Genomic DNA, 115,343 nt, shown 5'->3' on the forward strand with positions numbered 1-115,343 from the left:
GCGGTAGCCGTTTTTTTGTTGCTATAATTCATCATAAGGTCACTTTAACGCTTCACTGCCCTATAATAAATAAAAAAGGACATATTATGGAACTGTTCGATGAGCAAGCGCCAAAAACAGCAGCGCAAAAACAAGCAATCTTAGACAAGGTTCGCTTACCAGAAGATTGGAAAATGGCACTATCAGAAGAATTAACCTCTGATAATATGGATAGTCTACGAGCTTTTTTGAAGGAAGCTTATCAATCAGACGATAGTATCTATCCACCAGCCCCTTTGATATTTAATGCGTTGAACTTGACGCCTTTATCACAAGTTAAAGTCGTAATACTAGGTCAAGACCCTTATCATGGACCGGGGCAAGCGATGGGCTTATCATTTTCAGTGCCCAAAGCCATTCCAAAGCCGCCATCACTCAACAACTTATTGAAAGAGATGGCAAGTGACATAGGTATCGCGCCGTCAAAACATGGCGACCTGACTTATTGGGCGCAGCAAGGGGTGTTACTCTTAAATAGTTCATTAACGGTGAGAGAGGGCGAGCCAAACAGCCATCAAAATAAAGGCTGGGAGCAGTTTACCGATGCGGTCATTGATGTGGTCAATGAACAAACAGAGCGTACGGTATTTATATTGTGGGGTAGTAAAGCACAGAAAAAGGGCAAATATATTAATACTGATAAGCATTTGATTTTGACAGCGGTTCATCCGTCACCACTGGCTGCCAATCGTGGTGGGTTTTTTGGTTCAAAACCGTTCTCTAAGACCAATGACTATCTGGCACAGTATGGTCAAACGCCAATTGACTGGCAACTGCCACAGTAGATGTCAATAATGATAAGCCGACCTCTACAACCATACTATTTTGGTGCTTATACTTTAAGTGCTCATGACTTTTGGACCCTTGAAGATGTCAGCTGGATGAACCAAGCACTTAGACTTGCTAAACAAGGTGCTGAGCGTGGAGAAGTGCCTGTAGGCGCTATATTGGTACATAATCAGCAGATTGTCGGGCAGGGGTTTAATGAGCCAATAGGTCGTCATGATGCGACAGCGCATGCTGAGATAGTCGCGTTAAGAGATGCCTGCTCGCGTTTAAACAACTATCGCCTGCCATTACAGACCACTTTATACGTAACTCTAGAGCCATGTACGATGTGTATTGGTGCGTTGATTCATGCACGGGTTGATAGGCTGGTCTATGCAGCAAGCGAACCGCGGGCTGGTATGGTTGGTAGTCAAATGAATTTGCCGATGCAGCCTTTTTATAATCATACTATTGAAGTACATAAGGGCTTGTGTAGCGAGCATAGTGGTCAAATGCTCAAGTTGTTTTTCCGTGAGCGTCGAAAAGCTGCGAAGAAGAACAAGCTCAGCGACTACATCATCAGTAACAAATAAAATAGACATTCGACAAGTTATCGGTCTTGGTGCTAGTGATAGTGCTCTTTTCTTGCTATAATATCGCCCTATTTGATGCCGAAATGCGTAAGTAGCTGCCAAGCATTTGATTAATAAGTAAATATCGTTCTGTTACTGGTCTACAAGTAGCGTCTACTATTGAGTGAGTATTATGACTGTTTCTACACCTGATAACGCGTCACTTGCTAGTGAAGGTAATGGTCAAGCTCAGAATCAAGTGAAGCGCTATCCTGTCATTTGTATCGATGGACCAAGTGGCGCAGGTAAAGGGACGGTTACATGGCGTTTAGCACAAGCATTGGATTATCAACTGCTTGATTCAGGGGCTTTATATCGTATCGTAGGGCTTAAAGCATTTGAAGCTGGATTGATTGCTGCAGATGGCAGTCAAGATATTGACGAAATGGCTGTGTTGGAACTAACCCAACGCTTAAATATCGAATTTGTACCAAACAATGAATCTGGTCGAGTCGATATTATCGTCAATGGTGATGCAGTCGGTGAGCAAGTGCGAAACGAAACCGTTGGTGGTTATGCCTCGCAGATAGCGGTATTTCCAAAAGTTCGCCAAGCATTACTCAAATTGCAACAAGATATGGCAACTCGCTCAGGACTGGTCGCTGATGGACGTGATATGGGCACGGTAGTTTTCCCAGATGCCGATGTTAAGGTCTATCTGACAGCAAGTGCTGAAGCACGTGCAGAGCGACGTGTGGCACAGTTATTAAATGCAGGGCAAACGGCAGATTTCGATGCTATTTTAGCAACGATTAAAGCTCGTGACGATCGTGATGAGAATCGTACGACTGCGCCATCGAAACCTGCAGAAGATGCACTGTTGCTCGATAGCTCATCTTTAGACGCTAATACGGTCTATGAGCAAGTTAAGAGATATTGCCAAGATAAAGGTATCTTCTTTAATAGTTAATAAAAACAACATATTAAGAACCAAAAACTTCACTACAATGATTGAATATAGTATAAAATTATAGTAATCAAAGTAAGCGGTAGTTAAAAAGATATCATTTTTTTATGTAAGACAGTTGTTGCTAATAAGTTTTATTAATAATGAGTTTGATTAATAGCGAGCTTATTACCAACAAACGTTTTTTTATATGATTGTATAAGATATAAAACCAGTATTCTCGTTTTATGTAATCATAAATTTGATCCGTACTGTGCTGGACAGGATACGGCTATACAAAGGTAGACATAATGGAATCATTTGCTGAACTATTTGAAGCGAGCATCGAAGAAACAGGCCTAGATATCGAGCGTGGCTCGGTTATTAACGGTACTGTTGTTGCCATTGATAACGACTGGATTACAGTAGATACTGGTCTGAAATCTGAAGGTATCGTCGCTCGTGAAGAGTTTTTAAGCGAAGAAGGCGAACTTGAAGTTGAAGTTGGCGATAGCGTTGATGTCGTGGTTGAAGCGGTTGATAACGGTATGGGTCAAACCTTACTGTCACGTGAAAAAGCCAAACGTGTTGAAACTTGGAACTTCCTTGAAAAAATCGCTGATAATGATGAAATCGTAAAAGGTATTATCTCAAGCAAAGTTAAAGGTGGCTTTACCGTTGATATCGGTTCAGTACGCGCGTTCCTACCAGGTTCATTGGTAGACGTACGTCCTATCCGTGATACTACGCATCTTGAAGGCAAAGAGCTAGAATTCAAAGTTATCAAACTTGACCAAAAACGTAACAACGTTGTGGTTAGCCGTCGTGCAGTTATGGAAGCTGAAAACTCAGCTGAGCGCGAAGAGCTATTGAACAAGCTTGAAGAAGGTATCGAAATCGAAGGTATCGTTAAGAACCTAACTGATTATGGTGCATTCGTTGACCTTGGTGGTATTGATGGTCTATTGCACATCACTGACATGGCATGGCGTCGTATCAAGCACCCATCAGAAGTTGTTGAAGTGGGTCAAGACCTAAAAGTTAAAGTATTGAAGTTTGACCGTGAGCGCAATCGCGTAAGCCTAGGTCTAAAACAACTTGGTACTGATCCTTGGGATAACGTTGGCGGCACTTACCCAGTAGGTAGTGTGGTTAAAGCACGCGTGACTAACCTAACTGATTATGGTTGTTTTGCTGAGATTTCTGAAGGTATTGAAGGTCTAGTACACGTATCAGAAATGGATCATACCAACAAAAACATCCACCCATCTAAAGTTGTTCAAGTGGGTGATGAAGTTGAAGTAATGATTCTTGATATCGATGAAGAACGTCGTCGTATCAGCCTAGGTATCAAACAAACTCTAGCCAATCCATGGGATGAGTTTGATAAGAAACACGAGCGCGGTGATAAAATCACTGGTACTATCAAATCAATCACTGACTTCGGTATCTTTATCGGTTTAGACGGTGGTATTGATGGTCTGGTTCACTTATCAGATATCTCTTGGAACGAAACTGGCGAAGATGCTATCCGTAACTACAACAAAGGTGACACCGTTGAAGCAATGGTATTGTCAGTAGATGCAGAAGCTAACCGTATCAGTCTAGGCGTTAAGCAGTTAAGTTCTGATCCATTCAACGAATACCTAGTCAATAATGACCGTGGTGCTATCGTTAATGGTAAAGTAAAAGAAGTAGACGCTAAAGGTGCTACTATCGAACTTGCTGACGAAGTTGAAGCATACTTACGTGCCTCTGAAATCCAACGTGACCGCGTTGAAGATGCAACTAAGCATCTAACTGTTGGTGATGACGTTGAAGCGAAAATCATCAGTGTTGATCGTAAGACTCGCAACATCAACTTGTCTATCAAAGCGAAAGACGAAGCTGAAGAGCGTCAAGCGATTAAAGATCTTGGTAGCACTAGCACGACTGCTGCTCCAGGTTCTGATGCACAGCCAAAAACAATTGGTGATTTGATCAAAGAACAAATGCAGTAAGCTGCTAAGTTATTGATATAAAAGTAATGTAAAAAAAGCGACTCCGGTCGCTTTTTTTTATGATTAAATTTTGGATTTGCTATTAATAAGCATGGTTTTTGCTGAAACTGGCAAACTCTTATTTCCATTTACGGTAATATCCGCTATCATTTGCAACATTGAGTAACGAGATGTGAATCAACGCTTAACTTAATCAAGGTGGTGATATGATCTTAGTGAAAAACTCTAATCAGTATCTTCTGCCATCAATATGCTTAATTAGCGATTCGACTCATTGTCATCTTATCCATCAATCAACAAGGCAAGCGTAATAATGCAGCAAGCGATTAACAAATCTGAATTTATTAGTAATTTGAGTGCGAACTGTGACAATATGACTGATACAGTGGTCGATGATGCAGTACGTGAAATATTGAATTTAATGACCAATACACTCGCCAATGACGGGCGAGTAGAAGTACGAGGGTTTGGCAGCTTTTGTCTACATCATCGCCGGGCTCGTATGGGTCGAAACCCTAAAACGGGCGAAAGCGTACCGGTACCTGCCAAGGCCATTCCACATTTCAAGCCTGGCAAAGCTCTGCGTGAAGCGGTTAATGATAAGGTAGCCCATGGTTAATCGCTGCCTCATCGCCACTTTTGATTCATAAGATTGAAAAAGTGTGAATGAGGACAGACTCTAAAACACGGTTCTTAAAATGTTAGTGACATTCTAAACTGAGGTATACGTCCCATGCGCTTTGTATTGTTTGTTTTGCTATTCTTAAGCTTTGCTTATTCACTTGGGTTAGTATTGGCCAATAACACCGAAGTCGGCGTAAACCTATTATTTTCCCAAGCACCGACGATGAACTTAGGGTTGTTACTGATACTTTGTCTCATACTGGGTATCGTTATTGGTATCTTATTGGCTTTACTTATCTTTCGTGTACTGCAAAATAAGTGGGAAATATCACGTTTGCAAAAGGTAAATGCCAACCTCCAAGAGCAACTAACACAGGCTAATGTGGTCATTGATCGTCAGGCAAATGCACCAACAGTAGAAGAAGCAGTCTATGGCTCAACAGCAACCAATGTGCATGATACTGCAGCGGTTGATGTTAATGAGAGCGCTACGCTTACTAAGCACAAACGAGATTAGGTGTTGCGAGTAGGCTAAGCTTTATCTATAAAAGACTGGGTAATGCTCAGTCTATCCGCGTCATGCTTTAATAATTCTGATATAAATATGGCAAAACCATGAATAATATAATCAAATCGCCAGTTGTTGTCGCTTTGGACAATATGACCATGCAAGCATCATTAGCATTGGCTGACCAGTTAAATCCAGCGTCATGTCGATTGAAGGTCGGCAAGGAGCTATTCACTCGCTGCGGGCCTGATATTATAAAGGCGTTACATCAGCGTCAATTTGAAATTTTTCTAGACCTAAAATTTCATGATATTCCTAATACCACTGCACAGGCGGTACTTGCAGCTGCTGAGCTTGGGGTATGGATGGTCAATGTACATGCAAGCGCGGGCTTAGAAGCAATGTCATTGGCCAAACAGCGTCTGTTGGATAACGGCTTTGATACCTTGCTGATCGCTGTCACTGTATTGACCTCTATGGACAATCAGGCACTGACGCAAACGGGCATCATCGACGGGTTGGATGCACAAGTCAGCCGCTTAGCGCAGTTAACCAAGCAAGCTGGTCTTGATGGTGTGGTTTGTTCAGCGCAAGAAGCTAAGACACTCAAAGCATTGTGTGGTCAAGACTTCAAGCTAGTGACCCCTGGCATTCGTTTAGCAGAAGACAATGCGGATGATCAAAAGCGCATCTGCACGCCGAAACAAGCGCTAAGTGATGGTTCTGATTACTTGGTAATTGGCCGTTCTATCACACAGGCAAAAGATCCTGCTGCTAAATTACAGTTGATACTTGATGGTATCTAATTATTCAAGTATTTAGTGATTGAGAAGCATAGAATAATAAGAAAGACAGCCTAAACCGCTGTCTTTTTACTTTTTGCGGGTCAATAAAAAGGTGCTACACTACTTGGGTTTATACTTATGTCAGTCGCAAAGGTGGGGGCTGGCAATGCCTAACTTGTTTGGAGTTCGAAGCATACATGCTACCTGTATGACTGCTGTTCCTAATCATTTCTCATTAATTTTTTCAGATGGTGTCATTAGACAATATTGGATAATATGAAATTACAGATTTTAAGTGACTTACATATTGACAGTTATGCACGTCAATCACATCCTATGGGTCATATCCCCAAAACAGACGCTGACTTGGTGCTGGTGGCGGGAGACACTGCCAATAGTGATAGTGGTATGCCGTGGCTACAAGAGCAAGCTGTGCGCTTACAAGTGCCTTTGCTTACTGTTGCAGGCAATCATGAGTACTTCAATGAGGATGTGCTGCACTTTGATAAAAAGCTAGCCACTTGGGATAACTATGATGCCCAATCGAAGCAAGGGCTTCGAGTGCTACAGTGCCAACATTTTGATATCGGAGACGTGCGCATATTAGGCTGTACCTTATGGACAGACTATCAGTATGAGGCAAATGAAGATACGATGGCTGCTGCCAGACGTTTTATGCGTGACTATAAACAAATCTATGCAGGTAACGAGTTGTTTTCACCTGAAGTATCGATGCAAATCCATGCTGAACAGCGCCAATGGTTACAGCAAGCATTGATGACTGCCAAAGAGCTTGGTAAAAAAACCATCGTAATGAGTCATCACAGTATCAGTCCGCTATCGGTATCTGAGAAGTATGCCAATCTGCCAAGTAATGCGGCTTTTGTTAGTGATTTATCAGGATGGATGCATGAGGAGTGGGCACCAATACTATGGGTGCATGGGCATACGCATGAAGCCTTTGATTACCGCATTGGTCATACCCGCGTAATTGTCAATCCACGTGCTTATCCAAATGAAGTGAGCAGCACTGAGATAGCGTTTGCTTGGGATAGAGTTATCGATATCGATTTGGGTTAAAAGATATAACACTTTATACGATTTTACATTAGCGTATATCAGCTCTAACGCTAACCGTCTCTTTCTGAATAGCGCTATTTATAATAGCCACTTATATTGCAACTGAATTTATATTTTGTTCATTCCTACTAAGAAATCTGCTAGGCTTGTTACCATGAGCAAATACTCCAATAACAGCCTATCGCCGCTATCCGCTGAAAAACTTGCCAGCCACACACCAAGTGCGCCAGCGCCGTCACACTTGCCTGATAGTATGATTCCCTCCGTTAGCTTGTTGCCTGAAGATAAGCGACTGATTTTATTTACCAGACACTCTTTACGTGAACGCTCTGACGGTAACGGTTTTGCCAGCTATCAGTTACCACTGACACCAAAGGGGCGCGTACTGGCGAAATCATGGGGACGCTGGCTAGCAGGTCATCTACCGTATTCTCTCGATGTAGACAGCATCTCAAGTCCAATTGGTCGCTGTATTGATACCGCGCAGCTGATGCAAGCAGGCGCAGGGCTACAACGTGATATCTCGCATCAATCATTATTGGTTGAGCCCGGTAGCCTAGTCACTGAACCTGAAATTGCCAATCCCGTGTTTAAAGAAATTGGTGTTCTGAATTTTATCAATCGGTTTTTACAAGGCAATCTTGAAGGAACCAAAAATGCCTATCAAGGTGGTCTGGATATTTTATCGCTGTTTTATCAGAATCAGCCACAGCAGGGTCATTTAATGCTCGCCGTTAGCCATGATACGTTGCTATCAGCGTTTTTGGCAGTGATGTTTGATATGACTGAAATTGATTGGAATGATTGGCCAAAAATGATGGAAGGCGTGTTTTTGTGGTTTGATGACAAGCCATTTCAACAAGCCAGTGCACACTTTGTATGGCGCGGTGAGATCTATATCCGTCCAATTGCTACTTTACTAGAGGGCTACCGTGCGGCAGGCTTTCATCCTAATAAATTGCTATTGCCACCAGAAATAAAATGGACGTAAGCCCCATTTTTCATAAGCATTAGCCATTATAAGAGCTGTCCGTCATAGATTCTATTCAATATGTTTCTAAAAATATATGAGCAGACATAAAAAAACCTTGCCCCAGTATTAGAACTGGTAACAAGGTCTCAGTCATCACGCTATAAAAGCGAGATGCGGTCTAAACGTTTGCAATCTTAAGCTTGTAGGCCTTTGATTGTTTTGTTTAGGCGGCTCTTACGACGAGCAGCTTTATTCTTATGAATAATACCTTTGTCAGCCATACGATCAAGAACCGGTACCGCTTTTTTGTAAGCTTCGGTAGCCGCGTCATAATCTTTAGCTGCGATAGCCGCATCAACACGTTTTAAGTAAGTACGAACCATAGAGCGTTGTGACGCAGAGTTCTGACGACGTTTGGTGTTTTGACGGGCGCGTTTACGAGCTTGTGCAGTATTAGCCACGCGTATCTCCTTGATAAAGACAGATAAAAATATGAATGTTGATTGCAATAATAATGGGTTTAACAATCATCGGTGACGAGCAGCCGTCTCGTCAAACATGATGTCGATGTCTGATATTAGAGTACCCATCTGTTATTAAAGGCACCTAAATTAGTAATAGATCATCGCAAGCGTCAGAACTGTTTGGAATAATTAAACAGCGTTGACGTGTAAAGCCGGTTATCTTAGCAAATTATTGCGCTTAGGACAATATATTTGATGATTAATGCTCAAAGAAGTTATGATATTTCATCAATTTCTGGTGTATTAATGTATTTTATCCAAAGTTGGTCCCTAATTTAAGAATGACTGATAAAATCTCTTACAATAAATTAGGTATAATCACCTCAGTGATTCGCTGTTTTAGGTATGATACACAAGTGATTGCCTTTAAATCAAGAATCTAGCTTCATTGAGATAGCAGAAGAAAGACAGGTTTGATAAGAACAGTTTTAGCAGAGTGGCTAAAGGTCGGCAAAAAATTCGGTAGAGACAGAGAGGATACTCTCTTAATATAAATTTCTAACATTATATAAATGGGTAGGATATGCAGCGAAAAGCAATTGTGATTGGCGCGACAGGACTGGTCGGGCAACATCTTGTAAAGCAGCTTAGTGAGCTTTATGACACGTTGATTGTGGTTGCAAGGCGTCCACCACGTTATATCAATGCCAGCATGCGTTTTTATCAGATCAATGATTTTGATAATCTGACGGAGGTTTTTGCCAGCGTCGGTGCTGACAGTAAGACAGATGCTTTTAGCTGTCTTGGTACGACTAAGAAACAAGCGGGTAGTGATGAAGCATTTCACAAGGTTGATCATGACTACAATGTCAATTTTGCCACCTTATGCCGTGACAAAGGCGTTGAAAACTTCTTTTTGCTGTCATCGATGAATGCAGATATTGACAGCCGGTTTTTATACAATCGCGTAAAAGCTGAAACTGAGCAGTCTATTATGGCGCTAGATTTTCCACAGTTGGTTATTTTCCGGCCCTCATTGTTACTTGGTAAGCATAAGGGCCGTCCGCTTGAAAGCTTTGGCCAAAAGGCCTTTAAACTTATCTCGCCTTTAGTCTCGGAGTCATTATCGCTACACCCCATATCTGCCAAGCGTGTTGCCAGTGCAATGGCCATGAGCGCACATGATATCTATGAGCGCAGTAAATACCGCAATGAGCCTGCAATTAAAACCACTGATATTATCGAAAACAAACAGATGCTAGCGATGACCAAAGTTAAGAAATAGCCTAGGTGTAAAGTTGTAGCTCGCCCACTATAAACAAATTAAACCATATCGAAACATAAATAATCCAACCATACTTAACAAGGAGCGTAATCATGTCAGAGATACCAAACACAATGAATAAAGAAAACTTTGTGACTTGCGATTTATTGGATGCCAACCCAGAGTCACAGGTGTGCTTGCCTAATATCGAAGGTAAGTCCTTTTATAGCTTTGGTGGTAAAGACAGGTTTTGCGGTGAAATCGTAACGGTCAAATGTTTTGAGGATAATAGCCGCGTAAAATCGTTATTAAATAGTGATGGCAAAGATAAAGACGGTAATGGCAAGGTATTAGTCGTCGATGGTGGTGGTTCTATGCGTTGCGCGCTGCTAGGCGATATGATTGCGCAGTCGGCGATTGATAATGGCTGGGCAGGGGTTGTGGTGTACGGCTGTGTGCGCGATGTTGATGATATGGCAGCAATGGATATCGGGGTCATGGCGCTCGGTTGTATCCCGCGTAAATCAACCCGCCGTGATGAAGGCCAAACTGACATCGAGATTAGCTTTGGCGATTTAACGCTAAATTCTGGTATGTTTGTCTACGCAGACAATAACGGCATTATCGCTAGCGACAAGTCATTAATCTAAAAACCGTTGAATACTTAAACATGTCTTAATGAATACAACTCGAAAACCTCAGCTTAACCGTTGAGGTTTTTGTGTTTGATAGTGCTGTCTTTATATTTGACACTTGATTCTCTCGAGTATTTTGACTTTTAGTTTTTATAACATAAATGCTAAGTGACAAACCGTTACGGCATAAATTTTGGTAATTGCTGAAATATTCGTATAATAGCCTTCTGACTCTTAACGTTGACCCTATCCTTTATGCCTATCACTGCTTTGACTGACGCCTTTGACCCGATTAATGAACGCTTGTTTCCTATAAAGGCAACTGAACGTCGCTGGTTAGCGCCAGTTCATGGCGCTGTCAGTAGTTTGTGGCTGGCCAGCCTGGTGCAAACATCGCTATGGAATGTTGCCGACCGTCTAAAGGTTGTGGTAACACGTGACCAAAATCAGCTCAATCAGATAGAGACAGAGTTGGCATTTTGCGGCGTCGATGCTTATGTATTCCCCGATTGGGAGACTTTGACCTATGATGAGCTGTCACCGCATCAAGATATCGTCAGCGAGCGTATCAATCTATTAACCGATATGCCAACGTCAGGTATATTGCTGATTTCGGTACAGGCACTCATGCACCGAGTCGCACCGCCAAGCTGGTTGATAGGTCAGCATTTTGATTTGAGTGTCGGTGATAGATTCGACATCAACACCCAACGTGGCTTATTGGCCAAGGCCGGTTATCGTGCGGTTGAGAACGTCTTTGAGCCGGGCGAATTTGCCGTACGCGGTAGTATTATTGATATCTTTGCCATGGGTCAGCCGTTTCCGCTACGTCTAGATTTATTCGACGATGAAATTGAAACCATTCGCTTCTTTAATCCGCAGACCCAGCGCACATTGACCGTTAATGACCTAAAAACCATGATGAGCGGCAACGATAGCAGCATGGGCAAAGAGTCGCTGTCGCTACTGCATAAACTGCCAGATATCTCAAAGCCTATTGAGCAATTTCAAATCTTACCCGCCAAAGAGTTTCCGCTTGATGAGGGGCGCGAGACCTTTCGCACTAACTTTGCTGCGATGTTTCCTAATACCAGTAGCCGTAAGTTTGAGTTGCATAAAGACGTCATGGCGGGTATCGCCAGTAGCGGACTTGAATACTATCAGCCACTATTTTTTGACTTAAAGGATTGGGAGGCTGAGAGTAGTTTATTTGCTTACCTACCAAGTGATGCACTGTTTATCACAGATGAGCTGATTAACGAAAAACAAGCAGATTATTGGTCACAAATTCAGCGCCGATATGAAGAGCGCCGTCATGATATCGATAAACCTATCGTCGCGCCTGAGTTGTTGTATTTATTATCAAATACTTTAAACGAGCACCTCAATCATTATCCACGCGTGATTCTCAGTGCCCGTAATGAACTGGCTACTATGACCGATGTCGCCGCGATTGATAGCAGTGATTCATTATTAAAAGATGCGTCATTGTTAGCAGACAAATCATTGCTGCAAGTTGAAGGGCAGTCAGATTCACAGTCACAACTGTCGCTTGTTCCGAGTAAGCAACAAGGTTTGGTGACGTTAAGCGCACAAGAGCCACCTCAATTGGCCGTGAACCATCAAAAAGCTGAGCCTCTTACCGAGCTGTTAGAGTTTTTAGCGCTGCAAGAACAAACGGCAACCCCAGTATTAGTAGTAGCAGAAACGGCTGGTCGTCGTGAGATTCTCATTGAGCTATTTAAAGGTAAAATTGATATCAAAGCTTATGATAGCTTTGAAGCATTTTTAGCAGCAGACAAATCAAAGAGCAATGGTAATAAGCTGCCGCAGGTTGGACTCACGGTTGCACCCATTGAGCGCGGGGTTTATGTTCCTGAACGTTTAGTGCTGATTAGTGAGACACAGTTATTTGGTCGGCAAGTACTACAAACGCGCCGTCGTCGTCAAAGCGGTGTGTCAGAAGAGTTTTTGGTTAAAAGTGTTACCGAGATAACCGAAGGTAGCCCAGTGGTGCATATCGAGCATGGTATCGGGCGTTACAATGGACTGATTACGCTAGATGTCGGCGATGGCGAACAAGAGTTTATTCATTTGAAATATGCCGATGATGCCAGTATCTATGTACCGGTTGCCAATTTACAAATGATTAACCGTTATAGTGGCGGTGATCCTGCACTTGCGCCATTGCATAAAATTGGCAGCGGCAAATGGGATAAAGCCAAGCAAAAAGCGCTCGAGCAAATCCATGACGTGGCGGCTGAACTGCTTAATATGCAAGCACGGCGCGAAGCCAAAGTCGGTATTCATTTTAAAATAGATCCATCACAGTACGAGCTGTTTGCCAGTCAATTTGCTTTTGAAGAAACGCCCGATCAAGCCAATGCTATCCATGCGGTGATGGAAGACATGAGGCAAAACCAACCAATGGATCGCCTTATCTGCGGTGACGTAGGTTTTGGTAAGACTGAGGTGGCCATGCGCGCGGCGTTTATCGCGGTCAGCGCCGGTTATCAAGTGGCAGTATTGGTGCCGACAACCTTGCTAGCCGGCCAGCATGAAGACAATTTCCGCGACCGTTTTGCTGATTGGCCAGTGCGTATCGAAACACTATCGCGCTTCGGTGGCAAAAAACATCAAGAGACGGTATTGGCTGATTTAGCAGCTGGCAAGGTTGATATCGTTATCGGTACACATAAGCTATTACAGCCTGATGTGAGATTTTCTAATTTAGGTTTGATGATTGTCGATGAAGAGCATCGCTTTGGCGTGCGTCATAAAGAGCGTATCAAGGCGATTCAGACCGATGTGGATAGTATGTCAATGACTGCGACACCCATCCCTAGAACGCTCAATATGGCGCTCTCAGGTATGCGTGATATGTCTATTATTGCGACGCCACCTGCGCGCCGTTTGGCGATTAAGACCTTTGTCATGCAAAAAACTGATGCCTTAATGAAAGAGGCCATCTTGCGTGAGCTACTGCGCGGCGGACAAGTTTATCTATTGCATAATGATGTGGCGAGCATTGAACGCATGGCAGAAACCGTCCGTGAACTGGTGCCTGAAGCACGAGTAGGGGTCGCTCATGGACAAATGCAAGAGCGCCAACTTGAACAAGTGATGCAGCAGTTTTATCATAAAAAGTTCAACGTGCTAGTCTGTTCGACCATTATCGAAACCGGTATCGATGTACCCAATGCCAATACCATTATCATTGAGCGCGCCGATAAGTTTGGCTTGGCGCAATTGCATCAGCTGCGCGGTCGTGTTGGCCGTAGTCATCACCAGGCTTATTGTTATCTGCTAGTGCCTTCTATCAAAGGGCTTAAAGGCGATGCTAAGCGCCGATTACATGCGATTGAACGCGCTAACACACTGGGCGCAGGCTTTATGCTGGCAAGTGAGGATTTAGAGATTCGTGGTGCCGGTGAGATACTTGGTAAGCAGCAAAGTGGTAATATGCAGGCGATTGGCTTTAGCCTATATATGGATATGCTGGAGAGAGCAACTAAGGCGATTAAAGCAGGTAAAGAGCCTGATTTAAGCACACCATTGTCGCTGACCAGCGAGATTAATCTGCATAGCTCGGCGTTGATACCAGAAGAGTATCTACACGATGTACATCAGCGTTTGTTATTTTATAAGCGCATCAGTAATGCTGATGACAAAGAAGCTCTGACCGATATTCGTACCGAAATGATTGACCGTTTTGGCATATTACCTGAGCAAACCAAGCAGTTATTTGCCATCCACGGACTGCGTATACAAGCTGAGCCGCTAAAGATTAATAAGATTGATGCCAACAGCAATAGCATGACGTTAGAATTTGCACCTGATACGCCAGTCGACGCCTTAGCAATTATTAAGTTGATTCAGAGCAATGGGCAGCGCTATCGTATGAATGGTGCCTCTGGCATTCGTTATCAGGATGCCGATAAACTGGCAACACCGCAGCAGCGCGTCAGCGCAATTCAAGAGCTATTACGCTATTTTAGTGAGCATATGGTGGCAGAGTCAGCTTAGCTTCATTGATTTATATTTTTAAACTAATCACATTTGCTAAATGGTTTAAGTAAGGTGGAAGTTGCATCCTAAGACAATCAGTGATGGCGCTATTTTATCGGTTAGATAACTGATAAAATAGCGACACCCTATATTTAGCCTACTATTTTTTATAGCACAATGTTTTTCAAGCGTATTGTTTTTTAGTTAATTAAATTCTACTTTTTTACATTCCTTTTCCTTTTATTTAAGCGTCATAACAAGAGAACCGTCATTATGTTCCAACTTCATCATAAACTTGCTGCTGATAGTTTTTTAGTGGGTGATTTCCCATTATCGACCTGTCGTTTAATCAATGATTGTCAGTTTCCTTGGTTGATATTGGTGCCGCGTGTATCAGGTATCAAAGAGTTGTATGAGCTATCTGAGGCAGACCAAGCGCAGTTTTTGCGTGAGTCGAGCTGGTTATCAAGCCAACTGGCCAAGACCTTCCAAGCCGATAAAATGAATGTGGCAGCACTCGGCAATCAAGTACCGCAGTTACATTTTCATCATATCGTCCGTTATCAAAACGACATGCAGTGGCCAAATCCAGTATGGGGCGTGCCAGCTGTGCCTTATACCAAAGAAGTATTAGCACAGATGCAGCAGACATTAATGATGGCACTACGTGGTCATCATCAAATGCCATTCGATTGGCAAATGCAGTAAAACCTAAGTTAGCCATTTTTAGACATACCGCGATTGAATTGAGGACATGTCATAAATACCTTTATTTAAACAAAGTGTAAAGCCAGATTAATGATGGTTTAAGTGGTTTTAACATTTTCAGCGCAGAAATCCCCTACTTCTACAGTAGTGGGATGAATGCGTTATTGATAACTACCCTTACTCCCTATGGTGTTATAATTAATAATTATAACGCCAATTAACAACAAGCTCCTTATGACCAAGCAAATCCTAAAAGCCCATAAAGTCAGGCTGTACCCCAATGAAGAACAGCAAGTATTCTTTGCCAAATCATTCGGCTGCACACGCTTTATCTGGAATAGGATGCTTAGTGACAAGATTGAGCATTACAACGAGCATAAGACCGAGCTTAAAAACACTCCTGCTCACTATAAAAAAGAATTTGAATGGCTTAAAGAAGTCGATAGTCTGGCACTGGCTAACGTACAGCAAAACCTAAGAGCCGCTTATAGTAAATTCTTCAAAGGTTTAGGCTTCCCTAAGTTCAAAAAAAAGGTCAGCGTGACAGCTACACTACCAATAATCAAAAGGGCACAGTAGCGATAACAGCTAACAGCGTTAAACTGCCTAAGATTGGTCATATCAAAGCCAAGTTTCCAGCCAAGATAAATGGTTTGATTAAGAGCGCCACGGTCAGTAAAGAGCCTACAGGTAAGTATTTTGTCAGTTTACTGGTTGAGACTATTGTAGAGCCATTACCAAAAACCTACTCAAACATCGGCATTGATTTAGGATTGACAGACTTTATCGCCCTATCGGACGGTACAAAAGTTGCCAATCCTACCTTTTTATCGCAGCTGCAAGACAAGCTTGCGCGAGAACAGAAAATACTGGCCAAGCGTAGAGCCGTTGCTAAAGCGGATCAGCGCAAATTGTCAGAGAGCCGCAACTACCAAAAGCAAAAACTCAAAGTCGCCAAAGTCTACGAGCGTATCACGAATTGCCGAAAAGACTTTCTACACAAACTCTCATTCACTCTCATCAAAAACCACGATGTGATTGCGATTGAGGACTTAAACGTCAAAGGCATGGTTAAGAATAGGAAGTTATCTAAAGCCATATCAGACAGCTCATGGTCAACCTTCACCACCATGCTGAACTACAAGGCTGAATGGTACGGCAAAACGCTTGTCAAAGTAGACCGATGGTATCCATCTTCTAAGACTTGCTCAGGCTGTGGTCACTTACTGACTAAGGCTGAGCTACCATTACAGGTGAGATCATGGAATTGTCCCAGTTGCTTGCAGTCCAACGATAGAGACATCAACGCCAGTATCAACATCCTAAACGAAGGATTGAAGTTGGCAACACTCAAAACCGTCGGTGCGACGGGGTTAGCTTAGTCCATTTGCCTAACCGCTGATACAAAACATCGTATCAAGTATGGGTATTACCTAAGAAACCCCTACCTCTATAGGTGGTGGGTAGTTCATAGGGCTATCAAGTAGATGGTAAATTTACTAATGGCGCAGGTAATAAGGTCTTATGTATGCCAGCTCGTGGTTACTCGTTTGCTGCTGGCGGCGAGAATGGTCCATCGGACATACCAGGTATGTATGAGGGCATGACACGTGAAAACTTCCGTATTAATGATGATATTAATAAAGTAGACCAATCCTTTTTAGGCAGCTTGACGCGTGGGGCTTTTGGTATTGTCTCTACCGTCAGTCAAGATGACTGTCAGGATGAAAAACAGGTGTTATTACCGACTGGCAGTTGGGGCTGGATTAACACTGAGCAACCTGTTCAGCTGATGCGTATCGGTAATATCGCCATCGTTGCTATTCCTGGTGAGCCAACGACTATGGTTGGACGACGGATGCGCGCTGTCGTGCTGGCGCAGCTAAAAGATTCAGGCGTAGATACCGTTATTATTAATGGTTTGGCGAATAACTATAGCGGCTATCTAAGCACGCGTGAAGAGTTCGCCACCCAGCATTATGAAGGAGCGTCTACTGAATACGGTCCTTATCAAACGGCTGCTTATATACAGGAGTATACGCAATTGGCTGAGGCGCTACGGGATGGCACACCGCCTGATCGCTCAGCTAAGTCGTTTAATGAGCGTCCAGGAGTCATATTCGATGACAAGCCTATCAGGCAGCAATGGGGGCAAACGCTTACTCAACTAAAATCAAACTACCAAAAAGGTGACGTCGCAACAGCTATATTCCGCAGTGCTCATCCTAAAAACAATCTACGCACCGAAGACAGTTTTTTAAAGGTGCAGCGTTTTGAGAATGGCCAGTGGGTGGATTATCTGAGTGATAGTGACTTTGATACCACCTATACTTGGCAGCGTGAAGGGGCAGCTTATAGTAAAGCTATTATCGAGTGGCGAATCAGCAACGACACGCCAGCGGGTACGTATCGATTGACTCATCAAGGCGATTGGAAAAGTGGCTGGACACGTAAAATAAAGCCGTATTCGGGCGCTTCTAATAGCTTTACGGTCCAGTAGCGGTATATACTCTAAAAAAGTCTACATTTAACGAAATTCATAAATGAGCCAGATATCTAAATATCTGGTTTTTTACATTTTATGCTTTCAACTTGATAAGGCGCTTACCTAAGCAAGCAATTACATGACGAATGGTAGCGTTTTAGTTACCGGCGACCTAGGTTTTAGGTTGATTAAAAAGTATAATATATTGTTACATACTTTAATACTAAACTCATAATAACGATGAGTGGTGTATTTGTGCTCTTTGATTTTTGATAGTTTGTTTTATTTAAGCGACCGCCTCCTATGCCACTTCTAGATACGCTGAGACCGAAGAGTCCATTAAAGTATGATGGTGTCTATCGATTTGACTATCCAGAAGTTTTTGTCTTAATATTTACGGTCGTATTGCTTGTTTTACATTATGACTTTAGCCCAACCTCGATGGCGCTTCTTGTCATTGTTTGCTTACCCAGTTTAATGATTCTGATTTATAACTATCGACGTCAAACCAGTTTTTGGACGTCTAATATTGTTATCATTTTACTATCAGCAGTAATTGGGTCGATACAATTCTGTGCGGTCATCTCTATCAGCCTAGCATCGTTAATAGGTCTGCGTATTATTATCAGTAGCACCGAAAACCAGCTCAGACTGACAGTGGTATCGATGGTGAGTGTTGTCATTTTCTATTATGTCAGTGTGACGTTGAATGGCGCTGATATGGACTGCCATGAAGGCTGGCTACCAACGTTGGTACTATTAGCCAGTATGGCAGTGATCTTATGCCAGTTTCGCTATGTATACCAAAGATATATCGGTCATGAAGAACGCTCTCATCAAGCAGTCAGTCGATTGAGTACCATGGTATCGGTCATTAATAAACTGACGCGCTTTGTACCGCCACAAGTTTGGGAGCCAATCGTTAAAACTGATGGCCCAGTGAGTGTTTCTAACAAACGTGCCAAGCTTACGATTATGTTTTCAGATATCGTTGGTTTTACTGAGTTGTCTGACAGCCTGAGCGCCGATAACCTAGCAGATATCTTGAATACCTATATGCACTGTATGACTTTAATTGCTAATAAACATGGAGCAGTGCTCGATAAGTTCGTCGGCGATGGGATGGTATGCTTTTTTGGGGAGCCAACCAGTCGCGGCGCTCGTCAGGATGCATTAGATTGTGTGGCCATGGCAATAGATATGCGACGTGAGATGCGTACCCTAAGGCATAAATGGCGGCTAATGGGCTTTGAAGGGCTTTATATACGTGTTGGTATTACCACAGGCTACTGCCATGTTGGTAATTTTGGCAGTAATAATCGTCTTAGCTATACACTAATTGGCAAAGAGGCAAATCTGGCAGCCAGATTAGAGTGTCAAGCTGGCAAGGATGAGATACTGGTTAGCGAAAGCACTTATGATTATGTGTGTCATAATTACGATTGTCAGCATGTAGGCGCATTTCAATTAAAAGGCTTTGATGCTAAGGTCAATGCTTGGCAGGTGTTCGATCCGGACGCCAATAAAGGTCATTTATCAAAGTGGGTGGATCACACACTGCCAGGTTTTAATCTGCACTTAAACTTTAAAGACATGAACGACAATGATTATCAAGATATCAGAGAGCGCTTAAATTTTGCGCTTGAGCGTATTGAGCAGGAACAAGAAAAAGTTATCACTGATATCAAAGCAGAAAGCGAGCGTGATGATCGTTAAGGCTGGTTAAGAAAAGTATTGAATAGACCCGACTGTAAAATTAACACCTATAAAGTTGAGAGAAAAAAGCCAGCTATCATAATGATAGCTGGCTTTTTAATATAACAAGGTAGAATTGCTACTAGCGTTTAGTGATTTTCTTTTGCATGGTTGAGCGTATATTTAGGAATTTCGATGGTCAAGTCTTCATCTTCAAGCATGACCTGACAAGACAAACGTGAATCAGGCTCTAATCCCCAAGCACGATCTAATAAGTCAGCTTCGATATCATCCATCTCATCTAGACTATCAAAGCCTCTACGGACAACTACATGGCAAGTCGTACATGCTTTTGACATCTCACAAGCATGTTCAATCTTAATGCCTTTTTCTAATAATGCTTTACATAAATTTTTACCAGCTTCTAGCTCGACTTCAGTGCCTTCAGGGCAAATTTCATGATGGGGTAATACGGTAATTTTTGGCATAAATTGTCTGTCCGATGCTAATCAATTAAAAAAAATAAAAACTGAGAAATATAAAGGTCATTTTAGTAAAGTCGCTAAGCTTTATTCTCAAATATAAATATTCCTAAATGTATCTGCTACCAATCTTGGGCACTGGTACCTGCCATGCTGGTTTTCACGCTTTGATTCATAATACGGGCAGCAAAGGCATCACTATGAGGTTTAAGCTTTGCTTGCTCTGCTTCGATAACGGATAAATCATCAGTGCTAAGCGCTGTTTGTAGTGCGTCTATCTGTTCAGCTAATGATTGTTGCTCATCAGAAGATAGTAGAGCTGCAAATTCTTTCAGTGCAGATTGTAACGCAAGTACTTCACGCTCTGCTTCTACTTTGGTCTCGATTAAAGAGCGTGCATTTTTATCTTCTTCAGCGTGTTGGAACCCCGCCATAAGCAATTGCTCTTTTTGCTCATCTGACAATCCATAAGAAGGCACAATCTCAATTTTGCTTTCTGTCTTGGTGGTGGTTTCTTGTGCACTAACGGTCAATTGACCATTGGCATCAATGCTAAAGGTCACTTCAATACGGGCAAACCCAGCTTTCATTGGTGGAATGCCGTATAGCTCAAAGCGCCCAAGCGAGCGGTTGTTTTCGACTGTTTCGCGCTCACCCTGTACCACGTGAATCACCATACCAGTCTGACCATCTTGATACGTGGTAAATACTTGGCGCTTTTTGACAGGGATAGGGGTATTACGTGGGATAAGTACTTCAACTAGGCCGCCCATGGTCTCAAGACCGAGTGATAGCGGCGTTACGTCAAGCAATAATAAGTTATTGTCACTATCACCATTGACCAATTGATGCGCCGTTTGTGCAGCACCTAAGGCGACCACTTCATCTGGATTCAGACGGCAAAGCGGCTGCTTGGCAAAAAAATCAGTCACGACTTGTTGTACAGCAGGCATACGGGTAGAGCCGCCGACCAAGATGACTTCATCCAAATCTTTAATCTCAAGCTTGGCATCACGCAGTACTTGTTCGCATACGCTGAGCGTGCGGCGGTTAACTGGTTCTGCAATAGCGAGTAAATCTTCACGACGTAGTACACCTTGATAAGACTGCTCATTGACAGTAATATCGATGTCAACTTGTTCGGCGTCGGTCAATGCTTGCTTATAGGCTTTGGCTTGTTGTGCGAGTATCGATTTGTCATGACGACTCACATCTTTTGGATCGATGTTTAATTGCTTGATAAGCCAGTTAGTCATCAGGCGGTCAATATCGTCACCACCTAAGGCACTATTTCCACCAGTTGCCAATACTTCAAAGACGCCATCAGTCAATTTTAAAATAGACACATCAAAGGTGCCGCCACCCAGATCATAAATCAAGTAATAGCTTTCTTTATCGTCACCTTGTGTAGGCTGGTCGAGACCATAGGCAACGGCTGCCGCGGTAGGCTCATTTAATAGACGTAGGACATTAATGCCTGCCGCTTGTGCCGCGTCTTTAGTCGCTTGACGCTGTGCTTCATCAAAGTAAGCAGGTACGGTAATGACAGCCCCTTCGATGCTGTCTGCAGGCAATGCGCTCGCTGCTCGTTGCTCTAGCGCTGCTAATATACGTGCGGATACTTCGACAGGAGAGACTTCGCCCTGAGCCGTCACGAATGCTGGCATAGCGTCTTTGCTGCCACTTAGCTCATAGGGGTGAGAGAATTTGATATCAGCTTGGCTACGACCCATAAAACGTTTAGCCGAGACAATCGTATTTTTTGGATCATCCGCTAAATGGGCTAGGGCATCATAGCCGACTAATGGATTACCTGTACTTGGATAATAGACGACAGAAGGTAATAAAGTGTCATTGTCCGCACCTGCTTCTAAGACTTGCGCCTTGCCTGAACGTACCACTGCAACCAATGAACGTGTAGTACCAAGATCGATTCCCAAACCAAAACGATGTTGGTGAGGTTGAGCGCTTTGATTGGGTTCGGCAATTTGCAATAAAGACATAAGATAACTCAAAGATAAAATGAAATGAAAGAGATAAAATTAATAAGTGAAATGGAACAAATACGATAAGCACACTTTTATAGTTTGACTACTTTTTTGCACTTACGTAAAAGCTGTAATCACGTAAAATGCAGAGACTTAACGATTAAAAGTGCTTAAAATAAGAGATTATACGGTATCGCTGCTATTAATTTAACCTTAACCTGTGAATAGCAATTAAATTGCTAGGCGTATAGCTGAAATAAGCCATACGAATTTAAACGTACAGATCGTCATCATCCGAATGTTCAGCAGTCGCTAGATTATCAAGACCAATAGTAACGTCAGCATTTAATTTTACTAAGAATTTCAACTTTTGGGTCGCATCAATCGCTGTTTGCCAGTCTTGGCTTTGGTAAGCATTGCTAAAACGCTCAGACTGTTTGGCTAGGCGTTCTGTAATCTGAGGATGTAGCTGTTGTAATGTCGCACGGTCTTTGTCTTCAATCGCTTCATCTAAATCAATACGCATCTGCATGGCATCTTCTAAGAAGTCTAGGTCTGCAATTGAGTGCTCTAGGTTTTGTGCTTGATTTGCCATATCTAACAGATAGCTAGCACGACTGTCAGGCGTACTTAACGTTTGATACGCTTGGTTAATGAGTGCTGAAGCTTGCTCAGATTGTTTTTGCGCTTGTGCCGTATCTGATACGTTTTTGACGACATTATCAGGGTGATAACGCTTTTGTAGCAGACGTAGATGCTGATCGAGACTGTCTTGATTGACTTCAAACTGTACAGGTTGCTCAAATAGGGCAAAGAAGTTATCAAATTGTGCTTCTGCTGTAATGTCTGTCATATCATACGCCTTACTTTTTTATTTGTTATCTCAAAACTTTGTCTGGCTGAGGACTTGTTTACGAATTGATAGCTATTCTAAATTAACGACAGCATTATTATTCGTTACTGTCTGCTATTAAAATCATAAATGCTAAACCATTAAACCGTAAAAGATTCGCCACAACCACATTCACCTTTCTTATTCGGATTGGTAAACTTAAAGCCTTCGTTCAAACCTTCTTTTTCATAATCCATTAACAAGCCATCTAAATACACTAAGCTTTTGGGGTCAATAAATATACTGACGTCACGGCTTTCATATCGCGTGTCATTTTCATCAGGTGTATCTACAAACTCTAAAACGTAAGCCAAGCCTGAGCAACCCGCTGTACGGATACCAACTCGAATACCTTCGCCTTTACCGCGATTGTCCAAAAAATCTCGAACATGCTGAGCGGCGCGTTCTGTCATTTCAATCATGCCAACTCCCATTGACTATCAATAGTTAAAAATATTAATTTAATAAGAAGTTACTAATAATAAATATAAATAAGATTCTGTGTAAACTGGCAATCAAAATAACAATCTTGCCAAAATAGAATGCTAAGAACGATTAGAAAATAAAAGGTGACAATTACATAAGCGTTATTGTCACCTCTTTAGCGTTAGCAGCTGTGCAATACACTGCTACTAAAGTATTACTATTAAGATAGTGTACTTAAAAGTACAACACCTACGCTAACAGGTTTAGTTAGTCGCTTCTTCTGATACTTCAGCAGCGCCATGCTTACCTTTATAGTCGCTAATAGCAGCTTTAATAGCATCTTCTGCAAGTACAGAGCAATGCACTTTTACTGGTGGTAATGCAAGCTCTTCAGCGATATCGTTGTTTTTGATTTCGCCAGCTTGATCCAAGCTTTTGCCTTTTAGCCACTCAGTCACAAGCGAGCTTGAAGCAATTGCTGAACCACAGCCATAAGTTTTAAAGCGTGCATCTTCGATGATACCGTTATCATCGACTTGGATTTGTAGACGCATCACATCGCCACAAGCTGGGGCACCAACCATACCGGTTCCAACGTTTTTGGCATTTTTATCAAGATTGCCAACGTTGCGTGGATTTTCGTAATGATCAATAACTTGGTCACTATAGGCCATGGGGTTTTCTCCTAGTTAGATGATGAGTAGTCAATTACTGACTTCAAATGTCTCACTACTCATCGATAATTGGGGTCAAACATATAGTTAATAAAGACTGTACTTATACAAGCTGTATTTATAATTGTCTGATCAATCGTTTAATGGCTATATTCTATAACCATGTCGTTAGTCGTTTTACTAAATTTTAGTGCTCAGCCCATTCGACTGAATCTAAATCTACGCCGTCTTGATACATATCCCAAAGTGGTGATAGGGCACGTAGTTTATCAACTGCTTCATGCATTTGCTTAATCACTCTGTCGATGTCTTCTTCAGTCGTATAACGGCCAAAGCTGAAACGAATAGAGCTGTGTGCTAACTCGTCTGGACGACCAATAGCGCGTAATACATATGATGGCTCAAGCGTCGCTGACGTACAGGCTGAACCTGATGATACTGCTAAGTCTTTTAGTGACATCATCAGTGATTCACCTTCAACGAAGTTAAAGCTGATGTTCACAATATTAGGTACACTGTTCTCAAGATCACCGTTTAGATAAGTCTCTTCGATATCTTGTAGACCATCCCAAAGCTTTTGGCGTAGTTTGGCTGCATGTGCATGGTCTTCTTCGTAACGCTCATTGGCTAGGGCAAATGCTGCACCAATACCAACGATTTGATGTGTCGGTAATGTACCTGAACGCATACCGCGCTCATGTCCACCACCATGCTGTTCTGCTTTTAGGCGCACACGCGGCTTACGACTGACGAATAGGGCACCGATACCTTTAGGGCCGTACGCTTTGTGACCTGAGAAACTCATCAAGTCGATTTTCATCTCTTGCAGGTCTACACGTACTTTACCAATAGTCTGTGCACCATCGACATGAAAGATAACACGTGCTTCGCGAGTGATTTCGCCAATAGCGGCAACATCAGTAATGGTACCAAGCTCGTTGTTCACCATCATGAGTGATACTAAAATCGTATCATCACGTAAAGCTTCTTTGACTTGCTCTGGCAAAATAATACCAGTGCTAGCCTGTGGCTCAAGATAGGTAATCTCAAAACCTTCTTGCTCAAGCTCACGGCACGTATCTAGTACCGCTTTGTGTTCAATTTTACTGGTAATGATATGTTTACCACGAGACTGATAAAAATGTGCAGCACCTTTAATCGCTAAGTTGTCAGACTCTGTTGCACCAGAGGTAAAGACAATCTCGCGTGGATCAGCATTAATTGCTTCAGCAACTTGCTGACGCGCTGTTTCTACCGCTTCTTCTGCTTGCCAGCCATAGCCGTGCGAGCGCGAGGCCGGGTTACCAAAGATGCCATCTACAGTCAGATACTCGCTCATCTTAGCTGCAACTGATTTAGCAACTGGCGTAGTGGCGGCATAATCTAAGTATATAAGGTTGTTATGTTGGCTCATGCTGGGTTTGCCTCGCTGTTCGATAGGGTAATAGTATTGATGTCTTTTATGGAGATCTCTTTAGTAGAGGTGTGCTGACGTTCTGATACTGACTGCACGTTTTCCATGTCTAATAATTGCGCTAATGTTATGTTTTTCAAGTACTGTTCGATATGATTTGACAATGCACACCATAAATCGTGGGTTAGACACATTGTACCACCTTGGCAGTCACCGCGTCCTTCACACTGCATCGCGTTAACCGATTCATCGACGGCTGAAATAATGCTCATAACGTCGATTTCGTGTAAAGGTTTGGCTAAATGATAGCCGCCCGCTGCACCGCGAATACTAGTGACCAGACCACGCTTGCGCAGTTTGGAAAATAACTGTTCAAGGTAAGAGATAGAAATTGATTGCCGTTTGGCTATATCAGACAAGGATACCGCACTGTCTTGTTGGCTGGTTTGTAGCGCCAAATCTAATAACGCGGTAACGGCGTATCTGCCTCGAGTAGTCAAACGCATATGTCATCTCCAAACTTAAATATCATTTTATTTAACAACGATCTTAACGAGAGCGTATCTCTAGGAGCGAGTAGATTCATTGTCAATAATTGACGAAGTCTATAAGCAAGCTATTGAGACAGTGAGCTGTTAAGTTGTGTCTTATCGTTATTAAACAGCAGATAGTTAACCCGATGTGTGCAACGATTGAGTCAATTATACTTAATCCCGAGTAATTTAGTCAAGATTAAAGTGTGGTTGAATGGTTAATCAAGCTTAATACAATGATTGATAAAAACAATGGTATTAAAAGAGAGGGTTTCCTTGAGTGAAATCTCCATCTGACCTAGCTTGTATTCCCCATCTCTCACTGTCTACAAAGCATGTCGGAAAAATAAAAGAGATAAAAAAGCGCTTAATACCTTCGCGAAGGTGTTAAGCGCTTTTTTGTACAGTAATGCATCAGCATGCTGTTATAAATCATATAACTGAAGTAAATATGACCACAATGAACTAACCAGTACATTAGAAGTAATAGAGTTCTGCATAGAGTGGTTAAAAACTAGTTCATCAATAACGCTATGAGTGAGGCAACCATAATCACAAGCGCAGCAATCGTTACAATCACCAACAGTTTCTGCTTACTTTCTAATTCTTTTACGGTGGTTTCAAGTTCACGGTTTTTAATAGTCAATGTAGTAATTTGCGTTTGTTGTTCCTTGATACGCAGTTTATAACTGTTCTTTTTGTCTGCCATTTCTTCTTCGGTCGGCTTAGACTTACCTTTGCCGCCTTTGAATTTTTTGATTAACCCTTGAATCAAGCTACCCAGACCGAGCTGCATGATGAACTGTTTGACCAATTGTACTTGTACAGATTCGCCACGCATTTGCAGCTTTTCAGTGGTCTCACTATCATGAGTGGTAATGGCATTGATGACTTGAATGCTGTAGGCGTTGATAACGACATCAGGCTCACTACGTCCTATGGGCAGCTGCGCATCTAATAAAACGCCCTTGGTGCTAAAAGTAGCAAAAACTTCTACATGAGGCAAATACAAACGCAACGCCACAACAGTGCCTTGCTTGGCTAGCGGATAAGCGGCTTTACGCAGTTCGGGGTCTAAGCGTAACAATAGGGTCAGCGCCGACTCGATGAACACCAGAATGATATTAAGCAGAGAGTTAGACAACGTAGAACGCTTCATGTAGATAATCCGTTTTTTATTTGGCAAATTAGAGGCAAAAGACAAACAAGAGTCAAGTTTGACCCAAAATGTGCAGTCATATTTCGCTTATAGTAACGCCTTTATAATAAAAAGTAACGCTAGTTTCTATTAATTGGCTATCAGTTGGCAAGGTATTACCTTACAATTTGCCAGTCAATAAAGACACTGGTATTTATGACTGACAATGTATTAGTATGGCTAGGCAGCGGTTTTTATGGACGAAATTATATGCTATAAAAGCACTTAAGCTAAAATAGCGATTTAGTAGGAAAATTGCAGAGGTTTTGCGTAACATTGAGTGTCAAATACGTAGTAAGGCAGACAAAAATATGTAAAATCGCTTGCGCTCCTTATGCTGCCTTGATATAAAGACGATAACAAAGCGAAACCTGTTGATACGTGAGTCAGGTACTTCTTATTGCTTAAGTGCTATGAGAGCGTTACAATACCTGGCGTGAGCGTGTATTATCCCCCTTAAACTTGAAGGAAATTTTATGAATAAGTCAGAATTGATTGATAGCATCGCCGACAAAAGTGGTCTAAATAAGACTCAAGCTGGTGATGCTCTAAATGCTGTTATGGAAAGTGTTGGCGAAGCGTTAGAAGCTGGCGACAGCATCTCATTGGTTGGCTTTGGTACTTTTAGCGTAAAAGACCGTAAAGCACGTACTGGTCGTAACCCTAAGACTGGCGAAGAGCTTAGCATTCCAGCAAGTAAAGTACCAAGCTTCAAAGCTGGTAAAAACTTGAAAGAGCGCTTAAACTAAGCCGCTATAACGCTAAAAAAGGCCACTATTACTCACGACTATATTATAGAGACAAGTGCTGCATAATAACGTGATACACGAATAAATCAGCGCTTGTTGAAATTGTAATAGGCAATTGAATCATAGATGGTCGCTCATGAATTAAGACATACATTAATCCATGAGCCAGGCACAAGAAAAGCACCTAATATTTAGGTGCTTTTTTTATTGCTATAGTTTGTATCGTACCACATGAATATTTTGAGTCTGCACCAAAAATCACGTATCATAGGGCGCGCGATAGATGCGTTGTTTGAACAAGGCTGCTCCAACAAGTCTTATTTTTTATATTAAATGTATACGTTCTTACTCTTACCATTGCCGGCTTAGATAGCATTGATATTAATAGTAATATTACAATGGTTTTTCATCAATATAGGTTAATAAAGCAGAGATAACTATGGATAAATTGCGCGATTTCTTAAAAAGCTGGCCAGGTCGCATTTTATTGATTTTATGCCTATCGCCGCTCGCTCTATTGGGTGTCGAAAGCTATTTTGGAGGCGGGGTAGATCCCAACCAAGTCGCTCAGGTGGGTGAGGCAAGCGTAGGGCTGTCCGAGTATCAGACTGCCGTTAATAACCGTCGTACCGAATTGCTAGAGCAAGTTGACGACGCCAGCCTATTGAATGAAGATGTGCTACACGAGCAAGTCCTAAAAGGTCTTATTGACCGTACGTTGCTAGAGCAGCAAGCAGGCAAGCTTGGCATGACAGTCTCCGATGACACGATTAATCGTTTGTTGCGTCAAGAAGAGATATTTAAAGATGCAGAGGGTAACTTTTCTAATGATCAGTTTTCAAACTTTTTGCGTCAGCGCGGTATGACCAAAAACCAGTTGTTCGCAGAATTTCGTAATCAGTTGAGTCTCGATCAGCTTAACGCCAGTATTGTTGGTACTGCTGTATATCCAATGCAAGCGGTCAGTCAATTGATTGACCTACAGCTTGAATCACGCAATATTTGGCTGCATCGTTTTAATTGGCAAGATTACCAAGACCAAGTAAAAATCAGCAAAAGTGATGTTCAATCTTATTATGATGCCAATAAAGACAAGCTAAAAAGCGCGGCAATGGTGGACTTGGCTTATATTCAATTAAGCCCGCAAACCATTCAAGTCGATGATGTCACTAAAGAAGATTTGCAGCAGCAGTACGAAGCCTATAAGCAAGGCCTGGCTATAGTAGACGAGCGTAAAGTCAGCCAGATTCTGCTAACAGGCGATGGTGCCAAAGCTCGTGCAGACAAACTTAAAGCCCGCTTAGATAAAGGCGATTCATTTGCAGCGCTTGCTAAAGCTGAATCAGATGATCCATCAGGAGAGACAGGCGGCGATATTGGTCGTTTTAATGCTTCTGTATTTGGTAATGATGCTGCTGCCGTAGAAAAAGCTTTAGAAGGTCTCAGTGTGGGTGATGTCACAGCACCAATTAAGACCAGTTTTGGCTACCAGATATTTACGGTGACCGAAGACAATGGTAGCAAAATCCCAAGTCTAGAAAGCATGCGTGATGAGCTGACTGCTAAAGCCAAAGAGTATAAACGTCAGGAAATCTATGCTGACAAAGTAACATCGATTAATGATTTAGCAGCAGATGGCTTTAGTATCGAAGATATTGCTCAACAAGAAAACGTGACGCTAAAACGTCTGAAAGACTACAGTAAAGAAAATAACAAATCGGTATTGTCGCAACCAGCAGTAATCAAGCAAGCTTTCGATGAATTTACCATTCAAGATCAAGCAGTGACGGCAGGTATCGAGGTTGGCAGTGGTACGGTATGGGTACAGCCAAGCAACTATCGTCCTACTAAAACGTTGGCTTTATCTGCAGCTACCCCAAGAATTACTCAAACATTACGTCAGCAAAAAGCCACTGCACTGGCATTAAAAGATGCGAAAGCGTTGGCTGCTAAAATTAAAACCCCAGCTGATATCAGTAAGCAGCCCGTTAAATTCCAAGTATTGGGCGAGGTAAATCGTCAAACCACGTTATTGACAGAAAAAGAGCGTGGCTTGGCATTTAGTCAGCAAGCAGCTGATAATGGTGTGGTTGCTATTACCAGTGAGTCTGAGATGGGTGCAAGCTTATTGGTCGGTGATCGCATCAAAACTGAGCAGCAGTCACCGCTTTCTGATATGCAACGAGCACAAACAGCGGCCATTATTCGTGATAACTTAGGTCAAGATCAGCTCCAAGATTACTTGGATTATCTACGCATGGTTTATAAAGTTGAGATTAACGAAGCTAATATGGCAAACGCGCAAGGTCGCTAACGCTTATTTGCTAAGTTTAACTCATTATATGACAACGCATAAAAAAGCCACTGTTCGTGATGAACAGTGGCTTTTTCTTGGATGATCGATAGACACGTTAGAAACCGAGCCAACACGCTCAGTAGTAGCGAGTTGGCTCGGTTTCTAGAAGTGATTAGTGACGGAAGTGACGCATACCAGTGAAGACCATGGCGATACCATGTTCATTGGCTGCCGCGATAGTCTCGTCATCACGCATAGAGCCACCTGGTTGAATAATGGCAGAGATGCCCACTTCAGCAGCGTTATCTATGCCGTCACGGAATGGGAAGAAAGCATCTGATGCCATGACAGCACCTTCAGTCGCTAATCCTGCGTGTTCAGCTTTGATAGCTGCGATACGAGCTGAGTTGACACGGCTCATTTGACCTGCACCAACACCAATCGTGCGCTGACCTTTGGCATAAACAATGGCATTGGATTTGACGTATTTTGCGACGTTCCAGCTAAATAATAAATCCGCAATCTGCGCTTCGGTTGGCTGTACGTCAGTGACGATTTTTAGGTCATTGGCAGTGATTAAGCCAAGGTCTTGTTCCTGAACAAGTAGACCACCGTTTACACGCTTATAATCAAGCTGCGTATCACGCTGATCTAGTGTTGGTAATTCACCGCATACCAATACACGTACGTTTTTCTTGGTAGCAGTCGCCTCGAGCACACCATCTTCAATACTTGGGGCAATAATGACTTCAACAAACTGATTGTCAATAATCGCTTTAGCAGCAGCGAGGGTTAGTGGACGGTTAAAGGCAATGATACCACCAAATGAAGATTCAGGATCCGTGCTAAATGCAGTGTTATAAGCCACGACTTGATCGCTATTAACTGCGACACCGCAAGGGTTAGCGTGTTTGACAATAACGCAAGCAGGTGCACTAAAGGCTTTAACACATTCGAGAGCCGCATCAGTATCGGCGATATTGTTATAAGAAAGCGCTTTACCTTGTAACTGCTTAGCAGTAGCGATAGAGGCTTGCTGGCTCTTGAGTGGCTGATTTTCAGTATAGAATGCCGCATTTTGATGTGGGTTTTCGCCATAACGTAGGTCTTGTGCTTTTTCGAGTTGCACATTAAAGGTACGCGAAAAGTTCTCTGGCTCTTGTGTGTCGTTCACACGGCTGCCTAAGAAGTTGGCAATCATACCGTCATACTGTGCTGTATGCTCGAATGCTTTGACCGCTAGGTCATAGCGTAAAGCAGTCGTTAGTTCAGTGCCATTACCTAAGGCAGTAAGTACACGGTCATAATCAGATGGATCGGTCACGATACCCACATGAGCGTGGTTTTTAGCAGCTGAACGTACCATCGTAGGACCACCGATATCGATATTTTCGATAGCATCATGCATGGTCACATCAGAACGAGCGATGGTTTCTGCAAAAGGGTAAAGGTTCACCACGACCAAGTCAATACGCTCAATTTGATGATCACTCATTACCGCATCATCAGTACCACGGCGACCCAATATACCACCATGAATTTTAGGATGTAGCGTTTTAACACGGCCATCCATCATTTCAGGGAAACCGGTATAGTCTGATACTTCAGTCACAGCGACATTGTTTTCTGTCAGTAGGCGATAAGTGCCGCCAGTAGATAATAAGCCGAAACCTGCTTTGATGAGTCCTTGAGCGAATTCAACGATATTGGATTTATCAGAGACGGATAATAGAGCGAGTGGGGTTGTACTCATAAAAAAATTTCCATAAAAAAAGCCTGACGTAAACGTCTGGCAAGGTGATAACGACAATGATTGCAGACAATATCACGATGGATAAGGTCATGAAGGTTACATTGCCATGCATAATGATTGTCAGTGAAGGTAGGAAAGCTCATGCTCATATAGCCAGTGCTACATTAGGTCATACGTTTTGAGTTTTTTGCGTAACGTACCGCGATTGAGCCCTAGGATTTGCGCGCACTTGGTTTGATTGCCACGGGTTTGTTCAAGAACAACAGACAAGAGCGGCTCTTCGACTTGTTTTAAAATAAGCTCATATAGGTCAGTTGGCGTCTCATCACCCAGCATCGCAAAATACTGTCGTACCACACGCTCGACATGCACACGTAGTGGCTCATGCGCCGCCCTCGTATAGCTGTTTAAAGACAACTCAAAATCGTGAGTTGGGCCATAGTTGTCTTTATTATAGTCGGCAGGATGCTCAGAGCTTTTAGCAAAATGATTGGCATTATGCTGTGCGTGAGGTGCCATAAGATAATGTCCTTGGGATTAGAGGGAATCAAACCATAAGATATCAGAGTATTATATCAAATTAATATCGTCTCGCGCTGACAGATTAATCGTTATCTGGCAGCACGCTACTTATTTTGGTTCAATACAGCGGGTTTATAGTCACTTCACGAATTTGAGCGTTGCCCACTGGTATGGTAAATAGCAATTGTTGACGGCTATTAGCGGTCAATTGGCTTTGTTTACTGAGTAGATAATCAGCGGGTGTGGCAATAAATTCTCCAATCAAATCATTCTTACCATACACGCTGACTTTTACGTTAGGGTAGAGTTGTGCTTTCTCGCTTTGATTGTTAAGAGTAGCGCTCACATCGCTATGTGTGCCTGTGGTTTTGATTTGGCTAGACTTATTATTGATATTAGTAATGGTCAGTGCCGTCAAATCGGCACTGGGTAAACTACAAGCAGCGACTGAACAGATTGCTTGTAAACGCTCAGCATGAGCAGGATTTTTGACCAAGGTTTCTAGGTTAAAAATGACATACTGAGCAAGTAATAACAGCGCTAATACCGCACACCCTAATGTCCAAAGTAACGAAGCGACTGAATGTCTTGCCGGCGATGGTGCAAATTTCGCTTGCGCTTGAACTTTTTTTACGCGCTCTTCATGGGTCTTATCTTCGTCTTTGAAGGGCACACCCATATTCGCTAATATTTGCGATAAGTCTGTATCATCTCTTTGGGTGTTTTCCTGCCAGCTGTCGTCATCCTTGTTTTCTTCTTTAAGAAGTGCCTCTAACCATGCGTTGTCCGCAGTAGTATCAACATTGGCATGGATGTCATTGGTCGCTGCGGAACTGATAGCAACCTGTGCCGGTGAAGCATGCATCGAGGTTGTCGTAGAAGAGGGTTTGGCTAAAGAAGGATGAGTCGGCGTTTTGGCTTGATTTAATGATGCATTAGATGAGTGGTTCGTTGCTGTCGGGACTGCAGTATCATGAGTGCTGTCACCTGCTTGGGTCAGCCAAGCATCCATACTATCTAGCGAGTCGTATTCGGCATGATCTTCTTCTGGCTCATCGATATCCATATCGTCATGAATCAACGTATCAGATGACAGCTCTGTTACATGTTGCTTATGAGGCGATGGTTTTGTAGATAGATTACCATGAGACGTTGCATCTGTTTGGGAAATAGGGGCCTTAGTTGCCTTCAGTGCGTCGGAGTTACTGTTATCAGAAGTGGCTATACTATCAGAGCTGTCAGGCGTGACGATAAGATGCTTATTGACCAAAAAGCTCTTTTGACATTGATCACAGCTAACGGTTGCATTCACTTTATTTAACTGAGTTTGTTGTACTTTGAAGCAAGCTTGGCAATGGGGGCACTGAGTTTTTATCGGCGTGGTCATAGGGTCGAATCCAAAAGATTATGGTTATCAATACCGCTTATCCACTCACCAATAGCTGCCCATAATACGAACAATACCTCCTGCTAGATATCTAACAAAACGATAGACCATGGGCAAAGACAGAGTGGCGCCAAATACATAACATTTGACTGCCCTCTATCGTAACAGATGTAATTTAATGTTGCTAGCCTGTAAATGTACCTGACAATCGCTGCCAATGCTGATCCTCTTGAGCCGTGAATGCGTGCTTTGGATCAAGGGCAAAATACGGCTGATACGCATCTGTCACTTGCTGGGTTTGAGACTCAATGAGACCTGCTAAGACGATACGACCATTAGGAGCGATTAAGGTCGCAAAGTAAGGCGCTAAGCCAATCAGTGGCTTGGCTAAGATGTTTGCCACAATGACTTCTACTGGAATAATGTCATTTTTCGAGCAATAATCGGTGAATTCTTCTGGTAAAAATGCTAGCAGTTGATCATTGACGCCATTACGTTCAGCATTTTGATTGGTCGCCAAGACAGCTTGTGGGTCAATGTCAACGGCATATACTTGGCGTGCACCTAATAACAAAGCAGCGATGCCTAGGATACCTGAACCACAGCCATAATCGATGACAACCTTGTCTGTTAAATCTTGCTCTGTGAGCCAATCAAGGCATAAGCGAGTAGTCGCATGATAGCCAGTACCAAATGCTAGGCCAGGATCCATGATGATATTGGTCGCTTCAGGGTTAGGCGGTGTTATCCAGTTAGGCACAATCCATAAATTGTTGGCACATTCTATCGGATGATAGTTGCTCATCCATTCACGCTCCCAGTCTTTATCATCCACAGCAGTCAGCCAAATACGGCTGGCGTGAACTTGTGCCGCGATTTCATGACTCAACTGCTCAACGGCCTGACGACTACCAGCATCAGTGGTTGCATCAAACAATCCTGTTAAGATGACTTCGTCCCACAACGGCGACTCACCAGGTAGTGGCTCAAATAACGGCTGATCACCTGCGTCATCTAGTGCAATTGATAATGCACCTGCTTCTAGTAGCAGCGCTTCTGCCAAATCGACGTTTGCTTTTTCACATTGTAAATGCAGTTGTTGCCATGCCATAACGATAACCTCGAGTTTAAGTGTCGTAAAAATGAAATGTTATATTGATTGAATGAGTCAACCATAAGAAGTGGCTAAAAAGTAGCCATGTATTTCTACAATGGCTACTTGAGTGATAAATAATTCAGTTGGTTAATAATGTACTAGCGCAAGGCTTGCTTTGCCTCACTGACCACGCGTGCGTTACCTTGGGCTTGCCCTGACTGCAGAATAACTTGCCAGAGCGCACGTCTACGATTGGCGTCTTGAGAGACGCTAAGACCACGGCGAGCCATCGCTTCTGCTTTGCGTGGCTGATTTTTTTTCAACGCTACTTGTGCCAAATAAAAATACACTGCAGAGGATTTAGGCGCTAAGCGCTGTGCACGGGTAAAGCTGTTTTCAGCATTGGTCAGTTTGCCAGCTTTGAGTTGGCTGATACCTGTTTGCATCAAATTACGAAATGCCGGCAAGTCACTATTGTTAGTCGCTGTTTGCTGAGTACGTTGCTGTGAGTTTTTTCTTGCACGCTCTAACAGCTCATTGTGTGATGGCACTGAGGGTTCATTTATCATGTAATCGTTACGAGAAGGTGTAACGATGACCGTATCATGCTGGGTCGGTAATGAGCTTGGCGCTTTCAATACAGGGGTATCTTGTGTCAGCGGGTTTGACGAATCGGATGTTGCAGGTGGAACGTATGGCTCGATTGGGTAATCGTTTTCTGCCTCTTCTGTTACCTCATACTCTCTAATGATAGGTGCTTGAGTCACAGTTGTCACGGTAGTGTCTGAGGGCTGCCTGGACATCGTTTGGGTTTGCGACGTTGGTATGCCTTGATTGGACGATGTTGGCATGCCAGCGGGTGTGCTCGGCACAGTTTGACAAGCGCTTAAGCCTAGCATGCCAACAAGTGCACCGATAGCCAATAAGGGGTTGGTCGGCTTGGTTGTTTGAAATACTGTTGTGATGTTCTGCTGAGTAGATGACACCATACTGAGACCCTTTTTAGCTATCAATGTTAACGATTAAAATAATTTTAGAACCACTCAACGGCGCGGTCGTACCAAGTATCAGCCCGACTTTCTGCATCATTATTGTCTTGTCCATTACTATCATCTGCATTGTCAGTGTCGACCGCCTGACCATTTGGAATATCTAGACCTTCGCGGCGGCGCTGTTGGTTGAGCGCTCCTTGCTGATTCTGCCATTGTGTCTGTTCGCGAGCACGATCTTGCTGATATAGGCCAATGGCGCAACTGCTGGCTTCTTCTGGTAGATGAGCCGACAGCACAGGCAGATAGCGCGCATCTGCACAGCGCTCATTAGATAGTTTACCTGAATTGTTCTCTAACCATAGCCATTCTATACCTTCAGGTTCAGGTAATGCCACAGGGGTTAGTTTTAAACGGCTCATGTAATCAATCCAAACAGGCAAAGCGCCACTACCACCACTCAATCCAATGGGTTTGTTGTCATCACGTCCAACCCAAACCACGCTGACATAGTTGCCACTATAACCTGCAAACCAGGCATCGCGGTAATCATTGGTCGTGCCGGTCTTGCCAGCAAGGTTTAAATTGCTACCCAGTGATAGGGCACGTTTTGCCGTACCGTTTGATACCACTTGTTGCAACGCATAGTTGGTCAAAAAGTTGGTCTCAGGTGGAATACTGCGCTGAGTGTTCAGCCCCGTACGTTGCAGAATACGACCACGATCATCTATGACGGTGCGAATACTATGAATAGGCGTACGAAAGCCACCAGTGGCAAAGACTTGATAGACGCCAAGCATATCCATGGGGCTAAGATTAATAGAGCCTAATAGAGCTGAAGGATAAGGGTCTATTTTTTCTTTGATACCCATACGCTGTAACTGCTTGGCAAAAGTATTGACGCCAAACTCCATACCCAAACGTACGGCACTATGGTTATAAGACTGTGATAAAGCCGTGGTAAATGGTACATAACCATGATCACGGTTGTCGTAGTTTCTAGGGTTCCATTTGGTACCGTCGCTTAGATTGACTGTAATCGGTGAATCATCTACCGAGCTTGCCAAGTTATAGCGACCACTTTCAAGTGCTGTCATATAAATGATGGGTTTTAACAAGGAGCCGACTTGACGCTTGGCATCGACCGCACGGTTAAAACCTGTAAATTCACTGCCGCTACCTACCACGGACACCAGTTCACCCGTTTCAGGATTGGCACTGACCAAGGCACCTTGTAGATCTTTGGTTTTGCTACCTCGGCGGCGCAGCTCACCAAGTTTTCTCTCGACCGCTTTATCAGCAGCCAATTGCGCGATAGGGTCTAAGGTACTGATAATAATTAGACCTTCATTTTTCAGGTCGTCAGAGTAGTAAACAGTATTCAGCTCACGCTTAACGATATCTAAAAAGTCAGGAAACTGGCTTTTGCCTTCCACAGGTTTATCAACGATACCCAGGGGTTTTTCTAACGCTTTATCGTAGTCTTCTTGGCTAAGTGTGCCCATCGTTAGCATATTGTTTAGCACCACATCACGGCGGGCTTTTGAGTCGTTTGGATGGCGACGAGGGTTATAGATGCTTGGACCTTTTGCCATACCGACCAGCATCGCTTGCTGATCCAAGCGCAGCTCTTTTAGTGGTTTGTTAAAATAAAACTGTGACGCCAAACCAAAACCATTGATAGAGCGGTTGCCATTTTGACCCAGATATATCTCGTTTAGATAAGTCTGTAAAATCTCATCTTTGCTATAATGTAGCTCCAGCAGTACCGCCATTAACGCCTCATTAGCTTTACGTTTCATGGTACGGTCTGAATTGAGATAGAAGTTTTTTATCAACTGCTGGGTGATGGTCGAGCCGCCTTGCATGGAGCCGCCAGAGAAGTTGTTGAGCACGGCGCGCGCGATACCGCGTATCGATACCCCTTTATGCTCATAAAAGGCACGATCTTCTGTGGCGATTAGGGCATCGATTAATGGCTGCGGCACCTCATCTAGAGAGACAACCAAACGGTCTTCATTACTGTCTGGATAAATACCACCAATGTTGACAGGCTCTAAGCGAATGATACCGCTTTTGGCAGGCAAGGTGCTTTGAATCGACTCAATCTTATTACCAGCGATGGTCATTTTGATGACTTGCTCAGCGTCTTTATCATTCGCACTATAGGTAAAACCGCGGGTATGGATAAAGTAAGTATTACCTGAGCGATGGTAAGTACCGGTGCGGTCATAAGCCTTATTGCTTTGATAATTGAGCAACTCTAGCCAAGTTTTCATCGTGTCTCTATCGACATTAGCGCCTTGATAGAGCTCAAGTGGCTGCGAATACACCTTGGCTGGAATGTCCCAGCGCTTACCCTCAAACTTGTGGGTAATGGTGCGATCAAGTTTGATCAAGTATAGCGCCAATAGCACCATACCAGCGATGATGGTAATCAATAGTAGGCTGCTAAATACCAAACCGCGCTGCTGAGAGGGTAGTGTGCTGACAGCAGATGTATTTGACTGTAGCAGTTTGGGATTTGGTCGCTTGAAATTGGATTTTTGCACGGATGTCGCACCATTTAGGGATAAAAAACTGCCTCATAATGACGCAAATTGACAAATTTTTCAATCTATCATCATCAATGCAGGCATTCATTGGCTTTGAGTTATGAGTGGTTATACTGCTCATAACCTTGGTGTATAGTATAATCTGTCTTGAAACACGCCCATTTATACTAAAGCATCGAAATGAGAAGCAAAGCATCAAAGGCTTTTAATTGTCTTTTTGACAGCCATATAAGATAGTGGCTCACGATAACAGTGTACCGCTGCCGTCATGATGTAATTTGTATGAATTGGCAGTGGTTTTTCTATTCATGCTAGCGATACCAATGCTATTTAGAACAGCTATTTTAAATAGCATTGATATGGTTAATGATAGCAAGTTTACTCAAAGCGAATAAGGTTCGAGCAAACCTGTCTAAAGGAAGTAAGCGCGATTATGTCTAGTGTCACTCCACCAATGGCATCTACCAGCAGCCATCACTATGAAGACAATTCAATCATCGACGGTTTAGTGCTGCCACTTGCGGGTCACTGCTTTCATTGCGGCGATCCTGTGCCGCAGCCACCGTTTCATGCCGAGATATTAGGCCAGTCACGTGAGATGTGCTGTATGGGTTGCAAACTGGCCTCTGAAAGCATCGTCGAGGCAGGACTCGAGCAGTATTATCTCGACCGCTCTGAGATTAACCGTACCGCCAGCTTGCCGACTCAGCTGACACGCCTCGAAGCCTATGACCATGATGAGGTAAAATCACAGTTTGTCTATGCGCAAGACGGACTGTCGGTGGCAGAGCTGTCTGTCAATAATTTACGCTGCGCTGCTTGTACGTGGTTGATTGAATCGCGTCTCGATGAGTTAGATGGTATCAGTAAGTGTCAGGTGAACTTGACCAATCAGCGTATGCGGGTAATTTGGAACGAAGACAAGCTGCCGATTAGTCGTATTTTAGCGGTCATTAATGAGATTGGTTATGAAGCCAAGCCATATCGCCAAGATACTCATGAAGCCATGTTGGCGCGTCATAACAGTCAGATGCTATTGCGTCTGGGTATCGCAGCGTTAGGTTCGATGCAAGCGATGATGTATGCCGTCGCGATTTATTTTGGTGAGTATAGTGATATGTTGATATTCCAGCGTGATTTTTTACGCTGGGTTTCACTCTTCGTGAGCACACCTGTGTTCTTTTATGCGGGCATTCCTTTCTTTACTTCAGCGTGGTCAGCGATTCGCGCGCGCCAAGTCAACATGGATGTGCCTGTTAGTATTGCCTTAATTGTCACTTTCTTTGCCAGTATGTATGCCACCGTTACTGGGCAAGGCGAGACGTACTACGACTCGGTCAGTATGTTTATTTTCTTCTTGCTGGCAGGGCGTTATATTGAGCACAATGCGCGTCTGAAAGCGGCTACCATGGCCAATGACTTGGTTGTGATTGAGCCGGTATTGGTACAGAAGGTTGCAGAAGATAAAGAGGCTGCTGAGCGCATTTTAAAACAATTGGCCGAAAACGAGCTTGCACAAAACAGGCTTGATGATGAAAGACAAGACGCTGATAACCAAAAGAGTGATACTCCCAGTCAAGCCAATGTACTGGCAACCAATGAGACAAGCCTGACTTCACAATCCCTGCTCCAGCCTAGGCCCAAATCTGTACCCAACTTTATAAGAGGTATAGAGGCGAACGTCCATCAGCTGACATCACAAATTGCGCACGACTGGCAACAAGTGCGTCATGACAGAATGGCCCTGTCAAAAACAGAGGACGTGACAAAAGACAAGAAAATGGTCACCGCGCACAGTTTGCAAGTGGGTGACATTATTTTGGTTGAGGCTGGCTCTGAGATTATCAGTGATGGGATTTTGCTCAGCTCAACGGCGACTGTCTCGCAAAGCTTACTGACGGGTGAGGGTGATTTAATCATCAAGTCCCAAGGTGACTATATCGTTGGTGGCGCCCAGAACGACAGCCAGCCATTTGAGATGCTGGTCACGGCATTGCCAAAAGACAGTCAAATAGGGCTAATTGATAGACTGATGAACCGTGCCATGAGCGAAAAGCCCAAGCTTGCTCAGCAGGCAGATAAGCTGGCGCGTTGGTTTGTGGCTCGTATTCTTGTGCTATCGGCGTTGGTGTTTATCGGCTGGTATATCGTTGATCCTAGTCAAGCGATTTGGGCAACGGTTGCGGTGTTAGTGGCGACTTGTCCTTGCGCGCTATCTTTGGCGACGCCTATTGCCTTGACGGTTTCGACCAACCGCTTGGCGAGTTATGGATTTTTGACCACTCGTGGGCATACGCTGCAGACGTTGGCTGAGATTACTCATGTGGCATTTGATAAAACGGGTACGCTGACTTATGGTAAGCCCAATTTACTAAATATTGAGCGGTTGGATGCTAACAATCAGGATAAGGGTGACGACTCTGAGCTAGCGGCGCAAAAAGACGAGGTATTGGCCATTGCTGCTGCTTTAGAAGTGGGTAGTCGCCATCCGATTGCTCATGCGCTGCTAACCGCTGCCCATCAACTGCATTTGCCAGCCACACAATCATTGCAGTACTACCCAGCGGGCGGAGTAGAAGCCATCATTGAGGGTGGGCTATACCGAATCGGTCATGTGGATTTTGCCTTAGACGATACGCATCATGATCTAACCATTGATTTGATGGCTGAGCGTGCGAGCTCGGCCGTGGTATTGTCTTGTAAGCAAGGTATATCAGAATCGTGGCAAGCGCTGGCCTGCTTTTATTTCAATGATAAAGTGCGTGATAGTGCCAAGCCGATGCTGGATACACTCAAAGAGTTGGGTATCGAATCTGTCATGCTAACGGGTGACCCAAGCCCGCAAGCGCTGATTATGGCTAAGAGTCTGGGTATGCACTCCGCTTACAATGGCTTGTCACCAACAGATAAAGTCAATCATATTCAACAGCTACAGGCGCAAGGTGCGGTAGTATTGATGGTTGGCGACGGTATCAATGATGCACCGGTATTGGCGGCGGCGGATGTCTCGACCTCTATTGCTGGCGCGGCAGATCTGGCGCAAGTATCGAGTGACAGCATTATATTAAATGGTCAGATTGAAGCGATTACTGCTGCCAAGCGTATCGCTAATAAAACAAAGCGTATTATTAAACAAAACTTGCGTTGGGCGCTTATTTATAACAGTAGTGTCTTGATTCCGGCAGCACTAGGTTATGTACCACCTTGGCTCGCTGCCATCGGCATGTCGTTGAGCTCATTGTTTGTGGTATTAAATGCGCTGCGTCTAAAACGGGCTTAATGTAAATAGCTTTTTAAAAGTTACCCATAAAAATACCCCCATAAGTTGTGTCCAACTTATGGGGGTCAGTTCAATAAAGACGGTTTTTTTATTTGAATGACGGTTAAACAACTTTTAGGTTAGTCTTGTAAGTAGCTAAGCAGACGCATAAATTCAATGTACATCCACACAAGCGTTGCAAGGATACCAATACTAAATAACCATTCGTAGTCCTCTGATACGCCCATTGCCACACCGCGATCGATATTATCGAAATCTAATAATAGCGTGAAAGACGCGATAACGATGACAAATAAGCTAAAGCCGATAGCGATAGCGCCACCTTCAAACAAGAACGGTAAGGTTGAACCAAACGCTAAAGACAGCACCCACTGTGCCACATAAACCAACATAATAGCGATAACGGCTGAGGTCACGATTGAGCGGAACTTTTCGGTGACTTTTACCAAGCCTGAGCGATATAGCCCTAGCATGACGGCTGCCGTTACAAAGGTTGCGCACATAGCAGTAACCGGCACGCTTGGATACATGCGCATGAAGAACAGCGAGATACCGCCTAAGAATATACCTTCTAATAAAGCATAAGGAACGGCGAACGTCTTGGCTTTTTGTGGTTTAAAGGTGATGAAAATGGCGAGACCAAAAGCGGCAAACATACTACCAAAGGCCGCCATCGTAATAAAACCTTGTGACAAACCTGTCATAAGCGCATAAAAGAAAAAACCCACACCAGTGATGGCTGACAATCCAAGTAGTAGACTGGTCTTTTGAATCACGCCCTTGACCGTCATTGGATTACCGCCGATCGCAAGCTCTGCGCGACTGACAATAGGATTGGCCATAAATATGTCCTCAATAAAATATAAATGATTTAGATGTCAGCTACTTTAGCAAAACCGCCATTATTGTCAACTGTGTTTGCGTGACAGCCATCAAGGCTTCACGACATTATCATGCGATTATTCGTTGATGTTTTTTGGCGTATTACCTAGCTAAACAAACACGTATATAGATAGCGTGCGATGGTTTGTATATGGGGTTGATTACGACAGTTAACAACGATAATGCATAAACATGCTAGTCTAAGCGCTCATTTATCGCTATCATTAGCTGGTAATTTACCGTTATACCGAGTCGTTTTATGGAAAACTCAGCGCAGTCAGCAAGATTGCCACACTTACATGAATCAGAGCTGTTCCACGCTATCAAAAACCCTGCTTTTAGGCGTATTGGTCTAATGGGGCGCGCAGGCAAGCGCAGTGTCACACAGAGTCTTGTGCAGATTGCCCAAACCATCAATGATATGAACCTGACGTTGATTATGGATGTGCAAACGGCCAACCTACCGACGTTAGATCTCACTGAGATTGAAAAAGTTAAAATCGTCAAACGCAGCCTGATTGGCGAGATTTGCGATTTGGTCATCGTCGTGGGTGGTGATGGCTCTATATTGCATGCTGCTGAGGCGCTGGCACGCTATCGTGTACCAGTCCTTGGTGTTAACCGTGGTCGACTGGGGTTCTTAGCAGATGTAAAACCTGATGAAGCTGCCTTTAAGCTACGCCAAGTGCTGATGGGCGATTATCAGTTGGACCATCGTTTTCTACTAACAATGGAGATACGAGAAGGGCGCAATATTCTGCATGAAGACATGGCTCTCAACGATGTGGTACTGCATGCTGGTAAATCGGTACATATGATTGATTTTCAGATGAAAATTGATGGCCAAGATGTTTACCGTCAGCATAGTGATGGTTTGATTGCAGCAACGCCTACTGGTTCAACGGCCTATGCGCTGTCAGGCGGTGGTCCTATTATTCATCCAAGTATGGATGCCATTTGTTTGGTGCCGATGCATCCCCATACATTATCAAGTAGACCGATTGTGGTGAGTGGCAATAGCGAAGTCTGTATTCGCATTCATGAAGACAATCGCACTCAACCCATGGTCAGCGCAGATGGTAAGCCCAGTGTGCCACTTGAACAAAATCAGCGGCTATACATCCGTAAGCACCCAGACAAGCTGACACTATTACATCCCCCGGGATTTGATTTTTATGAAGCGTGTCGTACGAAGTTGCACTGGAACGTCCATGCCGAAGAATTCAGTCTCGATGTGGATGATGATATTATGGACGATGAATAAGCGTCTCTGTGATAAAAACGTTATATGCTATAAAAAAATAGTGGTGGAGAGTAGGTAAGATGGATAAAGATACGATATTAGCAAGTTTAACACCAGAAGTAGTCGATAAGTTTCGCATGGCGATTGAGCTTGGTAAATGGCCTGATGGTCGCAAACTAACGGCTGAGCAGCGTGAAACTTGCATGCAAGCAGTGATGGTGTGGGAGCATGAGCATCTACCGCCTGCTGAGCGTACAGGTTATATTCATAAGCCAGTAAAAGATGATGGCTCTATCGTTGGGGCAGAATGTGATGTGGAGCATGAGCATCATTACCCAAACATGCCAAATCCTAAGGGCGCGGTGCAGCCCGTTAAATTTCGTGATAAATAGACGATAACAGATAAATGCTGACAGCCAGATTGGGTTGCCGCATAAAAAAGCCACGCTAATGAGCGTGGCTTTTTATTTGTTATTTTATGACCTTTAAAGCGCAGTGGTATCAACACTAGGACGAACCGTTAATGGATTTTTTTCCATCAAAAATCCTTGCCAGCCCCAATGTAAGAAGTTACGAATATTGGCATGATCAACCCCTTTAGGCGTTGCCTGTACTTTGGCATAATGCTCGCCAAATAGTTTTAGCGTGTCTAATTGATTCAGACCATGGTGCTTTGCAAATCCAAAAATCTTGGCACTACCTTCGTTTTCACCAGCGGCATTATGTACCATGCCATTGACGAAAGGCGCAGGTGCGTAGCGATAAAAATCATCAATAAAGCTGATGACATCATTGAATCCAATGGCTTTTTTATTTAAACCATTAAGTAGGGCCGATACATCTGATTGGCGGATACTCATAAATAAATGACCTCAGAGCAGATTAAAAAAAGCAGATTTATATAGAATGACTATTTAGCATTAATTGACATGCTATTTATAGTACAGTATTCATAAAAAAACAATGCTTCTAGGTGCTCAATGATTATTAAAAATTAAGCGTTAAGTATTACAGCTTAGCGATTAAAATAGTCTTCGTCATCAAATGAAGGCGCAAAATTGCCTTGCTCAAGATGTTGCATTTGCGACTGTACAGAACGCTCATGCTGAATACGTTGGTAAATTTCTTCGCGGTGTACGGCAATATCTTTAGGTGCATTCACACCGATACGTACTTGATTGCCTTTGACACCTAGAACAGTCACACTGACTTCATCGCCAATCATTAGCGTTTCGCCCACACGGCGTGTCAAAATTAACATGCGTCACACTCCTTATGTCGCATCAACAGATTATTACTCATCAGATTACTTCTCAATTACAGGACATCACCGCAGCGTTAGACATGCAATGTATTAATAAAAGACAATGCCGAATATGGTGCTAATAGCGGTAACGATAGGTAGATTCATTTAGCCCAAATGAAAGCCCCATTATAGGGGGCATAACAGATACTGTCACGGGTTTTCACAAAACTATTAGGTAAATACTCACCCTAGCAATAATAAAAAATAAAAATAGGATCTAAAAAGACCCTATTTAATTTGATACATTATTGAAAGTAATTGATACTGAATTAATTGATAACTGTTGATGCTAAATCTATCATTTTAATCGTTTTCAAATAAACGATGATTGAATCAGTTGTTTAGTCAATTTGCCAATCTATTACAATCCAGCGATTTTGCTATCGCCGTCTTCACGGTCGAGACCAAATGCGGTGTGCAATGATTTAACGGCTTTTTCTAAATGCTGATCTTGAATCAATACAGACACTTTGATTTCACTGGTCGATATCATTTGGATGTTGATATTGTTTTCGGCAAGGGTTTGGAACATAAGGCTAGCGACACCGGCGTGAGAGCGCATGCCCACACCCACCAATGACACTTTAACCACTTCGCTGTTACCCAAAATTTCTTTGGCGCCAATCTCATCTTTCACTTCGTCGTTAAGCACTTTCATGGCTTTGTCTAAATCAGTGCGATTGACAGTAAAGGTGAAATCTGTGGTACCTTGATCCGAAAGATTTTGCACAATCATATCAATTTCGATATTGGCGCGTCCAATCGGGCTTAGAATAGCAGAGGCAATACCAGGGTGATCAGGTACACCGCGCACTACAATTTTTGCTTCGTCTCGGTTAAAGGCGATACCTGAGATGATTGCCTGTTCCATATTGTCTCCTTCGTCTATCGTAATTAGGGTGCCGACAGTGTCTTGAAACTCTTGGTCAAAACTACCGTCGTTGTTTTCATCAAAGCTAGATAGTACACGCAAAGGTACACCATATTTACCAGCGAACTCTACCGAACGAATCTGTAAGATTTTAGAGCCAAGGCTTGCCATCTCCAGCATTTCTTCAAAGGTGATTTTTTCAAGCTTTTTGGCTTTTGAGGTCACACGAGGATCAGTGGTATAGACGCCATCAACATCCGTATAAATTTGACACTCATCAGCGCCCAACGCTGCTGCAATTGCAACACCTGTGGTATCAGAACCGCCGCGACCTAAGGTGGTGGCATTGCCTTCTTCATCGATACCTTGGAAGCCTGCCACGATGACAACATTGCCTGCATCTAGCTGCGCGCGTATGTTTTTGTCATCGATGCTTTCGATACGTGCCTTATTGTGCGCATTATCGGTCTTAATCGCAACTTGACGACCGGTCATCGAAAGGGCACCAACGCCAAGCTCTTGAATTGCCATAGCAAGCAGTGAGATAGAAACTTGCTCACCGGTTGACACCATTTGGTCATATTCACGTGGATCAGGCTGACTGCTAATTTGGCGTGCCAGATCAATCAAACGGTTGGTCTCACCGCTCATGGCAGAGACCACGACGACCACTTGATGGCCGTTGTCATGCCAGCGTTTGACTCGTTTGGCGACGTTTTTGATGCGGTCGATACTGCCCATCGAGGTGCCGCCGTATTTCTGTACTATTAACGCCATAAAAATCTACCTATTATTCATTAATGGCCTTTTGTTATCATCAAAGAGTGTCAATGTAGCAATCTGACGCTCACTCAATGCTTGCATAGCTAAAGCCGTATGATAAGAATTGCGCCCTATGCTTTTTATTTATGTACTACTTTATATATTCAGTGTTGCTTGGCAAGTCATGGATGAACGATGTGTTCAAACGTTGACCTTTATATCATATCTGTGTCACCGCGTTAAGTGCCAACAGTGCCTAGATGTATGGCGATTGGTTATAACCGTTATAACCAATCGCCTGTTGCACTTGCGACAGCGGCACAACTTCCTCAGTTGGCTGTTTAGCCAAGCTGCTGGGCAATCCAAGCGGGTAGCGCATCAATGACCGCTTTAGTGTTACCAGATTTTGGTGCGCCGCCCTGAGCATAGTCAGGTTTACCGCCGCCTTTACCGCCTAATTCACCTGCTAAGTGACGAATGATATCACCAGCTTTTACTTTGGCTGTCAGAGATTTTGCCACGCTTGCTGCTAGTGCCAGTTGGTCATCTTTATCACCCACCAATACAATCACGCTATCAGGTAGCTTAGATTTGATGTCGTCCATCAGCGTACGAATGGATTTACCATCGATACCGCTTAAGGTGCTTATCAGTACTGGCGTCTCTGCAATGGTCTGCACATCATCAAGTAAGTTGGCCGCTTGAGCACTGGCCATTTTTTGCTGTAAACGTTCGAGTTGTTTTTCTAAGTCGCGCTGCTTATCGGCCATGGTGCGGACGCGCTGTGCAACTTCAGGACGTTTTACTTTAAGCTGGCTTGCTAATTCGCTCAATTGCTGTTCGCTTTGCTGAATGTTTTTAACCGCATTCATGCCAGTGACCGCTTCGATACGGCGAATGCCAGCAGCGATGCCAGATTCGCTGGTAATTTTCAGCAGTCCAATGTCACCAGTGCGCTCAACATGCAGACCGCCACAAAGCTCGATAGAGAAGGGCTTACGCTGACCGTCGACGATATTATCGGTACCCATGGTTAGTACACGAACGTCGCTACCGTACTTTTCACCAAACAGTGCCATTGCGCCTTGACTCATTGCTTCATCAATAGACATGTGCTCGATACGAGTAGGGGTGTTGGCTTGGATTTGCTCATTAACCAAACGCTCAACACGACTGATTTGAGCCGCGCTAACAGGCTGGTCATAAGCAAAGTCAAAACGAAGTACTTCACTTGAGACCAAAGAGCCTTTTTGAGTGACTTCCTCGCCCAATACTTCTCTTAGTGCCGCATGCAATAGATGAGTGGCCGAGTGATTTTTGGCACTGGCGGCACGGATGCTAGACAAGACTTGTGCATCGGCCGTTTGCTTAGTGCTGATTTCACCCATGGTGACAACGCCATGATGGATAATGGCTTGCCCAGATTTTTTGGTGTCTTGTACTTCAAAAACGCCAGACGCGGTACGAATTTCACCCAGCTCACCAACCTGACCACCACCTTCAGCATAAAAAGGTGTACGGTCAAGCACAACAACGCCTTCCATACCCTCAGCCAAGCTATCTGCAGGATTGCCGTCTTGATAAAGCGCGTCTATCGTCACGCCGTCTTCTTCAAGCTGCTCGTAACCGATAAAGGTCGTTGGGTTCTCAACTTGAATGACACTGCTGTAGTCGACATCGAATTTACCAGCATCACGCGCGCGGTCACGTTGCGCTTGCATATGCTCATCGAACTCAGCTTCGTTAATCGCAATACCGCGCTCACGAGTGATATCAGCAGTCAAATCAAGCGGGAAGCCATAAGTATCATACAACTTGAATGCTGCCGCCCCAGAGAGCACATCACCATCTTGTAAGTCTTCAAGCTCACTGGCAAGCAGACGTAAACCTTGCGCCAGTGTCTTAGCAAACTGTGCTTCTTCTTTTTGAATGGCGTTTTCGATGACGCTTTGCTTATCTTTTAGCTCAGGATAAGCCTCTCCCATTTCAGCGACGAGTGGCGCGACCATTTTATAGAAAAAGTCACTGTCCGCACCCAATTTGTTGCCATGGCGCACGGCTCGGCGAATGACACGGCGTAGCACATAACCACGGCCTTCATTACTTGGTGTGACACCATCAGCAATCAAAAAGGCGACGGCACGAATGTGATCGGCAATGACTTTTAATGAAGACTGTTGCTCATTATTGATCTCTAAAATCTCAGCCGCTGCATCCATTAGATGTACAAATAAATCTATCTCATAGTTGCCATGGACGCCTTGCATGATGGCACTGATACGCTCAAGCCCCATACCCGTGTCAACACTAGGGGCTGGTAGTGGCAGCATGGTACCGTCTTTTTGGCGATTAAACTGCATAAAGACGCAGTTCCAAATCTCGATATAGCGGTCGCCATCTTCTTCAGGCGTACCCGGCAGGCCACCTTCGATATCGGCACCATGGTCATAGAAGACTTCAGTACAAGGACCACAAGGACCAGTGTCACCCATCGTCCAAAAGTTATCTGACGCGTAAGGCGCGCCTTTATTGTCACCAATGCGAATGATGCGCTCACTTGGAATGCCGATGTTTTTATTCCAGATGTCAAAAGCTTCGTCATCGGTTTCGTAAATGGTCACATATAGACGGTCTTTATCAATCGCTAACCATTCATCTGATGTCAAAAACTCCCAGATATACTTAATACCTGCTTGCTTGAAATAATCACCAAAAGAGAAGTTGCCGAGCATCTCAAAAAACGTATGATGACGCGCGGTGTAGCCGACATTATCCAAATCGTTGTGTTTGCCGCCAGCACGCACGCATTTTTGTGAGGTCACCGCACGAGTATAATCGCGTGGCTCCATGCCTAAAAAAGTTTCTTTAAATTGATTCATACCGGCATTGGTAAATAGCAAAGTCGGGTCATTGTGCGGAATCAAACTGGACGATGAAACTTCGGTGTGCTGCTTGCTTATAAAAAAATCGATAAAGGCTTGGCGAATATCGGCTGAGCGAAATGGCTGGCTCACAGCGGCTCCTTACTGACGGATAGAATTGAGTAGAATAAGTAAAATAATTTTGCAAGCGATTTTAGCACAAACGCCCAAGCTCTTGGTACAAGAGTTACAACTGCTGGGTTATTCTGCGAAGGTGAAAGGTGCTTTGATATTGCAAATAATCAGCGTTAATGGGTTTCACCGTGAATGAAGGCATAAATCGCCAAAAAGTCACTGGTGTTGTCAATTTCAGCATGTTCAATGTTAACTTTGTGTTTGTGTTTGTGTTTGTGCTGGCTGCTTACGGTTGCGAACCCACGCCAAAATAATAGCCACGATCATTATTAGACCAATCATGCCCAGCATTGGATACACAGTGCCAATGAGTTTACTGAAACCGAGCTGACTTAAGCCAAGACCAACGATAGCGAAAAATGCGCTAAGCGATTTGAAGCGATTTGTTCCGGGCGTCGCAAAGCGGGTACTAAAGGCAAAAAACATACCCACAGCTGTGCTGTATATCATACAAATGAGCGTCACTGACATAATTATCGCTAACACTGGTGAAATATTTGAGGCCAAACCTAAAGTAGGCATTTCAACGCCTATGAGTTTATCGATGTTAGCAAAAAGGCCAATATTGAGTAAAAATACTAATAAGCCCAAGCCGAGCCCGCCCATCGCACCACCACTTGCTGCTGTTTTTTCTGAGCGAGTCATACCCCCAATAACTGCCAGCATAGGAAAGCCAACCGCAATGTTAAATGAGGCATAGAGCACCGCACCAAAAAACCAATTTGAGACCGGCCAGTTTGAGCTGATAGTGGGTATCTCTTGCGCTACCTTATTTAGCGTGTCACTTGAGGCGGTACTGTTAAAAAACGAGTACGTGGTAATCGCCAATATCAATAGCAGCAGTACAGGCATAATGATACTGATTAGCCTTATAATGCCTTTTACTTTTAAGCAGAGCGTGGCGATTACCAGTACCGTCATGAAAATACTGCCCACCAGCGGTGGCCAACCGTATTGCTGAGTAAAAATGGAACCACTACCAGCCAGCATGACCACGCCAACACCAAATAAAAAGAACGATAACACCACATCCATAACCAATCCAGCACGTGTACCAAATAAGGTATACAGTACTGTTTTATGTGAGTTGGCCTGCATATTCGAACTCATGCGCGCAATTTGCATGCCCAAAAAAGCAAACAGCGCGGCACTAACCAGCGTGCCAATAACACTTGTCATCCCGTAGCCGGTAAAAAACTGAAGGACTTCCTGACCAGAGGCAAAACCGCCGCCAACGACTACTGACATATAGGCTGCGGCTATTTGCCAAGATTGTTTGTTCACTATGATGTACTCCTATCCCTGAAGTCTAGGTTTGTTAGGCTAAGATGTTTGTTAGGCTAAGGTGCCTGAGTTTTTGCTGTAGCGCGAAATATAGTATCCAATGTTTTATTGACAGACGACTGAGCGTCAGATAACAAAATCATGGCAGTAAGGCTTTAAAAAAAGCCTAGATACTAACACGGCATTCAGAAGTCAGCAATCGAGTACAGCCGATACAGGTAGTTAAAAAGCTTGCTGTTTTTGTCTGTTTAATTTGTAAGGGGCAATTAATCATATGGATAATAAGATTTCCTTGATGATATGGCTTTTTAATGAGAGCACCAATGATCTTATGAGCATATTTGAGGACAGCGACTTTAGATACGTCTTTGAGGGTTAGGGGTAGGCTATTGAGGATCAACCAGGCCGTGTCATCATTTAGATTGTGCGGCTTAAAATGAGAAAATTACAGCCACACAAGGAAGGAATCGCCGTAAATTTGAACATATTGACAAGATTTCTGACGATGTTTGGCAAAAGTTAGCCACTTTAAGGCCACTATAGTCAGTGAAAAGTAATATCGATACATCACGCGCTGCTGATATCAATTTTTCTTGCTTGCTGTGCCTGCACAGACAGAGGCTACAAAAAATTTATATCAGCAATACCGTAGCGCTTTTAGAATACTTTGACTATAAATGTATCAATGTGCTCATTGATGACAGGCCGTAGGACACGCCCTACGCATTAATTGGTCAAAATCGCTGCATCCGTCTTGTCGAGCTTGTCTTGTATTAATGGGTCGGACTCAATCACTTGGACTGGCAAGTAACGCAGCTGTAGTTTAATTGGCAAGTAATCGGGAAAGTTTTCCGCCATATCTTTGGTGATAATCGATTCGATTTGACGAACATCGTATGAGCTAGGTGTCGTCTCACCGCGGATGACAGCGCGCACCACTTGGTTTTCAGTGGCAGTGTCAAACTGAGTGTTGGTCAGTACGTTACCTTTATCAATAAAGTAGCTATTAATGGCTTCTTTAACGCTACTTTCAAACACTTGTTGCTTGGCATTGGTTTGTAAATTGATGGTCAAATACGTACCTAAGCCGCCCAGTAGTAATAACGTAATGGCATTGCGCTGCAAAAAAGTCAGATAGGTGTTGGATTTATAATCGTCCTTGACCAAGCGACGAAAACCTAAAACCCACAGTACAAGTGCGTTGGTAAATTGAATCGCAATGATGTTAGTGATGGCAAGTAACAGCGCACCAAACCCAAGCTGAAGCTCGCCATTAGCAAATAAAATACCACTAGCGGCAAGGGGCGGCACCAATGCGGTGGCCACTGCGACGCCGACGACTGCGACTGATAGATGCGGCGAGACCATCGCATAAGCACCAGCCGTACCACCCGCTAGGGCAATCATCAAATCCATAGAAGTCGGCTGCGTACGTGATAAAATCTCTGCCGTTAGTGGTTGGTCTTTATGCAACCAACCAACGATGAAGCCAACCACCAATACCAAAGAGATACCAAGTAGCACGGTAACCAGTGACTTGCGCAGTAGTGGCATACGATGGTCAATAATTGCCAGTGCCACCCCAGTAATAGGGCCTAGCATCATGGCAACCAACATCGCGCCAATAACCACTGCTGCTGAGTTGGTCACCAGTCCATAACTGGCAATGATGGCTGACAGTACATTCATGATGAAATACATTTTACTGGGCAGCGCATTGGCTTCAATTCTTACGCGTACTTCTGGATAATCTACCTTTTGATTACTGAACTGCTCGGCAGCAAATTGCTTATAAGACTCTAGTTTGGCTTCTTTTTCTTTTTTAACCTCATCTTCCTGATTTTCGCTGTTCTCTTTTGAAGGCTTGTCGCTATCTTTATTAGTGTCTGTAATCTCATCGGTTGGCTGCTCGTCTTCGCTAGACGTGTTTGATTCATTTGCTACTTTGTTTGGTTTAGCAGCAGGTATTGTTTCTCTGTTTTCATCTTTATCATTAGAGGTTGCGTGCTCTTTATCTGTTGCTGTTTCTTTTTCGCCAGCTATATTTTGTTGAATTATGCTACTTTTGACGCCACTTTCGTCATTGCTGTCCTCTGCAAGGCTAGTAGGTGCGACGCTAGCAAAAGCCTCTTTAGGCTTCATATCATTATTAGTTGAATCAATCTTATCTGCTTCCACAGTGACTTCAGCATCGGCTTCTTGTTGCGTGGTTTGCTGGATGTTCTTAGTGTCACTGGCTTTTTCAGAGACATCATTCCTTTCAGAGCTTTCAGAGCTTTCAGACATCTCCGAGCTGTCAGAAGTGTCGTTATTGCTAGATGGCTCCTCTTGTATCTTAGCGTCTTTTGTCTCAGCCTCCCTAGGTATTTCCGATTTTAAATCTGTGCTTGCTGCTGATTCAGAATCTGACGTCAAATCTCCATCTTCTGATGGTGCGTCAGGGTCGATAGTCTCGAGCGTCGCAACGACGTCAGGCGCGACTGATTCCATTGTTATTTTACATTCAGGGTGCTGCGCACCTGCTGTCTCTTCATCAAGCAAGCTTTCATCAGATTCCTCAGAAGATTCATTACCCTTAACAGACATATCGTCTGCTATAGATGTCTCAGTTACCGTCTCATTGGATGAGCTGTTCTCCAAAGAATCAGAGTTTTCACTTAAAGCATCACTAGGTGTTTTTTGGTCAGATGAAGTCATAGCAGATAATGTTCTATAGAGGTAAAAGAAAGCCATTATTGTAATGACAAATACAGGGGGGCGTGTGAGTTTTTTGCGACTAAGTAGATGAGTGAACAAGCACGAAGGAGTAGCATGTAAATATATGGCTTTATGAAAACGTAAGCATATATTTTAAAGTTTTCAAACCTAAATCAGTAAAACCTTATATTCAATAAGGTTTTGCCTTCAATAACTTATTATAAAAGGGCTAAAGGTTTATTATAAAGGCTTACTTTTTATGTGGATTTAGTGTATAAAGGAGTTATATCCACAACAAAAATAAGGAGTAATTTATGAACTGGCCATTATTCTCTGTTATATACTCAATTGCCGCCACGGTTACTATTGGCGTTTTTATGATTGGCGCTTTGGTAACGGGCTTTAATGAGATACCTCATATTCAAATAGCAGTTGCTGCAGGCTTTGTGCTTTCTATTCCTGCCGCGCTATTTTTTACCAAAAAAGTTGGCAGCATCACGGGTAATGAAGAAGGTTATAACGCCTAAAAATATGATTTATAGTCTTAGACGAAGGTTTTTTCTGATGCGCGTTGATACTAACAGTAAGAGATATTATCGATAGACAGTGATTGCCCAAGTAAATCATAACGACTATCAGTCCAAAAAAAAGCACCTGTAAAAGTTAAGCAAAAAAAAGACCTTGATTATCAAGGTCTTTTTTTTATCATAAAAAATGGGTGGTGTGTCAAAAAGTATGCTGATTAAAATTTGAACAATTCTTGAAGCTTTGAAAGCCATATAGAATCAGAGAACTTAGCATAGACTTCCTATTGACTTTTAGCGCCAGCATACTTTTTAGAACACCACCAAAAAATGAATTACTTTAGTTCGACGGTTGCGCCATTTTCGATATTGGCATAAACCTCTAACACATCCCAGTTGGTTAAACGTACACAACCCGCTGATGCTTGGCGACTGATGCCTTCAGGCTTCGGTGAACCATGAATACCATATGATGGTTTAGATAAACCCATCCATACCACGCCGACAGGGTTATTCGGACCTGGTGGTAACATGTGCACTTTTTTCTGAGCGCCATCACCGACAGTGGCTTTATACCAAGGCATTTTTACTTTATTAATAATCTTAAAGCTGCCTTGTGGCGATGGTGTAGCATCACTACCAATCGTAGTTGGATAAGTGGCAACCAGTTTATCACCATTATAGGCATATAGCGTTTTGCTTGCTTTATCAGCAACAACACGGTTGATACGCTGGTTAAGCGGACCACGAGTGTTCAATACGGTGATAGTTTCGCCAGCTTTGTACTCTTTGTTTTTATTTAATTTGTCTAAGTAGCGCACGTCCATGTGGAAGCGTTCGCCCAGCATCTCTTTAATATCTTGATAATATAACCCTTTCATTTTTGACTTGGCTTCTGAGCCAGAAGGGGTAGTCGCAAAGTTGGTATTGATATCATCTTCAGTCAGCGTGTAAGTCACCAATACTGGCTTATTAGCTGGAATGTTTTTAATCAAAGCGTTCCAGGTTTTCTGATCCATCTTACCGGTTGCCGGCAAGCCTTTCATGTTCTGAAAGTTGATAAGGGCTTTTTTACTATTCATACCCCAACCGCCATCGATAGGACCAGGAGACGCATGGTTCCAGTCGAGCAATGCTTGCATCTTGATCGTCATTGCTGAGTTGACTTTCATGTTAGGAGACCAGACAGCATCGTTTACTTGTTTGGCATAGTTGGACAAGTTCAGTGTGGTATATCTCTTACCATCTTTGTCTTCGATGTTTTTGATGGTAGGGTCATCACTGAAGTCTTGACGTTTTTCATGATCAGGCAATTCAAAAGAGAGTGGGTCAGAGGAGTCCACAGAGGATACATCGCTAGGAGAGGCAAATGCTTGACCTTCACTGATATCATCAGTGCTGTCAGACTGCTCGTCTTTTAGTGTTAGCTCAGCGGCACTCATATTGTCTGCAGCAGGTGCTTTAGGTTGTGCAGTTGCTGTTTTTTTCTTTGAATCAATCAGCTGAGTCATGCTGTCAGCTGGTTTTTCTTTAGTGACGTTTGACTTGGTAGCACGAGCATCAGTAGCGCTGCTACGATTCTCTTGGACATCGAGGCTTACTTTTTTGGCGATATTAGGCAGTGCGTCAGCGGTGCGTACTGGCAATGTGCGAGTCGTATCAGCTGGCGCGGCAAGCGCACTTACACTAGCGCTAACGACAGCGATAGATATAGCGGTAATAAGAGGTTTTATTGTCATCATATTGAATTACTTGTGGTTGCTACTAATGGGGCTATTATGCGCATAATTTCGATGCTTCGCAAACTTTTGATACATGTTTTTTTATCTTATACTTGCTAAACGTCAACTGCTGACGTATTCACTACAGTTGGGCAATAATTTAGCGAAAATGTGTATAGGGTAATGCTAGATACTTACTGTTTTACTGCTTTTGAAAATGAATCACATCACTTGGTAAGTGTCGGCATATGATTAGTCATGCAAATATTGGCGCTATTTAATGTTTACGTCTATAATAGTGAACGAATTTTTTATTTAATAGATCGGCTTTTATCAGAGGGCGATTTAACCCACCCGCATGTAGTCAGTGAGCATGTAATCAGCAAGGTGCGATATGTCAGAAGATCAAACAATGAGCGCAGAAGAGTTTCAAAATCAATACTTCAATGAAGATGGGTCACAGATCCTAGAGGGCGATATGGAGTATGATTTAGAGGCTGGGCTGCTCGGTGAGCACGATCAGTTTGCCAATTTGCATGCAGAGCTAGAAGAAGCGCGTGAACAGCTAGTCAGTATCCGTGATTTCATTCGTTTTTCAGTCACGCAGCTACGCAACTATGATGTGGTCGTCGCGCAAGGTACTACTGATGAATTTGCAGAAGCGTCTGCTATTGTTTTGCATTCTTTATCTTTGGACTGGTCAGCCAATGAGCAAATCCTCGATTGCCGCCTGACCTCTTCAGAAAAGCAGTTGGTTCTCAGTCTGCTAGAAGAGCGTATCGCTGAGCGTAAACCACTAAGCTATTTGATTAATTTATCCTACTTCTGTGACTTGCCTTTTTATGTCGATGAACGCGTGCTCATCCCACGCTCACCGATAGCGGAATTGATTCGCCAGCAGTTTCATCCGTACTTCGATGTCAATGAGCTTGCCAAGCCACTCGGAATGAATGTCAACGAGCAAACCTCAGTGTTTTATGATCATGGCTTGGATGTCAAACAGTTATCGCAGCCTGAGCGTATTCTAGACTTATGTACAGGTTCTGGTTGTATTGCTATCGCACTGGCGACACGTTTTGTTGATGCGTTGGTTGATGCGGTCGATATTGATAAAGGCGCGCTTGAAGTGGCGATGGTCAACGTTGATCACCATGATCTTGGTCATCAAGTGAATGTGATTGAGTCGGATTTATTTGCGAAGATTCCAAGCGAGCATCAGTATGAGCTCATCGTGACCAATCCGCCATATGTCGATGCTGCTATCATGGCAGACTTGCCACCTGAATTCCTATATGAGCCTGAGCATGCACTGGCTGCAGGTCAAGATGGACTGGACTTAGTACACCGTATTTTATTTGAATCGTCGGACTATTTAAGTCCTGAAGGGTTGCTGATCTGTGAAGTAGGTGATAGCGAATGGGCACTTAAACAAGCTTATCCTGAAATCCAGTTTGATTGGCTGAAATTTGCCCACGGTGGTCATGGTGTCTTTGCGATTACCTATGATGAGCTTGTTGCAAATCGTCAGCTGTTTGCTGCTTATGTACAGTTATTAGATGGTATGCAATAAAACCATCAAGACTGGCACTGAAATTAAAAAATCGACTTCATTTATTTAAGGATAAATATGGCAGGCAATAGTATTGGGCAGGTTTTTACGGTGACAACTTGCGGTGAGTCGCATGGTGCTGGCCTGTTGGCAATCGTCGATGGCGTGCCACCAGGTTTGGCGTTAGCCGCAGACGATTTGCAGGTAGATTTGGACCGCCGCAAACCGGGTACGTCTAAGTACTCAACCCAGCGCCGCGAGTCTGACGAAGTCGAGATTATCTCTGGCGTGTTCGAAGGTAAAACCACTGGTACGTCTATTGGTCTGCTGATTCGTAACACCAACCAAAAATCAAAAGACTATAGCGAGATTAAAGACACTTTTCGCCCAGGTCATGCTGACTATACTTATAGTATGAAGTATGGTTTTCGTGACTATCGCGGTGGCGGGCGCTCATCTGCACGTGAGACGGCGATGCGAGTCGCAGCGGGTGCTATCGCTAAGAAATATCTGCAAGATCGCTTGGGCGTGCAAATCCGTGGTCATGTCACCCAAATTGGCAATGAATATAGTAACGTCACAGACCCCAGCCAAATTGACTGGGATTTTGTGAATAGTAATCCGTTCTTCACTGCTGATAAAGAGGCGGTCGGTCGCTTTGAGACGTTGATAGATAATCTACGCCGAGAAGGGACTAGCTGCGGGGCGAAGCTAGAAGTTATCGCCAGTGGTGTACCGGTCGGACTTGGTGAGCCAGTATTCGATCGCTTAGACGCTGATATTGCCCATGCGATGATGAGTATCAATGCGGTCAAAGGCGTAGAAATTGGTGACGGTATGGCGGTGGCTGGGCAGTTTGGGCATACTTCTCGTGATGAGCTGACCCCAGATGGTTTCACTGCCAATCATGCTGGCGGTATCTTGGGCGGTATCTCGTCAGGACAAGATATCAGTGTCAGTATCGCGCTTAAGCCAACCTCTAGTATTACTACCCCTGGTAAGAGCATAAATACAGATGGTGAAGCAATTGATATGCTAACCAAAGGTCGTCATGATCCTTGCGTTGGTGTACGTGCAACGCCCATTGCAGAAGCCATGCTAGCGATTGTATTGCTCGATCATTATCTGCGTCATCGTGGTCAAAACGGGGATGTTAAGCAACCGGTAGAATCGATTACTTAGAGTCGCCTCAAAGTATATTATAAAGCGATTAGCCCTATATCGTTTCTAATGAAATATTATTAGAAACGATATAGGGCTTTTTTGTGGATGTTTAAGAGGGTAATTATCCAGTCGATGGTTGAGTTCTAGTTGGCAAATTAATAGCAGTCTTAAGCTGCCAATTGATAATCATCAATAGCCACACACTGCTGATGACGAAAAACCAATAATAATTGCTGACTGGGAATGGCCAACCAATGGCCAAATTCAATACTGTCGATGCCTTGATTTAACAAAGTCTGTGCGCAATGCTGGCGGTTCTGACCTAACAAGCTTTTAATAACAATATGTTGCATAGAATTTCTCTCTTAAGTTTTATTTACGAATTTGAATAACGCTATCGTAAAACAAAGAGATAGAAAATATATGTAGGAATGATGGAAAGTTAATGAACTGTAATAAATACTCGTCCTTTTTAATCTTTAGCCAAGGGTAGGGTAATGCTTACCATCACGCCAGAACGTTTAGTGATAGCAGCCTTTCTATCATCGTTAGCATTAACATTACGAATAGCCACATGGCCTCCGTGATGTTCAATCACTTGTTTGACCAAGGTTAAACCAAGACCAGTGCTTTTCTTGAGGGTGCTACTAGACATACTAGGCTGTTCTTGTTCAATGCTTAGTGTTGGGCTCTTATCTGATGAATATTCTGATGACAATTCTGGTAAATGTTCTGCTGAACTGTTAAAAGACTGGCTTTGATGAGATAGGCTGAAATAACGGTCAAAAGCTTTATCAACCGCATAATCAGGCAACAGTTTACCGTCATTAAAGATATCAATGATTACAGTTTGCGCTGTGTTGTGAGTATGGATACTGACAATGCTCTCAGCAAAATGAATGGCATTATCTAACACGTTTTGTAGCACTTGTACCAACCAGAACTGATCGGCGAAAACACTGGTATTTGCCAACACATCTGGCTGTAAATTTGTTGTTTCTGTAAAGTGTTTATTATCAAGATAGATGTCAATAGGTGTTAGATGTTGCTGTTGCAACTTAGCGGCATTGTCTTTTGTTAAGCTTTGAAGTAACGGTAGTAAAGGTGTTAGCTGTCGATTCAGCTTAAAGCTTGGTTGCTCAACCTTGGCAAGTAACAGCAGTCGATCAATCAGCTGCTGCATTTTGATGCTTTGCTCACCAACGGTTCGGATGAGCATCTGCCGATCTTCTTTATCAAGTAAAGTGCCATCAAGTCCATCATCCTCTAGTAGCTCGCTGCTGGCACGAATTGCCGTTAAAGGGCTTTTTAGCTCATGAGTGAGAGTATGGACATAGTCAGTGACATAGGCTCTGTTTTCTAAGCGATATTTCATCGACTCAATAGTATCTGTTAGGCTATTAAGCTCATGACCTAAGTAAAAGTAAGGTTTTTTGGTGTCCTCAGCCAGCGCACTTGTATATTGGGTAACTAGGGTTATGCTTTGCTTAAGCCACCATGCGACCAGCCCTGCTAAGATAAGGGCAACGATACTAATGAGCAAGGCAGTGAAAAGCATGCGATTGCGTGTATTGTCCAGATAAGGCAACACGCTATCGACAGGCTTACCAACACTCACCACCCCGATAAGATTGCCTATCTCATCTTTGATAGGCTGTGCCACATACATGATTGAGCTACCATGTGTGCTATTAATATCTGGAGTACTTCTAACCCCGTATAGTCCTTTTAAAGTGAGATAGACATCATTCCAGCGGCTATAATCTTCACCTTCAGCATTTTTAGACGTTGGCAGTGAGTCATAAATAACCTTACCATCACTATCTGTCACATAGATGCGAAAGCTGCTGCGAGTTTTTTTCTGATGAAGGGGCGCTTTAATGCTATCAAGCGATCTTGAACTAGAGATGTTATTGGCTGGCTTAGTTAAGGTAGGCGTACCGATAAAGGCGCTGTCAAGCTGCTGTTGAAAGCCATCCTCAAACAGCTCGCCTGACTGTAAGGGCAACTGTAGACTTGTAGCGAGCAATCTACTGGTATCTAACAAGGTATCTTCGATGACTTGCTGCGCTGTCGGTTTGACATAACCAAACAGCTGAGTAAACACTACCACACCGCAAAAGATAAGTACTAAAGCGACCGCCAGCCAAATCCTGAAAAAAATACTCAAATTCAGTAATCGTTTAGGCTCAGTCGTTTGTTGAGCAACGCCAATAGGATGCAGTTTTGCATACCAATTGCTTTGATCAGTATGGACGCTTTCATTGGCATGGCTACTAACGTTTTCTTTAGCTTTAGAATTCATATATTTGGAGGTGCTATTTAAAGTTGTAAAATGCCAGTACTAAGTAAGATATAGCTAAGCAGGGCATAATGCATAACCCAATCCGCGATGCGTATGGATGACATCAATGCTTGGGTCAATGGTTGCCAGCTGCTTGCGAATTGACTTGATATGGCTATCTATCGTTCGCGCTAGACGATGATCTGGATAATCGCTCACCGCATTTAACAGCTGTTCACGGCTAAAGACTTGATTGGGTGCTTGTAATAAGGTCAATAAGATTTTGCGTTCTGTATTGCTCAGCTCAAGTTTTTGCTCTTGCCACTTTAAAGAATAATTGAGCGGTTGGTAATGCCAGACACCAGACTGGCACTCAAACGTTAATGCTTGCCCTGACATATTATGAGAAGAGACTGTATTAGATGAGGTGCTAGATGAGAGGCTAGGTGAAGTGTCATCAGTCGCATTATCTGTTGCTGTTGTATGAGCAGCAGTTTGCTCGTACAGTAACTGTTCACGTCGCCAAATGGCTTTTAGGCGGGCGACCAATTCTCTCGGACTAAAAGGCTTGGCGCAATAATCATCACCGCCCATCTCTAAACCTAAAATACGATCGACCTCATCACTACGCGCGGTCAAAAACACTACAGGCACATCTTTTAACGTGCCAATATCAGGCGTATGGCGTATTTGTTGACATAAGCTCAAACCATCACCGTCTGGTAGTCCTACATCCAAAATAATAGCCGATAAATCTTGCGCCTCATTACTATGCAGCATCGGCAGCACGCTACTAGCATTATCTAGCCAAGTGATTTTCCAACCTTCACGCTTGCAAGTAACTTTAAGAGACATGGCAATAGCAGGGTCATCTTCTACCAATAAAATATGGTTCATAAGCTTTATATCGTTATATGGGAAAAGTAATTTGTAGTGAATTGGCGTAAATAATGCTCGTCTATATACGAACATTGAAAAATAATAATAGGGCGTCATAAAGTAGCTAGAGCGCTACATCAAAATTATTAAATTATCGTAGCATAAAAGCATGGTTATATTCTGCCATCTCCTATCAAACGATGTGAAAAATTGATGGAAACTCGATTGGTTAATCCGTGAGTTTTTGATTAGCAGTTTTGCCTAAAGGCTGTAAAATAACGGGCATTATGATAATAAAGAAGAAACTAGAGAGATGGCAAATGTCTCTACTATTGGAAGTATGAGTTTTTTAAATATGTGATTTTCTATAAAAGGAATACAGGAAATATGAATAACTATTTAGATGCAGTCGTTGTTGAACATAATCCATCACAAAAGAAGATAGACAGAGCCGTGATTTGGCTGCATGGCTTGGGTGCTAGCGGTAATGACTTCGAGCCAGTTGTGCCACAGCTAGGTTTAGCGAATGACATGGCAGTACGTTTTATTTTTCCGCATGCGCCGCAGATTCCAGTGACAGTAAATGGTGGTATGGTGATGCCGGCATGGTATGATATTTTGGAGATGAGCCTTGAACGCAAAGTCGATACCGCTCAAATTGAAACATCTTCTCAGCGCATACAGGACTTGATTGAGCGTGAGATTGAGCGTGGCGTGTTGCCTGAGCATATTGTTATTGCTGGGTTCTCACAGGGCGGGGCAGTGGCTTATCATGTGGCGCTCGGCTATCCTAAGCGTTTGGCGGGTTTGATGACATTGTCTACTTATCTCGCGACCAATGATAATATCAATTATAGTGCAGCCAATAAAGACATGCCGATTTTGATTGAACACGGTACTCACGATCCCGTCGTTCCTGTTATATTGGGCGAGCAAGCACAGCAGTTTTTGTCGAATAAAGGGTATAATGTTGACTATAATACTTATCCGATGGCGCATCAGGTGTGTATGCCACAGATTCAAAATATCGGTAAGTGGATGAACAAGGTTTTAGCTTAGCTGATTGAGCTGTAACGTAATGTAATAAGGGCTGTCTATAGGTTGAAAAGCTATCGATAAATCCTATATAATAGTCAGTCTTATTGGGGATGTTCTGGCTTCGACGCTGGTGATGAAACTCAATGATGCATGTCGAGAGTGTATGTCCTCTCGTTAATCAAACATATATTGTTATAGTCGCAAACGACGAAACTTACGCTCTAGCAGCTTAAACCCTGCTTACTTGGTTGCTGATCACCTACAGTTGGTTAACTAAGTTGAAGCGTCCGCATGTAGGCTCGCCACAAGGGATTGTCTCAATCGCTTGGGTTCAAAAGTAGAGAATCGTCCAATCCATCCTGACTGTCGGATCGGTGCGGACTAAAACTAAAGACAGAAACTAAACATGTAGATTCATGAGCGTAATGCTGGCGGACGCGGGTTCAACTCCCGCCATCTCCACCAAACAACGATAAAGGGTAGACCGTCATAGACTGTCTGCCCTTTATTTTGGGCGTTTTTCAGGTTTTAAGTTCTATCTCGTCCTATGGCGTTCCGTATAGAATGTTGGTATTATTGTTGGTATTGAGCAGTACCAACATGGACAATACCAACAAAGGATAGGACCATGCCTTTAACCCATACAGTTATCAATAAGCTACAGCCCAGTAGCACCTCTATTGATACAAAGCGACCAGACAAGCACAGTGATGGTAACGGACTGCAGTTATGGGTTCGTTACACGGGCGTTAAATCATGGATCAGTGCCTACCGTTGGCAAGGTAAACAGCAAACCCTCACTATTGGTACCTATCCAGTAATGAGCCTTCAAAATGCACGCCAGCGTAATATTGAGATTAAACGCTTAATAGCGGATGGTGTGAACCCTAAAGACCATAAGAAAGAGCAGCAAGCCAACCAAGACGGCAAGAAGATATTTGATACAGTCGCCCAAGACTGGTATGCCGAACGTAAGACCTACCTAGCAGAAAGCACCTTCTCTCGTAATTACTCTGCATACATGCGTGATGTTAAGCCTTCTATTGGCCATAAAAATATAGATGATATAACTGCGCCTGATGTCTTAGCTATTGGTAAGGCAGTAGAAGCACGCGGCGCTGGTGAAATGGCGAAGCGTACCATTAGAGAAGTTGGCCAAATATTCAAACACGCCATACGTAATGGACTTGCAATTCATAATCCTGCTACCGACCTAGCAGAGGCTATCAAACCGCGTAAAACCGTGCACCACAGCCGTGTAACCTCTCAACAGCTACCTAAACTACTTCAAGATATTAACGCCTATGACGGTGATTTACTGGTCAAGTTAGGCTTATGGTTTATGTGCTATACCTTTGTTCGTACCAGTGAGCTACGATTCATGGAATGGTCTGAGATTGACTACAAACACGGTCTATGGCGAATACCTGCTGAGAAGATGAAAGCCAGACGTTTACACATTGTGCCATTAGCACCGCAAGCAATGGCGATATTAGAACAGATTAGGGAACTAGGTTTCTCGAATCAATATGTTTTCTTTAATACCTCAACACGTAAGCCATACAGTCAAAATGCTTTCATTACTGCCCTATGGCGAATGGGATATAAAGGGCGTATGACAGGTCACGGCTTCCGCGGTCTTGCCAGCACGACCTTACATGAAAAAGAATTTATGCACGAAGCGATAGAACTACAGTTGGCACACGATAGAGAGAACAAAATCAGCGCAGCTTACAACGGTGCTCAGCACCTACCATACAGAATTGACATGATGCACCAATGGGCAGACTTCATTGATGATGCTTATGCTGGCAAGTTAGATAACGTTATTCATGCCAGTTTCAAACAACAGACACAAAAGCATGGCTAACACCATGTTTTAACCACTTTGCAAGGCTAGGGGTTGCTCCCGAACGACAGGTATTCACACCCTTGAGCTGTCACCGCCTTGCTCCTATTTCAAGCTAAGGGTGTAGGGGTGTGGACCATGGGACTATTGGCTAAAACTATACAGCAAAATAAGAAAAATTTTATAAAGCTATCTGAAGCTATAACCATTGTTGCTAATATTACTAATGATAGTGAAGAAGATGTGGTGCGGTTTTTTCATTGTACTTCCACGCCAATTTATGCGGAATGGCTTGAAGGAATAGAGTTGTTCCGTGACAACGGTTATGGCGGATATTACCCGGGTGGTGAATTTTTAGTAGCAATAGATTATTATTGTGGTGATATTAAGAATTACCATAACTTGCGCGAAGATGAGTTTTTCCGCAGCGCTTATTTGGAAAAAGACAAGTTCTTCAGTAAGGATTTAATTGACATTTTAGGGGTGAGCTTTGAGATAGAAAACTTTGACTTATCAGAAGCAATGCCCAGTTTTGAAAATAAAGAAATAGAAGATATTACTAATAGAAAGATGGAAGATAGGCGCAGAAAATATATTGCTGTAAATGATTTTGTAAACAGTTTGAGCAAAGGTAGTGACTTTAAACAAGGTGGAAGCTTTGGAGCAGGAAATCCATTAAGGGTTGCCATTGAGGGGATACTTGAGAGTATCCCGCTAAATGATATTGGTTTATATAAACTAGAAGGGACAGTGTATTCGTTAGTTTCTCAAGCAGATAAATACAAAAATTCTACCGAGGTATTACGGACTTTTTACGGTGTCCTCGATGATGATCAAACGGGTACAGTGACATCAGATAGGGAGCCATTCAAAGGCTTTTACTTTAAGTATTCAGATGTGGGCTATCTGATTGGTTCGGATTCTAAAGCTATTGAAATAGAAGATACCGAGACACGTACTAATGAAGAGGTGGGTACTAACCAGCTAAAGTATGACGATGAAGTTAGTGATCAAACCGTTGAAAAACTTAAAAAGATGACGGCAGACTATGAAGATCTTAAGTTGAAGTATGAAGAGCTTGAAAGGCAGAACAAAGGTCCTTTTGATAAGATTGAGCAGCACAAACAAGATAATAGTGAGGAGTTAAGACAACATTGGGAATCTGAAAGCATAAAACATAAATCTAAAATAGAAGAGCTTGAGACTGTAATAAAAGGATTTAGTGATATCGAAACATTAAGTCAGGATGGCGATTGGCAACTATACAATTGGAAGTCCATGGATGAAAATCAATATCCGCCTGAGTTACATTTAGTGATCGAAATTTGGAAAAGGTATTACAAAGCTAGTGATACAGAAGATATTACACGATTTAATACTCATAAGTTTAATCGAATAACTAAAGAGTTAAATTTAAAGGATGGCAAGTTAAAAAGTAGAATTAGATCAGTATTAACTCCTTTAAAGAGTAAAAAGACCTCGACCCCCCTTCTTGTTACTTTAAGAGATGTTGACATCCTTTATAACGATAAAATGATTGATTAAACAAGGTGGCACCTTAAGCGGCCACCCTAAAGTATGCTATAGGATTTAGATGCACTCAAGTTTGAGCACAACTATTTAATTGTCCTCAGGGTTGAGGGTGTCTATTTAGGTGTCCCCAAATTTGGGGACACCTATTCCTTATCATAATACTTGTCGTTACAAACCCAAAAGAAAGGTGAGCTTAAATGCTCGCCTTTTTTATTGTCAAAAATTCAACTCATACAAAAATAGCATTCTATCTATTTGGGATGAATTGGCATGCTAATTAGGGTGCTATTTGAGCAGGGTGCCACCCTACGCCAACGGTATTACTTTAAGCCGCCACTATTGCCTACCACCATACCTCTAGTACTAGCATAACCATGTAAGTCGCCACATCACGTTGCGACACGTAACCCACCGATACGGAGTTATAAACATGACTATCACAGACACGCCAGTTATCCCTTTCACTTCTAATAACGTAGGTAGTGCTGAACAAGAGGCAGGAAACAGCCCTCTTAAACACTTACCTCCTCAGGGAATGAGCCGAGCCAGCCAGCTCTTGCCCTTTGTACCTTTTAGCAAAACCACACTTTTCGAGTGGTCGAAAGACGGACGTTTTCCAGCACCTGTTAAATTATCTTCAACTATGACCGCATGGCGTAATAGTGAGGTCATCGCATGGCTTGAAGGCCAATCGGCAGACGCAGAAGGGGTGTAACAATGATTGCTCCACGGCAGACAGTAACAACAACACAAACAGACACTATCAAAGCGCACCTTATGACTGGTGCAAGCATATCGACATGGCAGGCTTACGAGAGCTACCAAACTACATGCCTTGCCCAACGCGTCCATGATCTGCGAAAAATCGGTATGGAAATACAGAGTAAGTCCACTGTCAAAAATGGTAAACGATTTAACCTCTACTGGTTAGAGGAAAAAGAGCGTGCCCGGTACGTGAGCGGTAAGGTTATTACGCCTACCGATGTTCGCGGAACGGGCGACGGCGTTGATGCCAGAACACTTGCTAACAACGGAGTATGGGTGTCGAATGACTATATCGATAACCTATTAAGCACCTTAACCACGTGCGCCAAGAATATCAACCTAATGGCAAAATTTGCCGACGTAGAGGATGCCGAAGAAGGCAATAAGATTAATAACTACTCGATGGAAGTGTCGGATATCGCCATGAGCGTCTCGCAGGCATCCTCGAGTGTTGGACCGCACCCTACCAGCGCCGATATTATTGGCATATGGCTTACGCATGAATTCCTTAAGCAGGTAAAGCTATCTATTGATGGTAGCGCGCGCAGCTTGGGTGCAATGGTCATAAAGTCTCGGCTTACCGATGCTGGCATGAATGATGGTGCCAGTGAGTCGTCAATGCGATTGGCTGAAATAAGCGCAAGCATAGAGGAGTTGATCACCAATGAGTAATTGCATCAAAATTGATATAAAACCTAACCACGGCTCAAATTATAGCTATAAACACTCAAATTTGAGTATTAATGATATGAATTTGATACTTGTTGATAGTATTTCGAGTGCAATTGATAAGATGAAAGACACTACAGCAAGCATAACTTTAGGGCTGCTATTTTCTGATGTAACACCGGTTATTACCCACTTATTTGATTTTAGCGATTGTAGAAAACAATGCTTTACAAGTCATGACAACAAGCGTTATTATAGACCTACTACTAAACTAATAGCGGTTAAGCCAAGCCGTCATACATTGGCTATTTTTGTGCCTATAATTTGCCTGACCACTAATCAGCAAATGAATAAGGGCATAAATAAAAATAAGTCTGCATTGCAGGCACGTCATAAATATAGCACTGTCGAAAGTGCGAACATCTATGACGGGTTGATAGAGCCTAATACAATAGCCTTCGTGGTGAATAAGCTCAACCGTCTATTAGCGGTAGTTAAGACCCGTCGCCCTTTTTTTATGGGTGACCACAAACTAACTAATCTAATAGGAGCTATCCATAATGGGTAATTCGAACACTACTGCATCAAACAAAACCTCTAAAATTACCACTACTCCAAAAATTGCCCCAACTGCCAATCAAATAACCTTTGATATTGGTGATGCTGTGCTGTGTCCGTCTGTTGGCGATGGTCTTTACACACTATTCAACGACAAAGAGAATGGTTGCTTGTGCTTTACCACTAATAGCAAAACATACCACTATAGGTCTGATGGCAAGGTCAGCCGTGATGACAACACTCCTTCTTTATTTCATAACACCCCAGCGAACCGCCAAGCGATAGCTACGCTATATAACGACGATCCACTACCAAAAAAAACCACCGAAACCAATGATATTACTCTGCCAGTTGAAACGCTAAAAAGCATTGCTAGTGAAATGGATGGCGCGAGCCAAGCCTTGCATGATGTGGGTCTACTGTTAAATATGATTTATCGAGAAAAGATAAATCCTCGTCAAGCCATCGCGCTGGCACGCTTATCACACGACTCCACCAACGTATGGTCCGAGATTTTATATGACACCTTGGAGTCGGTTAATAACACCATATCGTCTGTCAGCACTGCTAGTGTAGGGGTGTAACCATGAAAAACAGTTACCCACCACCGAAGCAGAGCCGTCGGCGCGCTAAGCGTAAAAATCACTATACGAAGTACCAATCTTCGCGTAAGCCTTCCAAAAAAAGCCGCAAGCATGGAGGGAGTGATGACTACCGCACCGCGTAAAACTAACAGCCACAAAAAAGCCCAAGCGATTCGCTCAGGCTTCTTGGAACTGATAAATACTTTTTTGCTAACTCCACAGCAAGGATTAGCGACATCATTCATGTCAGTGGTTAATAACCACACCGAAGATAATAGCATAACTGTCTGCGATACAACATCCGTTCAAGCAACTAAATGCGATAAATCAAAAAGCTTACGGCCCGCTAATCGATGGAGGGCTGAGTAATGAGCGACGACAAACAGAAAAACGAAGGTGAGGGCTTATACCAGTCGAAGCGGCATAAATGCCCTAACGGTATGATTGATGACGAAAGACAAGAGCTACTAAACAATGATTTCACAAGAGTGCCAAATATAATTTTTCAGATGCAGAAGGTTCTGAAAAATGGAAGTGTCTACGCCTGTCTTCAATTTATTTGGTGTAAAACTGGTGGTTGGGGTCGCAATAAGGACACGATTTCCTACTCACAATTTGTTAACGATAAGCGATACGGTACTGGGTTAAGTCTAAAAACAATACGCAGATCAGTAGAAAAACTAGCTGATTTAGGCGTGGTAACTATGTCACCAAGTTTTAATAATATGCATGAATTCTCACTAAATATTTCTAGAATCAGAGATTTAGTAGGCGAACAAGAGTGGTCAAATAGACCACCCTTAGAGAATGAAAGCATGGTCAATTTGTCCCAAAGCATGGTCAGTTTGTCCGAAGGTGTGGTCAATTTGTCTGACAAGCATGGACAATCTGACCACCACATAAGAACTACTACACAAGAACTATTACATAAGAATACTAGTGATAGTGATGAGGTTGAAAAAGATGAGCCTAAAAAGATTGATATATTAACCGAACAAGCAAGATCCCTAGTTGACTATTGGAATAATAATCACGGTAAAAATAAATCAGCAGACGTGAAACCTAGTGTTTGGTTAGACAAGGTAAAAGCGAGACTTAAAAAGTTTTCTTCAGATGAAGTTAAGTTAGCAATGCTTAGTGTGATTCAAAGTTCATGGCATCAGCAAAATGGTCAAGTATTGATTAAGAACGCAATCAGCAGTGACCAACGATGTGATGAAGCAATATCTCGCTACCACCAGTCACGTCCAATAAGTTATCAGGGGAATAATCATGCGAACAATCAATCAGCTAACAGCCAGCATCAGCAATTCGACACTAGCACCACAGCAGGCTATGCAGCCAAGCTCGATGCAGATGCAGAACGATACTATGCAGAGCAAGCAAGAGCCCAGCAATCAATTAACGGAAGCATTGAGAACGCTTTTTAAACAATGGAAAGCGTGGTTTAAAAACAAGATGAAAACCCGTGAAGATGATTTTGACTGGTCCTTCGATATGGTTTTAGTTTGGGCTCGTTACTTAACCATGAAAGCCATTACCCAAACTGAATTTAATAAAGCTAGTGAATTATCGTTTGATGAAGATTGGGTACCAAGTAATGCTAAAGAATTTTTGGCACTAGCACGAGTACAGAAAGCCAGTGAATATCCATCAGCACATGCAGCCTTTGACAATGCATGCAACCAATGTGGATTGATTGAGGATAAATATGTTAAGCGCCAGTGGCTGCATGCAGTGGTCCTAGAGACAGCAAACCGTATTGGCTGGGGAAAGCTTAAAAACGCTAATGAGTATTTTCTAAAGACATTCACATGTGTGTATGAGCAAGTGATTAGTGAGCATCAGAATGGGTCCACGTTCGTTATCCCTAAGTCACATCAAGTTAAGTATGAGCGCACCGTGGTTAAGCCTGGTAGTGAGGCAGATAGGAATATTAGTGAGAAGTTGGCGAAGTTACGGAGGGTTGTATGAAACATCTGGCATGGCCAACTACTTTGAACGTACCGATACATAAATGATTAAGGGCTCCTCATGAAGATTATAAAATTCAATAAAAGAGAATACGAAGTTGTCAGTTCATGTGAACACGCCCGCATAAATATCGACAGGGCTACTAGAACGATAAGGTGTATGGTTTGCTTTGAACTATTAGACCCTTTCACTACAGCGATTGAGTATGTGGATGGGCTTGATGAGTACAAGGAAAGGCTAGATGCGTATCGAGAAGACTTGATTCGAGAGAAGGCCTGCAATAAGTTACTTGCTCGCAAGCTTAAGAATCGCAAAAGAACCAAGTGTGATCATTGCGACAAGATGACAAGCATCAAGGTAAAAGAACCAACGCTTTTGGAAGTTCGTGCAGAAGTAGAAGGGGATGAAAAGTGATTAGTGTAATAAAGACAAGGTTTGGCGAAAGTCCGTCCTTAGAACTAACCAATGGGGAGTGGCTGAAAAATGGTATGGGCGCTAAAACTGCCAACCTTAATGGCGGTCATGGCGGATTGTCTGCTGAAGTAAGTTGGGAGGACAAAGAGGCATCTGTTGCTATGATCGACGACAAGCCAGCTAAATCGCTGACAAGTATATTGGTATGGGGTGAGGACCCTAATTGGGATTGGTCACGCCATTTTCATGAGGTGGTCTATTATTTAGCGGCTAACATGATGAGGCGTTGCAAGGAAGACGGTCGCAAAGCACCGCAGGCATGTACCCATAGCCTGACGGAGCTGGCATGGCTGATGGCGCGTATGGTATTACATTTTGAATTGTACGATTTGTGGGATACCTATACGGTTAAAGGTCGCTTGCGGTTCTCAGGCATTGCAGTCAATTCAAACACGTACACTAATGTATGGCTGACCTATCAAAAGCAGATGACCCACGATTTATTTAGTATGGTTAGCAAGGCTGATTATTGTGTCAGTTCGTACCGAAGACAGTTAGATGATATGCAATAGTTGATACTGCTTGACCCATGCGCCCCGAATGGGGTAGTATTTGTCATACTGGCTTCAGTTGTAAGTAGAGCCGAAGAAATACAAGGCGATAGCTTAATGCTCTCGTCTTTTTTTGTGCCTACGTTTTGCCCGTTATGTGATTATCCATAACGGGCTTTTTTACATCTGCAATTTGACGAGCGCTGCTATGTGCGAGCTGACCAACCAACAGGCCTATGATTACTATAAAGAGTTGAAGGAGCCCAGCGCTAAAGACTATTGGCTTAACTTCTTGCAAGACAGAGTGAATAGAGGTGGTAAAGACGCCAAGGGTGCACAAAAACAGATTGATAAGATTGAGTCTTATAAGTAATTATGGGCCCATAGCTTAAAGGTAAAGCAACCGACTCATAATCGGCAGATTGAAGGTTCGAAACCGTCTGGGCCCACCATATTGAATAACCAGTTTACTCTCCTTGATTGGTCAGGGCATTTTTTCATATGAGGTAATAAGCGATGGCACTTAAAGCACTAAAGCCAAGGCTTGGCGAGCTAGGCGCAAAAGCTTTAATTGATAATCACCAGCCAAAATCAAGATGGGGTGAGAGCCGAGGGCACTCGTGGACCAAGCTCAGACGAGTAGTATTAGAGCGCGATAGGTTTACGTGCCAGCATTGCCATAGAGTGGGCGGCAACTTAGAGTGTGACCATATTGTCAATGAAGCGAAAGGCGGCACTAACGAGCTAAGAAACTTGCAGACATTGTGCAGAGAGTGTCATAAGGTCAAAACACAGCAAGAAAGCATCGATGGAATGTATGGCGTGGTTAAAGATTGAGTTATTTAGGTTAAATTATCGATGATGGTTGTTAAAAGAGGTGGGGGGAGGGTTAATTGTTTTCGGCGGGAAGCCCCAAAAGAGCTCCCTCCATCACACGCTTAAAAAAAATCTCAGTTTGCGGGATATGTTAAAGCTTGCCGAGAAAAGTTAAAGGAGGTCCTGATGGCGCTCACGCTAAAAAAAAGATTATATGCTGACGCTATCATGGACGGCGAAACTAAAGCCGCCGCTGCTGAAATTGCAGGGTACTCAAAGGCTACAGCCTCGCAAGCGGGTTCAAGATTATTCAAAGATGAAGATATAATTCAGTATATCGAAACTAAGACTTCGGAGAAAAAGCAGGTCGAAGTTGGCGCGGTACATGTTAAAGGAAATGTGGTTGATCCTAGAGAGGCGCTGCTGCAATTACTAAACGACCCAGACCCAAAAATTGTACTAAGTGCAGCCAGCACACTGATGCCATATATGTACGCAAGAATTGCGCCGGCTGGTAAAAAAGTAGTCGAGAAAGAACAGGCCATCGAAGCAACCAAGAGTGGCAGGTTTGCAACACTCGGTCAGCAGTCGGACAAAATACAATAAGGATTGACTATGGTTGATGTAGGTAGCTTCTGGTTTAACAGTCTACTTAATACTGAGGTTGTTGATTGCAACGAGCTTACTGTGACAGCTGTGCTGTGCAATGGAGATACGCCAACCCCTTATAATATATCTATAGGTGAGTTTTTAAATAGCCATATACCGATACAATCTAATTAAAATAATAATTAAAACCACTTTCACGAGTGGTTTTTTATGGGCGAAGATAAATGATTACTGAATGGACAACAGCGCTGCCTGATTGGGAGAAGCGCATAGTCCAGAAAGAATCGCTACTACCTTGCGCTCCACTTAATCAAGAAGTTGCAGACATTGCATTACGGGTTTTTAACAGTCTTATATTGGTCGATGTTATTGGTAAGCCCACATTGGGTGAAGCGTCACTCAAGTGGTCATCAGATTTTGTAGCATCCATTTTCGGTGCGTACGACCCTGAAACTGGCATTCGCATGATTACCGAGTTCATGCTACTTATTGCGAAGAAGAACGCTAAGTCTACGTTGGCCGCTGGAATTATGATGACCGCGCTTATCTTAAATGAAAGACACAGTGCTGATTTAGTGATTATTGCACCAACCAAAGAAGTTGCCAGCAACTCATTCAATCCAGCTCGAGATATGATAGCCGCCGACCTTGAATTGTCAGCCATGTTTAACGTGTCAGAGCACACTCGCACCATTACTCATTTAGGCACAAACGCAAAACTAAAAGTTATTGCTGCTGAATCAGAGGCGCTGGCAGGTATTAAGGCGTCTTATATATTAGTCGATGAGTTATGGCTGTTTGGCAAACGAGCTAATGCCGGCTCAATGCTACGTGAGGCAACCGGTGGTCTTGCATCTAGACCGGAAGGCTTTGTTATCTACCTAACAACTATGCCTGATGAACCACCAACAGGCGCGATGAAACAGAAATTGGATTATGCCAGGGGCGTTCGAGACGGAAAGATTGATGATCCTCAGTTTCTAGGTTTGCTTTACGAGTTCCCACAGAAGTATTTAGATGATGAGCTTTATCTCAAGCAAACGAATTGGTATATCACCAATCCTAATATGGATGCTTCGGTTAACGAGAAATATATTGAGCGTGAGTTTAAGAAAGCATCTGACGAAGGCAAAGAGGAATTGCAGGATTTTACTGCGAAACATTTAAACGTTCAAATCGGTGTGTCAATGAGAGCTAATAGATGGGCTGCCAGTGAGTTTTGGGAAAAAGCAGCAGCACCAACCCCATTTACTTTGGAGCAGCTTATAGAGGCATCAGAAATCATCACCATGGGCATCGATGGCGGCGGGCTTGACGATTTATTAGGAATGGCGGTTGTTGGCCGTCTGCCAACCGTTATCCGTGAGTATGAAGATAAGGTTAGCAAGCAAAAGATACAGGTTAAACCGTGGTGGGTATGGACACGTGCATGGTGCCATGAGATAGCATTGGAGCGGCGTAAATCTATCTCTGATACGCTGCGTGATTTTGAGAAGCAAGGCGACTTGTCTATTGTCAAAAACATAGGCGATGAAACAGATGAGCTCGCCAAGATTGCCAAGCAAGTCTTTGACAGTGGCAAACTTAATAAGATCGGACTTGACCCATTGGGCATTGGCGCGCTGATTGATGAGCTCGTTATGATTGGCATACCAAGTGAGATGCTGATAGGTGTGACGCAGGGTTTTAAGATGTCAGGCTACATTAAGACCGCCGAGAATAAGATTGCGCGTAAAGATATGCTACACGCCAGCCAAAACATTATGGCGTGGGCGGTCGGTAATTGCCGCACAGTCGTCAGGGGTAGCGGGACGATGCTATCAAAAGCTGAGAGTGGTACCGCAAAGATTGATCCAGTTATTGGGATGCTAAATGCCGTCGCACTAATGAGCGAAAACCCTGATGTTCCTAAGTCAGACATTCCCACAATGTTTTTTGTTTAAGGATTCAACAATGTGCATCTATCTAAGTGACAACGCTATCTTTGTGCTTATTTTTATCACAGGTTTATTTTTAGGTGCGATTGTTCATCGAATCATTACAGCACCTAGAAAAACTACCAAACCTATTGATTATTATGACGGTACACACGGCATGGGTTATCAGCCGTTGCCAGAATCAAATAAGGCACCACCACAACCGCTACATAGTCCAAATCTGTGAGCAGATACCATGACCAAAAAATCACGTTTGCTTAGAGCCGTTTTGATAGTAATTGATATTGCACTGGTCGCTTATACCAAGCGCAAAAAAGATAAACCATAGCCGCCAATTAGGGCTGCTTTTTAATGGGTGATGATATGAGTAGTGATATAGATTTTGACAACGACAAATGCCGCACTGATATTTTTGAGATTGGTGAATTTGTGGTTGCTTTGGATATTCCGAAAATACAAGCAAATGCGCTATGTGTCGCACTAACAGCAAAAAGCGATTCCTATGATTTTGATTGGCAATATACAGGTGGTCGGGTTTGCGTTCGGCAGTTAAAGCGTAAAACGACATAAAAAGAAAGATGATAAGCCGCTTTAATGAGTGGCTTTTATTTTGCCCAAATTTTTATAACGAGAAACCTTATGACAAAAGCTTATAGCGTACTAAAGGTTAAGGCGATAACCGAAGACGAAGAGACGCGCACTATTACCGGCATCGCATCGACGCCAAAGCAGGACCGTGATAATGACATTTTAGATATGGTCGGCGCTAAATTTGCTTTACCCATCCCCTTGCTTTGGCAGCACAACTGCAATCAGCCTATTGGTGAAGTTACTGATGCGACAGTCACCGAAGAAGGCATTGAGATTACCGCTACTATTGTCAAAATCCTAGAAGAAGGCACTCTTAAGAGCCGCACTGACGAAGCATGGCAGTCCATTAAGTCCGGATTGGTTAAATGTTTATCCATTGGTTTTCGACCGCTTGAATATAGCTACCTAGAGGATAGTTGGGGTATGCATATTCAAGAGTGGGAATGGTACGAGCTGTCAGCTGTGACCGTTCCTGCTAACCCAGACGCAGTAATTACCAGTGTTAAGAAAATTAAACAAGCATTTTCGGATGCTCAAAATCATACAGCCCCACCTTCAACAGCGAAGGCTAAGCCATTGGCAACTGAGCTGCAAACAAAAGCACCAAGAAGCACCAGTGTTCCAAATCCACCCCGAAATATCACCTTAGTTGACCCTAGTCAGGGCAGCATACATTTACTATCTGGAGAATGACCTATGTGGGAAAAACAACGCGCGCAACTCCTTGCGACCATCAAGTCTAAGAAAGGCAAAGTCGAAGGCATCATGAAAAAAGCCGCTGACGATGGCCGTACCGCTGACGACGGCGAAGAAGATGAAATCGCTGTGTTGGAGGCAGAAATCGAGCGCCTGAACACCAATTTGGAACGAGTTGAGGGTTTTATTGATGATGCGAAAAACGCACTCGCTGACGCAACGCCAGTTGCTGGTGAAAACGAAGACGAAGCTGCCGCAAGCGCAGAAGGCGAAGCAGACCCAGCAGCAAAAGCTGCCAATCGTTTGAGCGTTAAGCCTAACAACGCCAAAAAAGGTATTGGTTTTGCTCAGCTTGCAAAAGCGAAGGCCCTTGCTGTACTGCAGCAAAAGAAAGGCAACTATATCACTCCTCTTGATATTGCCAAGTCGCAAGGTATGGATCGCCGTGTTATTCAGGCGCTTGAAAAAGCAGTAGTGCTCGACACCAGTAACTCAAATCCATTGGTCGTTGAAAACCAATTGGCCAATGAATTCGTTGAGTTGTTACGTGCTGAAACCATCGTTGATAAGCTTGCTGAATTTATGCGTGCTGCACCATTTAACGCGACTATTCCAGGTATGGCGACTGGAGCTATCGCGGCGTGGGTTGGCGAAGGTGCCACTAAGCCTGCAACCAATCCAACGTTTAACACCGTTGAGATTAAGCATCATAAATTAGCTGGTATTGTTGTACGTACTGATGACTTGCTTAAACTATCATCACCTAGTACTGATCAGATGCTACTTGATGACTTGGTTGAAGCTTCTGCAACACTTATTGATACAACGTTTATGGATGATGCCGCTCAAACAGCCGTGCGTCCTGCTGGCGTGTTGAATGGCGCGACCAAGATTGTTGCTACTGGTGTCACCTCTGCAGAATACGATGCCGACCTTGCAGCGCTATCTGATAGCTTTATCTCCAAAAATCTATCTTTAACCGGTGCTCATTATGTAATGAGTGCAACCCGCGCTAGCGCAATAGGTCGCTTACGTGATGCTTTGGGTAATCGCTTTTATCCTGATATGGCCAATGGTCCCGGCGCAAAAAGCTTAGATGGTATTCCAGTCATTGAATCTGAAAATGCAGGCTCAGTCATTGCCTTGGTGAAACCGTCAGAGCTTTTCTTGGCTGATGAAGGTGAAGTTGAAGTCGCATTCAGTGATCAGGCTACCATTGATATGGGCGCGACCACCTTGGTTAATTTATGGCAGCAAAATATGACTGCTATCCGAGCCGAGCGTCATATCACTTGGGCGAAACGCCGCACCACAGCCGCGGCTTATATCGACTACGCAGCAATCCCTTAAGCACAAACGCACTATCTAATTTGATATCGATTAAACCCTGACCATGTGTTGGGGTTTTTTATGAGTAGGTATTGGTAATTCCGTTGTATCAGTATCTATCCATAAAAAATAACGTAATCAACGAGATGACTATGAAAATAAAATACATCAAAGACGCGCCTAATGGTCCTGCTGGCATGACCGATGATGTCAGCGACTTCCATGGCAATATTTTGGTATTAACAGGCTTGGCTGAGCCGGTACCAGATAAAAATAAAACTAGTTCAAAGCAAAAAAATAAAACCAACACCAAAGACGAGTAATTATTATGGGCATGTTTGACTGGATTACCGGCAAAAAATCTGCAAGCACCGCCCAACCAGTTAATGGCGGCGATACTTGGCATACCATACATGATCCGTTCACCGGCGCATGGCAACGCAACGAAGAGATTGAAGTCAGCAAGAACGACCAGATGCGCCATCATGCTGTGTTTGCTTGTGTGTCATTGATTACTCGTGACATTGGTAAACTCAAAATCAAGACTAAAAGAAAGGTTGATGGCGTCAGTCAGGTCTGTACCAGCTGCATCAACCCTTTACTCGCGAAGCCAAACGACTTTCAAAACTGGCAACAATTTGCCGAAGCGTGGGCAACTAGCAAAGCCACATCAGGCAACACGTATGTGTGGAAGGCCCGCAACATCTATGGCGAAGTTTGGAAGTTACAGATACTTAATCCTGAACGCACCAAGCCATTAGTCGACCCAAACGGCAATGTGTTTTATCAAGTCCGCAAAGATCGTTTGTTTGATTTGGATGAGGATGTTGTATTCCCTGCGTCTGAGATTATTCATGACCGCTTTAACTGCTTCTATCATCCGTTGGTTGGTCTATCACCTATCGTTGCTTGTGCGTTGTCTGCCAGTCAAGGCATCAGCATTCAACGCAATGCCCAAGCATTTTTTGCGAACGCCTCACGACCATCTGGAATATTGGTTGCGCCGGGGGCGATTACTGAACAGACCAGCAAAGAGTTAAAAGAAAACTGGCAAAAAAACTATTCAGGAAAAGGTAACGGTGGCACAGCGGTAATGGGTGATGGCATGAATTACGTGCCAATATCAGTCGCCGCCAATGACGCGCAATTGGTTGAGCAGCTGAAGATGTCAGGCGAAATCGTCTGTACAGCGTTTAGCGTTCCCGCTTTCAAGGTTGGGCTTGCACCATTGCCCAGTGGAAAAGTCAGCGACCATAACGACATCTACTATAGCGACTGCCTACAGCACTACATAGAATCCATTGAGACATTACTTAATCAGCACTTGGACTTAGAAGGCGGTGTTGAAGTTGAGTTTGATTTAAAAGCCCTACTGCGTATGGATTCAAACAGTCAGATGTCGTTCCTTAAAGAAGGTATTGGTGCCGCCATACTATCGCCCAATGAAGCGCGCGCTGAGCTTGGCTACGCAGCGGTATCAGGCGGTGAAAGTCCAATGATTCAGCAGCAGAACTTTAGCCTTTCTGCTATCGCCAAGCGCGATAGTGGCGATGACCCGTTTGCCAAAACACCTGCTCCAACAAATGAAAAACCAAAACAAGGAGAAGATGATGGTTTGGGTAACGCTTGAAGACGCAAAGCATCACCTTCGTTATGACGATGATAGTAATGACCCAATGCTATTAGCTTACATTGCTGCTGCTGAGGCTGCTATCAATCGATACATAACAGATAAGGTCACGCCAGATACAACCCCTGATATTAAGGTTGCAACCCTGCTGCTAGTCGGTTATTACGACTATAACCGCAACATGGATAAAGACATGCCTAGTGACGGTAATTATTTGCCACCGCCAGTACGGGCTTTGCTGTGGCCGTATCGTAAACCAACAGCGATATGAGTCGTGGAAAGGTTGTGAATAAATAGGGAAGTAAAAAGATGACACAAAAAGGCGTGCAAGGCTGTTGCTGTAAAGACTTAATACTCCTGATGACAAAGATAGTTGAACAAAATAACGTCTTAATCGAGCAGTCAGCCACCAAAGAGCAGATTATCTTGCAATTAGCCGAACAAATAGACGGCTCATTATCTGAGTTATCCGAGCAGATGCAGGGTTATGACGAGCCAGCCGGTTCAACATTTCTAGATAGTTAAAACCAGAACGCAGCTCGCCTTGTGATGAGCTTTTTAATACTTAAATTGTAGCGAGCAATCACCATGCCAGTACGAGCCGGGCAACTAAGACACCGTGTCACTATTGAGGAATACGTGAAGGGCGGGCGAGATGAAGATGGTCATAGTTTGCCATCGCAATGGATTGAGTTTGCCACGTTGTGGGCAAGGATCACACCTTTGTCATCTAAGGACCTAATGAGGGCGCAATCAGAACAGTCTGAGGTTACAGCACGCATGATGGTGCGATATAACACAGATATTGATACTACGATGCGTGTGATATGGAAAGGCCGAGTTTATGCCATTGATAGTGATGGCTTGGATGATAACGAGGATGGTATGACTTATACCACGTTCAACCTTAGCTCTGGCATAGAAAACCATAGGGGTTAGCCGTGACAAATGAGATCGAAGGGCTTGATGAGGTTATTGCAAAACTGCGCGCGCTTGGCAAGCCGCGCAAGGTTAAAAATGCCGCAACCCGTTCATCACGCAAGGCTATGAATATCGTTAAAAAAGCAGCCATACAAAATGCTAAGGCGCTAGACGATAAAGATAGCCCAAGAAGGATATGGAAAAACATTGTCACCCAAGCTGGCAAGACCAAAGGCAGTGACAAGGTGATGATGAAGGTGGGAGTTAAAGGTGGTGCTAAAAAATACGCAGCCACACGCGTAAATAGGCGCGCTAATAGAGCTGGACGAACCTATGCGACGCAAGGTGATAAAAAGAACCCTGGCGGTGATACTTGGTACTGGCGTCTTTTAGAGTTCGGTAGCGCTGCAAATTCTGCAACGCCTTTTTTACGTCCCGCCATAAGTAATAACAAAGATGCAGTAGAGGCTGAGTTCAAGCGATCGTTCTCAGAAGAGCTAGATAAGGAGATTGCCAAGTTATGAGTGTTTTACCGATATTTCGCACACTAAAAGCAGATGCAAACATTGCTACGCTCATTGATGTCGAAATACAAGTTTATGAAGATATTGCCCCTCAAGGCACAAAACCACCATATATCGTATGGCAGACCATTAGTGGTCAAGCACTTAACCATTTAGACGAAGCTGCTGTCTTTGACAACACGCAGTATCAATTAATGGTGTATGACGCCAGTACGCGAAAAGCGGATGAAGTCCGCGATGCGGTGCGAGTGGCACTTGAAAAACACTCTTGGGTATTAAACCCATCTATCAATCTGCGTGATAACAAAGCCAAGCTATACGGTCGCGGCTTCGATGCAAATTGGATTGCTGAGCGTTAAGAAACCCCAAAACAAAGATCATAGAGGATTAGCATCATGGCTAAAGTTAAAAAAGGCGTATTGACGCAAGGTACGCAAGTTTGGATTAAGCATGGCGATACGCCTGAGCTTACCAAGATGGTATGTATTACTGGCATTCAGCTTGGTGACGATAGTCCAACTGACATCCCAGATACTTGCTTGGAAGAGACGGACAGTGCCACATCTGTTTATGGCCTTAATCAACCAGGTGAAGGTTCTATCACGATTAATACAGACCCTGAAAATGCTAGTCATTTGGTGTTGCTACAGCTTGCCGCTGATAATGCAGGCGTGGAAGTGTTTGTCGGTTGGTCAGATGGTACCACTGAGCCGACATTGGTAACTGACGCTGTAACACTAGGCGAAAACCGCACTTGGACATCATTCACTGCATTACTAAAAGACAGCTCGCCTACGTTTGAGCCTGATTCATTGGTGCAGCACACTATCTCTATGAAGCGCCAGTCGAAGGCAATCACTGCGTATAAAACCTCGGCATAGACTAAGAATATAAAGCGAGATAAACCAAGTAAACACTAAACCCCTTAATTGGGGTTTAATTATTTTTAAGGGTTGGAAATGGCAAAGTTAAGTTTAGCAGACATTAAGAGCGGCAGCCTTGTCTCACAAGTGCGCGAAGAAAGCGTTACCTTTTTTCATAATGGCGAAGAATGTAGCGTTGATATTCGTATCAAGCAATTACCATTTGTTGAAACTGAGTCGTTATTCTTACGGTGGGGCAATAAAGAAAATGTAGCATCTGAATGGATTAGTAAAGCTCTAGTCGATGACAAGGGAAAGGCTATGTTTACGCAAGCACAGGTTGAAAATAATACCAAACCCAAAATATATAGTATAATCTACTGATGACTATACCAATACATAACCTAGAAGACCATGACTTTGGCAAACACTCAAAGACTGAGCGCAATCCCAGAGCCCGACTACGCCTGCTCATCTTATACCAATATAGTATAGGCAAAGCCACTAACGATATTGCCAAAGACCTGTGCATACATCCTGAAACTGCCAGACGGACATTGAAGCGATATTATGAACGAGGACTTGAGAGTCTCTACGATCGTCATCGTCGAGGTCGTCACAGCAAATTGGCAGAAGCAGACACAGCCGCTTTTAAAGCCATGATAGTCTCTGAACAAGAAAAGCGCGCTGGCGGTCGTCTAACCGGCAAAGACATTCAGCAATTGGCTAAAGAACACTACAACGCTCACTACACCGTTAACGGTATCTACGAGCTACTCAAGCGTATTGATATGAGTTGGATAAGTGCTCGTAGTCAGCATCCAAAAGCCGACATACAAGCTCAAGACGCTTTTAAAAAAACTTTATAGCACAGGTTAAGGCGTCACTGCCTACTGATGTGAGCTTAGATCAAGTGGACATCTGGTTTCAAGATGAAACTCGAATAGGACAACAAGGCTCATTGACCAGAGTTTGGCATTACCGCGGTGGGCGACCTCGACTGATCAAGCAGCAACAGTTTCATTCCGCTTATCTGTTTGGTGCCTTTTGTCCAGCGACAAAGAAGGCTGTCGGCTTAGTACTGCCTTTCGTTAATAAACACACCATGTTATTGCATATGCAAGAGATTAGTAAAGCCGTACCAAAAGGACGTCATGCGGTGGTGGTGATGGATGGCGCATTATGGCATCAACCAAGCTTGAATCAGTGTAATGTCACTATGCTTAAACTACCGCCTTATTCACCTGAGCTGAATCCCTCTGAGAGAGTATGGCAGTACCTTAAGCAAAATGAGTTATCTAATCGTTGTTATGACAGTTATGAGGCTATTGTCGATGCCGCTTGCTTGGCTTGGAATAATTTGCTTAAACAGCCACAAAGAATTCGGTCGTTAACTGCTCGTGCTTGGGCGCAACTTTAATTGTTGGGTTTGGTATAACTTTGTGCAGGCATTGGCAAGCGCAGTGTTCGAAGTCGTATGGAGTGCTGATAATGCAAAAAAGCCGATGGCGAAAGCCAAGAAAAAAGCGGATTAATAGCAGGTGAAAACGAGCTTCTTTATGAGCTTGCACTAAACGGCATTGGCGGCAACACCTTACACCAGGTCAAAAGCAACTTAACCATGCTTGAAGTTAGGCAGTGGGCAGAGTACCGCTATATACGTGGTAGTTTAAATGTGGGAAGGCGTGTTGAGCAATCAGTGGCCAACATGATGGCTATACATATCAATATGGATCGCGAATTTGCTAATCACATCGAGCCGCTTGAGTTAATGCCTCACGAAGATGATGTTGAAATTGGGTTTGAAGCGCAAATTGATGACTAAGGGTATGCCTTGCCGCACTCTGAGCATTCCCAACCGTCATGATTTACGAATAGGTTGGCGACTAGCAAGAATATCACCACAAGCAACCACAGACCAAACGTTATGATGGACAAAACGATATGCAATATCCAGTTAAACCGTTCGGCATTACGATGGTGAACGGTTTTCTTGCCTTGTTCTGAACAGCGAAGCAGTCTTTGCTCTACTACAGTAGCCATAACTCAATCCTTTTCTATTAATAACCCATTATAAGCAATTAAATGACTTATACCTGCTAAAAAGCAGGATTTTTTGCCTAAAATAAGGAAAACTCTCATGGCATCAAGCTCGCTTGGCACACTAACACTAGATTTAGCGATAAAGCTAAGCGAGTTTAGCGACGGTCTCACACGCGCAGAACGAGAAGCAAGAGACAGCACAAGTAATATAAGCGATTCAGTGCGCGGCATGCGGGATAGCATTGCAGATGATATGAGTAAGATATCAGGCTCAATGGCAGGTATGGCTATCGGCGCAGTGGCGGTGGCAGGTGCTGCAATGGCGGCATTTGCGATTGAAACCGCTAAAGCTGATGTGCAGCTTGGGATTATGGCTGGTACGGCAAACAGTAGCTTAAAATCATTTCAAGTCTTAACGCACGCAGCAGCAGGGTTTGGCGTTGAGCAGGAAGCATTAGCAGCAATCCTAGCTGACACGCAAGAGAAGTTAGGCGAGTTTAGTGCGACAGGCGGCGGCGGTGCGGCTGACTTTTTTGAAGCGCTACAAAATAACACCAAGATGACCGATGAGGAAATCCGAAATCTTGGCAAGACGCTACAAGGTAAAGACGGCGTTGGCGCTATCCAGTATCTAAAAGATGAAATGGATGCGTTAGGTGCTACGTCACAAGAGCAACGCTTTATCATGGAGAGCTTGGCCGGTGATTTGGGCAACTTGATGCCATTGTTTGCTAACGGCGGTTTGATACTCAAAGAATACGGTACACAGCTCGAAGATGCAGGTGTTATCAAATCACAAGCTGCTATTGACCAATCTAGGATATTAGCCGCTGAAACACAAGCTATTCAGACTAAATTCGAGGGATTAAAGACGCAGTTAGTGGCCGACATGATTCCCGCCCTAGGTACGCTTGCGACACATTTTTCACACAGCACGGATAAGGGTTCTGATTTCAGAGAAGAAGTCACAGATATTGGTAAAGCCGTTAATGTTACTGCTGCAATGATTGTTGGATTGGCGGCGGGTGTTGGTATATTTAGTTCGGTTCTGCAGCAATTCAGCATCCAAGCAGGGAGTTTGGGTCAGACTGTAGAAGATTTTTACAATGCTGACGGCTTTAAGGCAAAAGGCGCGGCATTAGCAGCGGGTGCAACCAGACAGGCGGCGGCAGGCTTAGCAGGTTACATGACTGTAACCAATCAATATAGAGAAGCTGTAAATACGATCAACACACTGATGGACGGTCAGAAACTTAGATTGAGTGACTTAGGTCAAACTTATTATGACTCAAATACTTTTCTTCAAAGCTACAATGAGGGTTTAGAGGTTAGCACTCAGCAAGCAGACGAAAACGCCAAAGCGGAAGATAAGCGAGCCAAAGCGCTCGATAAAACAGCCAAAGCTCAGGAAAGACTTGTCGGTATTAGTGGTGACACTGGCATTGGCAAGGCTCACTTGCACGTACAGTATCGTGATAAGAGCCGACCAGTTAGCGCAGCCGACTTGGGTAGATTTCAAGCAGGTGGTAAAAAGATAGCCGACTACCCCATGACATCGGGATTTGGTAAGCGCAATACTGGCATTAAAGGCGCGTCAAAATACCATCGCGGTACTGATTATGACATACCTAAAAATACAGCAATCACTACTACGGTGCCGGTCGCTGGCGTGAAAACTTGGCATGATGCAAAGGGCGGTGGTTATGTATCGACCATTACTTTTGAAGATGGTGTTGTTATTGATTTATTGCATCAGATGCCAGGTGTCATGGGTATCGATAAGGGTGCCAGTTCGGGCAATAAGTCTATGGACACAGCATTGGCAAAAGCTGACGCTATGGCGCAGAAAGCCGCAACCGATGCACTAAGAGCTGAGCAGGAATTGCAGCGCAAGCGAATGTCTATTGTGAGCCAATACGCGACCAATAAGGAGAGGGTTGAGCTTGATCATAAAGATAGAGTTCTTAGTATTAAGAGTGCCCATGCGGAAGGTTCAGCCGACTACGTAAAGTACATTGCGCGTGAAGAAGAACGCTACACAAAAGAAAAGAACGCCACATTGCTATCTATCACTGAAAAGTATTTTAGTGAAGAACAGAAAATCCATGATGACCATAAAAAAGCAATAGCGGTCATTGAGAAAGAGTTTGTTGAGGGTGACCCGAACAGAGTCTTATTTGTTGACCTTCAAAACGCCGCTTACGAAGAGGACTTGGCGAACTTTAAGTTTGCATCTGAGGCCAAGCTACGCCAGCAGAACAAGATGTATCAGTCAATCGCTGACAGCGCCCGAGCAAATAGCAGAATGTCGGATAGTACGGGCTTGGATAGCGTCATGAAGCGTACAATGGACGATGATCAATACGCAAGCTGGCGGTTATCGCAAGATTATGTGGAAGATTTCGACTCTGTTAACAATCAATACTCTAATCGTAAAGACGAAATTAACGCTAAAGATGAGAGAGACGAAGACTATTTACTGCCAGAGCTTGAGCGTAGCGAGTTGCTATTGTTAGCGCGCCAAGAGCATTTAGACGGCATGTGGGCGCTCGAACAAGACTATACGCTCAAACAACAGTCACTTGATGAGCAGTTGAAAGATAAGCGAATCCTAATGCAAGAGACCGCATTTGGTAGTATGACAACTGCAGCAGCGATGTTCTTTGGTGAAAACTCAAAGATGCACCGCGCCGCCTTTGCATTAGAAAAAGCTTATGCTGTGCAAAAAGCACTAATGACAGTAAAGACTACTTACTCAAATACTTTTGATGCAATATCTGCTATCCCAGTGGTTGGTCCTTACCTAGCAGTGCCAGCCGCGATTGCAGCATCCGCTATGCAGGTAGCTCAAGCTGCCGGCATCAGCAGTATGTCAGCTCCATCAGTATCGGGAATCGCCCACGGTGGTCTTGATTATGTGCCTAAAGAGTCAACGTACTTACTCGATAAGGGTGAGCGCGTATTATCACCCAATCAAAACTCAGACTTAACCAAGTTCATGAACGGTGGTGGTAATAACAATAGCAATGTACAGGTTAATATTATCAACAACTCAAGCGCGCGCGTTCAGTCTAGCGCCGACGGAAGAACTGTAACAATCACAGACGTCCGCAACGAAGTTAAGCGCGGATTCGATGAGCTGAACAATCCTAATAGCCATCCTTCTAAGATGGTTAATCGTAACGTACGAGGTGGCCGCCGAAGACAGGTATGACATCACTAAACCGAAAGCATAATTATAAAACAGACCTGAAAACCACATCGAAAATCGCGAATGTAGCGACCGACCATACTAATAGAGGTATTTATGAACGCCAACGAAGAAGTTGTGAAAAACATAGTAGAACCAATAAGCTTCAATGTAGTCAGCCGTAGTATAGCTAGCTGCCACTTAGCATTTGCGCTTGCCAAGCACTTGATTGAAAAAGATGTTATCGACCTAGATGACTATATGGAAAGTCATAAGGCTACAGAGGATTCCCTTAAGGCTGAAGCTTTGAAAATTAAATCTGATGGTGACGAGGCAGAGGCAAGAATCCATACAGGTCATATAGAAGCCACGTTTGAATTGCACAGAACCGAACTTGCAAAACTTTATTAATCAAAAGCCCAAACGACAAACGAACCTAAACCCGCGCATTTAACTTTAATCGGAGGCGTTAACTTCTCATGAATAACTTTGCGCTACGGCCACTGCAAAGAGGTTACACACCCGAGGTTGCAAACAACGTACTAGAGCAACAACTAATGGGTGGTTTTGCTCGTCAGCGCGTGCAGTTTGTCAATAACACGCACACTGTTACAGCATCAGTCATGCTTGATGATGCTGGCAAGCAGCAGTATTTTTGGGCATTTTGGAACAGCCATCAAGATAACCCACGTCTTTTTTTATGGCGTTTGATTGTTAATGAAACTGAGCTTACCACTTGTGTCTGTCAGTTTATCGCCGGGTCGCTACAGGTTAGTGAGCGCGACGGCAAAGTCTATAGCGTGTCGTTTGGCATCCGTATTAAGCCAAACAATACTGGCAAAGAGTTTGATCAAGCCATTATCGATGCTTGGAATGATGGCGACCCACGCAGAATGCTGGACCTACTTTCAAGGTTGGTCAATGAGGATTTACCAGATGCATTAGGATCACTACAACTCTAAAAATAACAGGTATTGTCGATAGTTGTCTTCAAAGAAGTACAGCCCTTAATAGGCTAGCGGGGTTCGCCTTTGCCAGTACCTACTCTGTTTCAAGCCCACCTAAACAGGTGGGCGTTTTTTTGTGCCTACGATTTGACGAAGAAGGCAGGTTATTATCTAAAACTATGCTTTTACGAAAGACTGATATCCCAACATCAAATTGAGGATGGGATGTCAGCGTTGTTGAGTGCAGTAGGGCGTCAATAAGCTCACACCCTTTCTCATAATACAGGCTTGATGCCTGCGAGGAGGAAGTCTCCACACAGCTATGTTAATACCTATATCACTGAAATCGTGATAAAGATGACGTTTAGGGGGGGCTGCTAAAAAATAGCACACCCCTAGGGCGTACCAGCTGGCACACCCAAACCTATAGCACTAAAAACCCCTATTGGGGGACGTACAAAAGGCGCTGACGAGATACATCCAAATTTGGATGCATCTATTTAAATCCCCCCAAACTTGGGGGTATCTTTATATAGATATTCAACCAATAGGGGTAGGTTATTCGACTTCCGCCAATGACGGAAGTTAAAGGGGGTGCTAAAAAATAGCATACCCTTGCGGGCATGAATATCTATCCTCAACTTGAGGTTGGACAATCTAAGAGTGTTATAATTATAACGATACGCTATACATGTGTTTTTCACACCCCCCCCCATTGGGGGATTTTGCTAATAGACAAGGGTCTCCTAAAAAATAAGGGGAGTTTTTGCTGGCAAGATTATCCAGTCACCACTGGTGAATGAATAATCTAGGGGGTTCGTCATGATGACGAGCGGTACATGAACCTCCTCAATTTGAGGAAGTCAGAAATTACTGCGGTGGAAGAATGCATTGCTCAAAACTGAGCAGTGGTGGCAAGTTGACAGCACTGTCCAGTTTTGGATAATAGGGTTCGACATGATGTCGAGCCCTATTCAAGATTATAAATATTAATTGGCCAATAAAAAACCCGCTCAATGGCGGGTTGGGTGAAAGTATAGGAATAAAACGCTATAATATGAAACCCTTTAAAAATACAGGGTTGACACATACAAAAATAAGTGCTTTATGAATTGAACAAGTAATTCTAGAATGGTATTATCTATTTGTGATAGCTTGTGATAGCTTGTGATAGCTTGTGATAGCTTGTGATAGCTTGTGATAGCTTGTGATAGCTTGTGATAGCTTGTGATAGCTTGTGATAGCTTGTGATGCACCCTTACAATGTGCTTCTATATATATGTCCTTTGGGACGTTTTTTTGTATCTCGAATATCAACAGAGAAACATAGATAGTAAAGGTGAATTATGACACTACGTCCAAAAAAATCTAAGCAAGATGTTTTAAGGGATATTCTTGACGATATCATAAGTGAGTATTTCTCTAATCAGAAAGGAATAGTATTACCTGCTACTAATGCAAGTTTAAAAGCTTATTTAGATAAAGCAGAAAAGAATATGCAAGGTGCGCCAGCTATATACTATCTTATTAAAGGGTTAGCTGAGATGGCTAAAGGCAATATCAAAGCTACAGAGAAGCATTTTGTTAATGCACTTAGACTTGATCCTAGCCATCCTACAATCATGGCAAATTATGCTACGATTCTCTACCTTTTAAAGCGTTATACGAAAGTACAAGAGATAGTTAGACAGCTATTTGAGGAAAAAAATGTTTCTCCAAAGGGAGATAGTGCAGTGAATACCAATCTAATGCATAGCTCACTTGTTACTCTAGACACCAGTTACTGTGAATCATCGAAAGTGATCGATAGCATTGATGGTTGGAGGGAGATTGTGACTTCTATTAAGAAAATAAAAGCAGACATAAATGAAGTTGACATTTCTTCTGCTGAATATACTGAGTTCTTGGGTGAATTAGAGTCTTTTATATTTTTAAAAACCCGTCAAATGGCAACATATAGATTAAGTATTGAAAATGGTTTAGATAGGTATTTGAAAATTGAAGCATTTTTAGACGTTAATGCAGATGAAGCTTCCTATTTAAATTCAGAGTTTACTACTTGTTTTGTAGATTATGTTTTTGATAACGAACGTCATGATCTGCTAGGTAAGTTTATAGTTTTTTTCAAACAAGAAAAGAGTCGCTATGACGGCACCAAAAAGCCTGATTCTTTATATCTCGGCATGAGTGAGGAATTGGTGGCTTAAATGGCTGTAACAATTAAAGACTTATACAAGCAGAAAGCGGAAGTTGATGATATGAGTTTTGGGTGTGCAGAAGCTCATAAGCGCCTAAGGATTATTCGCGGTTACTATGCTACTTTTTTGTATGCTAGTTCTTTATTTGATGCAGCCCATTTAAATGGACATGTTTTGATTAAATATGATTGCCCTCCTAATCCAACTGCAAAAACTCGTAATTATGGCTCTCATCAAAAAATAGCTATGAGTCTACAACGTTCTAAAATTAAGATTTTGGTTAACCTAGGCATAGATTTATTAAACTATCATGATCTCAGAAAAAAAGCAGAATACCATATAGGTCTTGATATTACAGAAGATGATGCAAACGCTGCCGAAGCTTACTTCAAGAATTTCAAAGAGCATATTGATTTTTATCTTGAGCATGGAGATCAACACATCACCAAGGCAAAGAAAGTAATTGATGTCACAAAAACTAGTGATGGTATTAAATTTAATAGTCGTAGAGGTCTTAAGATTTTAAAATAATAAGTAGCTTGTTAGACGTATTATTAGGCATTCGTAATCCATTCACGTAATGCCTTTTTTATTGCTATCAGTTCTTCTTCACAACCAAACCTATCCCATCTACTCACCACACGCCTTCAACCCAACCTTCACAGCATCACTCAAGTCGGCACCTTCCTTAATGCTATAAGGCACATTCGACTCCATACCGTTATGCTTCAGCGCTTTAGTAGCAGCCTGATTCAGTGGTGTACCGATGGATGAGTCTTCAATATAGCCAGCAGGCTGAAAATATACCTCAATACCAAAGGTAGGATAATAAACACATGATATATCGCCTGACGTGGTGAATGGGTAGGGCGTATCATGGTGAGCAGGCCAGAAAATCTCATGGACCTCAACATAACCAGAGACGAACTTATCTCTTTCGTCTTGGACAGGAGTACATGCAGATATTGATAGGACAGTAATACTAATCAACCACCTGGACATATCGATTCGCATGGCACACCGTCCTTGTCTCGGTCTAATCGAGTGTTACCACACTTAAGCGCTTGTTTGGCTTGCTCACAGTTAGCCATCTGACCACAAGTGCTTGGTAGGCCTTTGCACTGCGAACCACCGGCACCTTTGGCGAATAGTGGGTGGTCCACTTCTACAGGCTCTTTCAGAATAGCACTGCTATTAAACGGATTGTCTATTGTGCTGACAGCGCCATTGGATGAAAGAGCGAAAATGGATAGCGCTGCAGTTAGTAATAGTTTTTTCATGATTATTTCCTTTATCAATCCCAATTGAATATTATCAGAACACTATTGCTTGCCAGCAAAACACTTGGCTAATAACTATATAAAATAGATTTGGTATTCTGAAAAACGATGCAGCACGCGCGCGTCTTAAGTGAATATTCTTACAGCTATTAATCGGTACATCTCTTGATGATTAAGTAATATTGCTCTTGTGCTCTATACACTTCCAGCATATCGCCTGAAATATCCGCTTTAGAGTCAGACATAAATCTTAAGTACATTGTTATCTCTGACTCCATGGCGGCCATAAGGTTGGCTTGTGCCTTTGTAAGGCATGGCGTAACGCTGAGCTTATCCAACTCACGTTTGATGGACTGCATATCTTTGACAACAGCATGTAGCGCAATTCTAGACGTTCTACTCGCAATGGCGCTCGCATCAGTCCAGCGGCCCATTATTTCATCAAGCTTGGCTCTATCTTCTTTCTCAAAGTTAATGCTCTGATACTCTATATCAGGCTGTGGCTCAGACGCCTTGGCGGTGATTATCTGCTGTGCCTTCTCAGGCATTGCCTCGAACTCCATCCACTGCTGTTCAGCTTCCGCTTGCGTTGCCTTGTCGCTCTCAACCTTAGCGAGCTGACCACGTAACGCCTCAGTCTCAGCAATACGAGCAATTCTATTTTTCTCAGACTGAGCACTACTGTAATAATTAAAGCTAATAATAACCAATAGTGCCAGTGCCGCTATTGCGACTATCTTTTTAATATCCATTATTTTTTCTACTAAGATAGGTTTTAGGAATTTAACTTAAGTCTTCAATACTCAGCTTCATTTGTAGAGCATCATAACCTCTTAAATTAAACTCAACTTCGACACTTCTATTGAGACCAATAATAGGCAGTGTAACTACGGCTGAGTTGGAGCGAGTGAACTTGTCAAATAAGTCCTTACCAACTTGCGCATTAACTGGCACTAAAACCTCATTACTTGCACTGTATCGCATAAGATAATTTTGTCTTCCACTATTAAACTTTATAGGGATTTGACATGTAGGAGTACAAGATACTTCCGATCCAGCAAATATTTTTACTGACTCTGATATACCGCTCGGTCTTATACGTTCGCGTTCAACGTAAAAAAAAGACCTTGCTTCCAATCCCTGAAAATCAGGGTTTGGATAAGTATTCAGCGAGCTATTCTCAGCTTTTGTATAGAATACCTCTCCATCGCTATTTTTTACTGAAGAATAACGCCAGTTGCTTTTGTCATCAGGGGTACTAGGCACAGTCGGCTTTGTAACAGTATTACCAATGCCACCGCCAGGTCTAGCGTAATCCATAGTGTCATACCCACCACCACATCCACTCAGCGCCAATACTAATCCCACAGTCAATAGCTTTTTCATAGCCAATACTCAACAAAATTATATTTACCTAACTTTAACCGATTAGTGAGATTTGAGCAATGTAGATAAGCACCTATAAGCACCTATAAGCTATTAAATATAGTTTTATATTCTGAATCTACAATAATAGGCTCTCGGCCTTGCTCTGACTTTAAATTTAATCAGTCATTAGTATTTCGGTGTAATGAAAATTGGTGCTTGCCGGCAGGCGTAAATGAATGAGCGTTTAAAAGCGTACCCAACGAGCTTAAATACAAGTTGGTAGGGTAGGGATATCACAATCAATTACAAAATATTATTGAGCTGATGCGATAGATTTAGAGGCGTTTTTTAACGAAAATCGATTGTTGGTATTATGGTTGGTATTGTCTATTTTGTAATTTAAAATAACTTTATTTATCAATAGTTTGAATTAATAGTTTAGTTTCCGCCATCTCCACCAAATATTAAAAATCCGATCACTTAATGTGGTCGGATTTTTTTTTGCTTTTTCAAAAGTTTTAGTAAGTGTCTAGGATATCCATCTGTCTATAATGTGGATGCTATAGTTGGTATTCATCGATGATAAGAGGTAATCTATAAAAAAAGGACTTAATTATTTTTTGTATTTTATTATCAATACCAAAATGACAGATAATTATTCGGTGGTGTATCAAAAAGTATGCTGGAGTAATAAAGGAAGGGTAACAGCCGAAGCAAGATGATATATTTGAGGTTATGAAGACACAAATACAGATCAATTGCCCCGACTGTCACAGTCTTAGTCTAAAGAAAAATGGTATAAAAAGCTATGGCAAGCAGAACTACCAATGTAAGGACTGCAAACGCCAATTTATTGGCGATCATGCGGTAACCTATAACGGCTGTCACTCTAGAATAGAAGATCTCATACGACTGATGACTGTCCGAGGTTGCGGCGTTAGAGACATAGCCGTTATAGCCAAGGTTAGCATTGGTAAAGTGCTTAGCACCATAGGCTCATCCATTTACAAGATTGTACCTAAGAAGCGCTACTATGAACGCTTAGAGGTTGATGAGTTCTGGACTTACGTATATCGCAAGAAACGTAAAGTGTGGCTCATCTACGCTTATGACCGTGCTACTAATGAGATTGTCGCTTATGTCTGGGGCAAACGTGACCTAAAAACGGCTAAGAAGTTAAGAGCACGTTTAAAGCAGCTTACAGTCAGCTATGGCTCTATCAGTATGGACAACTGGGACAGTTTTATAACCGCCTTTAGAAGTGATAACAAACGAATTGGCAAACAGCATACGGTAGGTATAGAAGGTAATAACTGCCGTCTTAGACACCGATTGCGTCGGGCGGTTAGAAAGACTTGTTGCTTCTCAAAAAAGCTTGATAATCACTTTAAAGTATTCGATCTGGTGTTCTTTTATGTCAATTATGGTTACGTCTGATGCCAGCATACTTTTTAGAACACCACCAATTATTCTAATGCAGGAATATTAATCTTGTAGTTCCCTGCTTCAAGGAAAGTATGTAATGGATATAGATACCTATAAAACGACATCATACAGGTATGATATACAAGGAGTACGCGCAATCGGTGCGATTCTCATTATGGTTTATCATATTTGGTTTAGTAAGGTATCGGGCGGGGTGGATGTATTCTTCGTTGTTTCTGGGTACTTTATGGCAGGGATGCTGGCACGGTCATACTTAAAAGATGGACAGGTGAATCCTTGGGGGTTTTGGGGAAAAATAATCATCAGGATAGCTCCCTTGTGTTATACGGTGATTGCAGCGACCCTTGTATTAGGCTTCTTCTTTATGCCTGCACACCTTTGGCGAGGTGGCATAAATGAGGTTTTTACTAGCGCATTACAGATTGAAAACTGGCAATTGATTAGAGTAGGCACTGATTATCTTACTAGTAGCGATCCGCGAAGTCCATTTCAGCAGTTCTGGGCATTATCATTACAAGTCCAGTTTTATGTCATACTACCTTTTGCTCTATATTTAAGTATTTTTTTATCGAAATTTTTTGGTATATCTAAATTCAACATCTTAAAGTCAGCCTCATTTACTGTAGTTTTAATCATCGCTTTATCTTTTGGTTTCTCTGTATATTATACGGCTATCAATCCGTCAGCAGCGTATTTCCATACGGCGTCTAGAGCGTGGGAGTTTTTTGTAGGCGTTGGCATCTTTATTGGCTCACCTTTTATTGCACTGCCCCTAAGAAATTCCCGAATTTTAATATGGTTAGGTTTTTTATTACTTTTAGCTGTCGGCTTGTTTGTGCCCGAGAGTGCAACCTATCCAGGTTATATAGCTATTCTTCCAGTAGCTGCCGCTGGAATGATGATTGTAGGTGGAATAGCAGAAAAGAATGGGTATATATATAGGTTGCTATCATCTAAGATCCTTGTATATATAGGCGGAATATCATTTTCATTATATCTTTGGCACTGGCCTATTCTTATATACTTTCAGCACTACTCGGGCACTACGCCAGGCGATATGAGTATGATAGAAGGGTTTACTGTAATTAGTTTAGCATTTGCATTATCAGCTTTATCAAAAAAATGGATAGAAAATTCTTTTTTAACTATCAGATCAAAAAATAAGTTCATTCCTTATTTTACTGGGCTATTATTTTTAATTCCAGTTTTACTCTCTAGCTATTATGTTCGTTCAGAAGTCGTTAAAGAGTTTGATAAAGTTAAGAAAATGGATTATGTGGCTGATAATTACTATCATGGTGAGAGCGCATATGTACAAGAAGGGCCATCACATATCGGATTAGGAAGATTTATTGGCATCTATAATGATTTAACCAAAAGTTATCTTGATGAATGTGGTTCAGGCATGAAAGATGGAAAAATTGTTTCTTGTAGCTTTGGAGATAAAAGTAGTGACCGTACTGTTCTCTTAGTAGGAGGTAGTCGACTTGGACATTGGGAGCCAATGTTTTCTCATTTGGGTAAAAAAAATGATTTCAAAGTGATTACGGCTATTTTGGGAGATTGCTCATTTGGATATCATCCGAAAAACATGATAGACAATCATATTTGTAATGATTGGAATAAAGAGATTGTTGGGTATATATCGAGAATGAATCCGCAGCCAAGGGTGGTGGTGGTTAATAGCTCGAGATCAGATGGCGACGGGGAGTTTATGCCTCACGGATATCTTAAGAATATTAAAGAAATATTATCACTAGATATTCCTGTTATTGGAATACGTATTAATCCAACTTTCAATACTCCTAACTCATGCTTATGGAGAAATAGTAAGAATGCCTATAAGTGTGCAACTAGCTACTCATCATCGCTTAAGCCAATAAATCCCGCTATGATAGTGAAAGACAAGGAAAAACTGAAGGCATTCTATCCTGTTGATTTTACGAACATACTTTGCCGCGATGGTATGTGCCCAGCTGTTTTTGATGGATACCCAACAATGAGAGACAAGAGCCACTTTACTGAAAGCTATATTTTATATCTTTCAGAAGCGCTAGAAGAGTCCTTAGACAGTCAAGTTGGTGGATTTTTAAGACTGTTGGAGTAATATCTTTATTACTGCTAGATAGAAATAAAATAGCGAGTATTATAATACGAAGATGCTATTAAGGAAATTATTGACTTGCTACTAACTATAAGCCAAATAGAGTTTGAATACAAAAGTGATAAACAAGAAAAAGGCTTCCAATTGCTTGGAAGCCTTTTAATGTAATGGTACCCGGAGCCGGACTTGAACCGGCACGCTATTACTAGCGAGGGATTTTAAATCCCTTGTGTCTACCAATTTCACCACCCGGGCAAAACTTGTTTTATCTTTAACGTAAGCTAGCTGATAGACCATCTAGTTACTAGATAAGTGGTCGCTATTATAAGCGGTTATGCTAATAATGCAAGCCCAAATTAACGTAAAGTTAATAAATAATTGGAGGCTGGAGTCGGAATCGAACCGGCGTTAACGGAGTTGCAGTCCGCTGCATGACCACTCTGCCATCCAGCCAATCAAGGTCGCCTATATTAGCAAAAATATACTAAATTACAAGCCCTTTTTTGGTTAAATGCAGTTTATTTGCTATGTAAGCTGTATTTAACACTTTTTCAGCACTGATTTGGGAGTATTCATGCTGTTATAGGTCTTATGAAATCATCACCGAGCCACTGCTTAGTGATGAATAGAAAGTAAATAATAGCAATGAATTGCTAAACAATGTGCTTATTATTGCGGCGTGCTTTTTTTAAATCGCGATAAGTCGCGGTACAAATTAATATTAGCACGCCAAGGGTTATGGCAGGCCAGATCAAAATATATAAGCCATAGATAAAGACGTTGTCCATAATATCTCCTTATAGTATTTATGAGTAGTAGTTACTACATGCAATGTGCGGTTGGCTAATGTTGAGTGGCTAACCAACGATGATCAACCGCTCATAAATTTAGAGCACTCTCATTTAGGCTTTGGGTGTTTGTGACACTTTGGCCTTTTTATCGTAGTTACCAACACGTTCATTAATTAAGTCAAAATCGAAATGCTCATCACCCATTAGACTGACAATGACACAGACGATGGTACTGGCGCCATAGGCGGTCAATGAGGCCAGCAAGACCATATATTGACGCAGGAAGCCAGTGGCAAAGATTAGCATCAGCACGAGCGTAATAGCTGCTGCTGCCATACCAATTTTACGGCCTAAAAAGCCGAAGACCATAAGGCCAATCACGACTGCTGCACCAACACTGGCCAATATTTCAAAGAATAAAGCAGTGAAGCCAGTAATCGGTATCAGTTCAAAGCGAGCCACGCAGAATAATAGCAGTCCGACAATCACCGCAGAGGTGAAAGCGACATTGGTCACGCGATTCCAGAAGACACTGGCAATCACAGGGAATACAATCGCACCCCATAACGCACCAACGAAGACTAACATCACTAAAATATCTAGCTTAAAGCTGGCAAATATTAGACCAGCTGCAGTAGCAATAATCATGGTACCGCGACCGACGAGCATCATGGTTTTTGGTTTGACACGACCTCTAGCAATGTTTTTGCCATAAACGTCTGCCATCATAATCGTCGACAGCGCTGATAAATCAGAGTCAGCTGTCGAAGATAGGGAGCCAATCACTAAGATAAAGAAAAGTCCAATAAACACTGGATGCAAATAAGTACTAACCATTTGTGGAATCAGATTATTCATATTGCCATCAAGTGGTTCAATACCGATGGTCAAAGCCATCAAGCCAATCATACCAAGACCAATAACGATACCAGCATAACCGACAGTAGCCGTAATAAAGGTCGCTTTGATTTTAGTCTTATCAATCGCAAACAAGCGCTGAGTAATTGTTTGGTTACCGATAGCATAGGCTAGTACAGCCACAAAATAGGGCGCACCTTGCTGAAAGAAAGCTTCTGATGAAAAGAAGTCCTGCTGCTCTAAGGTTAGATTGGATAGTCCATCGACCATGACTTGAGGACCGCCCATTGCAAACAGGACCGCAGGGATAATGACAATACCAATCGCCATTAAGGCAACCAGTTGGGCAAAGTCGGTGAAGACCGACGCTCTAAACCCTGAGGTTAGGGTATAGCTTAGCACCCCGATACCCGCAATCATCACACCTGTCTGAAAAGATAATGGCGATAACACTGACACCAACGCCCCAGCCGCAGTGAAATTGACCATCAAGCTAATTAAGCTGCCCATAAGGTTAGATATGGCTAAAATTAATTGGCTTGATGAGCCATGGCGGGCGTGGATGAGTTCGCCTAACGTATGTCCATCAGGGGCAAGCTCACGAAAGCGCATGCCAAAAGGATAGATGAATAAAATCATCAGTGCGCCCCAAAAGCCATAATGTATCGGCCCTGATACGCCGTATTTATAACCCGATGTGGCAGCGGCATAAAATGATGCGGCCCAAATCCAAGTGGCGGTCATACTGGCTGCACCCATGCCAAAGCCAACGCCATGACCTGCAACCATAAAACCTGACGTGGTCTCTTTGTCTTTTTTGATTAATAAAGATAAGAGATAGGTACCGCCGTAAAACGCTAACAATAATAAAATAATGGTTAACGATGAAAATTGGAACAATGACTCAGTTTTCAAATTCATACCTCGCAATTGTTTTAATGAATAAAATTTAATGGAGTTGATCTAAAACCAAACTGTTAGGAATATGATATAACCTACAAAACCCTTATGTTGAGCAAATACATATCGCTGTATGGAGGGCAAGGATACAAACTGTAGGGACAGCAAAACACTAGCTTGCATTGTTTTATCAATGATTTTATTTATCATGTCATATCTAAAACATGTGTAATGAAACACAGGGGCAGCTATCAACAGGCGTCTGTTAATGGGTTAACCATTACGCTGTCAAATATGCATACTCGGTAGTAGCTGAATATTATAAGTATTTGATAACTCAAGTGTTTATAATATTATTACGGATAAGCCCGAAGCCATAAAATCGTGGCTTGAGCTAGGTGTAGACAGCTGTATAAGCTGTAAAAAGCAACAGTTTGAGCGTGCGACTTAAGTTGTTATTTAAATCGTCTCCACCTAACTATCGCATTTGATGCATCTTCCGTAGTCATAATGATAAGCGCAGCGTAGTGCCAATAACTGGCTTAATCTACTTATCATTGATAAACAAAACTACAGCCATGTTAAATTTATGTAACATGTTCGTGCACTAAGGGTAACCTATTATTTAAATAACCTCAAATCTGTCCATGAACTTATTGGCTATGAATACTTGGGAACATTTAACAGTAGGCGATATTTTTAATAAGAAAGAAGTTATAAAATGATACTTTGAGGAAGAGTTGTTATTAGAAAAAAGGAGGTGGGAAAAAAATTCCAGAAGGTACAGAGATTAAGATGTTAATTACAGATAGAAAAATATTGGCTGAATGACATTGATAGATACAGTTGCCTCAAGTACGTTACAAATAAATCATGAAAGGCGTCATGCTTGTTAAATGCCGGAATAATAAGTCACTCTGTTATCACGTAAGAATCCAGCTAAGCCCAAGCCATAGCGCTCGGCGACACGAACGGCGGTACTGGTAGGGGCAGACATACCAACCAACCACGGTACGCGACCACGAATGGATTTTTGTACCAGCTCAATCGATAGGCGTGAAGTCATAAGGACGCATTCAACCTCCATCTTGTTCCGCAGTTGCCAGCCGATAAGTTTGTCTAGCGCGTTGTGACGTCCTACATCTTCAAACAAATATAATTGCTGGTTATGCATCGTGGCGGCAGCGTGCACTGCACCTGTCAACTGATGTGTATGTTGCATGGTATCGACTTGTCGCCGTATTTCTAATAGGTAACCAAGGCTTGGAATGTTTGCTTTGACCTGCTGTATATCTTGACGATAAGAACTCAAGTCGGGCAATGCCTGCGTCAGTCCAGTGATACCACACATACCACAACCTGTACGTCCTGCGAGCTGACGCTTTTGTGCTTGGATACGCTGATGACAGCGTTGGTTTAGCACTAGCTCTACCACATAAATATCGTAATCTTGCAGTGATATTAAGCTTTGCTCAAATGCTTCAGATTCAACACTCTCATTCGTCGGGTTTTTTACATGCGAATCTTGCCTAGATGAATCCTGTCTAAATGAATATTGCGTAAACTTTTGATAACTTGCGATATCTTTAAGCTGGGTAACTTCCCAATCAATCAGCTCATGACTGTGCTGAATTAAGCCTTCACTAAATAAGAATCCAACAGCTAAATATTCTAGCTGATGAGGACTTGCCATTAATACCGCATAGTGAATACCGTTAATAACGATAGCAACTGCAGCTTCAACGGCTAAGCTAGCAGGCTGGTTTTCGATCTCAGGCTGATTAACATAATTGTCATTACACTTAGCTGATAAGTAATAATGTTTTTGCGTTAGATGGGTACGCGCAAGCGGTGTTAATGAGGAAAGTGATAAAGATTCCATTATATTAGATGATAACTGAGTTTTTTTGGACAAATCAGACATGGTAAGACAAGACACTGTATTGGACGATTCTACCGTTGCAGGTATGTCATCCGGTGACGTTTGGGCATCATTATTTTTAGTCATCATTGCAGTGGTCATAAAGCTTTGTTTTTACCATAAATTATTGTCATTGATTTGATTGATAAATAAGATAGAAACAGCGTAGTTGGTAAAATTCCTTCAACTACGCTATATTTTTTAGGTTGATTAGACCTTGTTACTTTCTTTCATCATTACATTACTATCTCTTATCATGACTCTCTTTTATCAAGCAAAAGCAGGAAGGGCATCCACGTTATTTTTTGCTTTATTACTAGCTTTATCACTTGCTTTGCTGCTTGCGTGAACTCGTTGTAAGACGACAGTCGTCGATTTATAAGCTGGTATATGGGAGTCTGGCGCATGAGTATCTAAATCAAATAAATCATTACACTCAGGGTAGTAAGTTGCGACGGCGTTGGATGCGATATCCATCTTAGTCAATACTAACGGTCCTAAGGTACGTGGTTTATCTTTGCTGTCTGTATTATTTGAGCTATTTGGGCTGGCTTGACGCGATACCACAACATGGTCACCTGCTTGCCAACCTAAACGGCTCATCTCATCTGGATGCATAAATAGCACATCACGGCGATTGGTTTGGCGATAGCGATCTTCAAACCCAAAAATCATAGTATTGAATTGGTCATGGCTACGGACACTGGTCAATTGCCAAACTTTCTGATCGTCCTTTTGAGCATTGCCCTGATCATCGTCCTGATCATCATCAATACTGTTGGTTGCTCTCGCATCGTCTGTAAAGGTTGAGCTTGTCTCTGCCATTTGTGCTGCGACATAAGTAATTGGATATTGTGGTACTTCAAATTGTGCCTTGCCACTGTCTGTATTCCATATGCGATGGCGCGCTGGATGATATAAATGAAAGCCACGCTCAGCCGCGCGAATACGCTCGTTAAAGTTCTCAAATCCATCAATCGCTTGGGCGACATAATCACGAATGATATCAAAGTCTTCACTCATTGCTTGCCAAGGAATGAGTGAGTCAGCTCCAAGCACGTGAGTAGCGATATCTGCCACAATCTGCGCTTCCGACTTTAACGTATCGCTAACAGGCTTAAGGTTGCCCTGAGTAGGGACAATCTGACACATAGAGTCTTCGATAGTGGCAAACTGCTCACCTTTAGCAGTAATTATACGTTCAGTACGACCTAAGCAAGGTAAGATGAGGTTGTTTGCGCCCGGATACAGCATGGTCTCATTCAGCTTAGTTCCTACAAAAATATTGAGCTGAGTCGTGGTCAAGGCTTGTTGAATGGCACTGCTATCAGGCGCGGCAACAGCATAATTACCGCCCATACTCATAAAGACTTTGAGTTTGCCGGCGATTAATGCTTTGGCGCCCGCCACCACATCCAAACCGTCTTCTTGCGGCATTGGACGCTCAAAAACGCGCTCCAGGCTATCAAGCAAAGCCTGTCCGGGACGTTCATGAATGCCCATGGTGCGATCGCCCTGCACGTTAGAATGTCCACGCACTGGGGAGGCGCCTGCACCATCGATACCAATCATACCCATGAGTAGTAGCAAGTTGGTAATCATTGCCACATTGTCATCACCTTGCACATGCTGGGTGATGCCCATACCCCACGTGCAAATCGTCGCAGGACTATTAGCAACCAGCTTTGCGATATTGATAATCTCTGTTTGAGCGATACCGCAACCAAGCTCAATATCTGCCCATGACTGCTCTGTCAGCCACTGTTTTAATGGCTCAAAACCTGACGTATGCGTCGCAATAAAGTCGTTATTAATTTTATCGTTCTCAATCAGCCATTTTGCAATACCAGTCAACAGCGCAGTATCACCACCGATTTGAATTTGAATGACATCGTCGACCATATCATCACTTTGACCTGCCGCCATATGCGTGGGCTTTTGCGGATTTCTAAATTTACTCAAGCCTTGTTCACGCATGGGATTTATTGAGATGATTCGACAGCCTTGCTCATGAGCATGAGCGAGCATTTCAAGCATGCGTGGGTGGTTAGTCGCAGGATTTTGCCCAAACATTAATATGAGTTTGGCTTGCTCAAAATCTTCTAACATCACCGTCGCTTTGCCAACGCCCAGCTGTTTGCCGAGCATCACTGAGGTTGGCTCGTGACACATGTTTGAGCAATCTGGTAAATTATTGGTACCAAAACAGCGCACAAACAGTTGATACATAAAGGCTGGCTCGTTGGTCACACGGCCTGAAGTATAAAATAGCGCCTCGTCTGGCGAATCAAGCTGTGCTAACTGCTCAGCGATACGCTTGTAAGCAGCTTCCCAAGAAATCGGTACATAGCGGTCTTGGGTGGCATCATAATATACGGGCTCTGATAAGCGCCCACTATGTTCAAGCTCGTAGCCAGACCATCCTTGTAGCTCTGTTACCGTATACCGTGCAAAGAATTGTGCATCTGCCTTTTTTGACATGGTCTCACTAGCGATGACTTTAATGCCGTTTTCGCAGACATCAATCATCTTATGTGATTTATGATCTGGCCAAGCGCAGCCTGGACAATCGAATCCGCCTTTAGGCTGGTTGCTTTTTAGCACACTTAAACTACCACGCAAAAAGGTCTGATAATCCATCAGTTTACGAGTAGAGGATATCAGCGCAGGCCAACCGGCAGCAGGGTGAGAATAAACAGGAATTTTGCGCATAACAGACCTCATTGGTAAATGGCAGCAAATAAGCTTTATATAACAACTATATAATGACTAGCAAAAAGTTTGTAGGAGCATTAACTATAGATAACAAAAAACCTTCAAGAAAAAAGTGTTTTCTTGAAGGTTGCTCATGTGCTTATTCATTACTAAAAACTAATGAAAAAGTGATATCTACTTTCTTAATAAAAATCAGTAGCGCGCATCTTTGGGTTTTTTACCACTTGGCCAATCATTCACTTTTCCAGCGAAGTCAGGACGCGGTTGATGAGTAAAGAAATGTGCTACATCGACCGCATCTTGATCACTTAACACGTTTCCGTGACCCCACAGCCCTTTGGTTTGAATTCCCATCGGCATGTTATATTTTACAAAAGCTGCCGCCTTGTAAGTACGTGCCATACCAGCGCCAATGTTGAAGGACTCATCACCCCATAGTGGCGGGGAGACAATATCGCCGCGACTGTCTTTGATACCTTCGCCATTATCACCATGACAAGTCGCGCATTGAACTTTATAAATTTGTTCGCCGCGTACAGGATCTGGTATCAATGATTCATCCACTTTACCAGCGTTATGAATATCGACTTTTTGCTCTTTAGGCGTGTTTTGTGACAGCCATTTCATGTAGGCCACCATTGCAAGCATCTCAGGTGATTCGCGATCCAACGGTTTGCCATTCATTGAGCGCTGGAAACAACCATTGATACGTGCCTCCAAATCGACTTCTTTTCCAGAACGGGGCATGACACGAGGATAGGTGTTGTAGCTGTTGATGTATGGATCGCCGAGCGGCACTTTACCTTGCGAGATGTGGCAACTATTGCAATTCATTTGCGCGCCCACGTGCTCTGGTAGTAAGCGCTTGGTTTCATTCAATAAGCGTTTACCATAAAAAATCTCATCAGCGTTTGGTTCATCTAAGATAGAGGTATCTTGCGGCAGTATATAAGTGCCAATGTCTTCGTTGGCATCATCCGCTGTGACCATGTTAAATTCAGGCGCGTTGCGTGCGGCAGGTTCAGGGCTTGAACAACCGCTGATAGCTCCTATACTAATGACAGCTATGCTAATGGCATAAAAAGCAACAGTCGGCAATTTTAATAGTGAGTGGTTCATTAGTTTGCTCCTTTAGCTGTCGCATCAACGGTTAGGTCTGGGGCGATGTCGGTACTGGTTTTTGGCTTTTTGGCAAGGAAAGCGCGCATTTTTACCACATCATCGACGTCGATTTCAGGCGCTTGATTGGTCCAGCTATTACGGACATAGTTGACCACTTCAGCCACATCCGCATCACTTAAGTTGGTGAATTCAGGCATGGTAAAGGCCATACGGTCATGAGGGGTCTCAGGCATCCGGCCACCGCTTAGCGTAATCTGCAATACTGAGTCTGCATTTTTAGAATACACCGCGCTATTACCATCAAGTGCTGGGAAGATACGCGCGATACCTTTACCATCAGCACGGTGACAAACTTGGCAATACTCTGCGTACAATATCGCGCCGCGTGAGTCATAGTCGCCATCTAGCAGTTTTTGCGTGGTGATGTCTTGTTTCTCTGGGAGTATCTCTTCTTTATTTGGAGCAGGGCTCAAGGTTTTTAGATACGATGACATGGCATTGATATCGTAGTCAGTCATGTATTGGGTGCTGTGCTCGACCACTTCGGCCATGGCACCAAAGGCAGCGGTGGTATCGGTACGACCTGTTTTGAAGAAGTCGTTTAATTCTGCCACTGTCCAGGTGCCAAGTCCGCGATGCTCGCCGCGTATGCTTTTAGCACGCCAGCCATCGATGACTGCGCCGCTTAAATATTCAGCAGAATCTGCATTGCTTAAAGCGACTTCTTGAAAGCCAATACCGCGTCCAGTATGACAAGAGCCGCAATGACCAGGGCCTTCGATTAAGTACTGACCACGCGTTAAGAGGGCATCGTCAGTCTCAGGGACAAAATCGCGCTTGCGATCGAATAAAACTTGCCAGTATGCCAATGGCCAACGCCAGTTAGCCACGGGAGGTAGCTCGCTTTTTAAGTTGGCTTGTTTGACTGCTTTGACGTCTGACATAAAGAAGGCGTACATAGCAGCCAAATCTTCATCTGGCATCAGCTGGTAAGATGGGTAGGGCATAGCAGGGTATAAGGCTTTGTTGTCACTGCGTACCCCATGTTTGACCGCATTTTTGAAATCATCAAAGCTATAATTGCCGATACCAGTTTCTTTGTCAGGGGTAATGTTGGTGGAGTAAATAGCGCCAAGTGGCGTCAGCATAGGCAAGCCGCCAGCATAAGTTTCACCGTCTAAAGTAGTATGGCAAGCGACACAGTCTGCGGTACGTGCGACGTATTTGCCTTGCTTGATTAGGGCAGGGTCAGTGATATCCACATTAATATCACTGGTACTGGTGCGCATGTTTGGCAGTATTTGCCCAATGATAAAGGAGATTACCAACCCAATGATGGCTGCTATTATTATAATCAGTGGCCACTTTTTCATAAGCCCATTTTTCACAAGCATACCCTCCATAAGATACCTGTGCCAAGCTTACGAATTATCATCAATACGCTGTCGATTATCCGAATCATCGGTGTTTGACAGCGTGACCGTAAGCTTAACGAATTAAAAGTTACACTACTACTATCTAGTATAGAGCAGGGCGTTACCTTGCGATATTGTGGAAAACCACATTAAAAATAAGGTTTTCGTTTATAATGCCTATTTACAAAGTTAAATGGAACGCTAGGTTTATGCATAGCAGGTCTAAAAGCTGGGCAGCCCTTCATGTTTTTCTATTTATCGTTGCGGCATTATTTAGTTGGGGAGCGTTGTCTAAGGCAAATGCAGAAACCTACTACTTGGGTGTATTGGCACCGCAAGGTGAGATGGCCGCGCAAAATCGGTGGCAGCCGTGGCTCGATGAAATCAATCACCAGCTGTCAGATGACACAGTGATATTGGTACCATTGGTACTGGAAAATTGGCAACAACAAATACAAGCAAAGCAATTTGCACTGGTACTTGGCCCACAAGTTCAGTTTATAAAAATGAATACCACAAAGTGGCGCTGGCTGGCCACCTTGCAAGCAGGTACGACACAGTCTGAATTAAGCGCTTCTGTGACAGATAATACTCAAGGGCTTGGTTATAAGAATCTAAGTACTCAACCCTTTGATGGGCAAAAACATGAAAATCAGCCTTCTGCAACGGTTGTTTTAGCCAAAGAATTTAATAGATTATATGAGAGCGATTCACTAAGTGAACCGAGCGCGATGGAAGAGGTCGCTAGTGCGTTATGGGTCGCTGCTGACAGTGACATTCATCGTTTGCCAGACTTACAGCAACGTCGCATTGCTGCAGTTGATAGTGATGCCTTTGGTGGCTATCTACTAGGCGCGCATTTATTACAGCAGAATGGTCTAATGTCCAATCACTATCAAATGCAGTTTGTCGGTTATCCGATTGAGCAGACGTTGCATGCTCTATCTAAAGGGCAGGTAGATGCTGCAATAGCACCACTTTGTCTAATGGAAGAAATGGCACGGCAAGGCAAAATAAATGCCAAACAGTATCGCCTGATTCATCCAGTCGCGATAGCGTCGAACTGTCAGTCTTCAACCGTTATCTATCCAAATTGGACGTTAGCAGCGACAGAACAAGCACCTGCGACATTAATACGTCAAATCAATCAAACTCTATTTAGCGTAAAAGAGGAGACAAGCAATCCAAAGCCACGTTGGTTGCCACCAGAGTCTAGTATGGACGCTGAGCGTATCTTATATGACATGAATCAGCATCCCGCGCAAAAGCAATTGGGCGCGCATTTAGTAGACTGGATAAAGTCTCACCGATTGTGGGTGGGCATGCTGGTGTTTGTTATCATAATATCGACCATTAACTATGGGTGGATGAGTTGGCTGGCATGGCATCGACAGCAAAAGATAGTGAAACAAAACAGTCTTATACGAAACTACGACCAGCAACTGCGTCAATCAGAGCGGTTTGCTGTCATTGGCGAAATGAGTGGCTCAATCGCTCATGAAATCAATCAGCCTTTGGCAACCATTCAGAATTATGCGCAAGGACTATTGATACGTAGCCAACAAGAAAATTTGTCTAAAAAGGCTGTCGATATCGCCCCAAACGCTCCAAGCGAAAAGAGTGCCACGGATAATGCAGCCACAGAAAATGCCTTGCAGCAAATCGTTAATGAGACAGAGCGAGTCGCCGCTGTAGTGACAAACATACGAAGTTGGGCAGGAAAGTCGCAAGCCGATGAAGTCAAAGTCGATATCGCAGTCACCTATAAGCAATGTATTTTACTATTGGGTGAAAAGGCGACAGGCATTCATTTTTGGCTAGCAAGTGACTATCAATACTTAACCTTACCGAACTTGCTCCTCGACCAGTTAATGATGAACGGTTTGCTCAATGCCACACAGCAAGGTGCGACCAATATCATGCTACGCTGTCAGGCAGTGGAGGAAAATGGTCAGCAGTACTTAGCATTACATGTGAGCGATGATGCAGGCGGCTTTGACCAAGCACAGTTGATGGAGCGCAAGTCACAGACAAAGGCATCCCATCAACAGGGGACTCAATCTACCAAAGTAAATGGCTTAGGGTTAGGGCTGATGATATGTCAGCGTTTATGTCAATCAGTTGGCGGTATGATGCAGCTACATAACATCGATGCGCAGCGTGAAATTGACGACATATGTGACATGCAGAAAAGTCCTCAGCGGCGTTTTAAGGGTAGCTTGAGTGGTAAAATTCAAAACAGCAAAAGTCCATTGATGCAGATTCATGCTAACTATCAGTTATTAAATATAGTGGGAGCGCAAGTATCGTTTTATTTGCCATTACACGTAACAAATACGGATGAATAATCCCAATAAATATTAAAAATGAGTGTAGCCATAAGGTCGTATATGATTCCTAATCGAATACCAAACGAGCATGCTAAGCGCTGTAACCATTTGGCGGACAGTCGCGTTAAGCAATTAATTATTCATATTATTGACGATGAAGAAAGCGTGCGTACTTCATGTGATTTTTTGATTAGCAGCTTAGGATTAGCTACCCAAGTATGGTCAAGTGCTATGGTGTTTTTGCAGCAGGTAAATATTTATAAGCCAGCAGTGATTATTAGCGATTTGATGATGCCTGAAATGAGCGGTCAGGCGCTACAAGCACATCTTAATAAATATGATAGTCCTATTGCTCTTATTGCGTTGACTGGTAATGGCGAGATCGCTGATGCCGTGAACATGCTCAAACAAGGCGCTGCTGACTATCTAGAAAAACCTATCAACAGCCACCGCTTACAAGAAGCAATAGCACAGGCTCAAGCATTAACGATTAAGCGTGCTAAGCTCTATGACATCCGTCATTTATATATGCAGCTGACTGATAAAGAAAAGCTGGTAGCCAATGAGCTCTTGCAAGGCAATATCAATAAAGTTATCGCCGATCATCTGGATATATCAGTCCGAACGGTAGAAGTACATCGCTCACAAGTCATGAAAAAAATGCAATCACAGCATGTTAGTGAATTGATTCAAAAGCTGGTTATGCTGGAGTCTTAACTGTTTAACCTTAATGCTTAAGTATGATAAAAGCGAATAGTTACTTGTGTTAACTGATAAAAAAAAACGCCTGTTATTAAACAGGCGTTTTTATTTCGTAGACCAAAACTACTTGGTTAAATGACTCAGCTTAAAATTAAGCTATCATCTTCAACCTTTTCACCGCGTGTTTGCTCAAACATATCGAGCAAGTCGTGTACGGTCATCCCTTTACGGATATCACCAGCGACATCTAGTACGACTTGACCTTGATGTAGCATCACGGTGCGAGTGCCATGCGCCAATGCTTGTTGCATGGAGTGGGTGACCATCATGGTGGTGAGTTTGTTTTCAGTGACGATTTTATCTGTCAGCTCTAAAACAAAAGCCGCAGTCTTAGGGTCAAGGGCAGCAGTATGCTCATCAAGCAATAAGATTTTAGACGGCTGTAATGATGCCATTAGCAGGCTGACGGCTTGACGTTGACCACCAGAGAGCAGGCCCATACGGTCAGTTAGGCGATTTTCTAAGCCCAATTTCAATACGGATAGCTTTTCGCGAAACAATTCACGGTTGTTTGCATTGAGGGCCATCTTTAAACTGCGCTTGCCGCCACGTTTATAGGCGAGCGCCATGTTCTCTTCGATAGTCAAGGCTTCACAAGTACCTGCCATTGGGTCTTGGAATACCCGAGCAACCCAGTGTGCACGCTGATGTGCAGACTTTTTGGTGACGTCGATACCGTTCAATAGGATTGAGCCACTATCGACACGAGTCGTACCGCTGACCGCGTTCAAAAACGTTGATTTACCTGCGCCGTTGGTACCAATTACAGTGACAAACTCACCGTCAGCGATATTTAAGTCAATACCACGTAAGGCAGGGTTTTCGATAGGGGTGCCTGGATTAAAGGTCAACCGTAAATCTTTGGCTTGCATCATAATCGTTGTTCCTTATCATCTCTTCAAGCTAAGCGCTTCTTCAAGTTTGTATCGCTATTCTTAGCATCATTAAGCACGAACTCTACGAGATAAAAACTTTGTTTTCGCCTTTGGTAATACCAGAGCGATGACCACAAGTAGGGCAGTAATCAAGTTTAAGTCCTGTGGACCAAAGCCAATACTGCGCAGCGTATCACTTGATAGCGCAACCTGAATAAACAGCTTGTAAAGCACTGCACCTAGGATAACGGCAAAAGTAATCAGCCAAATACGCTTGGCAGGAATAATGGTCTCACCGATGATGACCGCTGCTAAACCAATGACAATGGTACCGATACCGATAGAGATGTCTGCGCCACCTTGGGTCTGTACAAACAATGCGCCTGCTAACGCAATAAGACCGTTAGAGATAGCCATGCCAATGACGGTCATCCATGAGGTATTGATACCTTGAGCCTGTGCCATACGTAGGTTAGAGCCTGTCGCCCGCATAGAGAGACCAGACTCTGTACTATAAAACCAATCTAAAAATAGCTTGGCAAGCAGCACGACCACACCAATGATAAGGCAGCGCATCCAATAACCGTTTTCATCATTGACCAAGGTACTAAATACCGTGGTTTCACCCAATAATGGTAGGTTTGGCGCGCCCATAATCCGTAGGTTGACAGAATATAGCGCGACCATCACTAAGATACTGGCGAGCAGCTGCAGGATGCCAAGTTTGACGTGCAGCCATGCAGTGACAATACCAGCGACTGAGCCTGCTAGCATACCAAAAGCACAGGCCAACCACGGGTTGACTCCAGCGACGATAGAGATGCCAGCGACGGCGCCACCTAATGGAAAACTACCATCAGCGGTCAAGTCAGGAAAATCGAGCGTACGAAAAGAAATCAGTACACCAAGTGCTACTAGGCCATAAATCAGACCACTTTCAAGCGCACCAAAAAAAGCAATTAAAGACATAAGGGATCAGTAAGTCATAACCAAGCGTTTAGCAAATAACAATACAGTTATCAGATTATAAAATAAGTGGTCTATATCAGCGCTCTCTTATTTATAAGTCTATTGCAGCTAAACGGCTAAGCGGTGAATTTAACAGATTAAGCAATCTGCGGTTAGGGTAAACCAAAACATGTCACGATGAACAACTATCATAAGCTACCTTGGTTCAAAGGTTTTCTGCAAAACATTATAGATTTATAAGCCATAAGAATACGAAGGTATTCAACTGACAATCATTGAGTAATAGCAGCTAAACGGCTGTCTCTGAAATGAGAAGCCCAGCCTACTGACTCATAGCTGGGTTTCTTATGTTGCGATACCTGATACCTGAACTAAGTAACGTGGCTGATAGATAACATTATCGAAATAAACGACGAATGATAGCGCAAGTATCGAGCGTGTTTTTCAGCTGCTACTACAAGCAAGTGTAAAGGTGGCTTATTCTACCACTTCTTTTGCTTTATCAATAACTGCTTGTGGCAAAGTAATGCCTTCTTCTTTGGCATGGTTTGGGCTGACGTACAAATCAAGCTTTTGCGGCGTATAGACAGGAATAGCACCGGCTTTTTCACCATTTAAGATACGTACGACGATTTTACCAGTTTCGCGGCCAAGCTCGTAGTAGTTAACACCCAAGGCTGCAACTGCACCGCGCTCAACTGAGCTGGTATCTGAGGCGATTAATGGAATCTTACTTTCTTTGGCGATTTGATATAGTGACTCATAAGCGGATACCACATTGTTATCCGTTGACGTGTAAATCATATCGACTTTGCCTTCGAGACTGCGTGCAGCCATGGCAATATCATTACTACGCTGCGCAGGGGCTTCGTGCACATTAATACCTAGCGGCGTAAGCTTTTCTTTTAGGTTTTTTAAGATGATGGTCGAGTTGACTTCACCTGGGCTATAAACGTAACCGACGTTTTTCAAATCAGGAATGATTTGACGCATCAATTCGATTTGTGGCTCATACGGTAGGGCATCTGATGCGCCCGTCACGTTAGTGCCAGAGCCGTCAAGCTTAGAGACCAATTTAGCTGTTACTGGGTCAGTCACTGCAGAGAATACCATTGGAATACTGCTGGTAGAGGCGGCAACAGACTGTGCAGATGGGGTAGCGATAGCGACGATGACGTCTGGCGCATCGGCGACGAATTGCTTAGCAATCTGTCCAGCGGTAGCAGTATTACCCTGTGCACTTTGGAAGTTAACCGTTAAGTTCTCACCGTCTTTAAAGCCCGCTTCATTAAGCTCGTCAATGACACCTTTACGGACATCATCAAGCGCTGGATGCTCTACGATAGCGGTGATAGCGACAGTCTTCATCGCTGTGGCAGCATCGGTAGTAGCCGCGTCAGTAGTGCTAGTATCTTGTGCCGACTGATTACAACCCGTCAAGATAGCGGTACAAACACCGCCTAATAATAAAGCCTTACTAAAATTGAAATGACCAAAACGGTTTTGATACAACATGGGTCTCACTCCTGAAAATAATAATGTATCCGTACATTATTTAATAGATAAAAGTTAATAGCAGCTATCTAGGCAGATGGCTAAATATTATTTATTGGCATTCTGTGCTTTTTCGTCGATATTGATGGCATTCTTCAACAAATCTGCTGACAAGCTAACCCCTTGCTCTGCTGCGTGTTTCGGGCTTGCGTATAGAGTTAAGGTATTCATCACTTCAGGCTTAATGGTATTGACCGCTTCGCCATTTAATACGCGATAAACCATTTTTCCAGTCGTACGACCAAAATCATAATCGTTGACACCTAGTGCAGCAGTGGCGCCGCGTCTTACACTAAACTCGTCTGAGGCAATCACGGGAATATCAAGCTCATTGGCAGCACCTGCCATCGCTTCAAATGCTGATACCACATTGTTGTCTAATGAGGTATAAATAACATCAGCGCGACCAGAGAGACTGCGAGTTGCCATCGCAACGTCCGTTGGACGATTGGCCGTGACATCTAATATTTTGAGTCCACGTGCTGGCGCTGCTTGTTTAAGTTGATTGAGCACGACGACAGAGTTGACCTCACCTGGACTATAAACGTAACCAATGGTTTTTGCATTTGGCACAATTTTTTGAATATTGTCTAATTGCGGCTCGATGGGCAGCTCACTAGATAGCCCTGTCACATTGGACTGAATAGGGACGTCGTTTTCATTAATGAGTTTGGCTGCGACAGGATCGGAGATAGCCGTATAGATAACCGGAACCGTTTTGGTTGACGCCACAATTGACTGAGCAGATGGCGTAGAGATTGCTACGATGGCATCTGGGTTGTCGCCTGCAAACTGCTTGGCAATCTGTCCTGCTGTTGCTGTATTACCTTGCGCACTTTGAAAGTTGACGGTTAGATTTTGCCCTTCGACATAACCATTATCAGCCAGCTCATCGATGATACCGCGGCGCATCTCATCTAACGATGGATGTTCAACGATTTGTGTGATGGCTAATGTTTTGGCGGGCTTATCGGTATCAGCCGCTGCATTCTCATTAGTTGTTGCAGTGTCAGTAGAGTTTGAACAGCCAATTAATCCAAGTGAGGCGCTAATGGCAGCACCGAATAAACTTAAGCGAAAAGTAGAAGCAATAGTCATTATTAGGGTAACTCATCAGTTATATCAATTATAAAAACCAAGCCAGCATTGTCAGAATCGCTAAGTTTACTAGAGTAGTACTTGCATTCTTTTTTGTTGTGTTTGATTCTTAAAGATAGTATTGGAAAGTGCAGGTTAGCCGAGTCAATGCTATGTTGATGCCAAGATAGCAGGCTAACAATAAAGTAAAAGTAATCGTTCCGTCGATCATTATGTTCATATTATGACAGTAATGTAAGTTATCGCAATAAAAAATTAAAACGTATTCGTCATAGATAGTAGAGAGCGACGTATTGATGGTCTTATTCGATAGAGTGGAAAACACTAAGCCATATAAAATGACATAAAAAGTCACATAAAAAAAGACGCCACTCAGGACGTCTTCTTTCATATTTCATGTGCCAAATGTCTGCTAATCGAATACCCGCCATAAACTGCGCAATAACCAGCCAAGCAAATAAAAAGGAATCTCTAGTATGTCGATAAAATACAGCCAGTCCCATATGCTCGAAGGCTCTGAGTGGCGGTGACGCCGTGACTGTTTAATATCTGTGGTAATGATAAATAACAAAGCACTGATGACACCACTAGCAATGGTTATAAGTAGGGCGGTTGTGTCTTGGGTAAAATACCAATAAACCAACAACCCTAATGTTAAATAAAGGAGAATGTCTGCTAATAGTCTAAGCAATACCAATATCATTCTCCAATATTTACGCTTTTAGCCATGCTATTTGAGTCGGCTTACTTTAAGCAACGTTTCTTAGGCAAGCACATCACCAACGACGCAATCATCAGGCAAGGTCACGACTGTTAGCCCTGTCTTTGGATCGCCAGTCGATAACACCATGCCTTCTGAGACACCGAACTTCATCTTACGCGGGGCAAGATTGGTCACGCAAATCACTTTTTTATCAACCAATTGCTCAGGCTCATAAAATTTACGGATACCGCTAAATACATTACGCGGCTGGTCTTCGCCAACGTTCAATGTAAATTGCAGTAGCTTGTCCGCGCCTTCAACATGATTGCATTCTAAGACGTGGGCGACTTTCATCTCAACTTTGGCAAAGTCTTCGATACCGATATAGTCAGCTTGCTCAGCATTTGTATCAGTATCAGCCTCTTTTGCTGATGGCGTATTTTTCTTTGCTGAGATGTTGTCGGCATTAGCAACTGGCGTCGCATTTTGAGCCAAAGATTCTTTTGACGCCTCAACCATCGCTGCGACATCTTTTTCTTCGATACGCTGCATTAAAGGTTTGAATTTATTGATTTTATGACCAAGCAACCATTGGTTACGGCTAGCAAAGCTCAAGTCATCAATGTTTAAAAACTCTTTGGCATTGGCAGTCAGCTCAGGTAACACTGGCGCTAAATATACCATCAATTGACGGAAGATATTAATCGCAACCGAGCAGACATCTTGAACTTCTTGCTCAGTGCCTTCTTGCTTGGCAAGCGACCAGGGTTTTTTCTCATCAATGTACTCGTTGGCCTTATCTGCACATTGCATGATTAAGCGCATGGCACGTGAGAACTCGCGATTTTCGTAAGCGGCAGCAATTGCATCGCCGGTTTTGGTGATATCTTCCA

The 115,343-nt window shown here is 43.1% G+C and carries 107 protein-coding genes, 3 tRNA genes, 1 other RNA gene and 2 pseudogenes (1 of these 113 only partly in view); 68 read left to right on the forward strand and 45 right to left on the reverse strand.

What is annotated here, in order from left to right; genetic code table 11:
* The first annotated feature begins 86 nt into the window (after positions 1-86).
* The 9 genes from QL919_RS02610 to QL919_RS02650 all read left to right on the forward strand — a co-directional run bounded on the left by QL919_RS02610 (position 87) and on the right by QL919_RS02650 (position 8,313).
* The gene (locus tag QL919_RS02610; RefSeq protein ID WP_290188046.1) at positions 87-824 is read left to right on the forward strand and encodes a uracil-DNA glycosylase; all 738 of its coding nucleotides are present in this window, start codon (positions 87-89) and stop codon (positions 822-824) included.
* A gap of 9 nt (positions 825-833) precedes the next feature.
* Entirely contained in the window at positions 834-1,400 is a 567-nt protein-coding gene (gene tadA, locus QL919_RS02615; RefSeq protein ID WP_290188047.1) for a tRNA adenosine(34) deaminase TadA, read from the forward strand.
* Positions 1,401-1,572: 172 nt separating this feature from the next.
* Complete coding sequence (gene cmk / locus QL919_RS02620) at positions 1,573-2,349, forward strand: (d)CMP kinase (protein ID WP_290188048.1); 777 nt, start codon at positions 1,573-1,575, stop codon at positions 2,347-2,349.
* 287 nt (positions 2,350-2,636) lie between these two features.
* Entirely contained in the window at positions 2,637-4,325 is a 1,689-nt protein-coding gene (rpsA, locus tag QL919_RS02625; RefSeq protein ID WP_290188049.1) for a 30S ribosomal protein S1, read from the forward strand.
* Between the two features lie 313 nt (positions 4,326-4,638).
* Positions 4,639-4,944, forward strand: a complete 306-nt coding sequence (locus QL919_RS02630) for an integration host factor subunit beta (RefSeq protein ID WP_290188050.1) — start codon at positions 4,639-4,641, stop codon at positions 4,942-4,944.
* Between the two features lie 114 nt (positions 4,945-5,058).
* Positions 5,059-5,466, forward strand: a complete 408-nt coding sequence (locus QL919_RS02635; protein WP_290188051.1) for a lipopolysaccharide assembly protein LapA domain-containing protein — start codon at positions 5,059-5,061, stop codon at positions 5,464-5,466.
* Between the two features lie 98 nt (positions 5,467-5,564).
* On the forward strand, positions 5,565-6,263 hold the full coding sequence (pyrF, locus tag QL919_RS02640; RefSeq protein ID WP_290188052.1) for an orotidine-5'-phosphate decarboxylase: 699 nt from the start codon (positions 5,565-5,567) through the stop codon (positions 6,261-6,263).
* A 255-nt stretch (positions 6,264-6,518) separates the two neighbouring features.
* Positions 6,519-7,322 (forward strand): metallophosphoesterase, encoded by an 804-nt coding sequence (locus QL919_RS02645; protein ID WP_290188053.1) that lies wholly within the window; start codon positions 6,519-6,521, stop codon positions 7,320-7,322.
* Between the two features lie 154 nt (positions 7,323-7,476).
* On the forward strand, positions 7,477-8,313 hold the full coding sequence (locus QL919_RS02650) for a histidine phosphatase family protein (RefSeq protein WP_290188054.1): 837 nt from the start codon (positions 7,477-7,479) through the stop codon (positions 8,311-8,313).
* A 176-nt stretch (positions 8,314-8,489) separates the two neighbouring features.
* Here QL919_RS02650 and rpsT read toward each other — a convergent pair whose 3' ends face one another.
* Entirely contained in the window at positions 8,490-8,756 is a 267-nt protein-coding gene (gene rpsT / locus QL919_RS02655; protein WP_010200097.1) for a 30S ribosomal protein S20, read from the reverse strand.
* Between the two features lie 586 nt (positions 8,757-9,342).
* Here rpsT and QL919_RS02660 point away from each other — a divergent pair.
* From QL919_RS02660 to QL919_RS02700, 9 genes and pseudogenes are all read left to right on the forward strand, one after another.
* A complete protein-coding gene (locus QL919_RS02660) occupies positions 9,343-10,044 on the forward strand; it encodes an NAD-dependent epimerase/dehydratase family protein (protein WP_290188055.1) in 702 nt (233 codons plus the stop codon).
* A gap of 113 nt (positions 10,045-10,157) precedes the next feature.
* Positions 10,158-10,673: a ribonuclease E activity regulator RraA gene (gene rraA / locus QL919_RS02665; protein ID WP_290188170.1), complete on the forward strand. Its 516-nt coding sequence runs from the start codon at positions 10,158-10,160 to the stop codon at positions 10,671-10,673.
* Positions 10,674-10,913: 240 nt separating this feature from the next.
* Entirely contained in the window at positions 10,914-14,684 is a 3,771-nt protein-coding gene (mfd, locus tag QL919_RS02670) for a transcription-repair coupling factor (RefSeq protein ID WP_290188056.1), read from the forward strand.
* 255 nt (positions 14,685-14,939) lie between these two features.
* The gene (locus tag QL919_RS02675) at positions 14,940-15,374 is read left to right on the forward strand and encodes an HIT family protein (protein WP_075100708.1); all 435 of its coding nucleotides are present in this window, start codon (positions 14,940-14,942) and stop codon (positions 15,372-15,374) included.
* Positions 15,375-15,608: 234 nt separating this feature from the next.
* Entirely contained in the window at positions 15,609-15,953 is a 345-nt protein-coding gene (locus tag QL919_RS02680) for a helix-turn-helix domain-containing protein (RefSeq protein ID WP_290188057.1), read from the forward strand.
* 2 nt (positions 15,954-15,955) lie between these two features.
* Positions 15,956-16,756 (forward strand): RNA-guided endonuclease TnpB family protein, encoded by an 801-nt coding sequence (locus QL919_RS02685; RefSeq protein WP_290188171.1) that lies wholly within the window; start codon positions 15,956-15,958, stop codon positions 16,754-16,756.
* A 143-nt stretch (positions 16,757-16,899) separates the two neighbouring features.
* A pseudogene (locus QL919_RS02690) lies at positions 16,900-17,394 on the forward strand (neutral/alkaline non-lysosomal ceramidase N-terminal domain-containing protein); the annotation flags it as partial.
* 24 nt (positions 17,395-17,418) lie between these two features.
* The gene (locus QL919_RS02695) at positions 17,419-17,874 is read left to right on the forward strand and encodes a neutral/alkaline non-lysosomal ceramidase C-terminal domain-containing protein (RefSeq protein WP_290188172.1); all 456 of its coding nucleotides are present in this window, start codon (positions 17,419-17,421) and stop codon (positions 17,872-17,874) included.
* 288 nt (positions 17,875-18,162) lie between these two features.
* Positions 18,163-19,575, forward strand: a complete 1,413-nt coding sequence (locus QL919_RS02700; protein ID WP_290188058.1) for an adenylate/guanylate cyclase domain-containing protein — start codon at positions 18,163-18,165, stop codon at positions 19,573-19,575.
* 128 nt (positions 19,576-19,703) lie between these two features.
* On the opposite strand, the gene fdx is transcribed toward QL919_RS02700, so the two are convergent.
* From fdx to QL919_RS02740, 8 genes are all read right to left on the reverse strand, one after another.
* Entirely contained in the window at positions 19,704-20,042 is a 339-nt protein-coding gene (fdx, locus tag QL919_RS02705; protein WP_290188059.1) for an ISC system 2Fe-2S type ferredoxin, read from the reverse strand.
* A 116-nt stretch (positions 20,043-20,158) separates the two neighbouring features.
* The gene (gene hscA, locus QL919_RS02710) at positions 20,159-22,039 is read right to left on the reverse strand and encodes a Fe-S protein assembly chaperone HscA (protein WP_290188060.1); all 1,881 of its coding nucleotides are present in this window, start codon (positions 22,037-22,039) and stop codon (positions 20,159-20,161) included.
* Positions 22,040-22,295: 256 nt separating this feature from the next.
* Positions 22,296-22,877 carry a Fe-S protein assembly co-chaperone HscB gene (hscB, locus tag QL919_RS02715; RefSeq protein ID WP_290188061.1) on the reverse strand — a complete coding sequence of 194 codons (582 nt, stop codon included), beginning with the start codon at positions 22,875-22,877 and terminating at the stop codon, positions 22,296-22,298.
* Positions 22,878-23,017: 140 nt separating this feature from the next.
* On the reverse strand, positions 23,018-23,338 hold the full coding sequence (iscA, locus tag QL919_RS02720) for an iron-sulfur cluster assembly protein IscA (RefSeq protein WP_201574252.1): 321 nt from the start codon (positions 23,336-23,338) through the stop codon (positions 23,018-23,020).
* Between the two features lie 267 nt (positions 23,339-23,605).
* A complete protein-coding gene (gene iscU / locus QL919_RS02725; RefSeq protein WP_290188062.1) occupies positions 23,606-24,016 on the reverse strand; it encodes a Fe-S cluster assembly scaffold IscU in 411 nt (136 codons plus the stop codon).
* Between the two features lie 187 nt (positions 24,017-24,203).
* Positions 24,204-25,430: an IscS subfamily cysteine desulfurase gene (locus QL919_RS02730; RefSeq protein WP_290188063.1), complete on the reverse strand. Its 1,227-nt coding sequence runs from the start codon at positions 25,428-25,430 to the stop codon at positions 24,204-24,206.
* Positions 25,427-25,936, reverse strand: coding sequence for an Rrf2 family transcriptional regulator (locus tag QL919_RS02735; RefSeq protein WP_290188064.1), 510 nt, complete (start codon positions 25,934-25,936; stop codon positions 25,427-25,429). Before QL919_RS02735 ends, QL919_RS02730 begins: the two co-directional genes overlap by 4 nt.
* A 541-nt stretch (positions 25,937-26,477) precedes the next feature.
* Complete coding sequence (locus tag QL919_RS02740) at positions 26,478-27,122, reverse strand: hypothetical protein (protein WP_290188065.1); 645 nt, start codon at positions 27,120-27,122, stop codon at positions 26,478-26,480.
* 515 nt (positions 27,123-27,637) lie between these two features.
* Here QL919_RS02740 and QL919_RS02745 point away from each other — a divergent pair.
* Complete coding sequence (locus tag QL919_RS02745; RefSeq protein ID WP_045445077.1) at positions 27,638-27,910, forward strand: HU family DNA-binding protein; 273 nt, start codon at positions 27,638-27,640, stop codon at positions 27,908-27,910.
* 439 nt (positions 27,911-28,349) lie between these two features.
* Positions 28,350-30,224, forward strand: coding sequence for a SurA N-terminal domain-containing protein (locus tag QL919_RS02750; RefSeq protein WP_290188066.1), 1,875 nt, complete (start codon positions 28,350-28,352; stop codon positions 30,222-30,224).
* 154 nt (positions 30,225-30,378) lie between these two features.
* Here the strand turns inward: QL919_RS02750 and purH are convergent, their stop codons facing one another.
* The 6 genes from purH to mrcB all read right to left on the reverse strand — a co-directional run bounded on the left by purH (position 30,379) and on the right by mrcB (position 38,505).
* Positions 30,379-31,959 carry a bifunctional phosphoribosylaminoimidazolecarboxamide formyltransferase/IMP cyclohydrolase gene (gene purH, locus QL919_RS02755; protein WP_290188067.1) on the reverse strand — a complete coding sequence of 527 codons (1,581 nt, stop codon included), beginning with the start codon at positions 31,957-31,959 and terminating at the stop codon, positions 30,379-30,381.
* A 159-nt stretch (positions 31,960-32,118) separates the two neighbouring features.
* Positions 32,119-32,478, reverse strand: a complete 360-nt coding sequence (fis, locus tag QL919_RS02760; protein WP_290188068.1) for a DNA-binding transcriptional regulator Fis — start codon at positions 32,476-32,478, stop codon at positions 32,119-32,121.
* Positions 32,479-32,599: 121 nt separating this feature from the next.
* Positions 32,600-33,868: a zinc-ribbon and DUF3426 domain-containing protein gene (locus QL919_RS02765; RefSeq protein ID WP_290188069.1), complete on the reverse strand. Its 1,269-nt coding sequence runs from the start codon at positions 33,866-33,868 to the stop codon at positions 32,600-32,602.
* Positions 33,869-34,052: 184 nt separating this feature from the next.
* Positions 34,053-34,979 carry a 50S ribosomal protein L11 methyltransferase gene (prmA, locus tag QL919_RS02770; protein WP_290188070.1) on the reverse strand — a complete coding sequence of 309 codons (927 nt, stop codon included), beginning with the start codon at positions 34,977-34,979 and terminating at the stop codon, positions 34,053-34,055.
* Positions 34,980-35,122: 143 nt separating this feature from the next.
* Positions 35,123-35,953, reverse strand: coding sequence for a tetratricopeptide repeat protein (locus QL919_RS02775; RefSeq protein ID WP_290188071.1), 831 nt, complete (start codon positions 35,951-35,953; stop codon positions 35,123-35,125).
* 44 nt (positions 35,954-35,997) lie between these two features.
* Positions 35,998-38,505 (reverse strand): penicillin-binding protein 1B, encoded by a 2,508-nt coding sequence (mrcB, locus tag QL919_RS02780; RefSeq protein ID WP_290188072.1) that lies wholly within the window; start codon positions 38,503-38,505, stop codon positions 35,998-36,000.
* 436 nt (positions 38,506-38,941) lie between these two features.
* Here mrcB and QL919_RS02785 point away from each other — a divergent pair, with 436 nt between their 5' ends.
* Positions 38,942-41,788: a heavy metal translocating P-type ATPase gene (locus QL919_RS02785; RefSeq protein WP_290188073.1), complete on the forward strand. Its 2,847-nt coding sequence runs from the start codon at positions 38,942-38,944 to the stop codon at positions 41,786-41,788.
* A 119-nt stretch (positions 41,789-41,907) separates the two neighbouring features.
* Here QL919_RS02785 and QL919_RS02790 read toward each other — a convergent pair whose 3' ends face one another.
* Positions 41,908-42,630, reverse strand: coding sequence for a Bax inhibitor-1/YccA family protein (locus QL919_RS02790; protein ID WP_290188074.1), 723 nt, complete (start codon positions 42,628-42,630; stop codon positions 41,908-41,910).
* Between the two features lie 299 nt (positions 42,631-42,929).
* On the opposite strand from QL919_RS02790, the gene QL919_RS02795 reads away from it, so the two are divergent.
* Both QL919_RS02795 and QL919_RS02800 read left to right on the forward strand, forming a co-directional pair.
* Entirely contained in the window at positions 42,930-43,934 is a 1,005-nt protein-coding gene (locus QL919_RS02795; protein WP_290188075.1) for an NAD(+) kinase, read from the forward strand.
* A 59-nt stretch (positions 43,935-43,993) separates the two neighbouring features.
* Positions 43,994-44,305: a DUF1315 family protein gene (locus QL919_RS02800; protein WP_290188076.1), complete on the forward strand. Its 312-nt coding sequence runs from the start codon at positions 43,994-43,996 to the stop codon at positions 44,303-44,305.
* A gap of 93 nt (positions 44,306-44,398) precedes the next feature.
* Here the strand turns inward: QL919_RS02800 and QL919_RS02805 are convergent, their stop codons facing one another.
* The 6 genes and pseudogenes from QL919_RS02805 to QL919_RS02830 all read right to left on the reverse strand — a co-directional run bounded on the left by QL919_RS02805 (position 44,399) and on the right by QL919_RS02830 (position 53,889).
* Positions 44,399-44,773 carry a HopJ type III effector protein gene (locus QL919_RS02805; protein WP_290188077.1) on the reverse strand — a complete coding sequence of 125 codons (375 nt, stop codon included), beginning with the start codon at positions 44,771-44,773 and terminating at the stop codon, positions 44,399-44,401.
* Positions 44,774-45,006: 233 nt separating this feature from the next.
* Positions 45,007-45,174, reverse strand: a pseudogene (gene csrA / locus QL919_RS02810) (carbon storage regulator CsrA); the annotation flags it as partial.
* Positions 45,175-45,580: 406 nt separating this feature from the next.
* The gene (locus tag QL919_RS02815; RefSeq protein WP_290188078.1) at positions 45,581-46,867 is read right to left on the reverse strand and encodes an aspartate kinase; all 1,287 of its coding nucleotides are present in this window, start codon (positions 46,865-46,867) and stop codon (positions 45,581-45,583) included.
* Positions 46,868-47,193: 326 nt separating this feature from the next.
* A complete protein-coding gene (gene alaS / locus QL919_RS02820; RefSeq protein ID WP_290188079.1) occupies positions 47,194-49,866 on the reverse strand; it encodes an alanine--tRNA ligase in 2,673 nt (890 codons plus the stop codon).
* 231 nt (positions 49,867-50,097) lie between these two features.
* Positions 50,098-51,192, reverse strand: coding sequence for a hypothetical protein (locus QL919_RS02825; protein WP_290188080.1), 1,095 nt, complete (start codon positions 51,190-51,192; stop codon positions 50,098-50,100).
* Positions 51,193-51,918: 726 nt separating this feature from the next.
* Positions 51,919-53,889, reverse strand: coding sequence for a TIGR00341 family protein (locus tag QL919_RS02830; RefSeq protein WP_290188081.1), 1,971 nt, complete (start codon positions 53,887-53,889; stop codon positions 51,919-51,921).
* A 314-nt stretch (positions 53,890-54,203) separates the two neighbouring features.
* On the opposite strand from QL919_RS02830, the gene QL919_RS02835 reads away from it, so the two are divergent.
* Positions 54,204-54,416 carry a hypothetical protein gene (locus QL919_RS02835; protein WP_290188082.1) on the forward strand — a complete coding sequence of 71 codons (213 nt, stop codon included), beginning with the start codon at positions 54,204-54,206 and terminating at the stop codon, positions 54,414-54,416.
* Between the two features lie 332 nt (positions 54,417-54,748).
* Here the strand turns inward: QL919_RS02835 and QL919_RS02840 are convergent, their stop codons facing one another.
* Complete coding sequence (locus tag QL919_RS02840) at positions 54,749-56,155, reverse strand: L,D-transpeptidase family protein (RefSeq protein WP_290188083.1); 1,407 nt, start codon at positions 56,153-56,155, stop codon at positions 54,749-54,751.
* A 373-nt stretch (positions 56,156-56,528) separates the two neighbouring features.
* Here QL919_RS02840 and prmB point away from each other — a divergent pair, with 373 nt between their 5' ends.
* Both prmB and aroC read left to right on the forward strand, forming a co-directional pair.
* Positions 56,529-57,704: a 50S ribosomal protein L3 N(5)-glutamine methyltransferase gene (gene prmB, locus QL919_RS02845; RefSeq protein ID WP_290188084.1), complete on the forward strand. Its 1,176-nt coding sequence runs from the start codon at positions 56,529-56,531 to the stop codon at positions 57,702-57,704.
* A gap of 57 nt (positions 57,705-57,761) precedes the next feature.
* On the forward strand, positions 57,762-58,865 hold the full coding sequence (gene aroC / locus QL919_RS02850; protein WP_290188085.1) for a chorismate synthase: 1,104 nt from the start codon (positions 57,762-57,764) through the stop codon (positions 58,863-58,865).
* A 149-nt stretch (positions 58,866-59,014) separates the two neighbouring features.
* Here aroC and QL919_RS02855 read toward each other — a convergent pair whose 3' ends face one another.
* The 3 genes from QL919_RS02855 to QL919_RS02865 form a co-directional block, all read right to left on the reverse strand.
* Complete coding sequence (locus QL919_RS02855; protein WP_290188086.1) at positions 59,015-59,200, reverse strand: hypothetical protein; 186 nt, start codon at positions 59,198-59,200, stop codon at positions 59,015-59,017.
* A gap of 119 nt (positions 59,201-59,319) precedes the next feature.
* Positions 59,320-61,152: a two-component system sensor histidine kinase CreC gene (gene creC / locus QL919_RS02860; RefSeq protein WP_290188087.1), complete on the reverse strand. Its 1,833-nt coding sequence runs from the start codon at positions 61,150-61,152 to the stop codon at positions 59,320-59,322.
* Between the two features lie 54 nt (positions 61,153-61,206).
* Positions 61,207-62,028 carry a response regulator gene (locus QL919_RS02865; protein ID WP_290188088.1) on the reverse strand — a complete coding sequence of 274 codons (822 nt, stop codon included), beginning with the start codon at positions 62,026-62,028 and terminating at the stop codon, positions 61,207-61,209.
* A 369-nt stretch (positions 62,029-62,397) separates the two neighbouring features.
* On the opposite strand from QL919_RS02865, the gene QL919_RS02870 reads away from it, so the two are divergent.
* The 33 genes from QL919_RS02870 (at position 62,398) to QL919_RS03030 (ending at position 83,686) form a co-directional block, all read left to right on the forward strand.
* Positions 62,398-63,069, forward strand: coding sequence for a dienelactone hydrolase family protein (locus QL919_RS02870; protein ID WP_290188089.1), 672 nt, complete (start codon positions 62,398-62,400; stop codon positions 63,067-63,069).
* Between the two features lie 85 nt (positions 63,070-63,154).
* Positions 63,155-63,513: a transfer-messenger RNA gene (gene ssrA, locus QL919_RS02875) on the forward strand.
* A gap of 163 nt (positions 63,514-63,676) precedes the next feature.
* Entirely contained in the window at positions 63,677-64,918 is a 1,242-nt protein-coding gene (locus tag QL919_RS02880; RefSeq protein ID WP_290188090.1) for an integrase arm-type DNA-binding domain-containing protein, read from the forward strand.
* A gap of 117 nt (positions 64,919-65,035) precedes the next feature.
* Positions 65,036-66,442: a hypothetical protein gene (locus tag QL919_RS02885; protein WP_290188091.1), complete on the forward strand. Its 1,407-nt coding sequence runs from the start codon at positions 65,036-65,038 to the stop codon at positions 66,440-66,442.
* 418 nt (positions 66,443-66,860) lie between these two features.
* Positions 66,861-67,145 carry an AlpA family phage regulatory protein gene (locus tag QL919_RS02890; protein WP_290188092.1) on the forward strand — a complete coding sequence of 95 codons (285 nt, stop codon included), beginning with the start codon at positions 66,861-66,863 and terminating at the stop codon, positions 67,143-67,145.
* Positions 67,146-67,147: 2 nt separating this feature from the next.
* Entirely contained in the window at positions 67,148-67,867 is a 720-nt protein-coding gene (locus QL919_RS02895; protein WP_290188093.1) for a helix-turn-helix domain-containing protein, read from the forward strand.
* On the forward strand, positions 67,860-68,432 hold the full coding sequence (locus tag QL919_RS02900; RefSeq protein WP_290188094.1) for a hypothetical protein: 573 nt from the start codon (positions 67,860-67,862) through the stop codon (positions 68,430-68,432). Before QL919_RS02895 ends, QL919_RS02900 begins: the two co-directional genes overlap by 8 nt.
* A complete protein-coding gene (locus QL919_RS02905; RefSeq protein WP_290188095.1) occupies positions 68,425-69,006 on the forward strand; it encodes a hypothetical protein in 582 nt (193 codons plus the stop codon). Before QL919_RS02900 ends, QL919_RS02905 begins: the two co-directional genes overlap by 8 nt.
* A 368-nt stretch (positions 69,007-69,374) precedes the next feature.
* Positions 69,375-70,436, forward strand: coding sequence for a hypothetical protein (locus QL919_RS02910; RefSeq protein WP_290188096.1), 1,062 nt, complete (start codon positions 69,375-69,377; stop codon positions 70,434-70,436).
* Between the two features lie 28 nt (positions 70,437-70,464).
* Complete coding sequence (locus QL919_RS02915) at positions 70,465-70,980, forward strand: hypothetical protein (protein WP_290188097.1); 516 nt, start codon at positions 70,465-70,467, stop codon at positions 70,978-70,980.
* A gap of 60 nt (positions 70,981-71,040) precedes the next feature.
* Positions 71,041-71,394 (forward strand): hypothetical protein, encoded by a 354-nt coding sequence (locus tag QL919_RS02920; RefSeq protein WP_290188098.1) that lies wholly within the window; start codon positions 71,041-71,043, stop codon positions 71,392-71,394.
* A complete protein-coding gene (locus QL919_RS02925; protein WP_290188099.1) occupies positions 71,391-71,966 on the forward strand; it encodes a hypothetical protein in 576 nt (191 codons plus the stop codon). The genes QL919_RS02920 and QL919_RS02925 overlap by 4 nt, the downstream gene beginning before the upstream one ends.
* Positions 71,967-72,153: 187 nt before the next feature.
* Entirely contained in the window at positions 72,154-72,318 is a 165-nt protein-coding gene (locus QL919_RS02930) for a hypothetical protein (protein ID WP_290188100.1), read from the forward strand.
* 4 nt (positions 72,319-72,322) lie between these two features.
* Positions 72,323-72,397 (forward strand) — tRNA-Ile (locus QL919_RS02935).
* 64 nt (positions 72,398-72,461) lie between these two features.
* Entirely contained in the window at positions 72,462-72,782 is a 321-nt protein-coding gene (locus QL919_RS02940; protein WP_290188101.1) for an HNH endonuclease, read from the forward strand.
* Between the two features lie 165 nt (positions 72,783-72,947).
* Positions 72,948-73,367 (forward strand): terminase small subunit, encoded by a 420-nt coding sequence (locus QL919_RS02945; protein ID WP_290188102.1) that lies wholly within the window; start codon positions 72,948-72,950, stop codon positions 73,365-73,367.
* Between the two features lie 227 nt (positions 73,368-73,594).
* Positions 73,595-75,313, forward strand: a complete 1,719-nt coding sequence (locus tag QL919_RS02950) for a terminase TerL endonuclease subunit (protein WP_290188103.1) — start codon at positions 73,595-73,597, stop codon at positions 75,311-75,313.
* A 10-nt stretch (positions 75,314-75,323) separates the two neighbouring features.
* A complete protein-coding gene (locus tag QL919_RS02955; RefSeq protein ID WP_290188104.1) occupies positions 75,324-75,533 on the forward strand; it encodes a hypothetical protein in 210 nt (69 codons plus the stop codon).
* Between the two features lie 137 nt (positions 75,534-75,670).
* Positions 75,671-75,877: a hypothetical protein gene (locus QL919_RS02960; protein WP_290188105.1), complete on the forward strand. Its 207-nt coding sequence runs from the start codon at positions 75,671-75,673 to the stop codon at positions 75,875-75,877.
* 69 nt (positions 75,878-75,946) lie between these two features.
* Positions 75,947-76,591 carry an HK97 family phage prohead protease gene (locus QL919_RS02965; RefSeq protein WP_290188106.1) on the forward strand — a complete coding sequence of 215 codons (645 nt, stop codon included), beginning with the start codon at positions 75,947-75,949 and terminating at the stop codon, positions 76,589-76,591.
* A 3-nt stretch (positions 76,592-76,594) separates the two neighbouring features.
* Complete coding sequence (locus tag QL919_RS02970) at positions 76,595-77,944, forward strand: phage major capsid protein (protein WP_290188107.1); 1,350 nt, start codon at positions 76,595-76,597, stop codon at positions 77,942-77,944.
* A gap of 131 nt (positions 77,945-78,075) precedes the next feature.
* The gene (locus QL919_RS02975) at positions 78,076-78,246 is read left to right on the forward strand and encodes a hypothetical protein (protein ID WP_290188108.1); all 171 of its coding nucleotides are present in this window, start codon (positions 78,076-78,078) and stop codon (positions 78,244-78,246) included.
* A gap of 5 nt (positions 78,247-78,251) precedes the next feature.
* On the forward strand, positions 78,252-79,553 hold the full coding sequence (locus QL919_RS02980; RefSeq protein WP_290188109.1) for a phage portal protein: 1,302 nt from the start codon (positions 78,252-78,254) through the stop codon (positions 79,551-79,553).
* The gene (locus QL919_RS02985; RefSeq protein ID WP_290188173.1) at positions 79,534-79,824 is read left to right on the forward strand and encodes a head-tail connector protein; all 291 of its coding nucleotides are present in this window, start codon (positions 79,534-79,536) and stop codon (positions 79,822-79,824) included. The genes QL919_RS02980 and QL919_RS02985 overlap by 20 nt, the downstream gene beginning before the upstream one ends.
* A 38-nt stretch (positions 79,825-79,862) precedes the next feature.
* Positions 79,863-80,078 (forward strand): hypothetical protein, encoded by a 216-nt coding sequence (locus QL919_RS02990; protein ID WP_290188110.1) that lies wholly within the window; start codon positions 79,863-79,865, stop codon positions 80,076-80,078.
* 63 nt (positions 80,079-80,141) lie between these two features.
* The gene (locus QL919_RS02995; protein ID WP_290188111.1) at positions 80,142-80,492 is read left to right on the forward strand and encodes a phage head closure protein; all 351 of its coding nucleotides are present in this window, start codon (positions 80,142-80,144) and stop codon (positions 80,490-80,492) included.
* 2 nt (positions 80,493-80,494) lie between these two features.
* Complete coding sequence (locus QL919_RS03000; protein WP_290188112.1) at positions 80,495-80,998, forward strand: HK97-gp10 family putative phage morphogenesis protein; 504 nt, start codon at positions 80,495-80,497, stop codon at positions 80,996-80,998.
* Entirely contained in the window at positions 80,995-81,357 is a 363-nt protein-coding gene (locus QL919_RS03005) for a DUF3168 domain-containing protein (protein ID WP_290188113.1), read from the forward strand. The genes QL919_RS03000 and QL919_RS03005 overlap by 4 nt, the downstream gene beginning before the upstream one ends.
* Before the next feature lie 36 nt (positions 81,358-81,393).
* Positions 81,394-81,879 (forward strand): phage tail tube protein, encoded by a 486-nt coding sequence (locus QL919_RS03010; protein ID WP_290188114.1) that lies wholly within the window; start codon positions 81,394-81,396, stop codon positions 81,877-81,879.
* Positions 81,880-81,957: 78 nt separating this feature from the next.
* Positions 81,958-82,245 (forward strand): phage tail assembly chaperone family protein, TAC, encoded by a 288-nt coding sequence (locus QL919_RS03015; RefSeq protein ID WP_290188115.1) that lies wholly within the window; start codon positions 81,958-81,960, stop codon positions 82,243-82,245.
* A complete protein-coding gene (locus QL919_RS03020; protein ID WP_290188116.1) occupies positions 82,245-82,730 on the forward strand; it encodes a winged helix-turn-helix domain-containing protein in 486 nt (161 codons plus the stop codon). The genes QL919_RS03015 and QL919_RS03020 overlap by 1 nt, the downstream gene beginning before the upstream one ends.
* 44 nt (positions 82,731-82,774) lie before the next feature.
* Entirely contained in the window at positions 82,775-83,281 is a 507-nt protein-coding gene (locus QL919_RS03025; RefSeq protein ID WP_290188117.1) for an IS630 family transposase, read from the forward strand.
* A gap of 201 nt (positions 83,282-83,482) precedes the next feature.
* The gene (locus QL919_RS03030) at positions 83,483-83,686 is read left to right on the forward strand and encodes a hypothetical protein (protein WP_290188118.1); all 204 of its coding nucleotides are present in this window, start codon (positions 83,483-83,485) and stop codon (positions 83,684-83,686) included.
* Here the strand turns inward: QL919_RS03030 and QL919_RS03035 are convergent.
* Complete coding sequence (locus QL919_RS03035) at positions 83,683-83,904, reverse strand: hypothetical protein (RefSeq protein ID WP_290188119.1); 222 nt, start codon at positions 83,902-83,904, stop codon at positions 83,683-83,685. The genes QL919_RS03030 and QL919_RS03035 overlap by 4 nt on opposite strands.
* Before the next feature lie 97 nt (positions 83,905-84,001).
* Here QL919_RS03035 and QL919_RS03040 point away from each other — a divergent pair, with 97 nt between their 5' ends.
* The 5 genes from QL919_RS03040 to QL919_RS03060 all read left to right on the forward strand — a co-directional run bounded on the left by QL919_RS03040 (position 84,002) and on the right by QL919_RS03060 (position 90,770).
* On the forward strand, positions 84,002-87,118 hold the full coding sequence (locus QL919_RS03040; RefSeq protein ID WP_290188120.1) for a hypothetical protein: 3,117 nt from the start codon (positions 84,002-84,004) through the stop codon (positions 87,116-87,118).
* A gap of 93 nt (positions 87,119-87,211) precedes the next feature.
* A complete protein-coding gene (locus QL919_RS03045) occupies positions 87,212-87,505 on the forward strand; it encodes a hypothetical protein (RefSeq protein WP_290188121.1) in 294 nt (97 codons plus the stop codon).
* A gap of 68 nt (positions 87,506-87,573) precedes the next feature.
* The gene (locus tag QL919_RS03050) at positions 87,574-88,056 is read left to right on the forward strand and encodes a hypothetical protein (RefSeq protein WP_290188122.1); all 483 of its coding nucleotides are present in this window, start codon (positions 87,574-87,576) and stop codon (positions 88,054-88,056) included.
* Positions 88,057-89,387: 1,331 nt separating this feature from the next.
* Positions 89,388-90,248: a hypothetical protein gene (locus tag QL919_RS03055; protein ID WP_290188123.1), complete on the forward strand. Its 861-nt coding sequence runs from the start codon at positions 89,388-89,390 to the stop codon at positions 90,246-90,248.
* Positions 90,249-90,770, forward strand: coding sequence for a hypothetical protein (locus tag QL919_RS03060; RefSeq protein ID WP_290188124.1), 522 nt, complete (start codon positions 90,249-90,251; stop codon positions 90,768-90,770).
* Between the two features lie 99 nt (positions 90,771-90,869).
* Here the strand turns inward: QL919_RS03060 and QL919_RS03065 are convergent, their stop codons facing one another.
* From QL919_RS03065 to QL919_RS03080, 4 genes are all read right to left on the reverse strand, one after another.
* Positions 90,870-91,253 (reverse strand): hypothetical protein, encoded by a 384-nt coding sequence (locus tag QL919_RS03065; protein ID WP_290188125.1) that lies wholly within the window; start codon positions 91,251-91,253, stop codon positions 90,870-90,872.
* On the reverse strand, positions 91,226-91,519 hold the full coding sequence (locus QL919_RS03070) for an excalibur calcium-binding domain-containing protein (RefSeq protein WP_290188126.1): 294 nt from the start codon (positions 91,517-91,519) through the stop codon (positions 91,226-91,228). The genes QL919_RS03065 and QL919_RS03070 overlap by 28 nt, the downstream gene beginning before the upstream one ends.
* Positions 91,520-91,668: 149 nt before the next feature.
* The gene (locus tag QL919_RS03075) at positions 91,669-92,271 is read right to left on the reverse strand and encodes a hypothetical protein (RefSeq protein ID WP_290188127.1); all 603 of its coding nucleotides are present in this window, start codon (positions 92,269-92,271) and stop codon (positions 91,669-91,671) included.
* A gap of 31 nt (positions 92,272-92,302) precedes the next feature.
* Positions 92,303-92,905, reverse strand: a complete 603-nt coding sequence (locus QL919_RS03080; protein ID WP_290188128.1) for a hypothetical protein — start codon at positions 92,903-92,905, stop codon at positions 92,303-92,305.
* A gap of 717 nt (positions 92,906-93,622) precedes the next feature.
* Here QL919_RS03080 and QL919_RS03085 point away from each other — a divergent pair.
* Together QL919_RS03085 and QL919_RS03090 are read left to right on the forward strand one after the other, a co-directional pair.
* The gene (locus tag QL919_RS03085) at positions 93,623-94,324 is read left to right on the forward strand and encodes an IS1 family transposase (RefSeq protein WP_290188129.1); all 702 of its coding nucleotides are present in this window, start codon (positions 93,623-93,625) and stop codon (positions 94,322-94,324) included.
* 85 nt (positions 94,325-94,409) lie between these two features.
* On the forward strand, positions 94,410-96,440 hold the full coding sequence (locus QL919_RS03090; RefSeq protein WP_290188130.1) for an acyltransferase family protein: 2,031 nt from the start codon (positions 94,410-94,412) through the stop codon (positions 96,438-96,440).
* Between the two features lie 165 nt (positions 96,441-96,605).
* Here QL919_RS03090 and QL919_RS03095 read toward each other — a convergent pair.
* The 8 genes from QL919_RS03095 to QL919_RS03125 all read right to left on the reverse strand — a co-directional run bounded on the left by QL919_RS03095 (position 96,606) and on the right by QL919_RS03125 (position 106,117).
* Positions 96,606-96,692: transfer RNA gene (locus QL919_RS03095), tRNA-Leu, on the reverse strand.
* Between the two features lie 124 nt (positions 96,693-96,816).
* Positions 96,817-96,890 (reverse strand) — tRNA-Cys (locus tag QL919_RS03100).
* A gap of 200 nt (positions 96,891-97,090) precedes the next feature.
* Positions 97,091-97,225: a putative transporter small subunit gene (locus tag QL919_RS14145; RefSeq protein ID WP_356649836.1), complete on the reverse strand. Its 135-nt coding sequence runs from the start codon at positions 97,223-97,225 to the stop codon at positions 97,091-97,093.
* 114 nt (positions 97,226-97,339) lie between these two features.
* Positions 97,340-99,007 carry a sodium:solute symporter family protein gene (locus tag QL919_RS03105; protein WP_290188131.1) on the reverse strand — a complete coding sequence of 556 codons (1,668 nt, stop codon included), beginning with the start codon at positions 99,005-99,007 and terminating at the stop codon, positions 97,340-97,342.
* Between the two features lie 871 nt (positions 99,008-99,878).
* Positions 99,879-100,997 (reverse strand): formate dehydrogenase accessory sulfurtransferase FdhD, encoded by a 1,119-nt coding sequence (locus QL919_RS03110; protein WP_290188132.1) that lies wholly within the window; start codon positions 100,995-100,997, stop codon positions 99,879-99,881.
* 180 nt (positions 100,998-101,177) lie between these two features.
* Positions 101,178-103,619 carry an FdhF/YdeP family oxidoreductase gene (locus QL919_RS03115; RefSeq protein WP_290188133.1) on the reverse strand — a complete coding sequence of 814 codons (2,442 nt, stop codon included), beginning with the start codon at positions 103,617-103,619 and terminating at the stop codon, positions 101,178-101,180.
* A gap of 195 nt (positions 103,620-103,814) precedes the next feature.
* Positions 103,815-104,741: a c-type cytochrome gene (locus QL919_RS03120; RefSeq protein WP_290188134.1), complete on the reverse strand. Its 927-nt coding sequence runs from the start codon at positions 104,739-104,741 to the stop codon at positions 103,815-103,817.
* Positions 104,741-106,117, reverse strand: coding sequence for a cytochrome c (locus QL919_RS03125; protein ID WP_290188135.1), 1,377 nt, complete (start codon positions 106,115-106,117; stop codon positions 104,741-104,743). The genes QL919_RS03120 and QL919_RS03125 overlap by 1 nt, the downstream gene beginning before the upstream one ends.
* 251 nt (positions 106,118-106,368) lie before the next feature.
* Between QL919_RS03125 and QL919_RS03130 the strand changes: the two genes are divergently transcribed.
* Positions 106,369-108,507, forward strand: coding sequence for a PhnD/SsuA/transferrin family substrate-binding protein (locus QL919_RS03130; RefSeq protein ID WP_290188136.1), 2,139 nt, complete (start codon positions 106,369-106,371; stop codon positions 108,505-108,507).
* A 42-nt stretch (positions 108,508-108,549) separates the two neighbouring features.
* Positions 108,550-109,206, forward strand: a complete 657-nt coding sequence (locus QL919_RS03135) for a response regulator (protein ID WP_290188137.1) — start codon at positions 108,550-108,552, stop codon at positions 109,204-109,206.
* A gap of 125 nt (positions 109,207-109,331) precedes the next feature.
* Here QL919_RS03135 and QL919_RS03140 read toward each other — a convergent pair whose 3' ends face one another.
* The 6 genes from QL919_RS03140 to metG all read right to left on the reverse strand — a co-directional run.
* Complete coding sequence (locus tag QL919_RS03140; protein ID WP_290188138.1) at positions 109,332-110,126, reverse strand: ABC transporter ATP-binding protein; 795 nt, start codon at positions 110,124-110,126, stop codon at positions 109,332-109,334.
* 69 nt (positions 110,127-110,195) lie between these two features.
* Positions 110,196-111,095 carry an ABC transporter permease gene (locus tag QL919_RS03145; protein ID WP_290188139.1) on the reverse strand — a complete coding sequence of 300 codons (900 nt, stop codon included), beginning with the start codon at positions 111,093-111,095 and terminating at the stop codon, positions 110,196-110,198.
* A gap of 477 nt (positions 111,096-111,572) precedes the next feature.
* On the reverse strand, positions 111,573-112,610 hold the full coding sequence (locus tag QL919_RS03150) for an ABC transporter substrate-binding protein (protein ID WP_290188140.1): 1,038 nt from the start codon (positions 112,608-112,610) through the stop codon (positions 111,573-111,575).
* An 87-nt stretch (positions 112,611-112,697) separates the two neighbouring features.
* A complete protein-coding gene (locus QL919_RS03155) occupies positions 112,698-113,747 on the reverse strand; it encodes an ABC transporter substrate-binding protein (protein WP_290188141.1) in 1,050 nt (349 codons plus the stop codon).
* A 412-nt stretch (positions 113,748-114,159) separates the two neighbouring features.
* A complete protein-coding gene (locus tag QL919_RS03160) occupies positions 114,160-114,444 on the reverse strand; it encodes a hypothetical protein (RefSeq protein WP_290188142.1) in 285 nt (94 codons plus the stop codon).
* A gap of 66 nt (positions 114,445-114,510) precedes the next feature.
* A protein-coding gene (gene metG / locus QL919_RS03165; protein WP_290188143.1) for a methionine--tRNA ligase crosses the window boundary here: on the reverse strand, positions 114,511-115,343 show its 3' end. The gene runs 1,279 nt beyond the window's last position; the window shows 833 of its 2,112 coding nt (coding positions 1,280-2,112); its start codon lies beyond the right edge, outside the window; the stop codon is at positions 114,511-114,513.

The sequence above is a fragment of the Psychrobacter sp. APC 3426 genome, assembly GCF_030408035.1.
Classification (GTDB): domain Bacteria; phylum Pseudomonadota; class Gammaproteobacteria; order Pseudomonadales; family Moraxellaceae; genus Psychrobacter.

Coding starts and splice junctions, on each gene's coding strand:
- QL919_RS02895 (WP_290188093.1), top strand. CDS start 67,148: ATGATTGCTCCACGGCAGACAGTAACAACAACACAAACAGACACTATC.
- QL919_RS03115 (WP_290188133.1), bottom strand. CDS start 103,619: ATGCGCAAAATTCCTGTTTATTCTCACCCTGCTGCCGGTTGGCCTGCG.
- prmB (WP_290188084.1), top strand. CDS start 56,529: ATGTCAGAAGATCAAACAATGAGCGCAGAAGAGTTTCAAAATCAATAC.
- QL919_RS03020 (WP_290188116.1), top strand. CDS start 82,245: ATGACTATACCAATACATAACCTAGAAGACCATGACTTTGGCAAACAC.
- QL919_RS02910 (WP_290188096.1), top strand. CDS start 69,375: ATGAGCGACGACAAACAGAAAAACGAAGGTGAGGGCTTATACCAGTCG.
- prmA (WP_290188070.1), bottom strand. CDS start 34,979: ATGGCATGGCAACAACTGCATTTACAATGTGAAAAAGCAAACGTCGAT.
- aroC (WP_290188085.1), top strand. CDS start 57,762: ATGGCAGGCAATAGTATTGGGCAGGTTTTTACGGTGACAACTTGCGGT.
- QL919_RS02775 (WP_290188071.1), bottom strand. CDS start 35,953: ATGGTGTCATCTACTCAGCAGAACATCACAACAGTATTTCAAACAACC.
- QL919_RS03105 (WP_290188131.1), bottom strand. CDS start 99,007: ATGAATTTGAAAACTGAGTCATTGTTCCAATTTTCATCGTTAACCATT.
- QL919_RS02610 (WP_290188046.1), top strand. CDS start 87: ATGGAACTGTTCGATGAGCAAGCGCCAAAAACAGCAGCGCAAAAACAA.
- QL919_RS02830 (WP_290188081.1), bottom strand. CDS start 53,889: ATGACTTCATCTGACCAAAAAACACCTAGTGATGCTTTAAGTGAAAAC.
- QL919_RS02955 (WP_290188104.1), top strand. CDS start 75,324: ATGTGCATCTATCTAAGTGACAACGCTATCTTTGTGCTTATTTTTATC.
- QL919_RS02630 (WP_290188050.1), top strand. CDS start 4,639: ATGCAGCAAGCGATTAACAAATCTGAATTTATTAGTAATTTGAGTGCG.
- rraA (WP_290188170.1), top strand. CDS start 10,158: ATGAATAAAGAAAACTTTGTGACTTGCGATTTATTGGATGCCAACCCA.
- QL919_RS02700 (WP_290188058.1), top strand. CDS start 18,163: ATGCCACTTCTAGATACGCTGAGACCGAAGAGTCCATTAAAGTATGAT.
- QL919_RS02940 (WP_290188101.1), top strand. CDS start 72,462: ATGGCACTTAAAGCACTAAAGCCAAGGCTTGGCGAGCTAGGCGCAAAA.
- QL919_RS02915 (WP_290188097.1), top strand. CDS start 70,465: ATGAAAACCCGTGAAGATGATTTTGACTGGTCCTTCGATATGGTTTTA.
- QL919_RS02675 (WP_075100708.1), top strand. CDS start 14,940: ATGTTCCAACTTCATCATAAACTTGCTGCTGATAGTTTTTTAGTGGGT.
- QL919_RS03120 (WP_290188134.1), bottom strand. CDS start 104,741: ATGAACCACTCACTATTAAAATTGCCGACTGTTGCTTTTTATGCCATT.
- pyrF (WP_290188052.1), top strand. CDS start 5,565: ATGAATAATATAATCAAATCGCCAGTTGTTGTCGCTTTGGACAATATG.
- QL919_RS03075 (WP_290188127.1), bottom strand. CDS start 92,271: ATGGATATTAAAAAGATAGTCGCAATAGCGGCACTGGCACTATTGGTT.
- QL919_RS02635 (WP_290188051.1), top strand. CDS start 5,059: ATGCGCTTTGTATTGTTTGTTTTGCTATTCTTAAGCTTTGCTTATTCA.
- QL919_RS03130 (WP_290188136.1), top strand. CDS start 106,369: ATGCATAGCAGGTCTAAAAGCTGGGCAGCCCTTCATGTTTTTCTATTT.
- QL919_RS02975 (WP_290188108.1), top strand. CDS start 78,076: ATGAAAATAAAATACATCAAAGACGCGCCTAATGGTCCTGCTGGCATG.
- QL919_RS02840 (WP_290188083.1), bottom strand. CDS start 56,155: ATGATGACAATAAAACCTCTTATTACCGCTATATCTATCGCTGTCGTT.
- fdx (WP_290188059.1), bottom strand. CDS start 20,042: ATGCCAAAAATTACCGTATTACCCCATCATGAAATTTGCCCTGAAGGC.
- QL919_RS14145 (WP_356649836.1), bottom strand. CDS start 97,225: ATGGACAACGTCTTTATCTATGGCTTATATATTTTGATCTGGCCTGCC.
- QL919_RS02660 (WP_290188055.1), top strand. CDS start 9,343: ATGCAGCGAAAAGCAATTGTGATTGGCGCGACAGGACTGGTCGGGCAA.
- QL919_RS02870 (WP_290188089.1), top strand. CDS start 62,398: ATGAATAACTATTTAGATGCAGTCGTTGTTGAACATAATCCATCACAA.
- QL919_RS02965 (WP_290188106.1), top strand. CDS start 75,947: ATGACAAAAGCTTATAGCGTACTAAAGGTTAAGGCGATAACCGAAGAC.
- QL919_RS02890 (WP_290188092.1), top strand. CDS start 66,861: ATGACTATCACAGACACGCCAGTTATCCCTTTCACTTCTAATAACGTA.
- QL919_RS02980 (WP_290188109.1), top strand. CDS start 78,252: ATGGGCATGTTTGACTGGATTACCGGCAAAAAATCTGCAAGCACCGCC.
- QL919_RS02785 (WP_290188073.1), top strand. CDS start 38,942: ATGTCTAGTGTCACTCCACCAATGGCATCTACCAGCAGCCATCACTAT.
- QL919_RS03010 (WP_290188114.1), top strand. CDS start 81,394: ATGGCTAAAGTTAAAAAAGGCGTATTGACGCAAGGTACGCAAGTTTGG.
- QL919_RS03090 (WP_290188130.1), top strand. CDS start 94,410: ATGGATATAGATACCTATAAAACGACATCATACAGGTATGATATACAA.
- QL919_RS03040 (WP_290188120.1), top strand. CDS start 84,002: ATGGCATCAAGCTCGCTTGGCACACTAACACTAGATTTAGCGATAAAG.
- QL919_RS02735 (WP_290188064.1), bottom strand. CDS start 25,936: ATGCGTTTGACTACTCGAGGCAGATACGCCGTTACCGCGTTATTAGAT.
- QL919_RS02865 (WP_290188088.1), bottom strand. CDS start 62,028: ATGAACCATATTTTATTGGTAGAAGATGACCCTGCTATTGCCATGTCT.
- QL919_RS02970 (WP_290188107.1), top strand. CDS start 76,595: ATGTGGGAAAAACAACGCGCGCAACTCCTTGCGACCATCAAGTCTAAG.
- QL919_RS03030 (WP_290188118.1), top strand. CDS start 83,483: ATGCTTGAAGTTAGGCAGTGGGCAGAGTACCGCTATATACGTGGTAGT.
- rpsA (WP_290188049.1), top strand. CDS start 2,637: ATGGAATCATTTGCTGAACTATTTGAAGCGAGCATCGAAGAAACAGGC.
- QL919_RS03060 (WP_290188124.1), top strand. CDS start 90,249: ATGGCTGTAACAATTAAAGACTTATACAAGCAGAAAGCGGAAGTTGAT.
- QL919_RS03055 (WP_290188123.1), top strand. CDS start 89,388: ATGACACTACGTCCAAAAAAATCTAAGCAAGATGTTTTAAGGGATATT.
- QL919_RS02730 (WP_290188063.1), bottom strand. CDS start 25,430: ATGAGCCAACATAACAACCTTATATACTTAGATTATGCCGCCACTACG.
- QL919_RS03070 (WP_290188126.1), bottom strand. CDS start 91,519: ATGAAAAAACTATTACTAACTGCAGCGCTATCCATTTTCGCTCTTTCA.
- cmk (WP_290188048.1), top strand. CDS start 1,573: ATGACTGTTTCTACACCTGATAACGCGTCACTTGCTAGTGAAGGTAAT.
- QL919_RS03150 (WP_290188140.1), bottom strand. CDS start 112,610: ATGTTGTATCAAAACCGTTTTGGTCATTTCAATTTTAGTAAGGCTTTA.
- QL919_RS03155 (WP_290188141.1), bottom strand. CDS start 113,747: ATGACTATTGCTTCTACTTTTCGCTTAAGTTTATTCGGTGCTGCCATT.
- QL919_RS03135 (WP_290188137.1), top strand. CDS start 108,550: ATGATTCCTAATCGAATACCAAACGAGCATGCTAAGCGCTGTAACCAT.
- QL919_RS03080 (WP_290188128.1), bottom strand. CDS start 92,905: ATGAAAAAGCTATTGACTGTGGGATTAGTATTGGCGCTGAGTGGATGT.
- QL919_RS02790 (WP_290188074.1), bottom strand. CDS start 42,630: ATGGCCAATCCTATTGTCAGTCGCGCAGAGCTTGCGATCGGCGGTAAT.
- purH (WP_290188067.1), bottom strand. CDS start 31,959: ATGAGTACAACCCCACTCGCTCTATTATCCGTCTCTGATAAATCCAAT.
- QL919_RS03140 (WP_290188138.1), bottom strand. CDS start 110,126: ATGATGCAAGCCAAAGATTTACGGTTGACCTTTAATCCAGGCACCCCT.
- QL919_RS02880 (WP_290188090.1), top strand. CDS start 63,677: ATGCCTTTAACCCATACAGTTATCAATAAGCTACAGCCCAGTAGCACC.
- creC (WP_290188087.1), bottom strand. CDS start 61,152: ATGAATTCTAAAGCTAAAGAAAACGTTAGTAGCCATGCCAATGAAAGC.
- QL919_RS02960 (WP_290188105.1), top strand. CDS start 75,671: ATGAGTAGTGATATAGATTTTGACAACGACAAATGCCGCACTGATATT.
- QL919_RS02745 (WP_045445077.1), top strand. CDS start 27,638: ATGAATAAGTCAGAATTGATTGATAGCATCGCCGACAAAAGTGGTCTA.
- QL919_RS03145 (WP_290188139.1), bottom strand. CDS start 111,095: ATGTCTTTAATTGCTTTTTTTGGTGCGCTTGAAAGTGGTCTGATTTAT.
- QL919_RS03035 (WP_290188119.1), bottom strand. CDS start 83,904: ATGGCTACTGTAGTAGAGCAAAGACTGCTTCGCTGTTCAGAACAAGGC.
- QL919_RS02800 (WP_290188076.1), top strand. CDS start 43,994: ATGGATAAAGATACGATATTAGCAAGTTTAACACCAGAAGTAGTCGAT.
- QL919_RS02645 (WP_290188053.1), top strand. CDS start 6,519: ATGAAATTACAGATTTTAAGTGACTTACATATTGACAGTTATGCACGT.
- QL919_RS02805 (WP_290188077.1), bottom strand. CDS start 44,773: ATGAGTATCCGCCAATCAGATGTATCGGCCCTACTTAATGGTTTAAAT.
- fis (WP_290188068.1), bottom strand. CDS start 32,478: ATGGCACCTCACGCACAGCATAATGCCAATCATTTTGCTAAAAGCTCT.
- QL919_RS02750 (WP_290188066.1), top strand. CDS start 28,350: ATGGATAAATTGCGCGATTTCTTAAAAAGCTGGCCAGGTCGCATTTTA.
- QL919_RS02680 (WP_290188057.1), top strand. CDS start 15,609: ATGACCAAGCAAATCCTAAAAGCCCATAAAGTCAGGCTGTACCCCAAT.
- hscA (WP_290188060.1), bottom strand. CDS start 22,039: ATGTCTTTATTGCAAATTGCCGAACCCAATCAAAGCGCTCAACCTCAC.
- QL919_RS03110 (WP_290188132.1), bottom strand. CDS start 100,997: ATGATGACTAAAAATAATGATGCCCAAACGTCACCGGATGACATACCT.
- QL919_RS02950 (WP_290188103.1), top strand. CDS start 73,595: ATGATTACTGAATGGACAACAGCGCTGCCTGATTGGGAGAAGCGCATA.
- QL919_RS02855 (WP_290188086.1), bottom strand. CDS start 59,200: ATGCAACATATTGTTATTAAAAGCTTGTTAGGTCAGAACCGCCAGCAT.
- QL919_RS02995 (WP_290188111.1), top strand. CDS start 80,142: ATGCCAGTACGAGCCGGGCAACTAAGACACCGTGTCACTATTGAGGAA.
- QL919_RS02990 (WP_290188110.1), top strand. CDS start 79,863: ATGACACAAAAAGGCGTGCAAGGCTGTTGCTGTAAAGACTTAATACTC.
- QL919_RS03065 (WP_290188125.1), bottom strand. CDS start 91,253: ATGCGAATCGATATGTCCAGGTGGTTGATTAGTATTACTGTCCTATCA.
- QL919_RS02740 (WP_290188065.1), bottom strand. CDS start 27,122: ATGAAGCGTTCTACGTTGTCTAACTCTCTGCTTAATATCATTCTGGTG.
- QL919_RS02985 (WP_290188173.1), top strand. CDS start 79,534: ATGGTTTGGGTAACGCTTGAAGACGCAAAGCATCACCTTCGTTATGAC.
- QL919_RS03015 (WP_290188115.1), top strand. CDS start 81,958: ATGGCAAAGTTAAGTTTAGCAGACATTAAGAGCGGCAGCCTTGTCTCA.
- QL919_RS03045 (WP_290188121.1), top strand. CDS start 87,212: ATGAACGCCAACGAAGAAGTTGTGAAAAACATAGTAGAACCAATAAGC.
- mfd (WP_290188056.1), top strand. CDS start 10,914: ATGCCTATCACTGCTTTGACTGACGCCTTTGACCCGATTAATGAACGC.
- QL919_RS02930 (WP_290188100.1), top strand. CDS start 72,154: ATGTGCGAGCTGACCAACCAACAGGCCTATGATTACTATAAAGAGTTG.
- QL919_RS02945 (WP_290188102.1), top strand. CDS start 72,948: ATGGCGCTCACGCTAAAAAAAAGATTATATGCTGACGCTATCATGGAC.
- QL919_RS02815 (WP_290188078.1), bottom strand. CDS start 46,867: ATGGCGTTAATAGTACAGAAATACGGCGGCACCTCGATGGGCAGTATC.
- QL919_RS03085 (WP_290188129.1), top strand. CDS start 93,623: ATGAAGACACAAATACAGATCAATTGCCCCGACTGTCACAGTCTTAGT.
- iscA (WP_201574252.1), bottom strand. CDS start 23,338: ATGATTGAAATGACAGAACGCGCCGCTCAGCATGTTCGAGATTTTTTG.
- QL919_RS02765 (WP_290188069.1), bottom strand. CDS start 33,868: ATGACCACGCCGATAAAAACTCAGTGCCCCCATTGCCAAGCTTGCTTC.
- QL919_RS02795 (WP_290188075.1), top strand. CDS start 42,930: ATGGAAAACTCAGCGCAGTCAGCAAGATTGCCACACTTACATGAATCA.
- tadA (WP_290188047.1), top strand. CDS start 834: ATGATAAGCCGACCTCTACAACCATACTATTTTGGTGCTTATACTTTA.
- hscB (WP_290188061.1), bottom strand. CDS start 22,877: ATGACAGACATTACAGCAGAAGCACAATTTGATAACTTCTTTGCCCTA.
- QL919_RS02900 (WP_290188094.1), top strand. CDS start 67,860: ATGAGTAATTGCATCAAAATTGATATAAAACCTAACCACGGCTCAAAT.
- QL919_RS02835 (WP_290188082.1), top strand. CDS start 54,204: ATGAACTGGCCATTATTCTCTGTTATATACTCAATTGCCGCCACGGTT.
- QL919_RS02905 (WP_290188095.1), top strand. CDS start 68,425: ATGGGTAATTCGAACACTACTGCATCAAACAAAACCTCTAAAATTACC.
- QL919_RS03050 (WP_290188122.1), top strand. CDS start 87,574: ATGAATAACTTTGCGCTACGGCCACTGCAAAGAGGTTACACACCCGAG.
- QL919_RS02885 (WP_290188091.1), top strand. CDS start 65,036: ATGGGACTATTGGCTAAAACTATACAGCAAAATAAGAAAAATTTTATA.
- QL919_RS02650 (WP_290188054.1), top strand. CDS start 7,477: ATGAGCAAATACTCCAATAACAGCCTATCGCCGCTATCCGCTGAAAAA.
- QL919_RS03005 (WP_290188113.1), top strand. CDS start 80,995: ATGAGTGTTTTACCGATATTTCGCACACTAAAAGCAGATGCAAACATT.
- iscU (WP_290188062.1), bottom strand. CDS start 24,016: ATGGCCTATAGTGACCAAGTTATTGATCATTACGAAAATCCACGCAAC.
- QL919_RS02920 (WP_290188098.1), top strand. CDS start 71,041: ATGAAGATTATAAAATTCAATAAAAGAGAATACGAAGTTGTCAGTTCA.
- QL919_RS03125 (WP_290188135.1), bottom strand. CDS start 106,117: ATGAAAAAGTGGCCACTGATTATAATAATAGCAGCCATCATTGGGTTG.